This is a genomic window from Celeribacter sp. (genome assembly GCF_048270365.1).
Lineage (GTDB): Bacteria > Pseudomonadota > Alphaproteobacteria > Rhodobacterales > Rhodobacteraceae > Celeribacter.
The window spans coordinates 1-82459 of the sequence record NZ_JBLWTA010000014.1; the positions used below are offsets into that span (position 1 = coordinate 1).

Consider the following 82459-nt stretch of genomic DNA (forward strand, 5'->3'; position numbering starts at 1 on the left):
GCCACCGAATGGCTCTGGTCCTACAACAATGAACGCCCGAACATGGGCAACGGCGGGATGACACCCGCACAGAAACTGAGAATGGCCGCGTAAATTCTACGACCAAGCCCCCGTAAAAACGGGGGGATTACCCCGGGCCTGTGATCTGGAGCTGCGTGCACCTGCAGGCGAAGACCCGACACTTATTCCCGCCACCAGCCTCAATTTTGTCGATGTGAGCCAGTATCTCGACTGGATCAATCGCCGTGCCCGGCATGAGTTTCGCCTGCCCACGATGGAAGAATGGGAATTCATGGCGAAGGATGTCCTGCCCGAAGAACCCGATCCGATTTTCACCGATCCGGAGCTGAGCTGGGCCTCGGCCTATCTCACCGAAGGCCTCGCCCCCCGGCGCCTGATGCAGCAGGGCAGTTTTTCGGTCAGCGCAGAAGGCATTGTCGATCTCGATGGCTCGGTCTGGGAGTGGACTGAGGATTGCTATGCGGGCGACGGCGGTGTGCCGATTGACCGCGACCGCTGCCCGGCGTTTTTTGCCGCGGGCGAACATATCGCCGCCATCCCTTACCTCGTCCGCGACCCGGCGCGCGGCGGCTGCGCCGTAGGAAGCCCGCCCGCGCATCTGGGCCTCAGACTGGTGTCGGATAAGGGCGTCGCAACGCGCCTTTTGAGGCGTTGGTGAGAGGCGGCGCGTGTCTTGGGGGCTTTGATGCCGATCCGCTCTTGCCAGGACAAAAGGTAAAAGGCGCAGGCCATCTGCGATAGAGAAGGGGTCGAAGAGGTGATCTTGCGCTGCCCAGCTGTTTGGCCGAAGTGTCAAAATTCGCGCGCACGCAATCTGCGCCTTGCGAGGTTCTCGTCGTCAATAGGGGCGGTGGGTCGGCTCAGTCCCTTCTCAGGGACCATCTCGACCTGCTGCGCGTCATCGATGTCGATGAAAATCTGACGGAGGGCGCCGCGCGCAATATTGGCGTTGATGCCAGCATGGCGGGCCATGTCGTCTTTCTGGAGGCGGGCGTCATGCCCATGCGCGATTGGGTGGAGCGCCTGCACGCCGCGCATCTCGAAGGCTACGCCGTCGTGCCCTCGTCTGTCCGACCGGAGGACGGGGCGTCAGAGGCGGCTTTGGCCTTTTGGCTCTGGCACTATGGCGCGGCTCTGCCGGTTGCCGATCTGTCCGAAGTCGAAGATCGCCCGCTGTCCTATGCGCGGTCTCTGTTCGATCACTTCGGGTATTTTCCGCCCGGGCGCGATGGCGGCTCAGCAAACCTGTTCAACGCGCGTCTGCTCCGCAAGGTCGAATTGGCGACAGATGCGGCGGCTGATCTGATCTATTCCTTCGCCTCCGACCCGCAAACGGCGGAGGATGCGCTGCGACAACATGCTCGAGCGAGGCAAGAGAACAGACATTTGCGGCGCTTGAGGCGGCGGGCTAAAGCGGTGCGCGCGTGTCATGTGAAATCTGTGTTTCATCTGTCATGAAAAACGCTTTAAAAATGGTCCTATGAGCATGTCTTTTTCTTCCGTGACGGATGTTTTGACCGCGGGCTTCGATACGATCATCGACGTGCGCGCGCCCTCGGAATTTGCCGAGGATCACATCCCCGGCGCGATCAACCTGCCGGTGCTGAGTGACGCGGAACGCGCCCGCGTCGGCACGATTTACACCCAGCAATCGCCCTTTCTCGCGCGCAAGCTCGGCGCCGCTTTGGTGGCGCGCAATGCTGCCACGCATATCGAGGGGCCTCTGGCCGAAAAAGAAGGCGGCTGGCGGCCCTTGGTCTATTGTTGGCGGGGTGGGCAGAGGTCGAATTCCTTCGCGATCATCCTGCGACAGATCGGCTGGCGGGTGGAGGTTCTGGACGGCGGGTATAAGACGTGGCGGCGGCTGGTGATCGGCATGCTACATGACACGCCTTTGCCGCATCGGCTCGTTTTGCTCGACGGCAACACCGGTACGGCCAAGACCGATCTTTTGCAGCGGGTGCGGGCGCTGGGCGGGCAGGTGCTCGATCTCGAAGATCTGGCGCAGCATCGCGGGTCGATCTTTGGCCCGATGGGCACGCAACCGGCGCAGAAGGGCTTTGAAAGTCGGTTGGCAGAGGTTTTGAGCCGTCTCGATCCCGAGCGGCCCGTTTTGGTCGAGGCGGAAAGCTCGCGCATCGGCGAGGTCACGATCCCGGCGCGGCTTTGGCGGGCGATGTGCGCGGCGCCTCGCATCGACGTGACGGCCTCTCTACCTGCGCGGGCCCGCTATCTGGCAGAGGCTTATAACGAGCTGACCGAGGATGTCCCAAAGATGCAGGCACGACTGAACCAACTGATCCCGCTTCAGGGCCATGAGCGGGTCAAAGCCTGGCGCGAAATGGCGGAACAGGGCGTGTTTGCGGCGCTGGCAGAGGTGCTGATGGGTCAGCATTACGACCCGCGCTATGAAAAATCCCGCGCCCGCCATGCGCCGGACGTCATTGCGGAGTTCGATCTTGGCGATCTGAGCATCGGCGCCCGAGACGACGTCGCAGCGCGGATCGTCAGCCTGTTGAAAACGCGCTGAAATTACGCCTCGACAACCAATCGCGGCGGGCCTTCGGTGATCTCCCCGATGATGGCCGCCTCATAGCCCGCCTCACGGAGCGCCGTCAGACATTTCTCCGCCCGCATCGGCGAGACGCAGGCCAAAAGCCCACCCGCCGTTTGCGGGTCGAACAATAGGTCGGTCTCTGGCGTCTCCGGTCCTTCAAATTCGGCGGCATAGACGCGGTTGGCCGGGAAAATCGTCGAGCGCAGGCCGGTCTCGGCAAGCGCGAGCGCACCGGGAAGACGCGGGACATCGCGCATCCGGATCACGGCGCCCACCTCGGAGGCGCGGCATATTCCCAAAAGATGCCCAGCCAATCCAAAGCCCGTGACATCGGTCATCGCATGGGCATTGTTTAAAATCCGCGCCGCTTCACCGGAGCTTTGCACCATAAACTTATAGGCGCGCTCCAGATCACGGCCATTCGCCATCATCTCCATCTCAGCGGCCAGCATCACGCCGGTGCCGATGGGTTTCGTGAGCAAAATATGATCCCCGGCCCGCGCGCCCTTGAGCGTGATCGGCTGATCCAAAAGCCCGGTGACGGTGAGCCCGATCGCCAGCTCTGCCCCCATCGCGGTGTGCCCGCCGATGATCTCTGCGCCTTCGGCCTCGAACACCTCGCGGGCGGTCTCCATGATCTCGGTGAGCCAGCTTTCCTGCAGGGCCTCGCTCATTTTCGGGAGCGTCACGGTGACCAAAGCGGCCTGCGGTGCCGCGCCCATCGCCCAGATGTCGCCAAGCGCGTGCGTGGCGGTGATCCTTGTCATCAGCACCGGGTCTTCGACAAAGGCACGGAGGTGATCGACGGAGGCGACCTGCCAAGTGTCGCCATGGGTCAAAAGCGCCGCGTCATCACCCGCGAGATGCAGCACGTCACGCCGCTTCGGGCCGGGATGCGCGCTCAACACTCGGTGGAGAATATCGCCGCCGACCTTGGCGCCGCAGCCCCCGCACATCGGCTTTTTGCCCTCGACCTCCTCGCGCAGCCCCTCAGCCACGGTGTCCGGCAGGGGGGGTGGCATCATGGCAGGCAAGTCCTTGAGTTTGCGCATGAAGGTCCGGTCGATGTGGTCTTTCCAACGCCACATCAAAGGCCCTTTGAGGCGCAGACCGGATTTGTCCGCCAGCGCCGCTTTGCCGCCAAGAGAGATCAGTTTGAGGTAGTCCTTTTGCGGATGATAAGCGCGCAGCCTTGCCGAAGAGCCTTGGCTCAAGCTCCGGCGCAGGTTGTCGAACAACACAGGCGCCTCGCGCACGGCATAGACTCCGGCCTTGGGGCGTGGATCATGGGACAGATGGGCGCAATCGCCAGCGGCGAAAATGCGCAGGTCGGAGCTTTGCAGGCTCTCATTTACGGTGATGAACCCCTCGGTCAGCTCAAGACCGGTGTCTTTCAACCAGCCATAAGGCCGCGCCCCCGCTGCGCCCAAGGTGAAGCGCGACGACAGAGTGGTGCCATCGGCAAAAAGCACCTCATCGGCGCGGACTTGGACGACCTGCGACTGTGGACGCAATTTGACGCCAGCCTTCGCCAGCGCGCCCATCACCGCATGGCGCGTGGCGGGGCGCATCTCTGTGAGAATTTCGCCATGATCAATCAGCCAGACCTGCGTGTTCGGGATCGTCTTGAGGTTCTGCGCCATGGCCATCGCCAGCTCGGCGCCTGCGACCCCGCCGCCGATCACGGCGACTTCGGGCGCGACCTCTCCGGCCAAGGCCTCTTTGCGAAACTGGTCCCAGCGACTGGCAAAGGCTTCGAGCGGCTTGGCGGGGATGCCGTGCTCGGCGAAGCCCGTCAGATCCGGCATGGCGGAGGTGATGCCGATGTCGATGGAGGCGATGTCATAGCGGATCGGCGGGCGGCCTTCGACATGGATCAGCCGCGCCTCGCGGTCTATCCCAGTGGCCCGGCCCAAGACCGCCCGCGCGCCCGCAAAGCGCGCCAATCGCAACAGGTCCAATTCCAAGTCTTCGCGGACATAATGCCCCGCCACAAACCCCGGCAGCATCCCGGAATAGGCAGCCACGGCGCCCGGATTGACCACGGTTACCCGCACACCCGGCAGCGGCCGCATACCCCAGCGTTTCAGGATCAGCGCATGGCTGTGCCCGCCGCCGATCAGGACAAGCTCTCGGGTCAGGGGCAGGGGGTGCATCGGCTCAGTCCTGTTGCGGCAAAAGGATATTGGCGAAAACCTGACTCGAAGTCCGTCCGTTGGCAAGGGTGCTGGACGCCGCATGCTGCACATGCCAAGATTGCGACCATGTTATGCACATCCTCCCCGTTTGAAGCGATGCGTGCCCAAGCGCGTCAGATTTTCCTCGAAGGCGTCGAAGCTGCCGATCCGGCCCATGCGGTCGAGGCGGCCTTGAAAGGGCGCCAATTCACCGATCCGCTGATCATCGCCGTTGGCAAGGCCGCGCGCACGATGGCGGAGGCGGCGATGAAACATGTGCCCGCCGAGACCGTGATCGTGGTCACCAATTACGAGAACGCCAAGCCTTTGGAGGGCGCCGAAGTCCGCGCCGCGGGTCACCCAGTGCCCGATGCCGAAGGGGCGCGCGCAGCTCTCCGTGTCGAAGAGGCGCTGTCCCATGCCAAAGGCGATGTGATCGCGTTGATTTCGGGCGGCGGCTCGGCGCTTTTGCCCGCGCCCGTGGTGGGCGTGTCCTTGGAAGACAAGGCGGAGGTGAACCGGCTTTTGCTCGCCTCGGGCGCCGACATCGTGACGATGAACCTCGTGCGCCAACAGCTCTCGCGTCTCAAAGGCGGCGGGTTGTTGCGGGCGGCGGCACCCGCGAAAGTCACGGCTTTGCTTTTGTCCGACGTGGTCTCTGACGATTTGCGTGCGATTGCCTCCGGGCCGACCGTTTCGCCTATTGGCACCCGCGAAGAGGCCGCGAAGGTGCTGCAAGACCTCGGGCTTTGGGAGAAACTGCCGCATTCCGTCTCCGCCTATCTGGCGCGCCCGCAGGCCGATCTGGGGGCATTGCCCGACAGCGAGGTCGCTCTCATCGGCTCGAACAAAATTTCTGTCGCGGCCATGGCTCGTACGGCGGGGCCTGAGGCGCAGGTCGATGAAACGCCTTTGGAGGGCGATGTGGCCGAGGCCGCGCAGTTTATTATGGATCGCGCACTTGCGGGCGGCGCGGGGACCTATCTGTTCGGTGGCGAAACCACGGTGAAACTCGTGGGCGACGGCATGGGCGGGCGCAATCAGGAGCTTGCGCTGCGTGTTGCGATGCTGGCCGAAAAAGCAGGGCTCACGGAGTTCGTGTTCCTCTCAGGCGGCACCGACGGGCGCGATGGGCCGACGGATGCGGCGGGCGGCCTGGTCGATCCCGGCACGCTGGACCGGATGCGCGCCGTGGGGCTCGACCCCAATGAGGTGGTGGGGCGCAACGACAGCTATCACGGGCTTCAGGCGGCGGGTGATTTGCTTCAAATCGGCGCGACGGGGACGAATGTGGCGGACCTTCAGGTCTTGATCCACAGGTGAATCCTGTTTCCTTGGCTGCGAAAAATACTCAATCTTAACGCGCGAACGAAAAGCCGTAGATCAGCTGGCGCAGGCCCAAGGAGGCGCCTGCGATGATCGCGGCGATGGTCACCGGCGCCGAATAGGCGAGGACGGAAAAGGCCGACAGCCCCTGTCCGACCGTGCAGCCAAAGGCCACCACTGCGCCCACGCCCATGAGTGCGGCGCCCATGATCTGGCGTTTCAATTCGCGCGGGTCTTCGCAGGCTTCCCAACGGAAATGCCCTTTGATCAGCGAGCCGATGGCCGCGCCCGCAAGCACGCCGATGACGGAACCAACGCCAAAGCCCGGTGAGGTGGCCGAGGAGGTCATGAGGTAGAAAAGCGTGTCGCCGATGGGCGCCGCGAAAGTATGGGAGACGACTTGCGTGGCCTCGAATGTGGCCTCGGACAACCACGCCGTGCCCGCCCAGCCGGAGGTGACAGCGAGACCGACGGCCACGCCCCAGAGGATGAGTTTACGTTCTGCGCGAAAGGCGCGGGACGACAGTGCCAAGGCCAGAAAAAGTACGCCGAAACCGAGGCCGGTGGCGACGATGGGCAGGCCGAGGCTTTGGCCCAAACCATGCGCCAGACCGGGCAGGGGGCCTTCGGCGGGGCGGGGCGGGAAGAGCGCGACACGCAGCGCCGCCAGAGGGCCGTTCAGCGTGATGTAGGAGGTGAGGCCCAGCACCAGAACGATGACGAAATTGCGCAGATCGCCGCCGCCCAGACGCGCCAGCGCGCCAAAGCCGCAATTGCCCGCCAGCGCCATGCCGTAGCCGAACACCAGCCCGCCAAAGATCGAGGCCAAGGGCGACCATGCGAGCGCGAGGTAGGGCGTTTTCGTGGGGTCGAAGAGGCCAAGTCCCATGAGGCTGAAACTGCCAATGAGGGCCACGCCCAAGGCCACGCCCCATTGCCGGGCGCGCAGGTCAGAGCCCTGATAGAGCGCGTCTTCGATGGCCCCCATGGAGCAAAACCGGCCCAGACGGGCGGCAAGTCCGAGGACCAGGCCTCCAAGCAGACCGATCAGGGCCGCAAGCAGCCCCGGTGCAACTGTGTCGAGCATGTCTCCTCCCCTGATGCCCGGCGCGTCTCTGTTTTGTGGGGGTCAGGCCTTTTTCGGGCCGCCGTTCCCCGAACAGAACATGTCGTAGATCACTTCGAGGATGCGTTTCGGGCGGTCATCCGTCAAAGAGTAGTAGATCGCCTTGCCTTCGCGGCGCGGCGTCACAAGGCCCTCAAGGCGGAGCCGGGCGAGCTGTTGGCTCACCGCGGCTTGACGCGCGGACAGAAGGTCTTCGAGTTCCGTGACGGATTTCTCGCCGGTCACCAGATGACACAGGATCATCAGCCGCCCCTCATGCGAGAGGGCTTTCAAAAGCTGCGATGCGTCGCAGGCGCTTGACATCATCACATCCAAGTCCTCTTCGGACATGTTTTCCGTGACGATTGGTAAAGGCGAATTCACTTTGTCCACCCCATGTTCCTCAAAGATATGACTCCCGTCTCTAAAAGGCGATTTGATCCATGATGGCGTCGATGCCTGCCTGCGCGCAGTCGGCATCGAGGTCCGGTCCGGGAGCGCCTGAGACTCCGATGCCTGCTACTATAGAGCCTGACGCCTCAATCACAAGACCGCCGCCAAGGGCCAGAGGTTCACTCAGCTCACGGATGCCTGCCATCATCTCGCCCGGCGCGGTCAATTCGCCCAGAGACAGCGTGTCGGTGCGAAATGACACGGCGGTCCAGGCCTTGCGACGGGCGGTTTCGAACACATGAAGCCCGGCGAAGCGGTCGCGCACGTAGACCTGCGGGATGCCAAAGCGGTCGACCACCATGACGCCAACCTGATAGCCCGCCTCACGGCAGCTTTCCATCGCGGCGATGGCGGCAGTTTGGGCGACTTCGGGTTTCAGCACCTGAAAGGTGACGAAGGCGTCGTCGTCTTGTGCGACGGCGGGTGTCGCCAAAACTGCGGCGCCCATATTGGCACTTAGCGCCATGATTTTAAAGAGTTTCATTCTTTCCTCCCTTGAATGTCCCTTATGTCCTGTCACTCGCCCGGCTGGACCTCCTGCGCCGGATCTCCCGTCGTGATCTCCTCGAAATCCGAATGATCGCGCAGCACCATGGTTAGCATGGTCCAGAACAATTCATCGCCCGCGTAGCCCTCGATCCGGCCCTGTTCCTCCCCGTCCTCCACGAGGATGAAGGTGGGCGTAAAGATCACCGGGCCTTTGAACGACAGGTCGTCTGGCATCGGCGCGCGCAGGTCCACCCGGCGCAGGGGCGCATACGCGCCCTCCGGCGTTTTCGGGTAAATCTCCGCGATCTCCGCGTTCCAGCGGGCGCAATAGGCACAGCCGTCTTGTTCCACCATCACCAGTTCCATCGAAGGCTCACTGGCGGTTGCGGGGAGAATCAGGGCGAATAGGGTGGCGACAATGGCCAGAATTCTTGTCAACATATCTCTACCGATTGACGGGTGCGACATAATCTACATAATTTGAATATATGAATGACACAAGCTTTGACGCGATCACCAGAGGGTGACAGGCGCCAAGCTTGCGGGGAAGAGGAGCCCCGCCCGGAGGCGCAGAGATGCGCACACCGGGGGTTGGCCCGAGAGATCGGTTTGGGAGGACCATATGCTGGACGTGACTTTTATTTCTGCCCTTTTGGGCGGGTTGGTGGTGTTTTTCTCCCCCTGTATTTTGCCGATCGTGCCGTTTTACCTGTCCTATATGGCGGGCACCTCGATGGCCGACATCAACGCGGAGGGCGAATTGGCGCCGGGCGCGCGCAAACGGGCGATCCTGTCGTCGGTGATGTTTTCTTTGGGGATCATCACGGTGTTCGTCCTTCTGGGCGCGGCGGCGTTTTCGCTCAGCCAGGCGTTTCGCAGCCATCAGGACATCTTTCGCATTGCGTCGGCCGCCATCGTCTTTGTCATGGGGCTGCATTTTCTGGGCGTGATCCGCATCGGGTTTCTCAACCGCCAGTTTCAGATGCAGGCGGGAGACACGCGCAATATGACGATCTGGTCGTCCTATATCGTCGGGCTGGCCTTTGCCGCCGGATGGACGCCTTGCGTTGGCGGTGTCTTGGTCGGCGTGGTGATGATGGCGTCGAATGAGGCGACCGCGATGCGCGGGCTGATCATGATGGTGGTCTTTGGTGTCGGCATGACCGCGCCCTTCGTGGTGGCCGCCGTCTTTATCAAACCCTTCCTCAAATTTGCGGCCAAATTCCGCCGCCATTTGCCGAAGGTCGAAAAGGTGATGGGGCTTTTCCTCATCCTCTTCGCTATATTGATCGTCACCAATTCGGTGAACGTGATTGCGGCGTGGATGTTGGAGACCTTCCCCTCTTTCGCGAACATCGGATCAAACGGGAGCCTGTAAAAATGTTTAAACTCGCACGACGCACTCTTTTGTCTCTGGGTCTGGCTGCCTTTGCCTTTCCCGCGCTGGCGGTGGAAATGGGCGATGACGGGCTGCACAAAACCGCGTGGCAGCGCGACACCTTCAAGGACCTGCGCGAGGATTTGGCCGAGGCCAATGCCGAAGGCAAACGTCTCTTGGTGATGGTCGAGCAGCGCGGCTGTATCTATTGCACCAAGATGCACGAAGAGGTTTACCCGGATCCTGAGATCACCCAGATGATCGAGGACAATTTCTTTGTCATCCAGATCAACATGTTCGGCGATGTCGAGGTGATTGATTTCGATGGCGAGGCCCTGCCGGAAAAGGACATGGTGCAGAAATGGGGCGCGCTGTTCACGCCGACGAATCTCTACTTCCCCGAAGAGGTGGCCGAAGGGGTCTCCGCCAAGGACGCGGCGGTGGCCACGGTGCCCGGCGCTTTTGGCAAATTGACGACCTACAACATGATGCAATGGGTGCTGGACCACGGCTATGAGGGCGATGAGCCCTTTCAGAAATACCATGCGCGTCAAGTGGTTAAGCAACAAGAAGAGGGCGTGCTAAACGTCAGCGAATGATATATGTTAGCGTGTAAAAGGTGCTGCAGTGCAGAATAATTCAATTATTTGAATTTGTCTCTTGCCCTGCGACAGAATGGCACGCTACGGTATGCAAAACAAACAACGCAGATATGCGGAAATGTAAGCACAGTCTTTTAGGGAGGAGACATGAAACGCATCGCAACCTGTCTTGTTGCACTCGGTCTGAGCACCGGTGCGGCATTGGCCGAAACGGCCCCCGGCGACGTTCAGTTCGACGACTACGGCGCGATTGAGGCCTCTCTGACCGGCACGCCGGGCAACGCGGAAGAAGGGCGCAAGATCCTGACCACGAAATCCATGGGCAACTGTGTGTCCTGTCATGCCGCCGACGCCTATGCCGATGTGCCGTTCCACGGCGAAGTCGGCCCCTGGCTCGATGGCGCGGGCTCGCGCTGGTCTGCGGCCGAGTTGCGTGGTCTTGTGGTCAACGCCAAGATGACCTTCGAGGGCACTGTGATGCCGGCCTTTTACAAGGTCGACGGTTTCACCCGTCCGGGTGATGCCTACACGGGCAAGGCCGCGTCGGCCGATCTGCCGCCGATCCTCTCGGCCCAGCAGGTCGAGGATGTGGTCGCCTATCTGATGACGCTGACGGACGAGTGATCTCCCGTCGGATCCTGACACTTAGAACTTAGGAGCAAACCATGAATCTCACACGACGTGACGCTCTGGCTCTGGGCCTTGGTGCGACCGCGGCGGCGTTTATGCCGCTGAGTGCGACCGCCGCCGCCGAAGACGCCATCGCCGCATTCACTGGGGGTGCCGAGGCGGGCGCGGGCGATCTGACCCTGACCGCGCCGGAGATCGCCGAAAACGGCAACACCGTGCCGATCGCGGTCAATGCGCCGGGCGCCACCTCCATCGCGGTGTTCGCCACCGGCAACCCGACACCCGAAGTGGTTGTGTTCAACTTCGGTCCGCTGGCAGGCAGCCAGGCGGCCTCGACCCGCATCCGTCTCGCTGGCACGCAAGACGTTGTGGCGGTCGCGAAAATGGCCGACGGCTCTTTCGTGCAGACCTCCGCGACGGTCAAGGTGACCATCGGCGGCTGCGGCGGCTAACCCGATTTTTTAGGAGACAAAGACAATGGCATCTGGTGTCAAACCCCGCGTGAAAGTCCCCAAATCGGCCTCTGCCGGTGAGGTGATCACGATCAAAACCCTGATTTCCCACCCGATGGAATCCGGCCAGCGCAAAGACAGCGATGGCAATGTCATTCCGCGCTCGATCATCAACCGTTTCACCTGTGAGTTTAACGGGCAGAGCGTGGTCGATGTGACGCTGGAACCGTCGATTTCGACCAACCCCTATATCGAATTCGATGCGACTGTGCCCGAGGCCGGTGAATTCAAATTCACCTGGTACGATGACGACGGCTCCGTCTACGAGGATGCAAAAGCGATCGAAATCGCCTGATCCAAGACCGCAAGCGCGCCCCGCCAAAGATGCGGGGCGCGCCAGCCAACTCTAGGGAGGAGATAACGCATGAAAATCAATAAAATGCTCAGCACTGCGGCGGCTTTGACGGCGTTTGCGATCGCAACACCTGTGCTGGCGGATGAAGACGCGGAGCTGGTGATCAACGGCGAGATCGAGATCGTGACCAAGACGGCTGCGCCTGCGCATCTCGACGGTCATCTGAGCGAGATCATGTCCGGCTGGCGCTTCCGTTCGGATGACACGCAGGCCATGGAGATGGACGATTTCGACAATCCCGGCATGCTGGGGGCCGAAGCCGGGTTCGATCAGTTCGAAACTGTGATGGGGGCCGAGGGCAAATCCTGCATGGATTGCCACGACGGCGTCGAAAGCCTCGCGAATGTGCGTCCGACCTATCCGAAATGGAACGACGACAAAGAACAGGTTTACACCATCCAGATGCAGATCAACGACTGTCTGACAGAACAGATGGGCGCTGAGGCGCAGAAATACGACAGCGGGATGATGTTGAACTTCGAAGCGGCTTTGGCCTCTGTGGCGCGTGGCATGCCGATGAATGTCGCCATCGACGGCCCGGCCCAGTCGACTTGGGAGCAGGGCAAGGAGATGTATTACACCCGCTACGGTCAGCTCGATCTATCATGTGCCAACTGCCACGAGCAGAACTACGGCAACATGATCCGTGCCGACCATCTGAGCCAAGGTCAGACCAATGGTTTCCCGGCCTATCGTCTGAAAAACGCCAAGCTCAACGGCGCGCATAGCCGGTTCAAAGGGTGTATCCGGGACACTCGCGCGGAGACCTTCAACGCAGGGTCGCCGGAATTTGTGGCGCTTGAACTTTATGTGGCGTCGCGTGGCAACGGCCTCTCGGTCGAAGGCCCTTCTGTTCGCAACTGATCTTTGACAGGGCCCCGCTTTGTGGTGAGCGGGGCTTTGTTTCTCTCAATATATTCAAATTTGCGCATGAAACCTTGGGAAATACTCAGGTTTTCTGCGTCCGACAACGGAGTTCGAGCATGATTTCACGTCGTGATTTCCTTCAGGTGTCCATGGCCGCCTCGGCTATGGTGGGCGCCTCCGGCTTTGGCAACTGGGCGCGTCTCGCGGCGCAGCAGGCGCTGACGCAGGATCAGCTTTTGGAGTTCGACACTTTCGGCAACGTCTCCCTGATCCATGTCACCGACATTCATGCGCAACTCAAACCGATCTATTTCCGCGAGCCGGAGATCAACATTGGCGTGGGCGGGAACAAGGGCGCTGTGCCGCATGTGACGGGCGCGGAGTTCCGCAAACTTTACGGCATCGAGGACAATTCTCCCTCGGCTTATGCTTTGAGCTACAATGATTTTTCCGCCTTGGGCAAAGCCTACGGCAAGGTCGGCGGTCTTGATCGTGTGGCCACCGTGATCAATTCGATCCGCGCTGCGCGGCCTGATGCGCTTTTGCTCGATGGCGGCGACACATGGCACGGCTCCTACACCTGCTACCACACGGCAGGCCAGGATATGGTCAATGTGATGAATGCGCTGAAACCCGATGCGATGACCTTCCATTGGGAGTTCACGCTTGGCTCCGATCGCGTGCGCGAAGTGGTGGCCGATCTGCCCTTTGCGGCTCTGGGCGCGAATATTTTCGATGCCGAATGGGACGAACCGGCGGAGGATTTCGCGCCTTATAAGTTCTTTGAACGTGGCGGTGTGAAGATCGCTGTCATCGGCCAGGCTTTCCCCTATATGCCCATCGCCAACCCCGGCTGGATGTTCCCGGAATACTCCTTTGGCATTCGCACCGAGCGGATGCAGGAGGTCGTGGACGAGGTGCGCGGGATGGGCGCGGAGCTGGTCGTTCTGCTGTCGCACAATGGGTTCGACGTGGACAAGAAGATGGCGAGCCTCGTGAGTGGCATCGACGTTGTGCTTTCGGGGCACACCCATGACGCGCTGCCGGAACCGGTTCTGGTGGGTGAGACGATCATCATTGCCTCGGGGTCCAACGGCAAATTTGTTTCGCGCGTAGATTTGGACGTGCGCGATGGCCGCATGATGGGCTTCCGCCACAAGTTGATCCCAATCTTCTCCGATGTAATTGAGCCGGACAAAGAGGTCTCCGCGCTGATCAATGAACAACGCGCACCTTATGAGGAAGCGATGGGCGAGGTGATCGGCCAGACCGACAGCCTCTTGTACCGTCGCGGCAATTTCAACGGCACTTGGGACGATCTGATCTGTGACGCGCTTTTGAGTGAGCGGGAGGCGGATATTGCGATGTCTCCGGGCGTGCGTTGGGGGCCGAGCCTCCTGCCGGGGGATAATATCACCCGCGAAGACATCTGGAACGCCACCTCGATGACCTACGGCAAGGCCTACCGGAGCGAGATGACCGGCGAGTTCATCCATACGATCATGGAAGACGTGGCCGACAACATCTTTAACCCCGATCCCTATTACCAACAGGGCGGCGACATGGTGCGGATGGGCGGTCTTGGTTACCGCATCGACATCACCAAGCCGCAGGGCGAGCGGATTTCTGAGCTGACGCTCTTGAAAACCGGCGAGAAACTCGACCCGGCGAAGAATTACGTCGTGGCGGGCTGGGCCTCCGTGAATGAGGGCACCGAAGGGCCGCAGATCTGGGATGTGGTGGAGGATCACATTCGCAAACAGGGCACCGTCACGGTCGCGCCGAACACTTCGGTCGAGGTCATCGGCGCCTGAAACCGGACCTGACATCTGCCGCTCTGACCCCAGTTGGAGCGGTTTTTATACAATGAATTCATTCACATAAGAGAATGATGGAATTCATGCGAAGCATGCACATCGGAAGGGAGACACGAGAGATGAGTGAGACCCAAAACGACAACACGGGCACCGGCCAGGGGACAAGCCGTCGCGCGTTTCTACGCGGCGCGGCGGCCACTGGCGTGGGGCTGGCGGCGAGCCAGGCTGCCGCCGAAGGTCCCGATCCGCTGATCACGGAAAAGCAAGACTGGGCGATGAGCCTCGGTGAAGGCGTCGATGAAACGCCCTATGGTCTGCCGATCAAATATGAGAGCGATGTCATTCGCCGCAACGTGCCGTGGCTGACCGCCGATCCGATCTCTTCGATCAACTTCACGCCGATCCATGCGCTCGACGGCACGATCACGCCGCAGGGCTGTGCCTTTGAGCGGCACCACTCCGGCGCGATTGAGTTGAAAAAAGAAGACTATCGTCTGATGATCAACGGCTTGGTCGATACGCCGCTGGTCTTTACTTACGAAGACCTCGAACGCTTCCCACGGGTGAACAAGACCTTTTTCCTCGAATGCGCGGCCAACACCGGCATGGAATGGGCGGGCGCGCAATTGAACGGCTCGCAATTCACCCATGGCATGATCCACAACATGGAATACACCGGCGTCACGCTGCGCACTCTGTTGGAGGAGGCGGGGCTCGACGCTGCGGGCGATCTGGCGGACAAATGGGTCTATGTCGAGGGCGCGGATGCCTCCTCGAACGGGCGGTCTATTCCGATGGAAAAGGCGCTCGACGATTGCATGATCGCGTTCAAGGCCAATGGCGAAGCGCTGCGCATGGAGCATGGCTATCCGGTGCGTCTGGTCGTTCCCGGTTGGGAAGGCAACATGTGGGTGAAATGGCTGCGCCGGATCGAAGTCACAGCCCAAGCCATTGAATCCCGTGAGGAAACCTCGAAATACACCGACACTCTGGCGGATGGCACCTCGCGCAAATGGACCTGGGTTATGGATGCGAAATCCGTGGTGACCTCGCCCAGCCCGCAGATGCCGATCAGCCATGGCAAGGGGCCTTTGGTGATCACGGGCCTCGCGTGGTCGGGCCGTGGGTCCATCACCGGCGTCGATGTGTCGAAAGACGGCGGCAAGACCTGGGAGAAAGCGCGTCTGGCCAACCCGGGCGCCCCGATGGCGCTGACGCGGTTCTATCTTGATACCACTTGGGACGGCGAAGAGATGCTCTTGCAGAGCCGCGCCCATGACGACACGGGCTATGTTCAGCCGACCAAAGCGCAGCTCAGAGAGGTGCGCGGCGAGAACTCCGTCTATCACAACAACTGTATCCAAACCTGGCATGTCAAATCGAACGGGGAGTCGGAAAATGTCGAAGTTTCTTCCTAAACTGATCCTCACCACCGCGCTCTCTGCGACACTGGCGATGCCGGCTTTCGCGGAGAAACTCGGCCTCGGCCGCGCGGCTCTGCCCGAAGAAATCGCCGCGTGGAACCACGATATTTCGCCCAATGGTGACGGGCTTCCCATCGGCTCCGGATCGGTCGAAGATGGCGAGATGATCTTCTCTGAGAACTGCGCCGTTTGCCACGGTGAATTCGCGGAAGGTGTTGATAACTGGCCCAAATTGGCGGGTGGGGATGGAACGCTGGCGGATAAGGACCCGCTGAAAACCGTGGGCTCTTACTGGCCCTATCTGTCCACTGTCTATGACTATGTCCGTCGCTCGATGCCCTTCGGCGCGGCGCAGACCATGACGGACGACGATGTCTATGCGATCACCGCCTATATCCTCTATTCGAACTACATCGTTGAGGATGATTTCGTGCTCTCGAACGAGAATTTCCTCGAGGTCGAGATGCCGAATGCCGAAGGGTTCATCACCGATGATCGCGCCGAGACGGAATACACGATCTTCACCGAAGACAACGCCTGTTACGAGAACTGCAAGGAGACGGTCGAGATCACCAAACGTGCGACCGTTCTGGACGTGACGCCGGAGGAGACCACGCAACCCGCCGCCGAACCTGTCGCGGACGAGACGGTTCAGGTCGCGATGGCCGAAGAGGCCCCCGCAGAGGAGGCGCCTGTCGAGGTTGCCGCAGTGGCGTTTGACGAGGCGCTGGCCGCCGAGGGCGAGGGCGTGTTCAAAAAGTGCAAAGCCTGTCACCAAGTGGGCGAGGGCGCCAAGAACCGCACCGGGCCTGTTCTCAACGGTGTGCTCGGCGCCACCATCGGCCATGTGGAAGATTTCAAATATTCCAATGACTTCCTGGATGCGCGTGAGGAAGGGTTCACCTGGACCGAAGAGAACCTGACCGCCTATCTGCATCGACCTAAAGCGATGTTCCCACGGACCAAAATGTCCTTCGCTGGCTTGAAAAGCGACGACGATATTGCGGCGGTGATTGAATATCTGAAGGCCACGACGCAGTAGGCGTGGACAGGATCGGTAAGGGGCGGCTATCGGGCCGCCCTTTTTTCGTGGTAGGATAAAACCCGGGAGGATGTTCACTATGAAAACATTGTTCAAAACTGTCGCGCTTGCCTTGACTTGTGCAACGCCAGCCACGCCAGCATTGGCAAACGACCAAGCGATCACCTTTGACTATGACGGCACCTTCGAGGACGCGACTTTCGCGGTTGAGGATGCCATCGTCTCGAAAGGTCTCGTGATCGACTACCGCTCGCACACCGGCGAGATGCTGGAGCGGACGAAAGCGGATGTCGGCTCCGATGTGACGATTTTCGACGCGGCGGATGTGTTCCTGTTCTGCTCGGCGGTTGTGTCGCGGCAAGTGATGGAGGCCGATCCCGGCAATATCGTGCATTGCCCCTATTCGATCTACGTCGCGGATCGTGCGGGCCAGGTCACGATCGGCTTTCGCGATTATCCCGACGGGCCGATGCAGGCGGTCGAAGATTTGCTGACAGAGATTGTCGAAGAGGCCACGAGCTTTTAAATATTCCTTCTGACGATGGAAGGGATAAAAGATGGATTGGATCGATCGGTTTGCGGGGCTCTCGACATTGGAGCCCAAGGTGCGCGCGCGTCTCGTGGCGCAGTCGCAGATCATTCATCTGGCCGCGGGAACAGTTTTGTTTGGCCCCGGCAAAAGCCCCGAAAACCTGTTGATGCTGATCGAGGGCACGGTGCGGGTGCAGCAGACCACCGAAGCGGGGCGCGAGATCGTGCTTTACCGCGTACATGCGGGGGAGAGTTGTGTGATGACCACGGCCTGCCTTCTGGCCTATGAGGACTATAGCGCCGAGGGTATTGCCGAGACTAAAATCGATGCCGTCGCCATCCCGCGCCGGGTGTTTGACGATCTGGTCGCCACCTCGCAGAGTTTCCGCAATTTCGTGTTTTCCGCCTATTCGCGCCGGATCACCGATCTGTTCCATGTGATCGAAGAGATTGCGTTTCAAAAGATCGATATTCGGCTGGCGCAGAAGCTGTTGGAGCTGACCAACGGAGGGCCTGTTTTGAAGGCGACGCATGCGCAACTGGCGGCAGAACTGGGGTCAGCGCGCGAGGTGATTTCGCGTCAGTTGCAGGAATTCCAACGCCGCGGATGGGTTCAAACCGCCCGCGGCGAGGTCAAATTGACGGACCGCGAGGCGCTGGACGCGCTCGCGCATTCCGGCTGATTTATTTTGTCTTGCAGGTGTTGATCCCGAGGATCGAGTACAGCACGCAGCTTTGCATCAGCCCGGTGGCCAGCGGGATGATCCCGATCAGATAGAGCCAGCGCATGGACGCATCGGCGTTCAGGAAGAACCCGAGGATAAGCGCAAGGCCGACAACGATGCGCAGGATGCGGTCGATGCCGCCGACATTTTTTTTGAGCATGGAACTCTCCATTGGTGAACCTAGGGATAAGTTACTGCTCCGCGCGTTCGCCTGTCTGTAACAAACTCACATCCAGCGCATAGGATAGACGGTTTTTCTCTAAACCATAGACAACTGGAAGAATGTTCGATTTGTGCAAAATAAAAGCGGGGCCTCGCATGAGACCCCGCAAGATGGTTCGAAAAGAGACAGTTTAGTCCATCGCTTTGAAGTTCAGAGCGACCCCGTCCTTGATGCCGGAGAACCAGCGGGCGGTGACTTTTTTCGTCTTGGTGTAGAATTTGAACGCGTCCGGGCCGTATTGGTCGAGATCGCCAAAAGCGGATTTTTTCCAGCCGCCGAAGGAGAAGTATGACAGCGGCACAGGGATCGGGAAGTTGATGCCGACCATGCCCACATCGACGCGGGCGGCAAAGTCACGCGCGGTGTCGCCATCGGCGGTGTAGATCGCGGTGCCGTTGCCATATTGGTTGTCGAGGATCAGGTTAAGCGCGTCCTCGTAGCTGTCCATCCGCACGGTGGAAAGCACCGGGCCAAAGACCTCTTCCTTGTAGATGTCCATGTCCGGGGTGACGTTGTCGAACAAGGTCGGACCCACGAAATAACCGTTTTCATAGCCCTGGATTTTCATGCCACGACCATCGGTCAAAAGCGTCGCGCCCTGGTCCACACCGGAGGTGATGAGGCTCTCGATGCGCTCTTTCGCTTGGGCGGTGATCACAGGACCGTAATCCGTGTCGTCACCGGCGGTGTAGGGGGCCACTTTGAGTTTCTCGATCTTCGGCACCAGCTTTTCGATCAGACGATCTGCGGTTTCTTTGCCGACAGGCACGGCGACGGAAACGGCCATGCAGCGTTCGCCCGCGGCGCCAAAACCGGCCCCAACCAGCGCATCGGCGGCCTTGTCCAGATCGGCGTCAGGCATGATGATCATGTGGTTTTTCGCGCCACCGAAACATTGCGCGCGCTTGCCGTTGGTGGCGGCGCGACCGTAGATATATTGCGCGATGGGCGTAGAGCCGACAAAGCCCACGGCCTGAATGGTTTCATTGTCGAGGATCGCGTCCACGGCCTCTTTGTCACCATGCACAACCTGCAAGATACCATCGGGCAGACCGGCCTGTTGGATCAACTCCGCGAGCATCAGAGACGTCATCGGCGTGCGCTCGGACGGCTTCAGGATCATCGCATTGCCGGAGGCAATAGCGGGCGCCATTTTCCAAAGCGGGATCATCGCCGGGAAGTTGAAGGGCGTGATGCCCGCGACGACGCCAAGCGGTTGGCGGATGGAATAGAGATCAATGCCGGGACCCGCGTCGCCGACGAATTCACCTTTGAGCAAAGCCGGCGCGCCCATGCAGACCTCGACGACTTCGAGGCCACGCTGCACATCGCCTTTCGCGTCGGGGAGCGTCTTGCCGTGTTCGCGCGACAGGCATTCGGCCAGCGCGTCCATGTTCTCGTTGATCAACTGTCCGAATTTCATGAACACGCGGGCACGGCGCTGCGGGTTCACCTTGGCCCATTCCTTTTGGGCAACGGCGGCTTTTTCGACCGCATCGGCCAGCTCGGCAGGCGTGGCGAGCGGCACTTTGGCGATCACCTCGCCGGTGGCCGGATTGCGCACTTCGGAGAAGCGGCCGGACGTGCCTGCGACATGGGTGCCGTTGATGAAATGTTTGAGCTCTTGCATGGAAACCTCCTGATCTTTCGCGGGAGTTTAACTTTGCGTTTTTGTCTATAAAAGAGAGAAGATTTCAAAAACATTTTGCGTTTTTGCAATGGTGCGTGTTTGTTCGCACCCGTTCAGTCACGAGTGTCGCATGGGTAAGTTACAATAAGACTGCGAGGCGAAGGCGATGAATTGGGATGATTTTCGGGTGTTTCTGGCGGTGGCGCGCACGGAAAGCCTGTCGGGAGCGGGGCGACAATTAAAGATCGACCCGGCCACGGTGGGGCGGCGCATCGCGCGGCTCGAAGAGGGGCTGGGCGCGCCTTTGTTTGCCAAATCCCCGCAGGGTTATGAGCTGACGCGGGACGGCGGGCGGCTTTTGGCCCATGCGGAGGCGGCGGAGCAGGCGGTGTCCTTGGGTCTCGATGATCTGTCCGGCGATGGCGACGAACAGCTTAAGGGCGTGATCCGCATCGGCGCGCCGGATGGCTGTGCGAACTATGTGCTGCCGCGCGTTGTGGCGCGAATCGCAGAGGAACATCCCGATCTCGAGGTGCAGATCATTGCGCAGCCGCGGCTTTTCAGCCTGTCGAAACGCGAGGTCGATCTTTATGTCAGCGTCTCTCCGCCAAGTTCCGGGCGTTTGCTGGTGCAGAAGATCACCGACTATCACCTCTCGCTCGCGGGCATGCGTTGGTATCTGCGCCAGCACGAGGACATCGTGACGCGAGAGGATCTGAAACGTCACAAATTGGTTGGCTATGTGCCCGATCTGATTTTCGACAAGGAACTCGACTATCTTGAGGAAATCGGCGCCAGCGAGGCTGAATATACGTCGAATTCCGTCTCCGTGCAGCTCAACATGATCCGGGCGGGGCTGGGCGTGGGGGTCGTGCACGACTTTTGCCTGTCCTATGTGAGCCGCATGGTGCGTGTGCTGCCCGAGGAAGTACGGCTCAAACGCGCCTTCTATCTGGTGCGCCATGCGGATGACCGCAAAGTCGAACGCTTGTCGCGGTTTTCCGAGGTTTTGTGCCAAAGCATGCGTGAGGTGGTCGAAGAGCTTGAACGCGAAGCTTGACAGAGTGTCGCAGGCAGTGAACCCTAACATCAGGGAGAGACAGGAAAAACGCGCGACGGCGCATCAGATATTTTAGGGAGGACACATGATCGTAGGACAGATTCTGAAAGCCAAGGCCATCGACGAGACCATCACCATTCGGCCGGACATGACCGTGGGCGAGGCGGCAAATCTTTTGTCGAGCCGCAAGATCGGTGCGGTGATCGTCGCGACGGATCCGAAGCACCCCGAAGGCATTCTGTCGGAGCGTGACATCGTGCGCGAGCTGGGCAAGACCGGCAGCGAGGTTCTGGCCCATAAGGTGTCGGATTTCATGACCCGAAAGCTGGTGTCCTGTCGGCCCGACGATACGGCGCTGGCCGTGTTGGAGCGGATGAGCACGGGGCGCTTCCGCCACATGCCGGTGATGAGCGATGGCGAGATGATCGGTCTCGTGTCCATCGGCGATGTGGTCAAGGCGCGGCTGGAACAGCTTGCGATGGAGAACAAATCGCTCGAAGGCATGATCATGGGGCATTAAGGCCCTGAGAGTCATGGTGGTTGCCGGGCTTGCAAAGAAATTATGACATGTATCGGGGCGTTCGCGCCCCAATACGTCCCAAGCCTCTTGATTTCGCATCTGCAATATTGTTGCGTGCGCAGAACGAAGAGGAGGAGATCACCCCATGCGTATCGGTTTGTACCCCGGCACATTCGACCCGGTAACCCACGGCCATGGCGATATCATTCGCCGGGCTTGTGCTTTGGTGGATCGTCTGGTGATCGGCGTCGCGATCAACCGCGACAAGGGGCCGTTGTTCAGCCTCGAAGAGCGCGTCGAGATGCTCACAGAGTACACCGCGGGTCTGGCGTCCGACACGGGATGCGAGATTGTGGTGCATCCGTTCGAGAACCTGTTGATCCAATGCGCGCGCGATGTGAATGCCTCCATCATCATTCGCGGCCTGCGCGCCGTGGCGGATTTCGAGTATGAATATCAGATGGTTGGCATGAACCGCGCGCTCGACAGCAAGATCGAGACCGTGTTCCTCATGGCCGATGCGCGACATCAGGCGATTGCCTCGAAGCTGGTGAAAGAGATCGCGCGTCTCGATGGCGACATCTCCAAATTCGTCGCCCCCGAGGTCGAAGCGCGGCTTTTGGCCAAGTTCAAAGCCTGAAGGTTTCAGACGGGAGACATGAAAACGCCCCGCAGGAGGAGGACTGCGGGGCGTTTTTGTGCGTGATTTCTATATCTTATCCGTAGATCGCGTCATGCGCCATTTGGCGGGCGCGGATCTCGTCGATGTTCAGGTCGGCTTTGACCTTGGCCGAAAGGCCGTCGAGTTCGGCGAGTGTGCGGCGATAAGCGGCCCGTTTGCGGGCGGCGGTGGCGAGGGAGGTAAGCGTTTTCATGATGCCGTTCCTTTGGGTCCAGTCTGCGTTTTCTGACCCCTATATGCGCCCAGATTAGCGCTAACACCAATGCCGGTTCGCCAAGATCGTTATGCGTTTTGCGCATGGGCCACATCTCTTGCGCAAAGACCACCCTGCGATTGACCGTGCCTTGCGGCCTCCGAAAGGTTCCGCCGCACATGTTCCCCTTCGCACCGGATTTAGACCTATGGATTTGCACGACTGGATGATTTTCTTTGCCACCGTTCTGGGGGTGTCTTTCATTCCGGGGCCCAGCACGCTTGTGGCGTTTGCCCATGGGGCGAATTACGGCTGGGGGCGCTCCGCCTATACCGCTTTTGGCAACTGTACGGCCTCCATTTTGCAGGCTGCCGCGGCCTCTGCGGGACTGGGTCTGGTCATTGCAAGTTCGGCAGTTCTCTTTGCGGCGATCAAATATGTCGGGGCGGCCTATCTTGTTTACACCGGGATTCGGATGTGGCGCAGTGCGGCTGACCAGATGTCGTTGCAGCCAGCCGATCGGGAACCGCGCGCGACGCCCCGAAAATTGTTCGCGGAAGGGTTCACGGTTGCGCTGAGCAATCCGAAAGCCATCGCCTTCTTCACGGCGCTTTTTCCGCAATTTCTGTCCTCGACTGGGAATAGTTGGGCCGAGCTTTCGACGATGGTGGGCCTCGTCGGGCTTGGCGCCTTTGCGGTCGCCTGGAGCTATGGCGGCCTTGGTGCATGGGTGCACGGCTTGCAGCTGTCGAAGGCGTTTATGTCCAGATTGTATAAAACCACCGGCGGCTTGTTTGTGGCCAGTGGGATCGGTCTGGCCGTCTCACGCAATTAAGATGGTCGCCAAAGGGTCTTTGAGGCGAGGCTCAGGGCCGGGTCTCAGAACGCCGGGATCACCCCGATCGCGACGAAGCCATTGAGCACCGCATCCACGGCGACGGCGGCCAAAATCATCCCCATGACGCGGGACACGATGGCCGCCCCGGTTTCACCAATGGCCCGCAGGATCGGTTGCGCGGCCAAGAGGATCACGAGGGTGATCAAAAGCACGACGACCATGATCGCGGCGGTCATGGCCTGGTGGGCAACGGAAAAGCGGTCGTTGTCGGTGAGCATGACCACGGCCAGCATCGCACCGGGCGAGGCGATGGAGGGCATGGCGAGCGGAAAGACGGAGACGCGACGGGCCTGAGCCTGTTGATCGCTGCGGGGCTTTTCGACTTGGGCGGTTTCGAGCGAGGGTTTGCCGTCGCCGAAGATCATCGTGAGCGCAAAGAGGAACAGGACCAGCCCGCCTGCGATCTGGAAGGAGGGGAGGCCGAGGCCGAGTGCTTCGAGCACCGCCTGTCCAAGGAGCACGAAGGCCAGCAGGATGACAAAAGCGATGACCACGGCACGCGCCGCCGCCATGCGCGACAGGCGCGGCGCGAGGCCTGCTGTTGCGGCGATAAAGACGGGCAGGGTGCCGATCGGGTCGATGACAACCCAAAGCGTGATGAACTCGCTGAGAATGGTGGAAAAGCTGGGCATGGGTACTTTGGCTGAGCGGGTGGGGGAAGGGCGTTATAGACAGCAGATAACATGCGTTTGGGCGGGAACAAGAGGCTCTCTGCCTGTACAGCGCGAAAGCGGACAGAATGCTTAAAAAAACGCCCCGGAATTCTCCGGGGCGTCTCCTTCTCCCGTTCGCGCGGGATAACTTATGAGGTTTTTAGAGGAACTTGCTCATGGCGACAGCCGTATCGGCCATACGGTTCAAAAGCTCCGACGCAGGCGGAGCTTTCCCCCCGCCGCGTCAGCGTGCCTCAGAGGAACTTGCTCATGGCGACAGCCGTATCGGCCATACGGTTCGAGAAGCCCCATTCGTTGTCATACCAGGTCAGAATGCGGCACATGGTGCCTTCCATGACTTTGGTCTGATCGGTGTGGAAGATCGAGCTGTGCGGATCGTGGTTGAAATCCGAGGACACCAGCTTGCGGTCGGTGAAGCCGAGGATGCCTTTGAGCGGGCCGTTTGCGGCAGCGCGGATTTTCTCGTTGATCTCTTCGACGGTCGTGTCGCGGGCGGCCTCGAAGGTCAGGTCAACGACAGAGACGTTCGGGGTCGGCACGCGGATCGCGACACCGTCGAGCTTGCCGGCCAGTTCCGGGAGCACCAGACCCACGGCTTTTGCGGCACCCGTGGAGGTCGGGATCATCGACAGGGCGGCGGCGCGGGCTCGATACAGGTCTTTGTGCATCGTGTCGAGCGTCGGCTGGTCACCGGTGTAGCTGTGGATCGTGGTCATGAAACCTTTGACGATGCCAATCTCGTCGTTCAGCACTTTGACGACCGGCGAGAGGCAGTTGGTGGTGCAGGAGGCGTTGGACACAACGATGTCATCGGCGGTCAGCACGTCGTCGTTCACGCCGAAGACGATGGTCTTGTCGGCGCCAGCGGCGGGGGCGGAGACCAGAACGCGTTTGGACCCGTTCTTGAGGTGCAGGGCGGCTTTTTCCTTAGCGGTGAAAATACCGGTGCACTCCAGCGCAATGTCCACATCGCCCCAGGGCAGATCTTCGGGGTTGCGGATGGCGGTTACCTTGATCGGACCACGACCGGCGTCGATGGTGTCTTCGGTGAATTTCACCTCGACCGGGAAACGGCCATGCACACTATCGAACTGCAAGAGATGGGCATTGGTTTCCACCGGGCCCAGATCGTTGATCGCCACCACCTCGACATCGGTCCGGCCCGATTCGATGATGGCGCGCAATACGTTACGCCCGATACGCCCAAATCCATTGATTGCAACTTTCACGGCCATGTCAGCACCTCCTTGACGCGATGGCTGGTGAGAGAACGGGGAGGGTGTTCTCTCGCTCATAATATCTTTGGGCCGGTTACCAGCCCTCTGATTGACATCAGTTCCACACTGTTAGCGCTACCTGATAGGGAACGCCATGAAAAACCTCAAATCAGCGCCAGAACGCCATCCAATGGATCAACCGCAGGATTTCCTTGGCCAGAAAGAGCGATCCCGCCCCTCCCGTGAGGCCAAAATCCAAACCGAGCGCGATCACGATTACGATGGCAAGCCCGACGGCGATTGAGTTGGTCATGTTCTACGCTTTTGTCTGTCTTGCAGGCACAATGCGTCAGAGGTGTGAAGAAAAAAAGGGGGCAGATCAAAAAAAGCAGAAAAGGGCCCAAAGGTTGCCCTTTGGACCTCAAAGCGGTGTTCAAAAAAGAGACAGGACGGAGGCTCCTCTTCCTCCGCCCCGTATTGGGCTCGGCACTTAGGACAGGCGGCCCATGGCGGCGGCGACATCGGCCATACGTGCCGAGAAGCCCCATTCGTTGTCGTACCAGGCGAGCACGCGCACGGTGCGGCCGACGACTTTGGTCTGGTCGGGCGCAAAGATCGACGACTCGGTGGTGTGGTTGAAGTCGATGGAGACCTTCGGCTCCGGGTCATAGCCCAGAACGGCGCCCATGTGACCGGCGGCGGCTTCGCGCACGACCTCATTCACATCGGCGACGGTGACGTCTTTGGAGGCCTGAAAGGTCAGATCGACACAGGAGACGTTCGGGGTCGGCACGCGAATCGAGGTGCCGTCCAGCTTGCCTTTGAGTTCCGGCAGAACGAGGCCCAGCGCTTTGGCGGCGCCCGTCGAGGTCGGGATCATCGCCATGGAGGCGGCCCGTGCCCGGTACAGGTCGCTGTGGCGGCGGTCATGGGTGGACTGGTCGCCGGTGTAGGAGTGGATCGTGGTCATGATGCCGCTCTCGATGCCGATGCCGTCGTTCAGCACTTTCGCCAGCGGGGCGAGGCAGTTTGTGGTGCACGACCCGTTGGAGATGATTTTATCTTCGGCCAGAATATCGCGGTGGTTCACGCCAAAGACCACGGTGCGCGCGACATTGGTCGCAGGCGCGGAAATCAGCACTTTTTTGGCACCATTGCGCAGGTGAACGGCGGATTTTTCGCCATCGTTGAACTTGCCGGAGCATTCGAGCACGACATCGACACCTTCCCAATCCAGTTCTTCGGGATTGTAGGTGGACATCACTTCGATCGGGCCCTGACCGAGATCCATGGTGTTGCCGGCGACTTTGACGGAGCCGTTGAAGCGGCCGTGGACCGAGTCGTATTTCAAGAGGTGCGCGTTGGTCTCGATAGGGCCGGTGGCGTTGATCTTGACCACTTCCACCTCGTTGAGGCCGGCCTCAGAGATATGCGCCAGAGTACAGCGCCCGATGCGGCCAAAGCCATTGATCCCGAGTTTGATGGTCATGATGAGTCTCCAAGCTTGATCTGTTTGGCGTGGGTCTTTAGGGGCGTATACAAAGGTGTGCGATTTCAGAAAAGTGTTTAACGCCAACATGTTAGCGAAAACATTTCCGTTAACGCAAACATTCATGAGGTTTTGAAGGCCAAAACGAGGGGCCAGCCCCTCGTGCTCCCCGGGATATTTCAGGACAAAAGAAGGGTGGCGTCACGACGGCGATTAGGTTTGTGACTTTGGGGGGAGCGTCTTGGCGAAGGCTTTGAGGAAGGCCCGCGTCTTGTGTCGGGTGTCCGGCTGTTCGAATAGGGCGGCAATCTCTTCCGGGGTTTGGCCCATCAGAGGCAAGCGTAAGAAAATGTCTGGCTGAAACGCCGAGGTCACGGTCGTCAGAACCCGGCGCAAATCCGCGAGCATGTCGTCGCCACGATGTGAGGCATGGGCTAAGGCCACGGGTTTGGCGATCAGCTCTTCACCGGAGACCAGCCAGTCGAGCGCATTCTTGAGCCCGCCGGGCAGTGCGCGGGCATATTCCGGGACGCAGAGGATGAGCCCGTCGGCGTGCGCGATGAGATCGGCGAAGGCGGCGACGGACGCCGGGTGGGGATGTTCGAGGTCGGGCGAAAACACCGGAAGCTCGGCGATGCGGTCAAAGACCGTGATGTCGACCCCTTCGGGCGCGACATCGGCGAGATTGCGGAGCAAGGCGGTGTTGGTGGACGCGCGGCGGGCGCTGCCGGAGAGGGCGAGGATGTTCATGCGCGCATGATCACGACAGTTGTCGCTCTGGGTCAAGAGCATCTGGGCAAGCCGTTGGAGAAAAAGGAAAAAGCCCGCACTGGGGCGGGCTTTTTATGTGTTTGTCCTGCGAGCGCGCTCGAAGGAGGGTTTTTAGCATTAGCCCAAGAGCGCTTTGACCTGAGCCACGATGTTGTCGGCGGTGATGCCGAATTTCTCGTAAAGCTCGTCGGCTGGTGCGGAGGCACCAAAGCGGGTCATGCCGACAAAGGCCTGTTTCGCTTCGCGGCCACGCTCGCCCAAAAGCCAGCGATCCCAGCCGCCGTCACGCACAGCGGCCTCGACGCCAACGCGCACCGGACCTGCGGGCAGGACCTTGCGACGGTAGGCTTCGTCTTGCTCTGCGAATAGCTCCATACAGGGCATGGAGACGACGCGGGTGCCGATGCCGTTGTCCTGAAGGATTTTGCGGGCTTCCATGGCGATGGCCACTTCGGAACCGGTGGCGATCAGGATCGCTTCGCGTTTGCCTTCGGCTTCGGCCAGCACATAAGCGCCTTTGGAGACGAGGTTGGTGTTCTTGTGCTCGGTGCGCAGTGTCGGCACGCCCTGACGGGTCAGCACCAGAACGGAGGGCGTTTTCTGCGAAGTGAGCGCGATTTCCCAAGCTTCGGCAGTCTCGACCGTGTCACAGGGACGGATCGTCAACGTGTTCGGCGTCGCACGGCAGATGGCGAGATGCTCGACCGGCTGGTGAGTCGGACCGTCTTCGCCCAGACCGATGGAGTCGTGGGTCATCACATAGGTCACCGGGATCTGCATCAGAGCCGACAGACGCATCGCCGGGCGGGCGTAATCGGTGAAGCAGAAGAAGGTGCCGGAGTAGGGACGGATACCGCCGTGCAGAGCCATGCCGTTCATCGCGGCGGCCATGCCGTGCTCGCGGATGCCGTAATAGACGTAGCGGCCCTTGCGGTTGGTCTCGTCAAAGACCCCCATGTCGCCGGTCAACGTGTTGTTCGAGCCGGTGAGGTCGGCGGAACCGCCGATGGTCTCGGGCATGATCGGGTTGATCACTTCGAGCACTTTTTGCGAGGACGACCGAGTGGCCAGCTTCGGCTGTTCTTCGGAGATTTGTTTCTTGAACGCCTTGATCGTGGCGGAGAGTTTTTTCGGAGCCTCAAGCGCGAAGACGCGGTTGAACTCGGCCTGACGGCGCTCGGATTGCTCTTCGAAACGGGCTTCCCAGGCGACGCGGTCTTCGCGGCCTTTCGCGCCGATCTCTTCCCACTGGGATTTGACGTCCTCGGCAACCTGATAGGCGCCCCAGTTGACGCCATAAGCGGCTTTGGCGGCGGCCAGTTGGTCGGCGTCGGTCAAGGCGCCGTGACCTTTGGAAGTGTCCTGTGCCGCGTGACCCAGAGCGATGTGGGTTTTGCAAGCGATCATCGACGGTTTCTTGGACTTCTTCGCGGCCTCGATGGCGGCGTCGATTTGTTCCGGGTCATGACCGTCGATGCTCTGCACGTGCCAGCCAGCGGATTTGAAACGCATCACCTGATCGGTGCGGTCGGCGATGTCCACCGTGCCGTCGATGGTGATGTTGTTGTTGTCCCAGAAGACGATCAGCTTGCCGAGTTTCTGACGACCGGCGAGCGCGATGGCTTCTTGCGACACACCCTCCATGAGACAGCCGTCGCCGGCCATCACATAGGTGTGGTGGTTCTGGAGCTTGGACCCGAAACGGGCGCGCAGCGATTCCTCGGCCATGGCGAAACCGACGGCGTTGGAGATGCCCTGACCGAGCGGACCGGTGGTGGTTTCAACGCCATCCAGCAGGAAGTTCTCCGGGTGACCGGCGGTTTTCGCGCCCATCTGGCGGAAGTTCTTGATCTGCTCGAGCGGCATCTCTTTGTAGCCGGTCAAATAGAGCAGGGAGTAGATCAGCATGGAGCCGTGGCCCGCCGACAGGATGAAGCGGTCACGATCCGGCCAAAGCGGTGCTGCGGCATCGAATTTCAGGTGCTTTTCAAACAGCACGGTGGCCACATCGGCCATGCCCATCGGCATGCCGGAGTGACCGGAATTGGCACCGGCGACGGCATCGAGCGTCAGGGTGCGGATGGCGGCGGCACGCATCCAGTGATCGGGGTGCGCCTCGCGCAGGGTTGCGATGTCCACGGGCGGATCTCCTCATAGCTCCGGTATGAGGCCGAAATCGGTGCGGAACGCCACGATGTCTGGCCTTTCGGGCCTTCTGATAACGATACTGGCCCAAAGTGCAAGCCGCGAGGCGGTAGATTGGGGTCTTGCGGCGCTTTCAAGAGGTGTGACGCGGGTCGGGCGGGCGGTTTTCGCCGGTTTTGCCTTCGCATATTGGTAAATCCTGCCCTATAGGCTAGGCTCACGAATCAAGAGAAAACAGATGTGCCCGCGGATGAGCTTTTTGCGCTTCGCCCTTGAGGACAAAGGAAGTTTCGAGTTTCCTGTTCCAAAGTCGGGGCCGCATGGAGATGCAGGCGAGGCGTTGCAACAAAGACTGAGCAGAGTGTGAGTAGACGGCAATGAGCGAGATTTCCGATTTCGAAGCCCGGATCACGGCGGCGCTGGAGCGGATCGGGCGCGCGGTGGCTGTGGCCGAAGAACGTGCCGAGGCGGCGACAGAAGCGGCCAGTGACGCCCCCGTTGGAGGAATCGCCAGCGAGGCGGCAGAGGCCGAGATTGCCCGCCTGCACGATGCTCTGGAGGAAGAGAAAACCGTCAACAGCCAGCTTGAAGAGCGGGTGAAGGCGATTCACGACCGTCAGGAAAGCCATGTGGCGGCCCTTGAGGAAGAGGTGGAGGTGCTGCGTCGGCAGTTGATGGATCATGACCGCGAGATGCAGAAACTGCGTCACGTGAACACGCAGTTGCGTGATAACAACGCGGCGCTCAGGGCGGCCAATGCCGAAGGCGTCGGCGATGCCGGTCTGATCGATGCGGGACTTCATGCCGAAGTGGAGGCGCTAAGAGTGGCGCGCGAATCCGATGTCACGGAACTGGATGCGATCCTGACCGAGCTGCGCGCTGTGGTGTCGCGCCATGGTGTTGAGGTGACGGATGCGGGGCCAGAGCAATCCCCGCGCGAGGAGTATTAAGCGATGCCTGAAGTGAAAATCTCCATCGGCGGACGCGATTTCGATGTGGCCTGTCAGGTCGGCGAAGAGCATTTCCTGAAATCCGCCGCCGAGCTTTTGGACAATGAGGCCTCTGTGCTGTCGAGCCAGATCGGACGTCTGCCTGCGGAGCGGATGCTTTTGATGGCGGGCTTGATGCTTGCGGATAAGACTGCAGGTATGGAAGAGCAGATGCGCAACCTTGAGGCCAAACTTGGCGCGCAGGAAGCGTTGATCGAGGAAATGCGCGCGCGTCCAGAGCCTGAGCCGCAAAAGGTTGAGGTGCCTGTGGTGCCCAATGAGGTCATGGACACACTGGCCGAAATGGCGGCGCGGACTGAGGCGATGGCGGCGGCTTTTGAGGAGCGTCTGGGCGTGACGGATCGTTTCGAGGCCTAAAGTTCGGGACTTGAGCGGCCAAGCAGAAGACAGCAAAAAGGCGCACAGAGGTGCGCCTTTTGTATTTTGCAGACTAAGGAAGCGATTTAGACGTTCGCGGCGCGAATCTGGTCGGCTTTTTCGGTGTCGAAAGCCACGCCTTTGTCCGCCAGCATTTGGTCCAGCTCGCCCGACAGCGTCATTTCGATCACGATGTCACAGCCGCCGACGAATTCGCCTTTGACGTAAAGCTGCGGGATGGTCGGCCAGTCGGAGAAATCTTTGATGCCCTGACGGATGTCCTGATCGGCCAGCACGTTGACGTCGAGATACTCGACCCCCATGAAATTCAGGATGCCCGCCACTTTCGACGAGAACCCGCATTGCGGCATCTGCGAGGTGCCTTTCATGAAAAGCACGACATCATTGTCGTCGACGGTTTTCTGGATGGTTTCCTGAGCGGACATGGGCGTTTTCCTTTCGGGTGTCGGTGCAGTCTAGGCCGACATGAAAATTAGAGCTTTGGCGCGGAGTGGCCAGTAAGCGGTGTTTACTCGGGGGCGCGGGTGGTCAGAGCCAGCGCATGCAACTCGCCGCTGGCGAGCTTTTCTTTCAGCGTCGCATTCACGGCGCGTTGTTGTTGCACCCGGTTCATGCCTTTGAACGAAGCGTCGATCACTTCGGCGGCGAAATGTTGACCGTCATCTCCCTGAACGATGATCTGGGCGTCTGGGAAGCCTGCGCGGATCAGGTGTTCGATATCGGTGGCGGTGATGGCCATGTAGGGCGCTCCTTGGTTGGTCGTCGGAATGAAATGTAAGGGTTGCCGCGCGGGCCTGCAAGCATTCAGGCGCGGGCGTGGTGTGCAAGGTCGCTCAGGAACTGCTCGTAGTCTGATGCAAGCGTCGGGGTGTCGGCCCAAAGCCGCGCGCATTTGCGCAGGAGACGCTGGCGCTCGGTCTCTAGGGCCTCTGTGAGCGCAAGGGTTTCGGCTTCGGTCAACTGTTTCATGCGCTCGTGCAGCGGTTTGAGGCGTTCGAAATCTCGGATCATTGCGGGCAAAAGCGTCGGGTCGTCACGCCAGCTTTCGCCGTTGAACCGCAATTGCGTGACGCGTTGCCCGGCACCTGCGCAGTCATAAAGCACACAGCCATGATTGCCGATCTCGTCGAGCTGGTCGTGGCACGAACAGAGATGCCCATCGAGATTGGGGCAGGGCGTGCCCGCCGGTTTGTCAAAGGAGAACAGATCGCCCTTGTCGAGCGTCAGCCCAACGCAGCACAGGGCGGCGCATTGGGAACAATCAGAAGTGAGGTCGGGCAGGTCGGTCATTGGGGCCTTATAAAGCAAAAGGCCCGCCAGATCAGCGGGCCTTGATTGAGTATTTATACAGCAAAGGAAACTTAGCCGAAAATCTCGCCGAAGGTGCCGCGATAGAGCGCGGAGAGTTCAGAGAGCGGCGCGCTGGAGCCGCCGAAGCTGACCGTGTCGCCGGTGAATTTTCCGACCGTGGCGAGGTGCACACCGGCTTGGGCGGCGGCGGCCATGAGGGCTTCGGCTTGGTCAAAGGAGCAGGCGACGAGGTAGCGCGCCTGATCTTCGCCAAAGAGCGTTGCGGTGTCGTCGCTGTCGAGGTGCACGCCGACGCCGGCCTCTTCGGCCATTTCGAAGGCTGCAAGGGCGAGGCCGCCGTCGGACAGGTCGGTCACGGCATTGAACAGCGCACCATTGGCGCGGATGAACTCGCCGTTGCGTTTCTCGGCGGCCAGATCCACATGCGGCGCGTCGCCGTCTTGGCGGTTGAACACCTCATAGAGGAGCGCGGATTGGCCCAAAAGCCCCTCGGTCTCGCCGATGAGCACGGCCACGTCGCCCTGTTGCGCCACGCCGGAGATCAGATCGTCTTCAGAGGCAATGAGGCCCACGGCGCCGATGGTGGGTGTCGGCAGGATGCCCTCGCCGTCGGTCTCGTTGTAGAGCGATACGTTGCCCGACACGATCGGCATGTCGAGGAAGGCGACCGCTTGGCCGATGCCGTCCAGAGCGCCGACGAATTGGCCCATGATTTCAGGCTTTTCGGGGTTTCCGAAGTTCAGGTTGTCGGTGGTCGCGAGAGGTTTCGCGCCGACAGCGGAGAGGTTGCGATAGGCTTCGGCGACGGCCTGTTTGCCGCCCTCGATGGGGTTCGCCTTGACGTAGCGCGGGGTCACGTCGGAGGTGAAGGCCAGCATTTTTCCGGTATCATGCACGCGGATCACACCCGCGCCGAGGCCCGGTTTGCGCACAGTGTCGGCCATGACTTGGGTGTCGTATTGCTCATAGACCCAGGCTTTGGAGGCGTAGTTCGGCGAGGCGAGCAGGCCTTTGAGACCGTCGATGCCGTCGATCTGCGGCACGTCCGCGACCTGTTCGGCAGCCGGTGTCGGCACCCAAGGACGGTCGTATTCCGGCGCGGAGGAGGCCAGAGTGGACAGCGGCAGGTCGGCCATGCAGGTGCCGTTGTGCATGATCAGGAAGCGGTCCTCGGAGATGGTTTCGCCGACGATGGCGAAATCCAGATCCCACTTCTCGAACACGGCGCGGGCCTCGGCCTCTTTTTCGGGCTTCAAGACCATGAGCATGCGTTCCTGAGACTCGGAGAGCATCATCTCATAGGCAGTCATGTTCTCTTCGCGCTGCGGCACGTTTTCGAGATCAAGGCGGATGCCGAGCTGGCCTTTGTCGCCCATTTCGACCGCCGAACAGGTCAGGCCCGCGGCGCCCATGTCCTGGATCGAGATCACGGCGCCGGTGGCCATCAGCTCGAGCGTGGCTTCCATCAGGCATTTCTCGGTGAACGGATCGCCGACCTGAACGGTGGGGCGTTTGTCCTCGATGGTGTCGTCGAATTCGGCAGACGCCATGGTCGCGCCGCCGACGCCGTCGCGGCCAGTTTTTGCGCCGAGGTAGACGACGGGCATGCCGACGCCAGAGGCCGCCGAGTAGAAGATTTTGTCGGTGTCTGCCAGACCCGCCGCGAAAGCGTTCACAAGGCAGTTGCCGTTATAGGCTTCATGGAAGCGGACTTCGCCGCCCACGGTCGGAACGCCGAAACAGTTGCCGTAGCCGCCGACGCCTTCAACAACGCCATGGACGAGCTGTTTGGTTTTCTTGTGGTCTTTGACGCCGAAGGAGAGCGAGTTCATCGCCGCGATGGGGCGTGCACCCATTGTGAAGACGTCGCGCAGAATGCCGCCCACGCCGGTGGCCGCGCCTTGGTAGGGTTCGATGTAGGAGGGGTGGTTGTGGCTTTCCATTTTGAAGACCACGCATTGCCCGTCGCCGATGTCGACGATGCCCGCGTTTTCGCCCGGACCACAGATGACTTGCGGACCAGAGGTCGGCAGGCCGCGCAGGTGTTTCTTGGAGGACTTATAGGAACAGTGCTCGTTCCACATCGCGGAAAAGATGCCAAGCTCCGTGAACGACGGCTCCCGGTTCAGAATGCGCAGGATCTCGGCGTATTCGTCGGGTTTGAGGCCATGGGCGGCGATGATCTCTTCGGTGATGGTGGGCTCGGTCATGTGGGTCCCCTAAACGGCAGCTTCGCTTTGGCGTCCTATTAGGCTGTTTGTGGCTTTGGGGGAAGGGGGTATGGCGTCGGAAAGGGTGTGCTTTGCCCGAGCGGTGCCGAAAGCATCCATTTATATGCGAGAGCAAAAAATATATGCGAGAGCAAAAAAAAGGCCGAGCAAAGCTCGGCCTAAGTCCAACAGGGAGGTAAAACCGCCGCGAGTTTCCTCATTTGGCGGCCTCATTGCTGCATTTAGGGGCAGTTTATGAATCGTTCAAGGGATTTTCTGCGATTGCAGCGCAATGCTGTCATGCAGAAAACGCATAGCGCTCAAGGCGCAGCTGCGTCTTGAGGTCAAAGGGCGGGCAAAGGAGGGGCGCGTGGCTTAGGCGGTCTCGTCCTCGTCGCGCATGTTGCGACGGTGGGCGTTGATCTCTTCGGTGATGAAATCCCGGAACACTTCGATCCGTTTCGAATGCCGCAATTCCTCGGGGTAGGCGAGGAACACGGGCACTTCGCCACTTTCCAGATCGGGCAGCACCCGCACCAGATGCGGCGCACTTTCGACGAGATAATCCGGCAGCACGCCGATGCCGAGGTGGTTCAGCACGGCTTGCAACACGCCGAAATAGTTGTTCACGAAGAGTTTCGAGCGAATGTCGTGTTCGTTCAACTCCTCGACCAGACGCGCGCCGGCGGCGACCTGATGCGCATTCGGGTTCTGACAGATCAGGCGATGGCTCGAGAGATCGTCGACAGTCGCGGGGGTGCCGTTCTTTTCGAGATATTCCTCAGTGGCGAACAGGCGCATGCGAATGTTCATCAGGCGCTTGCGGATCAGATCGGCCTGCGACGGCTCTTTCATCCGAATGGCGACGTCGGCCTCACGCATCGGCAGGTCGAGCACGCGCTCTTCGAGCATCAGGTCGATCTTGAGATCAGGGTATTTGTCATAAAGTTTCGACAGGCGCGGCGCGAGCCAGAGTGTGCCAAAGCCGGTGGCAGAGGTGACACGCAGCTCGCCATAAACCTCCTCCTCGCTGTCGCGAATGCGCGCGGCGGCGGCGTCGAGGCGTTTCGCCATCGAACGGGTGGCCTCAAAAAGCAATTCGCCCTGTTCGGTCAGAATCAGCCCGCGGGCGTGGCGGTGAAACAGAGTGGTGGAGAGCGATTCTTCGAGCGCGCGGATTTGGCGCGACACGGCGGACTGACTCAAATGCAGGGTATCCCCCGCATGCGTGAGCGATCCTGCATCCGCAACCGCGTGGAAAATTCTCAGTTTGTCCCAGTCCATACCCATCACCTGCTTCGATCTACCGTCACTTTACACAATATAGGGGCTGACGGCGCGTTTTGGCCGCTTCTTTCGTTTTTTTTGCCCTGACCGCAAGCGAAATGCTTTGCGCTAACACAAATTACCGTAGGAAAGTTGAGCATTTGCAAATTTTTCAGGCGATGTGATCTGTGTGGCTCCGGCTTGGCCTTGATGCGGATTTTTCATATCGTTTTCGTGACGATCGGGGAGGATCAAAGCATGGATGTCAAAGGTCAGGAAGTCGGCTCTTTGCAAGAGCGCACGACGGGCAAGCGCGCCGTTTTCGACGCTGGACGGGCGGCGCGGGACATTTCCTATGCCAGTTCTGCGGCGACGCGATCAGGTCGCGTTTTGATCCGGGTGATGGAGAATGCGACCGGGCGTTTGGGGGTGATCCGGCGCGCAAAGGGCTATGATGCAGAGGTGGCGGCGGGGCGTGATTTCTGGGCGGTGATGGCGGAACGTTACGGGCTAAGCCTTGAGGTCATTCTGGGCAGTTTGGGCAATATCCCGGCGCAAGGCCCGCTGATCGTGGTGGCAAATCATCCCTACGGTATTCTCGATGGGCTGATGCTGGGGCATATCCTGTCGCTGGCGCGGGGAGATTTTCGCATTCTGGCGCATCGCGTGTTCAAGAAGGCCGAGGACATCGACCGGGTGATTTTACCGATTTCTTTCGAGGAGACGAAAGAGGCGGTGGCGCTCAATCTGGAGACCCGCAAGGAGGCGCTGCGCTATCTCGCCGATGGTGGCTGCATCGGCATCTTTCCGGGCGGCACGGTGTCGACCTCGGCGAAGCCTTTGGGACAGCCATTGGACCCCGGTTGGCGGGCGTTTACCGCGAAAATGGTGGCGAAATCCGGGGCCACGGTGGTGCCGATCTATTTCGACGGGGCCAATTCGCGATTGTTTCAATTGGCGAGCCATCTGCACGCGACTTTGCGGATGGGGTTGTTGATCCGGGAGTTCCGTCGCAGCCTCGGCGCGCCGGTGCGTGTGGCGATTGGCGCGCCGATCGGACCGGAACGTCTGGCCGAATTCCGCGGGGATGCGAAAAAGTTGATGGATTTTCTGCGCGCCGAGACCTATTCACTATCGTCAAAGCCTTTGGTGAAGGCCGGGCTGGGCTTTGAATTCGAAGCGAAACATGGCGCAAAGGTCCGACAGGGCCTGAAGGATCGGTATTGAGATGGCAGTCGGTATTTTTGACAGTGGTTTGGGCGGGTTGACGGTCTATGACGCGGTGTCGAAACGTCTGCCTGACGTGCCGCTCGTCTATTTCGGCGACAATGCGCATGCGCCTTATGGGGTGCGCACAGCGGATGACATTTACAATCTGACGACGGCTGCCGTAGAGCGGCTTTGGGAGGCGGGCTGTGATCTCGTGATCCTCGCGTGCAACACGGCCTCTGCGGCGGCGCTCAGGCGGATGCAGGAAAGCTGGATCCCGCGCGACAAACGTGTGCTGGGTGTTTTCGTGCCGCTGATCGAGGCTCTGACAGAGCGGCAATGGGGCGACAATTCGCCGCCACGTGAGGTCGATGTGAAACATGTGGCGCTGTTTGCGACGCCTGCCACGGTCGCCTCGCGGGCGTTCCAGCGCGAGTTGGCGTTTCGCGCCATCGGCGTGGATGTCGAGGCGCAGGCTTGTGGTGGTGTGGTCGACGCCATCGAAGATGGCGATATGATCCTCGCCGATGCGCTGGTGCGCTCGCACGTCGATGCGCTCAAACGCAAGATGCCGACGCCGGATGCGGCCATTTTGGGCTGTACCCATTATCCGATGATGGAAGAGGCGTTTCAGGACGCGCTTGGGGCGGATGTGAAGGTGTTCAGCCAGGCCAATCTGGTGGCCTCTTCGCTCGATGACTACCTGAAACGCCATCCTCAGATGATCGGGTCGGGCAGCGAGTCGATGTTCCTGACCACGGGCGATCCGGCGAAAGTGTCCCGGGGCGCGACGCAATTCCTGCGACGAAAAGTCGAGTTCATCAAAGCGTGATGGGCAGTTTGCCCTGCGGTGACCCGTCGCAATTGCGATAAAATCAGAATTCTTCTAAATTAAGCGCTCAGGCTTGCGCCCGATCAAAGGCAGTGCCGAGCTCATATGAGAGACGACCGACATGACCTATAAAATCGCCATCCTTGGAGCCTCCGGCTATACCGGCGCCGAACTTGTCCGCCTGATCGCGACCCATCCGATGATGGAGATCGTGGCGCTTTCGGGGGATCGTAAAGCAGGCATGGAAATGAGCGAGGTCTATCCGCATCTGCGCCACATGGACCTGCCTGCGCTCTGCAAGATTGAGGACATTGATTTCGCGACGGTCGATCTGGCGTTCTGCGCGCTGCCGCATGCGACCTCGCAAGCGGTGATTAAGGATTTGCCGCCGACGACCAAAGTGGTGGACCTCTCCGCCGACTTCCGTCTGCGCGATCCGGCGGAATATGAGAAATGGTACGGCAAGCCGCATTCGGCGGTCGAGATTCAGAAAGAGGCCGTTTATGGCCTCACCGAATTCTACCGCGAAGACATCAAAGCCGCGCGTCTGGTGGCGGGCACGGGCTGTAATGCCGCGACGGGGCAGTTTGTTTTGCGGCCTCTGATTGCCGCCGGTGTAATTGATCTCGACCAGATCATTCTGGACCTGAAAGTGGCTGTGTCGGGGGCCGGGCGGTCCTTGAAAGAACACCTTTTGTACGGCGAGTTGGAAGACAACGCCTTTGGTTATTCCGTGGGCGGCAAGCACCGGCATCTGGGTGAATTCGATCAGGAATTCTCCAAAGTGGCCGGGCGGGATGTCCGCATTCAGTTCACGCCGCACCTCGTGCCCGCCACCCGCGGCATCCTCGCCACCGCCTATGTGCAAGGCGAGGCCACAGCCGTGCATTACGCGCTGGCCGACGCCTATATGAACGAGCCTTTCATTCAGGTTCTGCCCTATGGCCAAGTGCCCGCGATGAAACAGGTGCGCGGTTCGAATTTCTGCCACATCGGTGTGGTGGAAGACCGCATTCCGGGCCGCACCATCGTGATCGCCGCCCTCGATAACCTGACCAAAGGCTCGTCCGGTCAGGCGATCCAGAACGCCAACCTGATGCTGGGCCTTGATGAGACCATGGGTCTCATGAACGTGCCCATGTATCCGTAACGTATCCGTAATTGCAGACGTAATTCAGGGACCTGAGGAGGAGACCCCATGGCCGGTTTGAAGAACCTTAAAAAGAAACGCCGCATTCAGGTGTTCGCCATCGCCACTGTGGCGCTGTTGGTCTCTGTTTCTCTGATCGGCTACGCGTTCCGCGACGGGATCAACCTCTATCGTGACCCGTCGAAAGTCGTGGCCGAACCACCGCGCGAGGGCGAAATTTTCCGTCTTGGCGGTCTTGTCGCGGACGGCACTTTGGTGCGCGGCGAAGGCACTCATGTGACCTTCTCGGTGACCGACGGCGCGGAAACCATCCCGGTCACTTTCGAAGGCGTTCTTCCGGATTTGTTCGGTGAAAACCAAGGCATGATCGGCACCGGATCGATGGTCGGCGGCACCTTTGTGGCGACCGAGATTTTGGCGAAGCACGACGAGACCTATATGCCGAAAGAGGTGATGGACTCGTTGAAAGAAACCGGGGTCTATAAAGAGCCGGAGAGCTAAAGCCCTCTGAATAAATCGTAAATCGGGACGCGCGCGGTGTTTTCCACGCGCGTTAACCTTTTTGCGTCAGCCTCAACTCATCAATTTGGTGGGATTGAGGCAGATGAAAACAGTACAGCAAATCGCGATGGAGATCGTCGCTCGCGAGGGCGGCTACGTCAACGACCCGGACGATCCGGGCGGGGCCACGAAATATGGGGTCACGCTTGGGACGATGCAGCGTCTGGGGATTGATCTGGACGGCAATGGCCGGGTGAATGAGGTCGATGTTCAGCGGCTGACCCGGGCCAAAGCGCGCGACATCTTTGTCGAACATTACTTTCACAGACCCCGGATCGACGAGTTGCCGCCGGTGCTGCAGGCCTCCGTGTTCGACATGTATGTCAATGCGGGCGCCAATGCGGTGCGGATTTTGCAGCGGCTTTTGAACGAGATGGGGCAACGCATCGCCATTGACGGCAGCATCGGGCCGCAGACGATCGAGGCGTCGTTCATTGCGCAATCTCTGGCACCGGCCTATCTGGCGGATGCTTACGGCATTGCGCGGCGCAATTACTACTACGCCTTGGCGGATCGTCGTCCGAGTTCGCGCAAATACGCCCGCCGACGTGATGGCGGCAAGGGCGGCTGGATCACCCGCGCCGAAGAGTTCATTTCCCCGCGCTATCACCTGACGGAGGCCGAGCATGCCGCCCGGGTGGCAACATGGGGTTGATCGGCAAAGTGTTCGAACTGCTCTTTGGCGACGGGCGCAATGTGATCCGCGACACGGCGGAGGTGTTTTTCGAGAACTCGGAGAATTCCGCCGACCGGGAGGCCAAGACACGCGCGGCGGCCTTGCAGCAATTCGCCTCCGAATTCGCGATGGAGCGCAAAGGCTATTTCGACCGTTTCATGGATGCGCTCAATCGCGTGCCGCGTCCTCTGATGGCTTTTGGCACCATCGGACTTTGCATTTCGGCCATGGTCGATCCGATCTGGTTCGCGTCGCGCATGCAAGGGATCGCGCTTGTCCCGGAGCCTCTGTGGTGGCTGTTGGGCACCATCGTGTCGTTCTATTTCGGCGCGCGGTATCAGGTGAAATCGCAGGAATTTCAACGCTCTGTCGCCGCGACTGTGGCGCAGGCGCCGAAGGTGACGGCCAATATCGCAGCACTCAAGGCGCTGGAGGCCGGGGCAAATGGCTCCGGTGTGCCGGGGGCAACAACATGGGATGCGGCGCCGGTGGAGCCGGTCGAGGTGCCGGGGGCAGAGGCGCCCAATCCTGCGCTTTTGGCGTGGAGGGAGGGCCGTGATGAGTGATGTTTTGGTGCGCGCTCTCTCTGAGCATGGGCCTTGGGTCCTGATGGTGTTCTTCCTGCTCTATCGGGATGTGCAAAAGGATCTGGCGACCCGCGCGGTGCTCGACAAGAACACGCAGATCCTTGTGGAGATGACCACAATGATCCGCGAGCGGCTGCCGCGAGGGACATGGGGATGACGGAAATGGCGTGTCTCATGCGGCGGCTTTGGCAGAAATTGCGGGAGCTTTGGCTCGGCGAGGCGCTGAGCAAGGCTTTGAAACGGAACCGGGAGGCGGCGGCCGCTTTGGACGCTGTCGTCAAGGAGATGTTGGAACAATGAAACAGGTGATGACACTTTACGGCCTTGTCTTGGCGGCGGCCGGGATGGCGGTCGCGGCCCTCGGGTTGGAACAGGCGCTGTTGCTGGCTTACGGGGCGATCTCGCTCATGGCCTTGATGATCTCGGCCACATTTCTCTGGCTGTGGCAGGTGCGGGCGACCCCTTTGGCGCTTGGCATGTCTTTGTCTTGGGCGGGTTCGGGTCTGACGATTGGCTGGTGGTGGGCCATGCAGATCGCGCAGAGCCCGGTGTGGGGCATGGAGGCCGCGGTGCTTTTCCTGTTCCTGTCGCTTTTGATCGCCGGGGCGGTGCTTCACTTTTCGGTGATACAGGGCAGTTTTGGCCTTTCGGGTCTGACATTCCTCTGGCCGGTTCTGGGCGCGTTGCTTGTCTCTTTTGGGGTCCTGTTGCTGCTGTAAGGCACGCGGGTTGGTGGGAAGAGACGGGGAAGGGGGCCGCACTGGCCCCTTTCCTTTATGTGCTGCCTTCTGTACCGCTCCTACGACCTTCGTTCATTTCCTTGCGACATCGGCGCGCAGCCCATTGGCGCAGCCTTTCCAACCGGGTAGAACTAAGCCCAACAGGGAGGCGCCTATGCTTGTAGAACTCGGACATTTCGCTCTGGTCATGGCCTTTATCGTGGCCATCGCCCAAACCGTTTTGCCACTTTGGGGCGCGCAGACCCGCAACCGGGCGCTGATGGCCGTGGGCGAACCGGCGGCGATGATCCAGCTCGTGCTGATCGCCTTTTCCTTTGGCGCGCTGACCTATGCCTTCGTGACCTCGGATTTCTCTCTGAAGGTCGTGGTCGAAAACTCTCACACCTTGAAACCGATGCTCTACAAGGTCTCCGGTGTCTGGGGCAACCATGAGGGCTCGATGCTTCTCTGGGTGTTGATTCTGGCGCTCTTCGGCGGCGCTGCGGCGCTTTTCGGACACAACATCCCGGCCACGCTCCGCGCCCGTGTGATCGGCATCCAAGGCTCCATTGGCGTGGCCTTTCTGGCCTTTATCCTCTTCACTTCGAACCCGTTTCTGCGTCTTGAATGGCCGCCGATGGATGGGCAGGATCTCAATCCTTTGTTGCAAGACCCCGGTCTCGCCTTCCACCCGCCGTTTCTCTACCTCGGCTATGTCGGCCTCTCGATGACCTTTTCCTTCGCCGTCGCCGCCCTGCTTGAGGGCCGTGTCGATGCCGCTTGGGGCCGTTGGGTGCGGCCCTGGACCTTGGCGGCTTGGGTTTTCCTGACCATTGGCATCGGCCTTGGCTCCTGGTGGGCCTATTACGAGTTGGGCTGGGGCGGTTTTTGGTTCTGGGACCCGGTGGAAAACGCCTCCTTCATGCCCTGGCTCTTTGCCGCCGCGCTTTTGCATTCCGCCATCGTCGTCGAGAAACGCGAGACGCTCAAAAGCTGGACCATCCTCTTGGCAATCATGGCCTTCGGCTTCTCGCTCATCGGCACTTTCCTCGTGCGCTCGGGCGTGATCACCTCCGTCCACGCCTTCGCCAATGACCCGGAGCGCGGCGTTTTCATCCTCTTGATCCTCGCCATCTTCATGGGCGGTGCTTTGACGCTCTTCTCCTTCCGCGCCAGCGTGATGCAGGCCAAGGGCGTCTTTTCCGTCGTCTCGCGTGAAAGCGCCTTGGTGATCAACAACATCCTTCTGGCTGTGTCGTCGCTTGTGGTCTTCATCGGCACCATCTGGCCGCTGGTGGCCGAAGCCTTTTGGGAGCGGAAACTCTCCGTCGGCCCGCCGTTCTTCGACTCCGCCTTCACGCCCTTCTTCGTGGTGCTGGCGGTGCTCTTGCCGATTGGCGCGATCCTGCCGTGGAAGCGCGCGAAGCTTGGGGCGACCGTCAAAAAACTCATCCCCTCGATCATCCTCGCCGTTGCGGTCATGGGCCTTGTTTGGTCGATCCAGACCGAGAAATCTCTCCTTGGTCCCATTGGCCTCGCCCTTGGGACATGGCTTGTCGCGGGCGCTATTCAGGACATCCTCCTGCGCACCGGCAAGACCATGAACCTTGGCCGTCTTACACGTCTGCCGCGCGCCGATTGGGGGCGTCTTTTGGCCCATGGCGGGCTCGGCGTCACCATGGCGGGCATCGCGGGTCTGACCGCCTGGACCGTCGAAGACATCCGCGTCGTGCAGGTCGGCGAGACCTTTGAGGTGGCGGGCTACACCATCGCGCTCGAGAGTGTCGACCGCGCCCAAGGCCCGAACTACATCACCACAATGGCCACGATGGGCGTCTTCGAAGGCGACAAGAAAGTCGCCACGCTCCACCCCGAAAAACGCTCCTACCCGGTGGCGCAAATGCCGACCACCGAGGCCGGGATCGACAATGGTTTTCTGCGCGACGTCTACCTCGTGATCGGCGATGTGCAATCGAACGGCGGCTGGGCGGTGCGCACCTATATCAAACCTCTGGCGAACTGGATTTGGGGCGGCACGATCATCATGGCCATCGGCGGCTTCCTGTCGCTCACCGACCGTCGCTACCGCGTCGCCGTAGGCGCGCGCAAAGTTGAGATCGCGCCCAAGGGAGTGCCCGCAGAATGAAATACCTGCTCCTCGTCCTCGCCCTTCTGACAGCCACGCCAACGCTTGCGGTGCAACCCGACGAAGTCCTCCCGGACCCGGCTATGGAAACCCGCGCGCGTGACATTTCCCAAGGCCTGCGCTGCCTCGTCTGTCGCAATGAAAACATCGACGAATCCAACGCCGAATTGGCCAAAGACCTGCGCCTTCTGGTGCGCGAACGCCTTGTGGCGGGGGACACGAACGACGAGGTGGTGGACTACGTGGTGGATCGTTACGGCGAATTCGTCCTTTTGAAACCGACCCTGACGGGCGCCAACAAACTCCTGTGGATCGCCGGGCCGGTCATGCTGATCCTCGCGCTGATCATTGGCCTCACCTTCATCCGTCGTCGCGGCAAGGAACCCGAGGTCGCCGATCTGACCGAAGACGAAGAGGCCCGCCTCGCGCGGCTGATGAACGACTAGCGGTTCCTTTGTTGCCAAAAATACTCACGAAACCCCGCCGCTGGACAGACCTCGGCGGGTTTTCTATATCTGTCCCCACGGTCCACAGTTCACCGAGTCGCTGCCAGCCTTCGGGCCATGCTGAACCTGCTTTGACATCTCACCATCCGGTATTCCCGCGCGTCACACCCCGCGTGGCAAGGGCAGCTCCCCGCAAGACAAGAGACGCGATCAACGGAGAAAACCGATGACTCGTGAGTGTATTTCCCTCACCCTTCCCGATGTGTCCGCCTTTGCGCGCGCATTGAAATCCGAATTCGACGAGGGCCATCCCGAGACCCCCGGTCACCAAAGCCTCTTGAACGCCATCGCGCGCGCAGGGGGCTATCGCAATTTTCAGCACCTCAAAGCCACCCAAACCGGCGCCGATCCCGTGACGCCCGCCGAAGGCCGCGCCGTCACGCGGGCCTTGGCGCGGTTTGATGAGGCCGGTCTGATGACCTCATGGTCGACCAAACGCAAAGTGCGTCAGCATTGTCTTTGGGCGCTCTGGGCACAGGTGCCGTCACGCAAAGAGTTCACCGAGCGTGAAATCTCGGCGCTGTTCGACAGCATGACGGTGTTTCGCGACCCTGCGCAAATCCGGCGCTCTCTGATCGAGGACGGGTTGTTGGAGCGCACGCTTGATGGCTCTGTCTACCGCCGTCTAGAGGCCGAGCCGGACGAGACCGCCAAGGCCGTGATCCGTGCCGTCACACGTCGTCGCGAGGCAAACCCGGAGGTGCCGGAGCGCGCCTCTGCCGTCTTGGGGCTTTAAGCCGACAGACAAATTCCCGCTGTGACGGGGCGTCTCTCTTCCTTTCTGCGTGGGGCTGCTTATCTTGAGCGCAACCGCGACTTCTGCGGGATATGCTTCTGCGGGATATGGGAGAGAGACGCATGCATTACGAGACCATCCGCTTTGAGCAAGAGAATGACGTCGCCGTGGTGACGCTCAATCGCCCGGAGGTGATGAATGCGCTCAACACCCAGATGCGGGCCGAGATCACCCATGCGGTGCGCGATGCCTCGAAATCCGCCCGCGTGATCGTTCTAACGGGCGAGGGCCGCGCCTTTTGTTCGGGGCAGGATTTGGGCGACGGCGTCGATGCCGCGACCGCCGATCTCGAACGCACGCTGCGCGATGAATATGAACCGATGGTGCATGCGATCCACGACAGCCCGGTGCCGACGATTGCCGCCGTCAATGGCACGGCGGCAGGCGCAGGGGCCTCTCTGGCGCTGTCTTGCGATGTGGTGATCGCCACGCACTCCGCCGTCTTCCTTCAGGCTTTCTCCCGCATCGGTCTCATCCCTGACGCAGGCGGCACCTATATGTTGCCGCGTCTCGTCGGGCTGGCCCGCGCCATGGGCGCCTCGCTCTTCGCCGATGAAATCACCGCCGCGCAGGCCGCGCAGTGGGGCATGATTTATGAGGCCGTCGAGGATGCCGATTTCGAGGCCCATTGGCGCGCGCGGGCGGGGTATCTCGCCAAAGGTCCGACGGTCTCCTATCGCCATCTCAAAGAGGCCATGCACGCCTCCTATGACAACTCGCTCAAGGATCAGCTGGCGCTTGAGGCCAAGCTGCAAAATCGCTGCGGTCAGACCCGTGATTTCAAAGAGGGCGTCATGGCCTTCCTTGAAAAACGCAAGCCGCAGTACGAAGGGCGTTAAGTCTCCGACAGATTTGCGATCACCTGTGCCATCAGCGTGGTGAAATCGTCCCGCTGCTGATCGCTCATGCCTTGGGTCGCCAGATCGTTGACCTCCGAGGCCGCCCGGATCGCGGGGTCTCTGAGCCCCCGCGCACGCTCCGTCAACCAGACGGTCTGCACGCGCGCGTCCGCCTCATGGGCGCGCCGGATCACCAGTCCGTCGCGTTCCATCCGGGACAGCGTATTGGCCATGGTCGCCTGCTCAACACCCAGCTCCTGCACCAGCTCGCGCTGCGTCTGCCCCTCTTTTTCCCAAAGCGCCAGCATCACCGGAAAGGTCCCTGTCGAGAGGCCCAGCGGTTTGATCCGATCCTGAATGGCGCGGATAAAAAGCCGGGCCATGTGGTTCACCTGGTAGCCTTCGGAGCGTGTGCGGGAGAAAGTGGTCTCTGTCATGCGACTTGTTTTTCATAATATAGCTTGCTATGCAAATATATATAGCAAGCTATTAATATGGAGCCTCACCATGCTGCCCAAACTTCACGCCGCCTTCGGAGCCGCGGCGCTTCTCATCATCGCAACCTTCTGGACTGCCACCATCACCACCATCGTCATCGGCGATAAATACCTGATCGCCATGACAAAAATCGGCATCGCCTGGGGCCTCTTGGCGCTTATTCCAATGCTGATCCTGACCGGATTCTCCGGCAGCCGCCTAGGCCAAAACATGCGCGGGGGCCTGATCGGCGCCAAACAAAAGCGCATGAAGTTCATCGCCTTCAACGGTCTGATCTTCCTCGTACCCTCTGCCCTCATCCTCCTGCCGCTCGCGATGCAGGGGCAGGGCGGGGCGCTCTATTGGACCATCCAAACCCTCGAACTTTTGGCCGGCGCCGCCAATATCACGCTTCTGGGCCTCAACATGAGGGACGGCCTGCGCCTCTCACGCCGTCGTGTGCTCACGGCATAATCCGTTTCCTTTGTTGCCGGAAATACTCAAAGAAAAACCCGCCTCAAAAGAGACGGGTTTCGGATTTTCTAGAATATCGAGAACGACTTAGCGGTCTTCGACATTCACATAGGGACGCTCGGTCGCGCCGGTGTAGAGCTGACGCGGACGGCCGATTTTCATGCCCGGATCTTCGATCTGTTCCTTCCACTGGGAAATCCAGCCGACGGTACGCGACAGCGCGAAGATCGGGGTGAACATCGAGGTCGGGAAGCCCATGGCCTCCAGAATGATGCCGGAATAGAAGTCGACGTTCGGGAAGAGTTTCTTCTCTGCGAAATACGGATCGGCCAGAGCGGCTTTCTCAAGCTCTTTGGCGACCTGTAGCGTCGGGTTGTTTTCCACGCCCAGAAGCTCAAGCACCTCGTCGGCGGACTGTTTCATCACGGTCGCGCGCGGGTCGAAGTTTTTGTAAACGCGGTGGCCGAAGCCCATCAGACGGAACGGATCGTTCTTGTCTTTCGCGCGGGCGATGAATTCCGGGATGCGATCCACGGAACCGATTTCGCGCAGCATCTCGAGACAGGCCTGGTTCGCACCACCATGCGCCGGGCCCCAGAGGCAGGCGATACCAGCGGCGATACAAGCGAACGGGTTGGCGCCCGAGCTTGATGCCAGACGCACGGTCGAGGTGGAGGCGTTCTGTTCGTGGTCGGCATGGAGCGTGAAGATACGGTCCATGGCGCGCGACAGGATCGGGTTGACCTCATAGTCTTCTGCCGGAACGGAGAAGCACATGTTGAGGAAGTTCGACGCGTAGTCGAGGTTGTTGCGCGGATACACGAACGGCTGACCGATGGTGTATTTATAGGCCATCGCGGCGATCGTCGGCATTTTCGCGATCAGTCGAATGGTTGCCACTTCGCGCTGATGCGCGTCCGAGATGTCGATGGAGTCGTGGTAGAAGGCGGACATGGCGCCAACCACACCGACCATGATCGCCATCGGGTGGGCGTCACGACGGAAACCGGTGAAGAATTTGAGCATCTGCTCATGCACCATCGTGTGATGGGTCACGGTGGTCTCGAATTTCTCCATTTCAGCGGCGGTCGGCAGTTCCCCGTAGAGAAGCAGGTAGCAAACCTCGAGGAAATGCGATTTTTCGGCCAGATCGCCGATGGTGTAGCCACGGTGCAAAAGCACGCCTTCGCCGCCATCGATAAAGGTGATTGCGCTTTCACAGGCGGCGGTGGAGGTGAAGCCCGGGTCGTAGGTGAATACATTCGCCTGGCCATAAAGCTTACGGATATCAAGAACATCCGGCCCCGCAGTGGGGGAATAAACGGGAAGATCGTAGGTCTGTCCGTCAAGCGTAAGGGTCGCGGTTTTCTGAGTATCTGCCATCGTCGTTCCTTCGGTTGTCAGCGGTGCCTCCATCGCGATCAATGCGCGATGCGGTCGCTGGTGGTCTGGCGGGCGCCCGGGCATATCCCGGACATCCTTTGGGCTTTGGACCCGTATCTGGGTCCTGATCTGGCCGCGGGGCCGGGGCATCGTTCGCGCATCGCGTCCTCCCCGGACCCTTAATGGCCCGTCCCGAAACGTAATCGTTTCGGTCAGAATGTCTCAACCCGCGCCGTTTAGGACGCGCCGGCCCGAACCTGTGCCCGTGACCGATCTCGGTACTATCGCTTTGGCAAAGTCGGTTGTGCGACCTCGACCTTTATTCCTGCGTTTCCTGCTCTGAAATCAAAGCCCGGAAATCGTCGATCCGCGCCAGGGTTTCGTCTCTGCCGAGGACCAACATCATATCGAGGACGCTGGGCGTGACTGCGCGACCTGCGAGGGCGGATCTCAAAGGCCCGGCGACTTTCCCGAACCCAAGCTCCAGCGTCTCCATCACGCGGCCAACCGCCTCCTCCAATGCGTTGCGCTCCCAGCTAGCATTTTGCAGGTGCGGCGTCAATTCTTCCAGTATACCGTTGGATACAGAAACCGCCTGTTTTTGCGCTTTCTCATCCATGTCCAGCGGGCGGGACACCAATGCAAATTGTGCTTTTTCAATGAGTTGCGGGTAGGTTTTGGCCGACCCTTTCAGGAAGGACAGGGACTCGGAAAGACGCGATTTTTGCTCCGGTCGCAACGCATCCGACCCCGAGGCCGCAAGGTAACCATCGATTTCGCTCAAGATTTCATCGTCCGCCAGAATTGCGATATGCTGACCACAGATATTCTCGAGTTTCTTGGTGTCAAATCGGGCAGGAGCCTTGTTGATTCCATCGAGATCGAACCACTCCATCGCCTGTGCGTCGGTGAAGAATTCGTCATCGCCATGGGACCAGCCCAGACGCGCCAGATAGTTGCGCATGCCGGAGGCCGGATAGCCCATCGCCTGATATTCCTTAACGCCGACCGCGCCGTGCCGTTTCGACATTTTCTTGCCGTCAGGGCCGAAAATCAGCGGAATATGCGCGTAAACCGGCAGCGGCCAGCCCATCGCCTCATAGATCGTCATCTGACGTGCGGCATTGGCCAGGTGGTCATCGCCCCGGATCACATGGGTCACGCCCATATCATAATCATCGACAACAACAGCCAGCATGTAGGTCGGTGTGCCATCCGAGCGTAACAGGATCATGTCATCGAGCTGATCGTTCTGGAACGTCACGTCGCCTTGCACCTTATCCGCCACCACGGTCGCGCCGTCGCGGGGCGCCTTGACGCGGATCACATAGGGCGAATCCGGGTAGGTCGACGGTTCCGCATCGCGCCAGGGCGAGCGATAGAGCGTGCTTTCCTTCTTCGCGCGGGCCTCTTCGCGGAAGGCTTCGATCTCGTCTTGCGTGGCAAAACATTTGTAGGCCTTGCCGTTCGCCAACATCTCGCGGGCCACTTCGGCATGGCGCTCAGCGCGCTCAAATTGGCTTACCGCCTCGCCATCGTAATCCAGCCCAAGCCAGGCCATGCCGTCGAGAATCCCCTGCGTCGCCTCGGGCGTCGAGCGCGCGCGGTCGGTGTCTTCGATCCGCAAAAGGAACTTGCCGCCGCGACCACGGGCGTAGAGCCAGGAGAACAGCGCCGTGCGGGCGGTGCCGATGTGCATGTCGCCGGTGGGCGAGGGGGCGATGCGGGTGACGACGGGAGTTTGGGAAGCGGCTTCGGACAGGACTTCGGACATGGGGAAATTAACCCTTTAGTAACCATGTTGGCAGATGATTTTCGTCACCGGGCATAAGCGAAGGCGGAAGGGGAAACAAGGGTGCGCGCCCTCACGAGACCGAGTCACACAAGACTGGCACAGATCCCCCTCGACATCGTCGATGGCCAACACGGGCGGTTGTTCCTGTGGCTGCCCGTGTGCTTCGGCACGGGCGTGGGGCTGTTCTTTGCCCAGTCGTTGGAACCCTCTCGCATGGTCCTCTGGACACTCGCGGGTCTAAGCCTTTTGGCCGCGCTCGCTTTGATCAAGACGCCACCCCGCGTGGCGCCCTTATTGGTCGCGGCATTGGCCGTCACCTTGGGCTTTCTCTCCGCCGGTCTGCGCACGCAACTGGTGGCCGAGCCTGTCCTCACGTTCCGCTATTACGGGCCTGTCGAGGGCCGGGTGATCAAGATCGACCGCTCCGCCTCCGACGCCCTGCGTCTCACCCTCGACCACGTCACCCTGCGCGATTTCTCGCCCTCTCGCACCCCTGCACGGGTCCGCGTCTCGCTGCATGGTTCGCAAGACTTCGTGACGCCGGAGCCGGGGCTGCGCCTTTCCATGACCGCGCATCTCTCGCCGCCGCCCGGTCCCACGGAGCCCGGCGGGTTCGATTTTCAGCGCATGGCCTGGTTCGACCGTCTGGGCGCCGTCGGCTACACCCGAACGCCTGTCCTGCGCGCTGCCGAGGTCGATCCAACGCCGCTTTTGTGGGTGCATCGCCTGCGTCAGACGCTTTCGCAAGCGCTGCAAACCCAGCTCCCCGGCGAAACCGGCGCCTTCGCCGCAGCGATTCTCACCGGCGACCGGTCCGGCATTTCGCAAGAGACCGCCGAACATCTCAGAGGCGCGAACCTCTCGCATCTTCTGGCCATTTCAGGCCTGCATATGGGGCTTTTGACCGGTGCCGTGTTCTTTGCGCTGCGGCTCATGCTGGCGATGATCCCCGGTGCCGCGCTCAAATGGCCCTTGAAGAAACTCGCCGCCGGGGGCGCCTTGGCCGCAGGGGCCTTCTACCTCGCCTTGTCCGGTTTCAACGTCGCGACCGAGCGCGCCTTTGTCATGGTCTCCGTCATGCTCGTGGCGGTGCTTTTGGACCGTCAGGCCATTTCCTTGCGCGCCGTTGCCATCGCCGCCCTCATCCTTTTGGTGCTGCAACCCGAAGTACTCCCAGAACCCGGGTTCCAGATGTCTTTCGCCGCCACCACGGCTCTCGTCGCCGTCTTCACCATCGTGCGGCGGATGCATCTCATGGGGCGCTGGCCGAATTGGCTCAGAGGGATTGCCACGGTCATCCTGTCCTCTGCCGTTGCGGGCATCGCCACGGCGCCAGTCGCCGCCGCGCATTTCAACCGGATCGCGGATTTCGGCCTCATTGCCAATGTCACGGCCGTGCCGATCATGGGGGCACTCGTCATGCCCGCCGCCATTGTGGCCGTGCTGCTCACGCCCTTGGGGCTTCAGGGTATCGCCTTGTCCGTCATGGGCCTGGGTATTCGCTGGATTCTCTTTGTCGCCGAAACAGTCTCGTCCTGGGACGGCGCCGTAAGCCGCATCGTTTCGCCGCCGCCCGCCACTTTGCCGCTCATCGCCTTAGGCGCTTTGTTCGTCATTTTGTGGCGCGGGCGCTGGCAAAATCTCGGGCTTTTTCCGGTTTTCGCGGGGTTCCTGCTCTGGGCGACGCACGAGCGGCCCGCACTTTTGATCTCTGACGATGGGGCTTTGGTCGGGCGGATGAGTGCCGAGGGCCGTGCACTGTCAAAGCCCAAGGGCGCGGGTTTTGCCGCCACTGTTTGGTTGGAAAACGACGGCGATGTCCCGGATCAGGCCATGGCCGCCGCGCGTCATATGCCGCCTTTGGATGTCGGGCCGCTGCGTGTGGCGCAGGTCACGGGGCGCGGTTGGCAAGACGTCGCGCGAGAGGTTTGCGGAACCGCAGATGTCGTGATCGTCAACAAACTTTGGGAAGAGGAGATGCCAAAAGACTGTCTTCTGATTGATCTCGGGTTTCTTAGGCAAAGCGGGGCTTTGGCGCTGAGTGAGGCAGGCGGCGAGGTGCGTCTGATCACTGCCTATGCCGCCTCCGGTGTGCGCTATTGGAACACGCCCGATTTGCGGGGCGAGTGGGGTGTGACGGCACGGGTGGCCCGCGCCGACCGTGCGCCGGCAACCATGGGGCTGCGGTTTGGGGCCTTTGACATCGGAGCGACACGCATTGCCTCTGTCGGCCGATAAAAGAAAACGCCACACGATCTGTGCGGCGTTTTTCGAGCGAACTCATTGAGGTGTGTCAGTAGCTGCGGATCAGACCGACCAGCTTGCCCTGCACCTCGACCATATCCGCCGGCAGAACGCGGGTCTCAAACGCCGGGTTGGCGGCTTCGAGCGCGATCATGTCGCCTTGGCGTTTGTAGCGTTTCAGCGTGGTTTCATAGCCCTCGACCATGGCGACGACGATGTCTCCGTCTTTGGCCTGGCTGGTTTCGCGAATGACCACGATGTCGCCGTGGTTGATCCCGGCCTCGATCATGGATTCGCCTTTGACCTCAAGCGCATAGTGATTGCCACGCCCCGAGAGCATGGACCCCGGAACGGCAACGTTCACGGCACCATCGGAGACGGCTTCGATCGGGACACCAGCGGCGATCTTGCCCATAATCGGCAGGTTGATCGCGGTGACGGTCTCGATGTCGAGCGCGGCTGCGGGCGGGGGGGCGTCCGGGCGGTCGCCGTCGATCACCCGCGGGCTAAACCCGCCGGAAGCCCCTCCAGCGGTTGGGGCGGAGGGCACTCCGCCGAGGCTTTCGGGCAGTTTCACGATCTCGATGGCGCGTGCTCGATGCGCGAGACGACGGATAAACCCGCGTTCTTCGAGCGCGGTGATCAGCCGGTGAATGCCGGATTTGGACCGCAGATCGAGCGCCTCTTTCATTTCGTCGAAAGACGGGGGCACCCCGTCACGCTGCATCCGTGTGTTGATGAACTCCAAAAGCTGGAGTTGTTTTTTCGTCAGCATCGGCTCGTTCCTCTCGTCGCCCCGGCTTTGTGTCGCGGGGGAGTTTTGCGCTGCAAGCGGTGTCTGACCCCCGGTTTGCGGATGGGCGCGCTGGCGATCTGAGGCCACCCAATGCACCGGCACGGGAGGAATCGCCCCCGATAGGCGCATTTTCAACGTTCCGCCCGTCACCACATGCCCGTTTGGCCGGTCCTGCACCTCGTCGCTTGCGCGACGAAACCGCACGGGGCCGCCGGAATGGGTCAAACCCCAGATGGGTTTTGCTCTTTGTTCCGATAATGTTCTACCGGTGTTCTCGTATTGTGTCAATTGCCGAGTCCCTAATCCAACCTGTCCCTCAACCCGCCCCTTAAGGGTGTCGTTGTGCATGCGCCGTTTTGGCGGTGCGCTGAGCTTGGTGGGAAGTTGGTTAAGGCAAGGTTAAAGGGAGCAGGCGCGGGCGTAGAAATATCCACGCCCGTCCTTGAGCAAGCAATCGAGCAACACTGTGGTGCTCAGAGCCGGATCACGTCGACCGTTTCGCCTGCCTCGCGCGCCGGATCATGCGGTGGACGCACCAAAAGCGCGTTGGCGTTGGAGAGGATCGACAACAGCGAGCTGTCCTGACGCGCAAAGGGCTCAACGCCCTCTGACGTCAAAATGGCACGCATGTAATGTTCGCGCGGGCCATTCTCCGTAACAGACTGCAACAGCACGGCGTTTTGGCGCGGCGCGGGTTGGGGCGGCAGGCCTTGCAGCGCGTCGAGCACGGGCAGCATGAACAGGCGCGCCGTGATCATCGCGGAGACCGGATTGCCGGGCAGGCCAAGCATGAGAGTGTCGCCCAGACGCCCCGCCATCAGAGGTTTGCCGGGGCGCATGGCGACTTTGTAAAAGGCGCGGTCCATGCCCAGTTCTTCGACCACCTTGCCGACCAGATCGTGATCGCCCACAGAGGCGCCGCCGATCGAGACGATCACATCCGCCTCCATCGCCATCTCGAAAGTCGCGCGCAGCAGGGTCATGTCATCGGGTGCGATTGGAAGCATCCGGGCGATGCCGCCCGCTTGCTCGACCATAGCGGCCAACCCGAATGCGTTGGAGGAGATGATTTGCGAGGGCCCCGGTGTTTCGCCCGGTAACACCAATTCATCGCCCGTCGAGATGATCGCCACCACGGGACGGCGCCCGACGGAGACCTCGGCGTGGTTCATGGCGGCCAAAAGCGCGATGTCTTGCGGCGAGAGGCGGCGGGGGGCAGTGAGGCCGTCCGAGGGGCTGAAATCATTGCCGGCGGGGCGGATGTTGCGGTTCTCAGAGGGCGTGCAGGAGAGCGTGATGCGGTCGCCTGCGCGGCTGACGTCCTCTTGGATGATCACGCGGTCGGCGCCAGTGGGAACGGGCGCGCCGGTGAAAATCCGCACTGCAGTGCCTTGGCTTACTGTGCCCGAAAAACCATGCCCGGCCGCACTTTCGCCGATGACTTTGAAAGACGCGCCCTCGACGGTGTCGCCATCGCGCACCGCATAGCCATCCATGGCGGAGGCATCGAAGGGCGGTTGCACCAGACGCGCCATCGCGGTCTCGGCCAGCACACGACCAGAGGCCGCGCGCAGAGGCACGGTCTCGCGGTCCAAGGGCGTGCAAAGGGCAAACAGATGCGCGAGGGCGTCCTGAACCGAAATCATCTCAGTCTCTCTCGTAAATGCCGGATTTGCCGCCTTCTTTGCGCAACAGGCGGGTCTGGACGATCTCCATGCCTTTCTCGGCGGCCTTGAGCATGTCATAGACGGTCAGCGCCGCGACTGTGGCGGCCGTCAGCGCCTCCATCTCGACACCGGTCTGGCCAGAGGTTTTAACGGTGGCGCGGATGCGAATGCCGGGCAGGGCGGCGTCCGGTTCGAGATCGAGCGTCACCTTGGTGATCGGCAGCGGGTGGCACAGAGGGATCAGATCAGAGGTGCGTTTCGCGCCCATGATGCCCGCGAGCCGCGCGACGCCCAGAACATCGCCCTTTTTCGCCGTGCCGTCGGTGACCAGCGCCAGCGTCTCCGGCGTCATCTTGACGGCACTTTCGGCGGTGGCGAGCCGGTCGGTCACGGCCTTGCCGGACACGTCCACCATATGGGCATTGCCGCCCTCGTCGAAATGCGTGAGCTCCGCCATTATGCCGGCACCGGATTGGCAAGCAGCGCGCGGGTCGCGGCCTCAACATCATCTTGCCGCATCAGGCTTTCACCGATGAGGAAACAGCGTGCGCCAAACTCGGCCATATTGGCGAGGTCTTCGGGCGTGAACAGCCCGCTTTCGCATACGAGCGTGCGATCCGAGGGCGAGAGTTTCGACAGCTCGCGCGTGGTGTCGAGCGTGGTTTCGAAAGTTTTGAGATTGCGGTTGTTGACGCCCAGAAGCGGGGATTTGAGCTTGAGCGCCCGTTCCAGCTCCTCGGCGTTATGCACCTCGATCAGCACATCCATGCCGTAGCCAAAGGCCGCGTCTTCCAGCTCTGCGGCCAGCGCATCCTCGACGGAGGCCATGATGATCAGGATCGCATCGGCGCCCCAAGCGCGGGCCTCGGCCACCTGATAGGTGTCATACATGAAGTCCTTGCGCAGCACCGGGAGCGAGACCTCGGCGCGGGCCTGTTTCAAAAACTCCGGCGCGCCTTGGAACGATGGCGTGTCGGTCAGGACGGACAAGCACGTCGCACCGCCGGCCTCATAGGCGCGGGCGATGGCGGGCGGGTTGAAATCCGGGCGGATGAGGCCCTTCGACGGGGAGGCCTTTTTGACCTCCGCGATGAGGCCGTAGCCCGTGCGCGCGGCGGATTGCAATGCGGTGGCAAAACCTCGCGTGGGGCTTTGCTCGGCGGCCTGAGCCTCAAGGTCGGAAAGCGCCACGGCGGCTTTGGCAGCGGCGACTTCTTCGAGCTTATAGGCTTTGATTTTATCGAGAACATTGGACATGGGCATGTGATACAGGGCGGCGCGGGCTAAGGGAAGACGGCAGAGGTGAGGCGGCGCGGGAATTATTGAGAACATTTTAGGGATAGTTATTCAACAATAAGACCATTTTGTTGTCAGTCGCAGTTTCGTAATCTCTGGTCATCGAAGGGGCGCACCACCGCAAACCTCTCGCAACCAAATGTAAACGTTACGAAATATAGCTTGGAGATCACCCATGTTCCGCCTCAATTCGCTCACCTCCGCTCTGGCGCTCGGTCTTGCTCTGGCAACGCCCTCTTTCGCACAAGGTGTTCAGGAAGCCCCCTCGACCGTCGGCGCAACCTATGTGCCCGAATCCGCCACAAAGGCCCTCGCGCCGGGCGAGAAAATCGAAAACCTCTTCAACAAAAACGTCTCCCAAGACTACATCCTGCAAAAGCTGACGGACCGGGTGTATTTCTATCAGCACCAGTTCTACGGCACGATCTTTTACGTCGGTGACGAAGGCGTGTTTATGATCGATGCCCTCGAAGGCAGCGCCGACACGCTTAAAGCCGCCGTGGCCGAGGTCACCGACCTGCCGATCACCGCGATCCTCTATTCCCACGACCACGCCGACCACATCGCCGATGCGGGCAAACTGTTGGAAAGCTTCCCGGATGCGCGTGTCGTCGCGACCGAGGCCACCGTGCATGTGATGGACGAGACCGGCTCGAACCTGCCGCGTCCGACCGAGGTGATCTCGCCTGACGTCAACAGCTTTGACTTTGAGGACCTGACCGTCCGCGTCGTGCCCTTCGCCGAGACCGCCCACGCCCATGACCATGCGATGTATGTGCTCGAAGGCACCGGCGTTGTGCATGTGCCGGACGTGATCAACCCGGATCAGCCGCCGTTCTGGTCCTTTGCGGGCGCCGAAGGCTACATGGGCTATTCCGACATGATCGACCACATCGGCGATCTGGAGTGGGACTACCTGTCGGGCGGTCACGGCAACGTCGGCTCGCGCGCCGATGTGGAGTTCTACCAGACCTTCCTCGATGATCTCGAAGCCGCCGTTGGCGAAGCGCTCGGCAATGTGCCGTGGGGCGCAGGTCTTGAGCACCCCGAAGAACTGAACGCCCACACCGCCTATCTTTCGAACTGGATCGCAGAGATCGGCAAATACGCCACCAACGTGCTGCGTCCGAAATACGGTGAGTATTACGGCTTCGACTACGCCACGCCGAAAAACGCTGAATTGGTGGGCATGTATATGTTCTCCTACCGCTAAGGCGGACCGCTTATCAGGCCCCTTTCTGGTCACGGACCAGGGCCAGAGAGGGTAAAATAAAGACGCACCGGGAGTATGTCTCGGTGCGTTTTTTTGGCGTTTTATTTTGCAGGAGTTCAGGTCGTGACCATGAGCTTTGCCAACCCATGGAAATGCCAGGTGTCGGCATATCTGGGCGTCTCGGTGAGGCGCAGATTGGGGTAACGTTCGAACAACCGGGGCAGGGCGACGCGCATTTCCAACCGGGCAAGCGGTGCGCCGACACAGAAATGAATGCCCGCGCCGAAAGCCGCGTTTTGTTTTGCCTTGCGGCTCGGATCGAACCGGTTGGGATCGTCCCAAGTGTCATCATCGCGGCCTGCGGCGGCCAGCAAAAGACCGATCTTGTCGCCGCGTTTCAACTCTTGTCCAAGGAAAGTCGTGTCCTCATAGACCCAACGCTGAAACAGATGCAGCGGCGGGTCATAGCGCAACAGCTCTTCGATGGTGCCGTCGATCTTCTCGTCTGAGAGGAAGTCCCGCGGCGTCTCCTGTTCCAAAAGCGTCTTTACCGCAAGGCCAAGGCTGTGCACGGTTGCCTCATGGCCCGCGTTCAACAGCAGGATACAGGTGGTGATCAGCTCATCCGTGGTCAGTTTCTCGCCCTCGGATTCCGCCGCGATGAGCGAGGTGATCAGATCGTCCGCCGGTTGCGAGCGGCGCGTTTCGACGTAAGACCGCATGAAATCGGAAAATTCGGTGGCGGCCTGTGAGGCGGCCTCTTCGATTTCGCGCGTGCGGGTCGGCGTGTAGACCGCGACCATGGCGTTGGACCAGGTGAGCAATTGCTCAGACATCTCTTCGGGCACGCCCAACAGGCGGCAAATGATCCGCACCGGCACCATTTTGGCAAACGTGGGCATAAGGTCGAACTCGCCCTCGGGGAAGCGATCCATCAGATCGTCCACGATCTCTTCGAGATCGGGCATCAGCGCCCGGATTCGCCGCGAGGTAAAGGCGCGCAGCACCAAAGAGCGCAGCCGCTTGTGCCTGTCACCTTCCAGTTCCAGCATCGAGTGATCTTCAATGTCGTAAAAGGCGCGCAGATGGTCGGGAATTTCGGGCGCGAATCCCTCCGGCGCCTCGCGGCCAAAGCGGTTGTCCCGAAGCGCCATCGACACCCCGTCATAGCTTGCAATCACCGGCAGGTTCAGCTCTTCCCAAAACACCATTTTGCCGCCAGTTCGCAAACGGTCGTAAAACGGGTAGGGGTTCTGGACAAAGGCAGGGTCGTTCGGGGCGCAGGAAAAACGTTTCATAGCCTCTCTTTGACTGCGAAGTGCTTTTATTTGCAAGCGGGGTTTTCTACTCTCTCTTTTATGACGACCAAGACCGCTCTCCCTGAGGATCCCCCCGCGTCCCTGCGCCATCGCCTGTTCTGGGCGGTTGGTGGGGTTTTGGCCGTGGCGCTCTTGGGGCTCGTGGTCTTTGCCTTGAGCGTTCGCGCCGAATTGGATCAGGCCAGCGCGCGCGGCTCTTCCGACTTGGCGCTGGCCGCCGACCGTTTGACCACGGGCTTGCAACGGTACCGCGAATTGGCGGTGTTCCTGTCCGATCACCCGACAGTTCTGGCGCTGGTCTTCGCGCAAGCGCCGGGTGACAGCCCGAAACAGGCGACCTCGGATTTGTTGCGCGGGCTGGCCGATAAAACCGGCGCGCATTCCATCATGGTGGTCGATGGGGCCGAGGGCGGCGATGGCCAGATGCTGGCCGCCGCCGGGGAGGCCCGCCTGCCCACCGGCGCCCGCGCGGCGGTGCGGCGCGCGATGGACGGCGCGTTGGGCGTGGCGCATTTCGTCGATCTCGAAGGCCGCAGGCGCTATGTTTTTGCCGCGCCCGTGTTCACGCCCGGCGGTCCCGCAAAAGGCGCCGTGGTGGTCAATGTCGACATCGGGCTTTTGGAATGGGGCTGGCCGACGGAGGCCTCCGCGATCTATTTCACCGATCAATATGGTGTGGTCTTTGTGTCCAACCGGTCGGAACTCGTGTTGCGCGGCGGAAGTGCCGGGCCTTTGCCCATCACCCACACATATAATGTCTCCGGCCATGACATCTGGCGCCATGAGGCCGGGCCCTATATCCCGTCGCCCGCGCTGCATCTGACCCGTCCCTTGCCGGTTGTGGGGCTTGAGGCGGAACTGTTGATGGACCTGCGCCCCGTGCTGGGGATCGCGGGGCTGCAAGCCGGGATGGCCTCGGCGCTCGCACTTGTGTTCGCGGCCTTTCTGTTTTTCGCGATGGAGCGGCGGCGCACGCTTTCCGAGGCGAACCTGCGGCTAGAGGCCCGTGTCGCGACCCGCACCGAGGCCTTGGAATTGGCGAACCGCGAGTTGCAACATGAGGTCCACGAGCGCCACGAGGCCGAAGCCCGGCTCAAACGCGCGCAGGCGGATCTGGTGCAGGCCGGCAAGCTGTCGGCGCTGGGCGAAATGTCGGCGGGGATCAGCCACGAATTGAACCAGCCGCTGATGGCGATCCGGTCCTTTGCCGAGAATGCCCAGGCCTTTCTGGAACGCGAAAACCCCGCGAAGGCCGCCGATAATCTCGGCCGCATCTCTGAACTTGCCCGCCGGATGGGGCGGATCATCAAGAACCTGCGTGCCTTTGCTCGGCAAGAACCCGAGACGATCACCGATGTGGAACTGACCAGCGTGATCGAGGCGGCCTTGGAGATGACGCAGGCGAAAATCTCCAACGCGGGTGTGACGCTGGACTGGACACCCGGGGCGCAGATCTGGGTGCGCGGCGGCGAGGTGCGCTTGCAGCAGGTGGTGATGAACCTTCTGTCCAACGCGGTCGATGCGATGAAGACCTCTTCCGAGACGGAAGAGGAAGACAAACGCATCGAGATTCGCCTCACCCCCGGCGACACCACGCGCCTTACCATCGCGGACACAGGCCCCGGCATTTCCGAGCCGGAGAAAATTTTCGATCCATTCTACACCACCAAAGAGGTCGGCGCCTCCGAGGGCATGGGGCTTGGCCTGTCGATCTCTTACGGGCTGGTGCAGAGCTTCGGCGGGCGCATCCGGGGCGAAAACCGCCCCGATCAGAGCGGCACTGGCGGCGGGGCCGTGTTCACCATAGAATTGCAGCCCGCACAGCGGAATGACGCGCAACCGAAAACACCGGGGGAGAGCCTTGATGCCACATATTGATCGCGTGCTTCTGGTCGATGACGACGCCTCCGTGCGCGAGGCTTTGGGGCAGACGCTGGAACTCGCGGATCTGAGTGCCACGCTGGCGGGCAGCTATATCGAGGCCAAGGATCACATTTCGCGCGACTTTCCCGGTGTGGTGGTCTCCGACATTCGCATGCCGGGCAAGGACGGTTTCGCGCTTTTGGCCTATGCACAATCCGTGGACCAAGAGCTTCCCGTGATCCTCTTGACCGGCGAGGGCGATGTGCCCATGGCGGTGCGCGGCATCTCGGAGGGGGCCTTCGATTTTCTCGAAAAACCCTGCGCACCCAAGGACCTGATCGCCGTGGTCGAGAAGGCGTTGAAAACCCGCGCCCTCGTGTTAGAGAACCGCCGCCTCAAACGTCAGGTCGAACAGGGCGACGCCGCCGCGCGGTTGCTGCGCGGTGCGTCGGACCTGTCGAAACGGATGCGCGAAGAGGCCCGCGCAGTGGCGCGTTCTGCCGCCGATGTTCTGGTCACCGGCGAGCCGGGAGTGGGGACCGCGAAGATGGCCGAGGTGGTGCACCTCTTGTCGGCGGGTTCCATGGCGCCTTTCGTCAAATACCCGGCCTCTGCCATGACGGCCGAGACCCTGTCACAGGCCTTTGCGGCTGCGAAAGGCGGCTCCGTGTTTCTCGATGAAATCGCAGGCCTCTCGTCGCCCGCGCAATTCGCGCTGTTGGAAGAGTTGGAGCCCCACGACCGCCCGCGTCTCATTGCCGGGACCTATGCCGATCTCGGCGCCGCAGCCCGCGAGGGGCGGTTTTCGCCTGATCTCTTCTATCGGCTCGAGGCCGCCGTGATCCGCATCCCGCCCTTGCGCGAGCGCCGCGAGGACATCCCGGTGCTGTTCCGCCATTACGTCAACATCGCCTGTGAGCAAAGCGACCTGCCGGTGCCGGAGATCACCTCTGAGGTCATCTCGAACCTCTTGGCTCAGGACTGGCCGGGCAACGCGCGCTCGCTGATGAACGCGGCGATGCGCTTTGCGATGGGGCTGACCGAAGGCGAGGCGCAGGAGGAACTGGGCTTGGCCGAACAATTGGCGCAGGTCGAGCGCTCGCTTTTGATTGCGGCTTTGCAACGACATCACGGCAATGCCACCGAGGCCGCGAAGGGCCTCAAACTGCCACGCAAGACCTTCTACGACAAGCTGACGCGGCATGGGGTGAAGGCGGAGGTGTATCGGTAAGGGGGGCGCCAACGCGTTGAGCCTGATCGCGATGTATGTTGCAAACTGCAAAAGTATCGCCTGATACCTTGCTTCAGTGTGATGCAATCGGTCACCTGTCACCAACCCCGGATGGTAGCGATCCGGGGTGGACTTTTGGGAGGTACATCATGAAAATTCTGACTTGTGCGCTGGTTTCCAGCGCCATCATTTCGTCTGCCGGAACGGCCTTTGCGGCTTGCGATCCGGGCGAGATCGTCATCAAGTTCAGCCATATCGTCAACACGGACAAACACCCGAAAGGCATCGCGGCCTCGCTGTTGATGGAGAGGGTGAATACCGAGATGGACGGTAAGGCCTGTATGGAAATGTATCCGAACGCCACGCTCTACAATGATGATCAGGTGCTCGAAGCCATGTTGCAAGGCGATGTGCAACTGGCCGCGCCGAGCCTGTCGAAGTTCGAGACCTTTACCAAGCAATTCCGCATTTTCGATCTGCCGTTCATGTTCAAAAACATCGCGGCCGTTGATGAGTTCCAAAGCTCGGAGACCGGGCAAGCGATGAAAGAGGGCATGGTGCGGCGTGGCCTCTTGGGGCTGGAGTTCTGGCACAATGGCCTGAAACAGATCACGGCGGACCGTCCGGTTCAGATGCCGGGAGACCTCGAAGGGCTCAAGATGCGGGTGCAGCCCGCCGAGGTGATCATCGAACAGATGCGCGCGCTCAAGGCCAATCCGCAGCCGATGGCCTTCCCCGAAGTCTATGGCGCGCTGCAGACCGGCGTGGTCGACGGTCAGCAAAACACCTATTCCAACATCTACGGTCAGAAATTCTTTGAGGTGCAGGACGGTGTGACGGAGACCAATCACCTGCTTCTGGACTATATGGTCGTGACCTCGGTCGATTGGTGGGACAGCCTGCCCGAAGATGTGCGCACGCAATTCGGCACCATCCTGCATGAGGTGACTGTGGCCCGGAATGGCGAGTCCGAGCGTGTGAATATGGAAGCGAAACAGGGCATCCTTGAGGCCGGTGGTGTGGTGCGCGAGCTGACCGAAGAGCAGCGTGCGGCTTGGGTCGAGGCGATGAAACCCGTCTGGTCGATCTTCGAAGAAGAAGTCGGCGCAGAGAACATCGCGGCCGCCCAAGAGATCAATGCACGACATTGATGACAGGACGGCCTTCTGAGTCGATCTGTGCGATTTTCCGCACATGCGCAATTTTCTTGCGTGCGGAAAATCGCACACTTGCGCGAGGCGCATGGCCGCTATGCGTTTCTTGTGTTCCGTAACACTCTGACATCAAAGGGGTTTCAAGAAACTTTCAACTTTCCTTCACCTCCCCTTGATGCAACGTGAGGTGCTTTGTTTTCTCTCCTTCAGAGCGCGTTGGGGCCAATCCGTCCCGATCTGCGCCGGATCTTTCGATTTCATGTCAGGGAGGACATCCATGAAATTTCTCGCAACCGCTGCCACCGCCCTTGCGCTTTCCGTGACCGCAACCACCGCTTTTGCCGCCTGTGACGACGGCGAAATGGTGATCAAGTTCAGCCACGTCACCAACACCGACAAGCACCCGAAAGGCATCGCCGCCAACCTGTTCATGGAACGCGTGAACGCTGAGATGGATGGCAAGGTCTGTGTCGAGGTCTACCCGAACTCCACGCTCTACAACGACGATCAGGTGCTCGAGGCGATGCTTCAGGGCGACGTCCAGATGGCCGCGCCGTCGCTGTCGAAATTCGAGACCTTCTCGAAAGTCTACCGCATTTTCGATCTGCCCTTCATGTTCAAAAACATGGACGCCGTGGAAGAGTTCCAATCCTCCGAGGCCGGTCAGAACATGAAAGAGGCCATGGTGCGCCGCGGTCTTTTGGGTCTTGGCTTCTGGCACAACGGTCTGAAACAATTCTCCGCCAACAAACCGCTTCTGGAGCCGGGTGACGCAGCAGGTCTCAAGTTCCGCGTCCAGCCGTCCGACGTGCTCGTCGCGCAGATGAATGCGCTGAAAGCAAGCCCGCAACCGATGGCCTTCTCCGAGGTTTACGGCGCGCTGCAAACCGGCGTTGTGGATGGTCAGGAAAACACCTGGTCCAACATCTACGGCCAGAAATTCTTTGAGGTGCAGGACGGCGTGACAGAGACCAACCACGGTCTTCTCGACTACATGGTCGTGACCTCTGTGGACTGGTGGGAAGGCCTGGACGCCGACATCCGCGACCAGCTCGCCACCATCATGAATGAAGTCACCGCCGAGCGGAACGCCGCCATCGCCGAAGTTGACGCCGACAACCGTCAGGCCGTGCTGGACGCCGGCGGTGTGATTCGCGAGCTGACCGATGAGCAGCGCCAGGATTGGGTCGATGTGATGAAACCCGTGTGGGCCGAGTTCGAGGGCGACGTGGGGGCCGACAACATCGCGCTGGCACAAGAAATCAACGCCAAACACTAAGCGCGTTTCATACGATTGATGGGGCCCTGTCATTAAGACGGGGCCTCGTCCGCACCCTTTCGGGGGAACGGGCCTCGCGCCACGCGGGCCAGAGGGGCAAAAGGGGTCACTCATCATGACACAATATCAAGACAATCAGCCGAAAACGGCGACATCGCGGTTCTTTGACGGGCTCGAAGAGAACATCATCGCCTTCATCCTTGGCGCGATGACGCTCATCACCTTCGTTAATGTGGTGCTGCGTTACGTGTTCAACCATTCCCTGATCTGGGGCCTCGAAGTGGTGCTGATCCTCTTCGCCTGGCTCGTGCTTTTGGGGATTTCCTACGGGTTCAAAAAGACCTCGCATCTGGGCGTCGACGCGGTGATCAACATCCTGCCGTCGCGCGGTCAGCGGGTGCTCGCCATCATCTCCGCCATCGCCTGTCTGGCCTATGCCGGGTTGTTGATGAAGGGCGCTTGGGACTATTGGGCGCCTTTCGCGGCGTTGCAACCGACCGAGGGCCGCTGGTTCCCGTTGGGCTTCACCGAAAACGTGCGCGACCGGGCATTCTACGTCACCGATCAGGTGCCGATGCTGGGCATCTTCCGCTGGCTCGAAGGTGCGATCAACTATGGCGACAGCTATGACAAGCTCCCGCGCGTTGTGCCCTATGCCATCATTCCCTTCTCGGCAGCGCTGATCCTGTTGCGCGTGGTGCAGGCCACCATCCGCATTCTCAAAGGCACGCAGCACTCCCTGATCGTCTCTCACGAGGCCGAAGACGAAGTCGAGCGCGTCGCGCACGGCGAATACGAGGAATAACCCCAATGGATGTCGTCTTTCTCTTTGTCATGGTCGTGGGCCTGTTGCTGATCGGGGTGCCGATCGCGGTTTCTCTCGGCCTCTCCTCCATGATCTTCCTTCTGGTGTTCTCCGACACCTCGCTGGCCTCCGTGGCGCAGTCGCTCTATCAGGCCATGGCCGGGCACTACACGCTTTTGGCCATCCCCTTCTTCATTCTGGCGTCTTCTTTCATGTCGACGGGCGGCGTGGCGAAACGCATCGTGCGCTTTGCCATCGCCTGTGTGGGGCATTTCCACGGCGGTCTGGCGATTGCAGGTGTCTTCGCCTGTATGATCTTTGCCGCACTCTCCGGGTCGTCTCCCGCGACCGTGGTCGCCATCGGCTCCATCGTCATCGCCGCCATGCGCCAGATGGGCTATACCAAGGACTTCGCCGCCGGCGTCATCGCCAACGCGGGCACCTTGGGCATCCTGATCCCGCCCTCCATCGTGATGGTGGTCTACGCCTCCGCCACCGACGTCTCCGTTGGCCGGATGTTCCTCGCGGGCGTCATTCCGGGGCTTTTGGCCGGCACCATGCTGATGCTGGCGATCTACGTGATCGCACGGATCAAGAAGCTGCCGAAAGGCGAATGGGCCGGTTGGGGCGAGATTGGGCGCGCCTTCCGCGAAGCCTTCTGGGGCCTCATGCTCATCGTCATCATCATGGTCGGCATCTACGGTGTGCCGGGGGTGACGGGCGCGATCTTCACGCCGACCGAAGCCGCCGCCGTGGCCTCCATCTACGCCTTCCTCGTGGCCTCCTTTGTCTATCGTGACATGGGCCCTCTGGCGGATCGCGATGGCACCGGGCCGACCTCCTTGCTGGCGAAACCCCATGCGCTTGTGACGGCTTTCTTCCACAAGGACACGCGCCACACGCTGTTCGATGCGGGCAAGCTGACGATCATGCTGATGTTCATCATCGCCAACGCGCTGATCCTGAAACACGTGCTGACCGACGAACAAATCCCGCAGCAAATCGCTCAGGCGATGCTGTCGGCGGGCTTCGGCAAGATCATGTTCCTGATCATGGTCAACGTCATCCTCTTGATCGGGGGCCAGTTCATGGAACCGTCGGGTCTCATCGTGATCGTCGCGCCGCTGGTGTTCCCGATCGCCATCGAACTGGGCGTCGATCCGATCCACCTCGGCATCATCATGGTGGTGAACATGGAGATCGGCATGATCACGCCGCCTGTGGGCCTCAACCTCTTCGTCACCTCGGGCGTCGCCGGGATGCCGATGATGGCCGTGGTCCGCGCCGCCCTGCCGTTCCTCGCGATCCTCTTCGTCTTCCTGATCCTTGTCACCTATGTGCCAGCGATCTCGACCTACCTGCCCACGACCTTGATGGGGCCGGAGATCATTACGAACTGACGAAATGTTCGATACGTGAAAGAAAAGGGGCCTTCGGGCCCCTTTTTGCGTCTCCTTTGTGCGGCAAATACTCAAATAAAAACGGCGCGCCCTGTTGAGAGGACGCGCCGTGAGTATTTCTGCCAAGAAAAAGGGGTCAGGCGCTTGAGGTCAGAGCCGCCAGTGCATCGAGTTTCTTGAGCGCTTCACCGGAGGCGATGCTTTCAGAGGCGATCTCGACGCCTTCTTTGAGGGTGGCGGCCTTGTCCGCGACCACCAAAGCGGCGGCGGCGTTCATGAGGACCGCATCACGATAGGCACCAGTTTCGCCTTTCATCAGGTTCCGAAGCGCCTTGCCGTTCTCTTCGGGCGTGCCGCCGAGGATGTCCTTGAGCGGATGCACCGGAAGGCCTGCGTCCTCGGGGTGGATTTCCATCGAGCGGATGTCGCCATTCTCCAGAGCTGCCACAGAAGTCGCGCCGGTGATCGACACTTCGTCCATGCCCTCGTGGCCATAGACCAGCCAGGCCTTCTCGGAACCGAGCATTTGAAGCACCTCGGCCATCGGCCAGATCAGGTCAGGCGCAAAGGCGCCGGTGAGCTGGCGTTTGACGCCCGCCGGGTTGGTCAGAGGGCCTAAGATGTTGAAGATGGTTTTGCAGCCCAGCTCGACGCGCACGGGACCCACGTATTTCATCGCCGGGTGGTGCATCGGCGCCATCATGAAGCCGATGCCGATCTCGGCAAGTGCCTTTTCGACCACGTCTTGCCCGACCATCACATTGATGCCGTTGACGGACATGGCGTCCGCCGCGCCCGATTTGGACGACAGGTTGCGGTTGCCGTGTTTGGCGACCGGCACGCCTGCGCCCGCGACGACAAAGGCGGTGGCCGTCGAGATATTGAGCGTGCCAAGCCCGTCGCCGCCGGTGCCGACGATGTCCATCGCGCCCTCTGGGGCTTTCACCGGGATGCAGTGATCGCGCATGACCTTGGCGGCGGCGGCATATTCCGACACCGCTTCGCCGCGCGCCCGCAGCGCCATCAAGAGACCGCCCATCTGCGCGGGCGTGGCTTCGCCCTTGAACAAAAGCTCAAAGGCCTGTTCGGCCTGAGCGCGGCTCAGAGGGCCTTCGGAGGCGGCGAAAATCAGGGGTTTCATCGCGTCGCTCATGCCGGTTCGTCCTCTTTCAGCTGGCTCAGGAAGGTTTTGAACATGTCGTGGCCATGTTCAGATCGGATGCTTTCCGGGTGGAATTGCACGCCTTCGATGGGAAGTGTCTTGTGACGCATGCCCATGATGGTGCCGTCTTTCAGCTCCGCTGTGACTTCGAGACAGTCGGGCAGGGTGGCACGATCCACCACCAGCGAGTGATAGCGCGTGCCTTGAAGCGGAGAGGGCAGACCGGCAAAGACGCCTTTGCCCTCGTGGAAAATCTCGCCCATCTTGCCGTGGACGATCTCATGGCAACGGACCACGTCGCCGCCAAAGGCCTCGCCGATGGACTGATGCCCGAGACACACACCGAACAGCGGAATGCCCGCATCGGCGGCGGCATGAATGAGCGGCACACAGATGCCCGCCTCTTTCGGCGTACAGGGGCCGGGCGAGAGCACGATGCCGGTGGGTTTCAGAGCCATGGCTTCCTGCACATTTAACGCGTCGTTGCGGACCACATTGGCTTGCCACCCCAGTTCGCCGATGTAATGGACGAGATTGTAGGTGAAACTGTCGTAATTATCGATCAGCAGCAGCATCTTGGCGATCCTTTCGGCGCGTTTGCGCAAGGGGGGTGAAGGGGCCTCAAAGGGGGATGATCCCGCGTAGAAGCCGGGTTATACATGTTCACAAGGGCCGCACAGGGTCAAGAGGCCGGACGGGGTCTGGTCTGATCGAACGCGGTGTGTGGCGTGATCGAAAAAACACTGATCCGGCGTGGCACGGCTTAGACGTTGAGACTGACCACAGCCCGGCATATGATCGGGAAAATCCGGGCCGTCCCGGAGACAACAGGGACCAATGGTCCGAATGAGCAGGCGAAGGAGCACCGAATGGGGCGCGGAATTCTCACGGGGTTGATCTGGGGCACGATTGTCGGGTTCGGCATCCTGACGGTGGCCAATGAGGTTGTGGCCCCGGTGACTGTGACCTCGTCGCTGCTGGGGGAGGCCGGGGCGGAGGTGACGCCTGATAAAACGCCCGATGTGACATCTGAGATGGCGCCTGAAATGACAGGCGAGCCGACCGAACCCGAGATGACGCACCCGGAGGCGCCGGAGGCCACTGACACGTCTGGCGTCTCCGCCGAAAGCCCCGCCGCCGAGCCCGACCGGTCTGGTGCGCAGCCCGAGGTTGCCATGCCCGAGACCGAGGCCGATGCGACGCCTGAGGCCGCGACAGAGGCCGCCACGGCGCCCGAGATCGAAACCCCGACCGGGCCGCAGACGCCTGACACGGACGAGGCGCTGGACGGGGCGCTGGACGGTGTCGAGACGCCGGAGACCAGCCCGGTCCTGACCCCGCCGCAAGCCATGACGCCCGAGGCCGGTGAAGCTGACAGCCTGCCCGCGACCGAGGAGGCTCTGCCGGGGACGGCCATGCCCGAGGGTGTGGACGAGACGCCCGCCGCTCCTCAGATGCCACGACAACTCGACATGGATTCTGCGCGGATCGAGGCCGCTCCGGGGGCCACGCTGGAAACCGGACCTGATGCCGATACGCTCGCGCAGGACGCCTCCGAAGGTGAGGCGCTGCCCGGTCAAAAAGTCGGGTCTTTCACCGACCGTCAGGACAATCGCGTCTCCTCGCGCCTGCCGTCGATTTCCGCCGCACCCGATACTGGCGCGCCGGTCGTGGTCGCCGACGATCTGCCCGCGCTTTTGGCCTATTCCGCCGATTTCAACCAAACGCCCGCCGGTCCGGTGATGAGCGTGATCCTCGTCGATATCGCCCAGCTTGGGCCCGAGGATGCCGCGCTCTCGAACCTGCCGTTCCCGGTGACCTTTGCCGTCGATGCGCTGGCCACACGGGCAGGCGAACGCGCGCTGTCCTATCGCGACAAGGGCCTCGAAGTGCTCTCCATGGTGTCCCTGCCCGAAGGCGCCACACCGCAAGACGCCGCGGTGACGCTCACGCAGGCCGCCAATCTGGTGCCCGTGTCCATCGGTTTCCTCGATGTCCCCTCCGGCACCTTCCAAAGCTCGCGTCAGGTCGCGGCACAGGTTGTGGCGACCGCACAAGAGAGCGGGCGCGGTTTGGTGACCTTTCCGCGTGGGTTGAATTCTCTGGAACAGGAAGCGCAGCGGGTCAAGGCGCCTGCGGGGCTGGTGTTCCGCGATTTTGACGGGCGTTCGCAGGATGTGGAGGCGATGAAACGCTTCCTCGATCAGGCGGCGTTTCAGGCCGGGACGGGCAAGACGGTGATCCTTTTGGGGCGCTCGAAACCGGACACGATTCAGGCGCTGGCGGAATGGTCGCTTGGCAACCGCGCCGCGACCGTGACGATGGTGCCGCTGTCCTATCTCTTGAGCCGCTCGCAGCTTTGATCCGCACCTCTTTGCGCTGTGCCTTGCGCCTCGGGATGTCCCGCGACGCTTGACAGGGTGCGACATTTTGTCATCCAATCCTTTTCAAGGACCGGCCTAAGCTGGCAGGGAGGGAAATATGACAGAAATGACTGCGGCGGCAGCGCCGTTGCCCGATGTGGCACGTTTGAGCCTATCGGATTTGCGCGCAGCCTTGGCGGCGGGGTGGCGGGATTACCGACGCGCGCCGATGTTTGGCGGGTTCTTCGCCGCCGTTTATGTCTTAATCGGGCTTGGTTTTGTGATTTTCGGTGCGGGCACCGTGCTTTGGACCTTTGCTTTCTCTCTCGCTTTTCCGCTCTTCGCCCCTTTCGCCGCCGTCGGCCTCTACGAGGTGTCGCGCAGGCTCGACCGGGGCGGCGCGATGGATTGGTATAAAATCCTCGGCGTGGTGATGGCCGAACGCGACCGGCAAATCCCCTGGATGGGGGCGATCATCGTCATTTATGTGCTGTTCTGGTCCTTCCTCGCCCATATGATTTTCGCGCTCTTCATGGGGCTGTCGGTGATGACCAATGTGTCTTCGTCTTACGATGTGTTCCTGACGGCCAACGGGGTGACCATGATTGCGGTCGAACTCGCGGTCGGAGGCGTTTTGGCCTTTATCCTGTTTTCGCTGACGGTGACGTCCCTGCCGCATCTCTTGGACAAGGAGGTCGATTTCGTCACCGCCATGTTGTTCTCCCTGCGGGTGGTGCGGGAAAACCTCTTTGTCATGCTGGTCTGGGCAGGGGTGATCGCCGTGGTGACGTTGTTGTCGATGGTGCCGCTGTTCTTGGGGCTCTTCGTGACACTGCCGGTCTTTGGCCACGCGACATGGCATCTCTATCGGCGCGTCCTCACTTAGGAGTTCGACGCCGCCGTGAGGCCTGTGAGGTCAGCATCAACAGGACACCGGCGCCGACAATCACCGCGCCGCCTAACAGCTCAAGCGCATCGGGACGCTCGCCAAAGACCAGCGCGCCGAGGACCATCGCGAACAACAGGCGCGCGTAGCGAAACGGTGTCACGACCGACAGCTCGCCCATCCGCATCGCCATGGTGAGCGCGGTGTAGGCGGCGACGCCCACGGCAGAGGCCAAAGCGACAAAGGCAAGGTCTTTGAGATCGGGCCAGATCCAATAGCCGTCCCAGATCGACAGCAAAATCCCGGAGAGGATCAGCGCGGCAAAGCCTGTGACGCCCAGCTGCGCATAGGACAGCACAGGGGAGGCAGCGCGGGTGGCGAGATCGCGGCCCGCAAAACCGATCATGCCCAAAATGGCGAGAATGGACAGCGGAGAGAACCCGTCGAGGCCCGGGCGGATCACCAAAAGCACGCCGAGAAACCCCAGAGCGATCAGCGCCCAGCGGGTGAGGCTGACGGGTTCGCGAAAGATCACCACGGCGGCGGCGGCCACCATGAGCGGCGTGGCTTGCAGGATCGCCGAGGTGGTGGAGAGCGCGGTGAGCGCCAGCGAGAGGGTGAAGAACACCCGGCCTAACACCTCGAACCCCGCGCGGATCACCATGACGCGCTCGGCCATCACCGGATGCACCACCCGCTCGCGGCGTTGCGCGGTCAGCAGGGCAAAGACCAAGGTGCCGATGAGGCCAAAAATCGTCAGAATCTGCCCCACCGGCAAATGCGTGGCGGCCTGTTTGATCGCCATATCCTCAAGCGAAAACAACGCCATGGACAGCACCATCAAAAGCGCACCTTTGAGATTGCCGGCGTTCAGCGCGGTGTGGGTGGTTGTGGACATCAGGGGTTATTCCGAAAAATCTGCCTCACTCAGCACCTGCATCTCCACCAGCGGCGGCACGGTGGTGACGACTTCGAGCACATGGTTGAGTGCGGCGACGCAGTAGTGGTGCATCTTGTCGGCGTGGTAATCCTCGTAGATCGTCCACTCTTTGACGTGACGCAGGAACACGGCGGAGGGGTTTTCGCGAAAGAGCGAGGCCGGGGTTTTCTCGTCCAGCGCCGGGGCGTCTTCGGGTTTCGAGAATGTCTCATCGGTGATCTTGAAAGAGACGTAATCCTCGAACCGCAGCGTGAAGCGACGCGATCCGGGGCGGACCTCGATCACCTTGGCCTTGCCCAGAAGATCGTCGATCACCGAATTGCCGCTCTTGATCTGATCCGGCTCGCCCTCGATGCCTTCGTCAAAAATCACCGTCAGGCGACGTTCGTTCATGCGCCCCATGCGGAAATCCGAGAGATAAAGGTTTGTCACTTTTTCAAGCTGGCGCAGGGCTTCGGCGGGCATGGGAACTCCGGGGCTATGTGGATGCACGATGGCGGAGGGAGGGGCGGTGTTCAAGCATGAAAAAAGGCGGCCCGGAGGACCGCCTTTCGCATTGAGATGTCAGCTCAGCTTATTCGCCCTTGGCTGCAGCAGTGGCTTGGGACACAGCGGCAGAGGTCTGCGGCGCGGCAGAGGCCGGAACTGCGGGTTTGGAGCCGTTGGCCAGCGGATCATCGGCGCGTTGCACGGAGCCTTCGAAATGGGCGCCAGACTCGATGGCGATGGTTTTATGGATGATGTCGCCTTCGACCTTCGCGGTCGAGGTCAGGCGGACTTTCAAGCCACGCACGCGGCCCACGATGCGGCCGTTGACGACGACGTCATCGGCCATCACTTCGCCTTTGATCATCGCGGTCTCACCCACGGTCAAAAGATGCGCGCGAATGTCGCCTTCGACGGTGCCTTCGATCTGGATGTCGCCAGAGGTCTTCAGATTGCCGGTCACGGTCAGATCAGACGACAGCACGGAGGCCGGCGGTTTCGGCTTCGACGCAGGGGCGGCGAAATCGGGGGCCGGAGACTTCGGCATGGCGGGCTTGGCAGCCGCCGCTTCGGGTTTCTTCACGTCCTCGCCCTGTTTCGGGCCCGGTTCGTTGATCCTGCTTTTAGAAAACATCGTTGGCAGCCTTAATATAGATCATCGGATTGACGGCCTTGCCACCCACGCGCACTTCATAGTGCAAATGCGTGCCAGTGGACCGGCCAGAATTTCCCATAGCACCGATTTGCTCGCCACGCGAGACCCTTTGCCCGACTTTCACCATTATTTGCGATTGGTGGGCATAGCGGGTTTCGATGCCGAACTCGTGTTGGATCTTCACCAGGCGCCCGTAGCCCGACTGCCAACCGGCGAATGTCACGACCCCGTCGGCGGTGGCATAAAGCGGCGTGCCGTAGGCGGCGGCAAAGTCCTGACCCTCATGCATCCGCCCCCAGCGCGGGCCGTAGGGAGAGGTCATGCGGAAGGCACCTTTGATCGGTAGGGCAAAGGGTGCCTTTTGGGCGGCGATGCGGTAGAGGTTCAGCCGATCCATCTTGTCGATGATCGCATTGGCGCGCATCGAATCCGGGTCGACCATGCCGCCCTTGGTCGAAAATGTGATCGGCGTGAGCGGGCCGCCCTGACCGGAATAGCCCTTTTTCACCGTCGCGATCAGGTTTTCCGGGTCCATGCCGGCCGATTTGAACATCTTGTCGAGAGGGGCGACAGAGATCGTCACGGCGTCTTCGAGCTGCGAGAAAATCCGATCGTTCTTTTCTTCCATCAGGCGCAGGTCAATTTCGAGAGCATCGGCCATCCGCAGGGCTTCACTGGCGGAAATGACCATGTCGTCACGCTCGGCGGCGGTATCTGCGAGAGCGGAGGTCAGCACGTCGACCGTGGCCTCGACTTCCTGCGCGCTCATGCCGTTTTGCGCGCCGTTCTCGCCGTTGATCTGGGCCACAAGCTGGGCTTTGTCGGCCTCGGCTTCGTCGCGGGCTTTCAAGGCCTTGCGCAGATTGGCCTGCACCACCTCGACGCCGGTTTCCAATTCGCGCACACGTTCTTCGGAGGCCAGCAATTGCGATTGCATCACGGAGATCTGTTCGAGCGCGGTGTTGAACCGGGCCTGCGCGGCGGCGGCCTCTTCGGCGCGCATGTCGCGCTCATTGGCCAGTTCGGCCACGCGGTTTTCAAACAGAACGAGATCGCGCCCAGATTGTTCGCGCAGATTGCCGGACCCGATGCTGTCCATCAAAAGGATCGAGGTCGCGATGATCAGCCAGCCAGCGAAGACAGTGGTGCCGGTAAAGGCCACCAGTTGCGTCAGCGGGCTGATCCGAAGATAGCGGGTGTCGTTGTCCGAACGCAGAAACACCCGGCGTTCCGGGAAGCTGCGCTCAAGCATGTGGTTGAGCTTATAAATCATGGTGTTGTTCGTTGTGGCCGTGCCAAACCGTCCTCAATGTCCATCCCTCATCCGCTTTGCAGTCTCATAACCTCTGTGCCGCTCCAAAGAGCTTGCGCAGATCTGACTTTACCCCGTAGGGCCGATCCCCGTCTGAAGCGGACATTCGACCCTTCCTGCAAGCGGTTGCACTTCTGTTAGCGAAGCTTTCCCCATGGGGCAACGTTTTTGCCCTTTTGTTTGGCAGATGCGCGGAAGATCAGCGGGAAATGACAAATTGTTGGCGGTTTCTCGCCTATGTTGGCGCTCGCGGGCTGTGTCCGTTCCGCCCGACTGCGACCGGCTGTCGCAACAGCTCCGACGTGGAGGGGTTAGCTCCACGCAGGCGGCAATTCCTCAGCCAGAGGCCAGTAGAAATCCGGTGGCATGCCTGCTTCGGCGCGTTTTTCCTCATTGAAAGGCGCTTTGGTGCCACCCGGGAAATAGCGCCTGACGAGCGCGTGGAATTCCTCTTTCGGGTCAATGCCCTGACGCCCGCAGAGAAAGTTGAACCATTTCGCGCCATAGGCGACATGGCCGACCTCTTCGGCGTAGATCACGTCGAGCGCGGCGACTGTTTCCGGGTCCTTGGCGTTCTGGAAAATCTTGATCATGCCCGGCGTCACATCGAGACCGCGTGCCTCCAAAACCATAGGCACGACCGCAAGCCGCCCCATAATGTCCTCTGCCGTGTCCTCGGCGGCGCGCCACATTCCGGCATGCGCGGGCATGTCGCCGTAGAAAGACTCCATCGCCTCCAACCGGTCACAGACCAGATTGAAATGCTTGCTTTCCTCATCCGCCGATTTCACCCAGTCGTCGTAAAATCCAAGCGGCATGTCGATATCTGTAAAGCGCGCGACGATATCCCAGTGCAAATCCACCGCATTCAGTTCGATATGTGCAATGGCGTGCAGGATCGCCTTGCGGCCCTCAGGGCTTCCGGGTTTACGCTTCGGCACGTCGCGCGGGTTCAACAACTCCGGACGCTCAGGCCGTGCGGGCTGCATCGGCGGATTGGCCGTGCCGAGCGGGATCGGTGTCCCGCCCGCGCGGCTCTCACGCCAAAGTGCTGCGTATTTATGGGAGAGGGCGGTATTTTCACGACCGTCGGCGGTGCGCAGCACCGCCTCGGCCATTTCAGCCAGAGTAAGGCTCATGCCTTGGCGGCCTCAAGCACCTCGTTCGCGTGGCCCGCGACTTTCACCTTGGGCCAGACTTGCGCGACTTTGCCTTCTTCATCAAGGAGATAGGTCGCGCGGACAATGCCCCAAAAGGTCTTGCCATACATCTTTTTCTCCGCCCAAACGCCATAGTCCTCACAGACCGTGCCGTTTTCGTCGGACAAAAGCGGGATGCCCAAAGAATGCTTGGCGCAGAAATTGTCGTGCTTTTTGACCGAGTCCTTCGAGATGCCAAAGACCGCGACACCCGCCGCCTCGAACTCGGATTTCAGCGCGGTGAACTCCAGCGCCTCGGTGGTGCAGCCGGGGGTGTTGTCTTTCGGATAGAAATAGAGAACCACCTTTTGACCTTTGAGATCGGAGAGCGTCACATCGCTGCCGCCGTCGCGGGGCAGGGTAAAGTCGGGGGCTGTCGTGCCAAGATCAAGCATATTTGTCTCCTCATATCTGCTGACATAGTGCTTTACGCGTTGCAGAGGCTTTCGGTTTCGTTTTAGGCCGCTTTGCGACAAGATGAAACCGATCCCGTTAAAGAGGATACCGAGAGCAGACGCATGCGTGAGCCGATCTCACAGGACAAAGGTGATGTGACCGAAGAGGCCCCGGAGGCCGCTGCGGAGCAGGTCTCTGTGCCGGAACCAGAGGTCAAACCTGTGCCCGGACCGGAGCGCAAAAAGCGCCCGACTCATCACATCATCGGGTTCTGGACGCTGGCGTTTCTCTTGGCGCTGGTGATTTTCGCGGCCCTTGCGGTGTTGGCCGTCACCGGGCGCGAGATCACCTTTCCCGAGGCGATCACCAGTCGGATCGAGCGCAAGATCAACAGCGAACTCAATGGCCCCGAGGTCTCCATCGGCGAGATCATCGCCATTGTCGACAGCCATTTCGTGCCGCGTGTCACTGCGCGCAACGTGGGTCTGATTGACGGCACCGGCGCCGAGATCGCTCGGCTCAATGAATTGCGCGCGGTGCTGTCGAAAGAGGCGTTGAAAGCCCGCCAGCTTCGCCCCGATACGCTCAGACTGTCGGGCGCGCAGATCACCGTGCGGCGCAGTCAGGACGGCGCTTTCGCGCTGGATTTTGGCGGCACGCAGCGGGTGACGGGCTCGGGCGTCGAAGTGCTTGAGGCCATCGATCGTGTCTTTTCCTCCGATCCGCTCTCGGGCATTTCCCGGATCGAGGCGCGCGAGTTGACCGTGTCCCTGGAAGACGCGCGGTCTGGTCGCATCTGGCAGGCAACGGATGCGGGCGTGACCCTGATCAACACGGATCAGGACATTGATATCACGATGAATTTCGAGATTTTCAATGGCACGGAAGACTTGGCGAAAATTGAGCTTGGTTTTGGCTCGAACAAAGGCTCACTGGCCTCGTCGATCTCGCTCAATATGGACAATGCGCCAGCGCGGGATTTTGCGCTGCAAAGCCCGACGCTCTCGTTTCTCTCCGTCGTCGATGCGCCGATCTCTGCCGCGATGCGGGCCGAGATCGGGCCGGACGGGCAATTGGCGCAATACACCGGCTCGCTCGAGATCGAGGCGGGTCAGATCGTTGCCGCCGAGGGCGCGGAGCCGCTCGATTTCGAAGGGGCCAAGGGTTATTTTGACTACGATCCCATCGACAAACGCATCCTCTTTCCCGAGCTGAGGCTTGAGACCGACGCGCTGGACATCACCAGTCAGGGCCAAGTGTTGCTCCGGGATTTCGAGGGCAGCTGGCCGCAGAGTTTCACCGGGCAATGGCGCATTTCCGAGCTGCGGGTGGCGCCAGAAGGGCTGTTCCCGGAGCCGCTGGTGTTCGATCAGGCGTTGATCACGGCCAAGCTGCGGCTCGATCCTTTTGTGCTGGATTTTGGCCAGATTGATCTTGCGCAGGGCGATCTCTGGCTGCGCGGCAAGGGCCGGGCCGAGGCAGGTCCAGAGGGCTGGTCCGCCGCGCTCGATCTGTCGGTCGATGAGATGACACAGGCCGAGCTTATCGCGCTCTGGCCGCCCGCTGCCGTGGCCAAGACCCGGAGTTGGATGGCGGAAAATATCTTTGACGCGACCTACCGCGATCTCGATCTGGCGCTGCGCTTCGCGCCGGGACAGAGCCAACCGACACTCGCCATGGATTGGGATTTCGACGCGCTCGACATGCGCTACATGGCCGCCTTGCCGCCTGTGTCGGATGGGCATGGCTACGGTGCGCTGTTTGGCTCGGCCATGACCATCACCATGAACGGCGGCACCATCGAGGCGCCCTCTGGCGGGCCTGTGGAGGTCGCGGGCACGGTGCTGCGCATTCCGGATATTTTCGTGAAACCTGCGCGCCTTGAGATCGGGTTAAAAACCCAGTCTTCCGTCGAGGCGGGGCTGGCGCTTGTCGCAGGCCCCCCGTTTAACGCGCTGCGCGAGTCCACCTTTGGCCCGGATGTGGCCGAGGGACAGGCGGTACTTTCGGGGCAGATCGGCTTTCCACTGATCAAGAAGGTGATGTTCGAGGATGTGAATTTCCTGTTGAACGGCACTCTGACGGAGGTTTCGACCGATCAATTGATGCCGGGGCAGGTGCTGAGCGCGGATCGGTTGGCGCTGACCATGGACCCTTCGGGCCTGTCGATTGCGGGGGCGGCCCGGATCGGCACGGCGCAGATGTCCGGCCAATGGCGCAAGAATTTCGGCCCCGATCACAAAGGCCGCTCCGATATGGTCGGTCAGGCGCGGATCAATCAGGCGCTTTTGGACACGTTCAACATTGCATTGCCCAAGGGCATGATCGCGGGCGAGACCGAGGGTGCGCTCACCGTCGCGCTCAGAAAAGGTCAGCCGCCCGCTTTCGAAGTCACCTCCGATCTCTCCGGCCTGCGCCTGTCGTTCGCGCCGGTGGGCTATGGCAAGCCGGCGGGCACCCGTGGGCAATTGGTGCTCAAGGGCACGGCGGGGCCGCAGCCGGAGATCACCACATTTGAGCTGTCTGGCGCGGGGTTGTCGGCGCGCGACGGACGGGTGGAGATCGCGCCGGGCGGGCAATTCGAGCGGCTGAGCTTTGGACGCGTCACTCTGGGCGATTGGTTCGATGCGCCGCTGTCCATCGTGGGGCAGGGGGCGGGCAAGCCCGTGAAAGTCGAGATCACTGGCGGGCGGCTCAATCTGGCGCGGGCGACATTTGGCGGCTCGGGCGGTGGCGGCACCACAGGACCCGTGCCCATCGAGGTGCAACTCGATCGGCTGACCCTCAGCGAGGGGCTGGCGCTCCATGGCTTTTCCGCGCGGTTGTCTTCGGGGGCGGGCGTCACCGGGTCGTTCAGTGGACGGCTGAATGGCACGGGCGCCCTGACCGGCACGATCCGTCCCGGCGTGCATGGCCCGACCATCACCGCCACTTCGCAAGACGCGGGCGCTGTGGTCTCCGCCACCGGCGTGCTGGAACGCGCCTCGGGTGGGGTGTTGAACCTCGGGCTGACCGCCTTGCCGGAAGAGGGTAGCTTTGATGGGCGGGTCACCATCGACGACATTCGCGTGCACTCCGCGCCCTCCTTGGCCGAACTTTTGTCGGCGATTTCCGTCGTTGGTCTGATCGAGCAGATGACCGGAGGCGGCGGGATTCTCTTTACCCATGCGCAAAGCGATTTCATTCTGCGCCCCGGGCGGTTGACCGTCAAAGGGGCAACGGCCGAGGGGCCGTCCCTTGGCATCACCATCGAAGGGCTCTATGACACCGCGGCCAAGACCGTGGACATGCAGGGTGTGGTGTCGCCGATCTACTTCGTCAACGCGCTGGGCCAGATCGTGTCGCGCAAGGGCGAGGGGTTGTTCGGCTTCACCTACACGTTGACCGGCGCGGCCAAATCCCCCTCCGTGGGCGTCAACCCGCTGTCTCTGCTCACGCCGGGGGCGTTGCGCAATATTTTCCGCAAGGCACCGGCGGGCGATCAGTGAAACCAAACCTGAGGCACATATGAAACTTTCCGACTTTGATTTCGACCTGCCCGAGGCGCTGATCGCCACACGGCCTGCCAAACCGCGCTCCTCCGCGCGGCTCTTGGTGGCGACGCCCACGCGGATCGTAGACGGGCATGTCATCGATCTTTTGGAGTGGTTTCAGCCCGGCGACCGGTTGGTTTTGAATGACACGAAAGTGCTGCCCGCACGGCTCACGGGCAAGCGTGGCCGTGACACGGCGCAGGGCTATCAGGAGGCGAAGATCGAGGTCACGCTTTTGGAGCCACAGGCCGAGGCAGGGCAGTGGAAGGCGCTCATCAAGCCGTTGAAAAAAATCAAGGAAGGCGAAGAGGTGCGGTTCTCGGATGCTCTCTCCGCCACCCTGATCGCGAAAGAAGACGGCGAGGCCGTGGTCGCGTTCAACCTCTCGGGCGAGGATTTCGACACAGCGCTGGCGGAGGCCGGTTCCATGCCGCTGCCGCCCTATATCGAGGCCAAACGCAAGGCCGACGCGCAGGACAAGGAAGACTATCAAACCGTCTGGGCCCGTAATATGGGCGCGGTTGCCGCTCCCACGGCGTCTTTGCATTTCGATGAGCCGCTGTTGAAGGCGCTCGCGGAAAAGGGCGTCGAGTTCACCTATGTGACGCTGCATGTGGGGGCGGGGACATTCCTGCCGGTGAAGGTGGATGATGTTTCAGATCACAAGATGCACTCGGAATGGGGCGAGGTGTCCGAAGGCGCGGCCCGCGAGATCAACACCACGAAACAAAAGGGCGGGCGGGTGATCCCGGTCGGCACCACGGCGCTGCGCCTCATTGAAAGTGCGGCGCCCGCGCCGGGTGTGATCGCGCCCTTCCTGGGCGAGACCGATATTTTCATCAAACCGGGCTATGAGTTCCGTGTGGCCGATGCGCTTATGACCAATTTCCACCTGCCGAAAAGCACGTTGTTGATGCTGGTCTCCGCACTCATGGGACGGGAACGGATGCGGGCGGTTTACGATCATGCCGTCGCCGAAGGGTATCGGTTTTTTTCCTATGGCGATGCGTCCTTGTTGTTGCCGCATGCGGAGTGAGGTCTGAAATCTGTGGCATATGGCGTTAAGTCTAGCGCGTTAACCTTAACATCCGGGTAAGATGTGCGGTGTAAAAGGCTCGGGCAACGGCGATTCTGCGCGGCAGTCTGCTTTCCCTCACATCCCGAATCCCCTAGGGTCCCGCCATGAATAAAGTGCTCTCTTCCTCCGCGCCCCTCCTCTTGGGGATCATGCTCCTGATGATCGGCAATGGCCTGCAAGGCACGCTTTTGGGTGTGCGTGGCGTGGCCGAAGGGTTTTCGACCTTCGAAATTTCCATCGTCATGTCGGCCTATTTCGCGGGCTTTCTGGGCGGCTCGCAGGCGGCGCCGCGTCTCATTCGCCGCGTCGGTCACGTGCGGGTCTTTGCGGCGCTGGCCTCTTTTATCTCGGCGGCGCTGATCCTCTTTCCGGTGGTCGCGAACCCCTGGGTCTGGACCGCTCTGCGTGTGGTTTTGGGGTTCTGTTTCTCGGGCGTTTACGTGACGGCGGAAAGCTGGCTCAACAATTCCACCACCAACGAACAACGCGGCAAGGTCCTGTCGGCCTATATGTTGGTGCAAACCGTGGGCATCATCGCCGCGCAGTGGATCCTGGCCGAGGGCGATCCTTCGGGCTTTGTGCTCTTCATCATCCCCTCCGTGCTCGTGTCGATCTCCTTCGCGCCGATCCTTCTGTCGATCTCTCCGACGCCTGCGTTCGAGACCTCGAAACCGCTCTCTCTCGTCGAGTTGTTCCGCATTTCGCCTCTGGGCTGCATCGGCATGTTCTTGATGGGCGGCGTCTTTGCCTCGCAAATGGCCATGGCTGCGGTTTATGGCGGGCAGGCTGGCTTCACGCTTGGCCAAATCTCCGCTTTCGTGGCGGCAATCTACATGGGGGCGCTGTGCTTTCAGCTGCCGATCGGCTGGATTTCGGACCGCTCCGACCGCCGCAAAGTGATTTTCGGTGCCGCAGGTGTCGGAGCTTTCGCCTGTGTTCTAGGGGCGATTTTCGCGCAGAGCTATGTCTTCGTGCTCGCTGCGGGCTTTATTGCCGGGGGCATGGCCACCCCGCTGTATTCGCTGCTCATCGCCCACACCAATGACTATCTCGAACCCGAAGACATGGCCGCCTCTTCGGGGGGGCTGATTTTCATCAATGGCGTCGGTGCCGTCGGCGGTCCTTTGATTGCCGGTTACATGATGACGGGCTTTGGGCCGCAGGGCTATTGGGTGTTCCAGATCTTTCTCTTGGGTGGCATCGCGCTTTATGCGCTTTGGCGGATGACGCGGCGCGCGGCGGTGGAGGATACATCCTCCTATGTGGCGGTGATGCCCTCGACGACCACGGTGGTGGCCGAGCTTGCGCAGGAGGTCGCCAACGACATGAACGACATGGCGGAGGAGGCCGAGACCCATCAAGAGGCCGAGGCTCAGGTGGAGGATCGTGCGTGAAATGCTGTAAATGCGCAACAATTGGAAAAGTGACGCGGTGTTAGCGATAATTAACTTGTGCCGCACCTTGGGCTTTGTAACGCTTCTGTAAAGTTTTGCCCCAGGAGCGACGACAAATGCACAGCGCCGAGAAAACCCCCGAGGACATTTTGGCCTTTTGGCTTGATGAGCTGGATCCGTCGCAATGGTATGTGGCTGATGAGGCGCTCGATCAGCGGATTCGTGACGCGTTTTTGCCGACCTGGCAGAAGGCGCAGGAGGGGGCCTATTCGCTTTGGCTCACTTACCCGTCGGGCGCTTTGGCCTACATCATCCTCAACGACCAAATGCCGCGCAACATGTTCCGGGGCGAGGCTAAGGCCTTTGCCTCCGACTCGATGTCTCTGGCCGCAGCGAAAGCGGCAGTGGACAAGGGCTGGGACATGCGGATCGATGCGCCCGCGCGCCAGTTCTTTTACCTGCCGATGATGCACAGTGAAAACCTGTCCGATCAGGAGCGCTGCGTGCGGCTGATCTGTGAACGGCTGAAAGGCGAAGAGAGCAATCTTTTGCACGCCAAGGCGCATCGCGAGGTCATTCGCATGTTCGGGCGTTTCCCCTATCGCAACGCGGCACTGGCACGGGCCACGACGCAAAGCGAGGCGCGGTTCCTCGCCGAAGGTGGCTACGCGGAGATTTTGCGCGGGCTTCAACCCATCGCGGCCTGATTTCTCACACATGCTCCGAGCTATGCGCATCCCGCTCGAGCTATGCATTGGGCGGGATGCAGCATTTCATGCGGAATGTGTAGAGCTTCATTGCTCCGTTTTTCCAGATAGTTTAGTGTCAAACTAATTTCTGGTTTCGGGAGGACCCACCATGTCTGACACATCTTTCGACCTCATCGTGATCGGCGCTGGCCCTGGTGGCTATGTGGCCGCCATTCGTGCGGCGCAGTTGGGGCTTAAGGT

The 82459-nt window shown here is 60.9% G+C and carries 85 protein-coding genes; 50 read left to right on the forward strand and 35 right to left on the reverse strand.

Going from position 1 to position 82459, the window contains the following annotated elements:
• Positions 1 to 151: 151 nt before the first annotated feature.
• The 3 genes from ACN0X0_RS17000 to mnmH all read left to right on the forward strand — a co-directional run bounded on the left by ACN0X0_RS17000 (position 152) and on the right by mnmH (position 2551).
• The gene (locus ACN0X0_RS17000; RefSeq protein WP_417280190.1) at positions 152 to 679 is read left to right on the forward strand and encodes a formylglycine-generating enzyme family protein; all 528 of its coding nucleotides are present in this window, start codon (positions 152 to 154) and stop codon (positions 677 to 679) included.
• 131 nt (positions 680 to 810) lie between these two features.
• Positions 811 to 1479, forward strand: a complete 669-nt coding sequence (locus ACN0X0_RS17005; RefSeq protein WP_417280129.1) for a glycosyltransferase family 2 protein — start codon at positions 811 to 813, stop codon at positions 1477 to 1479.
• Between the two features lie 22 nt (positions 1480 to 1501).
• Positions 1502 to 2551, forward strand: coding sequence for a tRNA 2-selenouridine(34) synthase MnmH (gene mnmH / locus ACN0X0_RS17010; protein ID WP_417280130.1), 1050 nt, complete (start codon positions 1502 to 1504; stop codon positions 2549 to 2551).
• A gap of 2 nt (positions 2552 to 2553) precedes the next feature.
• On the opposite strand, the gene selD is transcribed toward mnmH, so the two are convergent.
• Positions 2554 to 4734 carry a selenide, water dikinase SelD gene (gene selD / locus ACN0X0_RS17015; protein WP_417280131.1) on the reverse strand — a complete coding sequence of 727 codons (2181 nt, stop codon included), beginning with the start codon at positions 4732 to 4734 and terminating at the stop codon, positions 2554 to 2556.
• Between the two features lie 108 nt (positions 4735 to 4842).
• Here selD and ACN0X0_RS17020 point away from each other — a divergent pair, with 108 nt between their 5' ends.
• Positions 4843 to 6078, forward strand: coding sequence for a glycerate kinase type-2 family protein (locus ACN0X0_RS17020; protein ID WP_417280132.1), 1236 nt, complete (start codon positions 4843 to 4845; stop codon positions 6076 to 6078).
• A 34-nt stretch (positions 6079 to 6112) separates the two neighbouring features.
• Here the strand turns inward: ACN0X0_RS17020 and ACN0X0_RS17025 are convergent, their stop codons facing one another.
• The 4 genes from ACN0X0_RS17025 to ACN0X0_RS17040 all read right to left on the reverse strand — a co-directional run bounded on the left by ACN0X0_RS17025 (position 6113) and on the right by ACN0X0_RS17040 (position 8569).
• Entirely contained in the window at positions 6113 to 7168 is a 1056-nt protein-coding gene (locus ACN0X0_RS17025) for a YeeE/YedE family protein (protein ID WP_417280133.1), read from the reverse strand.
• A gap of 42 nt (positions 7169 to 7210) precedes the next feature.
• A complete protein-coding gene (locus tag ACN0X0_RS17030) occupies positions 7211 to 7537 on the reverse strand; it encodes an ArsR/SmtB family transcription factor (RefSeq protein WP_226553308.1) in 327 nt (108 codons plus the stop codon).
• Between the two features lie 73 nt (positions 7538 to 7610).
• Positions 7611 to 8123, reverse strand: a complete 513-nt coding sequence (locus ACN0X0_RS17035) for a GlcG/HbpS family heme-binding protein (RefSeq protein WP_417280134.1) — start codon at positions 8121 to 8123, stop codon at positions 7611 to 7613.
• 32 nt (positions 8124 to 8155) lie between these two features.
• Positions 8156 to 8569, reverse strand: a complete 414-nt coding sequence (locus tag ACN0X0_RS17040) for a hypothetical protein (protein WP_417280135.1) — start codon at positions 8567 to 8569, stop codon at positions 8156 to 8158.
• A gap of 181 nt (positions 8570 to 8750) precedes the next feature.
• Between ACN0X0_RS17040 and ACN0X0_RS17045 the strand changes: the two genes are divergently transcribed.
• The 11 genes from ACN0X0_RS17045 (at position 8751) to ACN0X0_RS17095 (ending at position 17969) form a co-directional block, all read left to right on the forward strand.
• A complete protein-coding gene (locus ACN0X0_RS17045; protein ID WP_417280136.1) occupies positions 8751 to 9506 on the forward strand; it encodes a cytochrome c biogenesis CcdA family protein in 756 nt (251 codons plus the stop codon).
• A 2-nt stretch (positions 9507 to 9508) separates the two neighbouring features.
• Positions 9509 to 10105, forward strand: coding sequence for a thioredoxin family protein (locus ACN0X0_RS17050; protein WP_417280137.1), 597 nt, complete (start codon positions 9509 to 9511; stop codon positions 10103 to 10105).
• A 150-nt stretch (positions 10106 to 10255) separates the two neighbouring features.
• Positions 10256 to 10732, forward strand: coding sequence for a sulfur oxidation c-type cytochrome SoxX (gene soxX, locus ACN0X0_RS17055; protein ID WP_417280138.1), 477 nt, complete (start codon positions 10256 to 10258; stop codon positions 10730 to 10732).
• A 41-nt stretch (positions 10733 to 10773) separates the two neighbouring features.
• Positions 10774 to 11190: a thiosulfate oxidation carrier protein SoxY gene (gene soxY / locus ACN0X0_RS17060; RefSeq protein WP_417280139.1), complete on the forward strand. Its 417-nt coding sequence runs from the start codon at positions 10774 to 10776 to the stop codon at positions 11188 to 11190.
• Positions 11191 to 11215: 25 nt separating this feature from the next.
• On the forward strand, positions 11216 to 11545 hold the full coding sequence (gene soxZ / locus ACN0X0_RS17065; RefSeq protein WP_226553229.1) for a thiosulfate oxidation carrier complex protein SoxZ: 330 nt from the start codon (positions 11216 to 11218) through the stop codon (positions 11543 to 11545).
• A gap of 69 nt (positions 11546 to 11614) precedes the next feature.
• Positions 11615 to 12469: a sulfur oxidation c-type cytochrome SoxA gene (gene soxA, locus ACN0X0_RS17070; RefSeq protein WP_417263614.1), complete on the forward strand. Its 855-nt coding sequence runs from the start codon at positions 11615 to 11617 to the stop codon at positions 12467 to 12469.
• A 119-nt stretch (positions 12470 to 12588) separates the two neighbouring features.
• Positions 12589 to 14286, forward strand: a complete 1698-nt coding sequence (gene soxB / locus ACN0X0_RS17075) for a thiosulfohydrolase SoxB (protein WP_417280140.1) — start codon at positions 12589 to 12591, stop codon at positions 14284 to 14286.
• 122 nt (positions 14287 to 14408) lie between these two features.
• Positions 14409 to 15707, forward strand: a complete 1299-nt coding sequence (soxC, locus tag ACN0X0_RS17080; RefSeq protein WP_417280141.1) for a sulfite dehydrogenase — start codon at positions 14409 to 14411, stop codon at positions 15705 to 15707.
• Positions 15688 to 16755 (forward strand): c-type cytochrome, encoded by a 1068-nt coding sequence (locus ACN0X0_RS17085; protein ID WP_417280142.1) that lies wholly within the window; start codon positions 15688 to 15690, stop codon positions 16753 to 16755. Before soxC ends, ACN0X0_RS17085 begins: the two co-directional genes overlap by 20 nt.
• A gap of 79 nt (positions 16756 to 16834) precedes the next feature.
• A complete protein-coding gene (locus ACN0X0_RS17090; protein ID WP_417280143.1) occupies positions 16835 to 17281 on the forward strand; it encodes a DUF302 domain-containing protein in 447 nt (148 codons plus the stop codon).
• 31 nt (positions 17282 to 17312) lie between these two features.
• Complete coding sequence (locus tag ACN0X0_RS17095; protein ID WP_417280144.1) at positions 17313 to 17969, forward strand: Crp/Fnr family transcriptional regulator; 657 nt, start codon at positions 17313 to 17315, stop codon at positions 17967 to 17969.
• 1 nt (position 17970) lies between these two features.
• Here ACN0X0_RS17095 and ACN0X0_RS17100 read toward each other — a convergent pair whose 3' ends face one another.
• Complete coding sequence (locus tag ACN0X0_RS17100) at positions 17971 to 18171, reverse strand: DUF2892 domain-containing protein (protein ID WP_417280145.1); 201 nt, start codon at positions 18169 to 18171, stop codon at positions 17971 to 17973.
• Between the two features lie 193 nt (positions 18172 to 18364).
• The gene (locus ACN0X0_RS17105; protein ID WP_417280146.1) at positions 18365 to 19864 is read right to left on the reverse strand and encodes a CoA-acylating methylmalonate-semialdehyde dehydrogenase; all 1500 of its coding nucleotides are present in this window, start codon (positions 19862 to 19864) and stop codon (positions 18365 to 18367) included.
• A gap of 166 nt (positions 19865 to 20030) precedes the next feature.
• On the opposite strand from ACN0X0_RS17105, the gene ACN0X0_RS17110 reads away from it, so the two are divergent.
• The 3 genes from ACN0X0_RS17110 (at position 20031) to coaD (ending at position 22084) form a co-directional block, all read left to right on the forward strand.
• Positions 20031 to 20924 carry a LysR family transcriptional regulator gene (locus ACN0X0_RS17110; RefSeq protein ID WP_417280147.1) on the forward strand — a complete coding sequence of 298 codons (894 nt, stop codon included), beginning with the start codon at positions 20031 to 20033 and terminating at the stop codon, positions 20922 to 20924.
• An 85-nt stretch (positions 20925 to 21009) separates the two neighbouring features.
• On the forward strand, positions 21010 to 21444 hold the full coding sequence (locus ACN0X0_RS17115; protein ID WP_417263623.1) for a CBS domain-containing protein: 435 nt from the start codon (positions 21010 to 21012) through the stop codon (positions 21442 to 21444).
• A gap of 145 nt (positions 21445 to 21589) precedes the next feature.
• The gene (gene coaD, locus ACN0X0_RS17120; RefSeq protein ID WP_417280148.1) at positions 21590 to 22084 is read left to right on the forward strand and encodes a pantetheine-phosphate adenylyltransferase; all 495 of its coding nucleotides are present in this window, start codon (positions 21590 to 21592) and stop codon (positions 22082 to 22084) included.
• Positions 22085 to 22160: 76 nt separating this feature from the next.
• Here coaD and ACN0X0_RS17125 read toward each other — a convergent pair whose 3' ends face one another.
• A complete protein-coding gene (locus ACN0X0_RS17125; RefSeq protein WP_417263625.1) occupies positions 22161 to 22319 on the reverse strand; it encodes a hypothetical protein in 159 nt (52 codons plus the stop codon).
• Positions 22320 to 22527: 208 nt separating this feature from the next.
• Between ACN0X0_RS17125 and ACN0X0_RS17130 the strand changes: the two genes are divergently transcribed.
• Complete coding sequence (locus ACN0X0_RS17130) at positions 22528 to 23154, forward strand: LysE family translocator (protein ID WP_417280149.1); 627 nt, start codon at positions 22528 to 22530, stop codon at positions 23152 to 23154.
• Positions 23155 to 23198: 44 nt separating this feature from the next.
• On the opposite strand, the gene ACN0X0_RS17135 is transcribed toward ACN0X0_RS17130, so the two are convergent.
• From ACN0X0_RS17135 to tkt, 6 genes are all read right to left on the reverse strand, one after another.
• Positions 23199 to 23849 carry a MarC family protein gene (locus ACN0X0_RS17135; protein WP_226553243.1) on the reverse strand — a complete coding sequence of 217 codons (651 nt, stop codon included), beginning with the start codon at positions 23847 to 23849 and terminating at the stop codon, positions 23199 to 23201.
• Positions 23850 to 24124: 275 nt separating this feature from the next.
• Entirely contained in the window at positions 24125 to 25126 is a 1002-nt protein-coding gene (gene gap, locus ACN0X0_RS17140; protein WP_417263626.1) for a type I glyceraldehyde-3-phosphate dehydrogenase, read from the reverse strand.
• Positions 25127 to 25277: 151 nt separating this feature from the next.
• A complete protein-coding gene (locus ACN0X0_RS17145; RefSeq protein ID WP_226553245.1) occupies positions 25278 to 25421 on the reverse strand; it encodes a glyceraldehyde-3-phosphate dehydrogenase in 144 nt (47 codons plus the stop codon).
• A gap of 177 nt (positions 25422 to 25598) precedes the next feature.
• Positions 25599 to 26597 (reverse strand): type I glyceraldehyde-3-phosphate dehydrogenase, encoded by a 999-nt coding sequence (gap, locus tag ACN0X0_RS17150; RefSeq protein ID WP_417263627.1) that lies wholly within the window; start codon positions 26595 to 26597, stop codon positions 25599 to 25601.
• Positions 26598 to 26810: 213 nt separating this feature from the next.
• On the reverse strand, positions 26811 to 27389 hold the full coding sequence (locus ACN0X0_RS17155; RefSeq protein WP_417280150.1) for an NADPH-dependent FMN reductase: 579 nt from the start codon (positions 27387 to 27389) through the stop codon (positions 26811 to 26813).
• A gap of 96 nt (positions 27390 to 27485) precedes the next feature.
• On the reverse strand, positions 27486 to 29507 hold the full coding sequence (tkt, locus tag ACN0X0_RS17160) for a transketolase (RefSeq protein WP_417280151.1): 2022 nt from the start codon (positions 29505 to 29507) through the stop codon (positions 27486 to 27488).
• Positions 29508 to 29890: 383 nt separating this feature from the next.
• Between tkt and ACN0X0_RS17165 the strand changes: the two genes are divergently transcribed.
• Positions 29891 to 30463: a hypothetical protein gene (locus tag ACN0X0_RS17165; RefSeq protein ID WP_417280152.1), complete on the forward strand. Its 573-nt coding sequence runs from the start codon at positions 29891 to 29893 to the stop codon at positions 30461 to 30463.
• Positions 30464 to 30466: 3 nt separating this feature from the next.
• A complete protein-coding gene (locus tag ACN0X0_RS17170; protein WP_226553250.1) occupies positions 30467 to 30880 on the forward strand; it encodes a cell division protein ZapA in 414 nt (137 codons plus the stop codon).
• Between the two features lie 86 nt (positions 30881 to 30966).
• Here the strand turns inward: ACN0X0_RS17170 and grxD are convergent, their stop codons facing one another.
• The 5 genes from grxD to ACN0X0_RS17195 all read right to left on the reverse strand — a co-directional run bounded on the left by grxD (position 30967) and on the right by ACN0X0_RS17195 (position 35706).
• The gene (grxD, locus tag ACN0X0_RS17175) at positions 30967 to 31326 is read right to left on the reverse strand and encodes a Grx4 family monothiol glutaredoxin (protein ID WP_226553251.1); all 360 of its coding nucleotides are present in this window, start codon (positions 31324 to 31326) and stop codon (positions 30967 to 30969) included.
• Positions 31327 to 31409: 83 nt separating this feature from the next.
• Entirely contained in the window at positions 31410 to 31640 is a 231-nt protein-coding gene (locus ACN0X0_RS17180; RefSeq protein ID WP_167602179.1) for a BolA family protein, read from the reverse strand.
• 65 nt (positions 31641 to 31705) lie between these two features.
• Positions 31706 to 32191, reverse strand: a complete 486-nt coding sequence (locus tag ACN0X0_RS17185) for a hypothetical protein (RefSeq protein ID WP_417280153.1) — start codon at positions 32189 to 32191, stop codon at positions 31706 to 31708.
• A gap of 71 nt (positions 32192 to 32262) precedes the next feature.
• Positions 32263 to 34422, reverse strand: a complete 2160-nt coding sequence (gene purL, locus ACN0X0_RS17190; protein ID WP_417280154.1) for a phosphoribosylformylglycinamidine synthase subunit PurL — start codon at positions 34420 to 34422, stop codon at positions 32263 to 32265.
• A 375-nt stretch (positions 34423 to 34797) separates the two neighbouring features.
• Positions 34798 to 35706: a LysR family transcriptional regulator gene (locus tag ACN0X0_RS17195; RefSeq protein WP_417263633.1), complete on the reverse strand. Its 909-nt coding sequence runs from the start codon at positions 35704 to 35706 to the stop codon at positions 34798 to 34800.
• Between the two features lie 240 nt (positions 35707 to 35946).
• Here ACN0X0_RS17195 and ACN0X0_RS17200 point away from each other — a divergent pair, with 240 nt between their 5' ends.
• The 13 genes from ACN0X0_RS17200 to ACN0X0_RS17260 all read left to right on the forward strand — a co-directional run bounded on the left by ACN0X0_RS17200 (position 35947) and on the right by ACN0X0_RS17260 (position 45709).
• On the forward strand, positions 35947 to 36915 hold the full coding sequence (locus ACN0X0_RS17200) for a lysophospholipid acyltransferase family protein (protein WP_417280155.1): 969 nt from the start codon (positions 35947 to 35949) through the stop codon (positions 36913 to 36915).
• 1 nt (position 36916) lies between these two features.
• Positions 36917 to 37729, forward strand: a complete 813-nt coding sequence (locus ACN0X0_RS17205; RefSeq protein WP_417280156.1) for a glutamate racemase — start codon at positions 36917 to 36919, stop codon at positions 37727 to 37729.
• 121 nt (positions 37730 to 37850) lie between these two features.
• Entirely contained in the window at positions 37851 to 38879 is a 1029-nt protein-coding gene (gene argC, locus ACN0X0_RS17210) for an N-acetyl-gamma-glutamyl-phosphate reductase (RefSeq protein WP_417280157.1), read from the forward strand.
• A gap of 57 nt (positions 38880 to 38936) precedes the next feature.
• On the forward strand, positions 38937 to 39380 hold the full coding sequence (ccmE, locus tag ACN0X0_RS17215) for a cytochrome c maturation protein CcmE (protein WP_417280191.1): 444 nt from the start codon (positions 38937 to 38939) through the stop codon (positions 39378 to 39380).
• Between the two features lie 103 nt (positions 39381 to 39483).
• Positions 39484 to 40095 (forward strand): holin-associated N-acetylmuramidase, encoded by a 612-nt coding sequence (locus tag ACN0X0_RS17220; protein WP_417280158.1) that lies wholly within the window; start codon positions 39484 to 39486, stop codon positions 40093 to 40095.
• Positions 40086 to 40682 (forward strand): holin family protein, encoded by a 597-nt coding sequence (locus tag ACN0X0_RS17225; RefSeq protein ID WP_417280159.1) that lies wholly within the window; start codon positions 40086 to 40088, stop codon positions 40680 to 40682. The genes ACN0X0_RS17220 and ACN0X0_RS17225 overlap by 10 nt, the downstream gene beginning before the upstream one ends.
• Positions 40675 to 40860, forward strand: a complete 186-nt coding sequence (locus ACN0X0_RS17230; protein WP_217703200.1) for a hypothetical protein — start codon at positions 40675 to 40677, stop codon at positions 40858 to 40860. Before ACN0X0_RS17225 ends, ACN0X0_RS17230 begins: the two co-directional genes overlap by 8 nt.
• Positions 40857 to 41003 carry a hypothetical protein gene (locus ACN0X0_RS17235; protein WP_417263639.1) on the forward strand — a complete coding sequence of 49 codons (147 nt, stop codon included), beginning with the start codon at positions 40857 to 40859 and terminating at the stop codon, positions 41001 to 41003. The genes ACN0X0_RS17230 and ACN0X0_RS17235 overlap by 4 nt, the downstream gene beginning before the upstream one ends.
• Positions 41000 to 41422 (forward strand): hypothetical protein, encoded by a 423-nt coding sequence (locus ACN0X0_RS17240; RefSeq protein ID WP_417280160.1) that lies wholly within the window; start codon positions 41000 to 41002, stop codon positions 41420 to 41422. Before ACN0X0_RS17235 ends, ACN0X0_RS17240 begins: the two co-directional genes overlap by 4 nt.
• Positions 41423 to 41597: 175 nt before the next feature.
• Complete coding sequence (locus tag ACN0X0_RS17245; protein ID WP_417280161.1) at positions 41598 to 43568, forward strand: heme lyase CcmF/NrfE family subunit; 1971 nt, start codon at positions 41598 to 41600, stop codon at positions 43566 to 43568.
• Positions 43565 to 44014: a cytochrome c-type biogenesis protein CcmH gene (locus ACN0X0_RS17250; protein ID WP_417263642.1), complete on the forward strand. Its 450-nt coding sequence runs from the start codon at positions 43565 to 43567 to the stop codon at positions 44012 to 44014. The genes ACN0X0_RS17245 and ACN0X0_RS17250 overlap by 4 nt, the downstream gene beginning before the upstream one ends.
• A 226-nt stretch (positions 44015 to 44240) precedes the next feature.
• Complete coding sequence (locus ACN0X0_RS17255) at positions 44241 to 44810, forward strand: DUF2087 domain-containing protein (RefSeq protein ID WP_417280162.1); 570 nt, start codon at positions 44241 to 44243, stop codon at positions 44808 to 44810.
• Positions 44811 to 44932: 122 nt separating this feature from the next.
• Positions 44933 to 45709 carry an enoyl-CoA hydratase-related protein gene (locus tag ACN0X0_RS17260; protein WP_417280163.1) on the forward strand — a complete coding sequence of 259 codons (777 nt, stop codon included), beginning with the start codon at positions 44933 to 44935 and terminating at the stop codon, positions 45707 to 45709.
• Here the strand turns inward: ACN0X0_RS17260 and ACN0X0_RS17265 are convergent.
• Positions 45706 to 46146, reverse strand: coding sequence for a MarR family winged helix-turn-helix transcriptional regulator (locus ACN0X0_RS17265; RefSeq protein WP_417280164.1), 441 nt, complete (start codon positions 46144 to 46146; stop codon positions 45706 to 45708). The genes ACN0X0_RS17260 and ACN0X0_RS17265 overlap by 4 nt on opposite strands.
• Before the next feature lie 70 nt (positions 46147 to 46216).
• Between ACN0X0_RS17265 and ACN0X0_RS17270 the strand changes: the two genes are divergently transcribed.
• Positions 46217 to 46660 (forward strand): hypothetical protein, encoded by a 444-nt coding sequence (locus ACN0X0_RS17270; protein WP_417280165.1) that lies wholly within the window; start codon positions 46217 to 46219, stop codon positions 46658 to 46660.
• Between the two features lie 87 nt (positions 46661 to 46747).
• On the opposite strand, the gene gltA is transcribed toward ACN0X0_RS17270, so the two are convergent.
• Together gltA and gltX are read right to left on the reverse strand one after the other, a co-directional pair.
• Positions 46748 to 48043 (reverse strand): citrate synthase, encoded by a 1296-nt coding sequence (gene gltA / locus ACN0X0_RS17275; RefSeq protein ID WP_417263647.1) that lies wholly within the window; start codon positions 48041 to 48043, stop codon positions 46748 to 46750.
• Between the two features lie 319 nt (positions 48044 to 48362).
• Positions 48363 to 49817 carry a glutamate--tRNA ligase gene (gene gltX, locus ACN0X0_RS17280; protein WP_417280166.1) on the reverse strand — a complete coding sequence of 485 codons (1455 nt, stop codon included), beginning with the start codon at positions 49815 to 49817 and terminating at the stop codon, positions 48363 to 48365.
• An 81-nt stretch (positions 49818 to 49898) separates the two neighbouring features.
• Between gltX and ACN0X0_RS17285 the strand changes: the two genes are divergently transcribed.
• Positions 49899 to 52076: a ComEC/Rec2 family competence protein gene (locus ACN0X0_RS17285; protein ID WP_417280167.1), complete on the forward strand. Its 2178-nt coding sequence runs from the start codon at positions 49899 to 49901 to the stop codon at positions 52074 to 52076.
• 55 nt (positions 52077 to 52131) lie between these two features.
• On the opposite strand, the gene lexA is transcribed toward ACN0X0_RS17285, so the two are convergent.
• The 4 genes from lexA to trpC form a co-directional block, all read right to left on the reverse strand.
• Positions 52132 to 52857, reverse strand: coding sequence for a transcriptional repressor LexA (gene lexA, locus ACN0X0_RS17290; protein ID WP_226553271.1), 726 nt, complete (start codon positions 52855 to 52857; stop codon positions 52132 to 52134).
• Positions 52858 to 53351: 494 nt separating this feature from the next.
• Positions 53352 to 54524, reverse strand: a complete 1173-nt coding sequence (glp, locus tag ACN0X0_RS17295) for a gephyrin-like molybdotransferase Glp (RefSeq protein WP_417280168.1) — start codon at positions 54522 to 54524, stop codon at positions 53352 to 53354.
• A gap of 1 nt (position 54525) precedes the next feature.
• A complete protein-coding gene (gene moaC / locus ACN0X0_RS17300) occupies positions 54526 to 55002 on the reverse strand; it encodes a cyclic pyranopterin monophosphate synthase MoaC (RefSeq protein WP_417280169.1) in 477 nt (158 codons plus the stop codon).
• Complete coding sequence (trpC, locus tag ACN0X0_RS17305; protein WP_417280170.1) at positions 55002 to 55802, reverse strand: indole-3-glycerol phosphate synthase TrpC; 801 nt, start codon at positions 55800 to 55802, stop codon at positions 55002 to 55004. Before trpC ends, moaC begins: the two co-directional genes overlap by 1 nt.
• A gap of 214 nt (positions 55803 to 56016) precedes the next feature.
• Between trpC and ACN0X0_RS17310 the strand changes: the two genes are divergently transcribed.
• Positions 56017 to 57054, forward strand: coding sequence for an MBL fold metallo-hydrolase (locus ACN0X0_RS17310; RefSeq protein ID WP_417280171.1), 1038 nt, complete (start codon positions 56017 to 56019; stop codon positions 57052 to 57054).
• 116 nt (positions 57055 to 57170) lie between these two features.
• Here the strand turns inward: ACN0X0_RS17310 and ACN0X0_RS17315 are convergent, their stop codons facing one another.
• Complete coding sequence (locus ACN0X0_RS17315; RefSeq protein WP_417280172.1) at positions 57171 to 58352, reverse strand: cytochrome P450; 1182 nt, start codon at positions 58350 to 58352, stop codon at positions 57171 to 57173.
• A 60-nt stretch (positions 58353 to 58412) separates the two neighbouring features.
• Here ACN0X0_RS17315 and ACN0X0_RS17320 point away from each other — a divergent pair, with 60 nt between their 5' ends.
• The 6 genes from ACN0X0_RS17320 to ACN0X0_RS17345 all read left to right on the forward strand — a co-directional run bounded on the left by ACN0X0_RS17320 (position 58413) and on the right by ACN0X0_RS17345 (position 66105).
• Positions 58413 to 60251, forward strand: a complete 1839-nt coding sequence (locus ACN0X0_RS17320) for a sensor histidine kinase (RefSeq protein WP_417280173.1) — start codon at positions 58413 to 58415, stop codon at positions 60249 to 60251.
• Positions 60238 to 61467 (forward strand): sigma-54-dependent transcriptional regulator, encoded by a 1230-nt coding sequence (locus ACN0X0_RS17325; protein WP_417263657.1) that lies wholly within the window; start codon positions 60238 to 60240, stop codon positions 61465 to 61467. Before ACN0X0_RS17320 ends, ACN0X0_RS17325 begins: the two co-directional genes overlap by 14 nt.
• 149 nt (positions 61468 to 61616) lie before the next feature.
• Positions 61617 to 62618 (forward strand): DctP family TRAP transporter solute-binding subunit, encoded by a 1002-nt coding sequence (locus tag ACN0X0_RS17330; RefSeq protein ID WP_417280174.1) that lies wholly within the window; start codon positions 61617 to 61619, stop codon positions 62616 to 62618.
• A gap of 280 nt (positions 62619 to 62898) precedes the next feature.
• Complete coding sequence (locus ACN0X0_RS17335) at positions 62899 to 63900, forward strand: DctP family TRAP transporter solute-binding subunit (RefSeq protein WP_417280175.1); 1002 nt, start codon at positions 62899 to 62901, stop codon at positions 63898 to 63900.
• Between the two features lie 115 nt (positions 63901 to 64015).
• Positions 64016 to 64705, forward strand: coding sequence for a TRAP transporter small permease (locus tag ACN0X0_RS17340; protein ID WP_417263660.1), 690 nt, complete (start codon positions 64016 to 64018; stop codon positions 64703 to 64705).
• A 5-nt stretch (positions 64706 to 64710) separates the two neighbouring features.
• The gene (locus ACN0X0_RS17345) at positions 64711 to 66105 is read left to right on the forward strand and encodes a TRAP transporter large permease (protein ID WP_417280176.1); all 1395 of its coding nucleotides are present in this window, start codon (positions 64711 to 64713) and stop codon (positions 66103 to 66105) included.
• 136 nt (positions 66106 to 66241) lie between these two features.
• Here ACN0X0_RS17345 and trpD read toward each other — a convergent pair whose 3' ends face one another.
• Positions 66242 to 67258, reverse strand: coding sequence for an anthranilate phosphoribosyltransferase (gene trpD / locus ACN0X0_RS17350; protein ID WP_417280177.1), 1017 nt, complete (start codon positions 67256 to 67258; stop codon positions 66242 to 66244).
• The gene (locus tag ACN0X0_RS17355; protein WP_417280178.1) at positions 67255 to 67842 is read right to left on the reverse strand and encodes an anthranilate synthase component II; all 588 of its coding nucleotides are present in this window, start codon (positions 67840 to 67842) and stop codon (positions 67255 to 67257) included. The genes trpD and ACN0X0_RS17355 overlap by 4 nt, the downstream gene beginning before the upstream one ends.
• A gap of 294 nt (positions 67843 to 68136) precedes the next feature.
• Between ACN0X0_RS17355 and ACN0X0_RS17360 the strand changes: the two genes are divergently transcribed.
• Positions 68137 to 69630 (forward strand): divergent polysaccharide deacetylase family protein, encoded by a 1494-nt coding sequence (locus ACN0X0_RS17360; protein WP_417280179.1) that lies wholly within the window; start codon positions 68137 to 68139, stop codon positions 69628 to 69630.
• A 118-nt stretch (positions 69631 to 69748) separates the two neighbouring features.
• The gene (locus ACN0X0_RS17365; protein WP_417280180.1) at positions 69749 to 70516 is read left to right on the forward strand and encodes a DUF2189 domain-containing protein; all 768 of its coding nucleotides are present in this window, start codon (positions 69749 to 69751) and stop codon (positions 70514 to 70516) included.
• Here ACN0X0_RS17365 and ACN0X0_RS17370 read toward each other — a convergent pair.
• The 6 genes from ACN0X0_RS17370 to bcp all read right to left on the reverse strand — a co-directional run bounded on the left by ACN0X0_RS17370 (position 70509) and on the right by bcp (position 75503).
• A complete protein-coding gene (locus tag ACN0X0_RS17370) occupies positions 70509 to 71414 on the reverse strand; it encodes a DMT family transporter (protein ID WP_417280181.1) in 906 nt (301 codons plus the stop codon). The genes ACN0X0_RS17365 and ACN0X0_RS17370 overlap by 8 nt on opposite strands.
• 6 nt (positions 71415 to 71420) lie before the next feature.
• Positions 71421 to 71921, reverse strand: coding sequence for a hypothetical protein (locus tag ACN0X0_RS17375; protein ID WP_417280182.1), 501 nt, complete (start codon positions 71919 to 71921; stop codon positions 71421 to 71423).
• Positions 71922 to 72030: 109 nt separating this feature from the next.
• Positions 72031 to 72576 carry a bactofilin family protein gene (locus tag ACN0X0_RS17380; protein ID WP_417280183.1) on the reverse strand — a complete coding sequence of 182 codons (546 nt, stop codon included), beginning with the start codon at positions 72574 to 72576 and terminating at the stop codon, positions 72031 to 72033.
• The gene (locus ACN0X0_RS17385) at positions 72566 to 73870 is read right to left on the reverse strand and encodes a M23 family metallopeptidase (protein WP_226553290.1); all 1305 of its coding nucleotides are present in this window, start codon (positions 73868 to 73870) and stop codon (positions 72566 to 72568) included. The genes ACN0X0_RS17380 and ACN0X0_RS17385 overlap by 11 nt, the downstream gene beginning before the upstream one ends.
• 350 nt (positions 73871 to 74220) lie before the next feature.
• Positions 74221 to 75048 (reverse strand): ferritin-like domain-containing protein, encoded by an 828-nt coding sequence (locus tag ACN0X0_RS17390; protein WP_417280184.1) that lies wholly within the window; start codon positions 75046 to 75048, stop codon positions 74221 to 74223.
• Positions 75045 to 75503 (reverse strand): thioredoxin-dependent thiol peroxidase, encoded by a 459-nt coding sequence (gene bcp, locus ACN0X0_RS17395; RefSeq protein WP_417280185.1) that lies wholly within the window; start codon positions 75501 to 75503, stop codon positions 75045 to 75047. Before bcp ends, ACN0X0_RS17390 begins: the two co-directional genes overlap by 4 nt.
• A 123-nt stretch (positions 75504 to 75626) precedes the next feature.
• Here bcp and ACN0X0_RS17400 point away from each other — a divergent pair, with 123 nt between their 5' ends.
• The 5 genes from ACN0X0_RS17400 to ACN0X0_RS17420 form a co-directional block, all read left to right on the forward strand.
• Complete coding sequence (locus ACN0X0_RS17400) at positions 75627 to 78992, forward strand: AsmA-like C-terminal region-containing protein (RefSeq protein WP_417280186.1); 3366 nt, start codon at positions 75627 to 75629, stop codon at positions 78990 to 78992.
• Positions 78993 to 79011: 19 nt separating this feature from the next.
• Entirely contained in the window at positions 79012 to 80073 is a 1062-nt protein-coding gene (gene queA, locus ACN0X0_RS17405; RefSeq protein ID WP_417280187.1) for a tRNA preQ1(34) S-adenosylmethionine ribosyltransferase-isomerase QueA, read from the forward strand.
• Between the two features lie 146 nt (positions 80074 to 80219).
• On the forward strand, positions 80220 to 81509 hold the full coding sequence (locus ACN0X0_RS17410) for an MFS transporter (RefSeq protein ID WP_417280188.1): 1290 nt from the start codon (positions 80220 to 80222) through the stop codon (positions 81507 to 81509).
• A gap of 116 nt (positions 81510 to 81625) precedes the next feature.
• A complete protein-coding gene (locus tag ACN0X0_RS17415; RefSeq protein WP_417280189.1) occupies positions 81626 to 82216 on the forward strand; it encodes a DUF924 family protein in 591 nt (196 codons plus the stop codon).
• A gap of 151 nt (positions 82217 to 82367) precedes the next feature.
• The coding region (locus tag ACN0X0_RS17420; protein WP_417280192.1) for an FAD-dependent oxidoreductase at positions 82368 to 82459 on the forward strand (92 nt) is incomplete at its 3' end.

Excerpts from the sequence above, each read along its gene's own strand:
- ACN0X0_RS17375 (WP_417280182.1), bottom strand. The coding sequence starts at position 71,921 with ATGCCCGCCGAAGCCCTGCGCCAGCTTGAAAAAGTGACAAACCTTTAT.
- ACN0X0_RS17025 (WP_417280133.1), bottom strand. The coding sequence starts at position 7,168 with ATGCTCGACACAGTTGCACCGGGGCTGCTTGCGGCCCTGATCGGTCTG.
- ACN0X0_RS17050 (WP_417280137.1), top strand. The coding sequence starts at position 9,509 with ATGTTTAAACTCGCACGACGCACTCTTTTGTCTCTGGGTCTGGCTGCC.
- soxA (WP_417263614.1), top strand. The coding sequence starts at position 11,615 with ATGAAAATCAATAAAATGCTCAGCACTGCGGCGGCTTTGACGGCGTTT.
- ACN0X0_RS17330 (WP_417280174.1), top strand. The coding sequence starts at position 61,617 with ATGAAAATTCTGACTTGTGCGCTGGTTTCCAGCGCCATCATTTCGTCT.
- ACN0X0_RS17185 (WP_417280153.1), bottom strand. The coding sequence starts at position 32,191 with ATGACCGACCTGCCCGACCTCACTTCTGATTGTTCCCAATGCGCCGCC.
- ACN0X0_RS17355 (WP_417280178.1), bottom strand. The coding sequence starts at position 67,842 with ATGCTGCTGCTGATCGATAATTACGACAGTTTCACCTACAATCTCGTC.
- mnmH (WP_417280130.1), top strand. The coding sequence starts at position 1,502 with ATGAGCATGTCTTTTTCTTCCGTGACGGATGTTTTGACCGCGGGCTTC.
- ACN0X0_RS17085 (WP_417280142.1), top strand. The coding sequence starts at position 15,688 with ATGTCGAAGTTTCTTCCTAAACTGATCCTCACCACCGCGCTCTCTGCG.
- ACN0X0_RS17115 (WP_417263623.1), top strand. The coding sequence starts at position 21,010 with ATGATCGTAGGACAGATTCTGAAAGCCAAGGCCATCGACGAGACCATC.
- ACN0X0_RS17180 (WP_167602179.1), bottom strand. The coding sequence starts at position 31,640 with ATGGCCATCACCGCCACCGATATCGAACACCTGATCCGCGCAGGCTTC.
- ACN0X0_RS17225 (WP_417280159.1), top strand. The coding sequence starts at position 40,086 with ATGGGGTTGATCGGCAAAGTGTTCGAACTGCTCTTTGGCGACGGGCGC.
- trpC (WP_417280170.1), bottom strand. The coding sequence starts at position 55,802 with ATGTCCAATGTTCTCGATAAAATCAAAGCCTATAAGCTCGAAGAAGTC.
- coaD (WP_417280148.1), top strand. The coding sequence starts at position 21,590 with ATGCGTATCGGTTTGTACCCCGGCACATTCGACCCGGTAACCCACGGC.
- soxZ (WP_226553229.1), top strand. The coding sequence starts at position 11,216 with ATGGCATCTGGTGTCAAACCCCGCGTGAAAGTCCCCAAATCGGCCTCT.
- ACN0X0_RS17325 (WP_417263657.1), top strand. The coding sequence starts at position 60,238 with ATGCCACATATTGATCGCGTGCTTCTGGTCGATGACGACGCCTCCGTG.
- ACN0X0_RS17230 (WP_217703200.1), top strand. The coding sequence starts at position 40,675 with ATGAGTGATGTTTTGGTGCGCGCTCTCTCTGAGCATGGGCCTTGGGTC.
- gap (WP_417263626.1), bottom strand. The coding sequence starts at position 25,126 with ATGGCCGTGAAAGTTGCAATCAATGGATTTGGGCGTATCGGGCGTAAC.
- ACN0X0_RS17035 (WP_417280134.1), bottom strand. The coding sequence starts at position 8,123 with ATGAAACTCTTTAAAATCATGGCGCTAAGTGCCAATATGGGCGCCGCA.
- selD (WP_417280131.1), bottom strand. The coding sequence starts at position 4,734 with ATGCACCCCCTGCCCCTGACCCGAGAGCTTGTCCTGATCGGCGGCGGG.
- ACN0X0_RS17135 (WP_226553243.1), bottom strand. The coding sequence starts at position 23,849 with ATGCCCAGCTTTTCCACCATTCTCAGCGAGTTCATCACGCTTTGGGTT.
- moaC (WP_417280169.1), bottom strand. The coding sequence starts at position 55,002 with ATGGCGGAGCTCACGCATTTCGACGAGGGCGGCAATGCCCATATGGTG.
- ACN0X0_RS17255 (WP_417280162.1), top strand. The coding sequence starts at position 44,241 with ATGACTCGTGAGTGTATTTCCCTCACCCTTCCCGATGTGTCCGCCTTT.
- ACN0X0_RS17100 (WP_417280145.1), bottom strand. The coding sequence starts at position 18,171 with ATGCTCAAAAAAAATGTCGGCGGCATCGACCGCATCCTGCGCATCGTT.
- ACN0X0_RS17315 (WP_417280172.1), bottom strand. The coding sequence starts at position 58,352 with ATGAAACGTTTTTCCTGCGCCCCGAACGACCCTGCCTTTGTCCAGAAC.
- ACN0X0_RS17030 (WP_226553308.1), bottom strand. The coding sequence starts at position 7,537 with ATGTCCGAAGAGGACTTGGATGTGATGATGTCAAGCGCCTGCGACGCA.
- gltA (WP_417263647.1), bottom strand. The coding sequence starts at position 48,043 with ATGGCAGATACTCAGAAAACCGCGACCCTTACGCTTGACGGACAGACC.
- ACN0X0_RS17200 (WP_417280155.1), top strand. The coding sequence starts at position 35,947 with ATGGATGTCAAAGGTCAGGAAGTCGGCTCTTTGCAAGAGCGCACGACG.
- ACN0X0_RS17410 (WP_417280188.1), top strand. The coding sequence starts at position 80,220 with ATGAATAAAGTGCTCTCTTCCTCCGCGCCCCTCCTCTTGGGGATCATG.
- ACN0X0_RS17125 (WP_417263625.1), bottom strand. The coding sequence starts at position 22,319 with ATGAAAACGCTTACCTCCCTCGCCACCGCCGCCCGCAAACGGGCCGCT.
- ACN0X0_RS17170 (WP_226553250.1), top strand. The coding sequence starts at position 30,467 with ATGCCTGAAGTGAAAATCTCCATCGGCGGACGCGATTTCGATGTGGCC.
- soxX (WP_417280138.1), top strand. The coding sequence starts at position 10,256 with ATGAAACGCATCGCAACCTGTCTTGTTGCACTCGGTCTGAGCACCGGT.
- ACN0X0_RS17320 (WP_417280173.1), top strand. The coding sequence starts at position 58,413 with ATGACGACCAAGACCGCTCTCCCTGAGGATCCCCCCGCGTCCCTGCGC.
- ACN0X0_RS17345 (WP_417280176.1), top strand. The coding sequence starts at position 64,711 with ATGGATGTCGTCTTTCTCTTTGTCATGGTCGTGGGCCTGTTGCTGATC.
- gap (WP_417263627.1), bottom strand. The coding sequence starts at position 26,597 with ATGACCATCAAACTCGGGATCAATGGCTTTGGCCGCATCGGGCGCTGT.
- ACN0X0_RS17165 (WP_417280152.1), top strand. The coding sequence starts at position 29,891 with ATGAGCGAGATTTCCGATTTCGAAGCCCGGATCACGGCGGCGCTGGAG.
- ACN0X0_RS17095 (WP_417280144.1), top strand. The coding sequence starts at position 17,313 with ATGGATTGGATCGATCGGTTTGCGGGGCTCTCGACATTGGAGCCCAAG.
- ACN0X0_RS17205 (WP_417280156.1), top strand. The coding sequence starts at position 36,917 with ATGGCAGTCGGTATTTTTGACAGTGGTTTGGGCGGGTTGACGGTCTAT.
- ACN0X0_RS17310 (WP_417280171.1), top strand. The coding sequence starts at position 56,017 with ATGTTCCGCCTCAATTCGCTCACCTCCGCTCTGGCGCTCGGTCTTGCT.
- soxB (WP_417280140.1), top strand. The coding sequence starts at position 12,589 with ATGATTTCACGTCGTGATTTCCTTCAGGTGTCCATGGCCGCCTCGGCT.
- ACN0X0_RS17195 (WP_417263633.1), bottom strand. The coding sequence starts at position 35,706 with ATGGACTGGGACAAACTGAGAATTTTCCACGCGGTTGCGGATGCAGGA.
- ACN0X0_RS17235 (WP_417263639.1), top strand. The coding sequence starts at position 40,857 with ATGACGGAAATGGCGTGTCTCATGCGGCGGCTTTGGCAGAAATTGCGG.
- ACN0X0_RS17130 (WP_417280149.1), top strand. The coding sequence starts at position 22,528 with ATGGATTTGCACGACTGGATGATTTTCTTTGCCACCGTTCTGGGGGTG.
- ACN0X0_RS17360 (WP_417280179.1), top strand. The coding sequence starts at position 68,137 with ATGGGGCGCGGAATTCTCACGGGGTTGATCTGGGGCACGATTGTCGGG.
- glp (WP_417280168.1), bottom strand. The coding sequence starts at position 54,524 with ATGATTTCGGTTCAGGACGCCCTCGCGCATCTGTTTGCCCTTTGCACG.
- ACN0X0_RS17020 (WP_417280132.1), top strand. The coding sequence starts at position 4,843 with ATGTTATGCACATCCTCCCCGTTTGAAGCGATGCGTGCCCAAGCGCGT.
- ACN0X0_RS17380 (WP_417280183.1), bottom strand. The coding sequence starts at position 72,576 with ATGTTTTCTAAAAGCAGGATCAACGAACCGGGCCCGAAACAGGGCGAG.
- gltX (WP_417280166.1), bottom strand. The coding sequence starts at position 49,817 with ATGTCCGAAGTCCTGTCCGAAGCCGCTTCCCAAACTCCCGTCGTCACC.
- ACN0X0_RS17260 (WP_417280163.1), top strand. The coding sequence starts at position 44,933 with ATGCATTACGAGACCATCCGCTTTGAGCAAGAGAATGACGTCGCCGTG.
- ACN0X0_RS17385 (WP_226553290.1), bottom strand. The coding sequence starts at position 73,870 with ATGATTTATAAGCTCAACCACATGCTTGAGCGCAGCTTCCCGGAACGC.
- ACN0X0_RS17110 (WP_417280147.1), top strand. The coding sequence starts at position 20,031 with ATGAATTGGGATGATTTTCGGGTGTTTCTGGCGGTGGCGCGCACGGAA.
- ACN0X0_RS17365 (WP_417280180.1), top strand. The coding sequence starts at position 69,749 with ATGACAGAAATGACTGCGGCGGCAGCGCCGTTGCCCGATGTGGCACGT.
- ACN0X0_RS17265 (WP_417280164.1), bottom strand. The coding sequence starts at position 46,146 with ATGACAGAGACCACTTTCTCCCGCACACGCTCCGAAGGCTACCAGGTG.
- ACN0X0_RS17390 (WP_417280184.1), bottom strand. The coding sequence starts at position 75,048 with ATGAGCCTTACTCTGGCTGAAATGGCCGAGGCGGTGCTGCGCACCGCC.
- ACN0X0_RS17400 (WP_417280186.1), top strand. The coding sequence starts at position 75,627 with ATGCGTGAGCCGATCTCACAGGACAAAGGTGATGTGACCGAAGAGGCC.
- ACN0X0_RS17340 (WP_417263660.1), top strand. The coding sequence starts at position 64,016 with ATGACACAATATCAAGACAATCAGCCGAAAACGGCGACATCGCGGTTC.
- argC (WP_417280157.1), top strand. The coding sequence starts at position 37,851 with ATGACCTATAAAATCGCCATCCTTGGAGCCTCCGGCTATACCGGCGCC.
- trpD (WP_417280177.1), bottom strand. The coding sequence starts at position 67,258 with ATGAGCGACGCGATGAAACCCCTGATTTTCGCCGCCTCCGAAGGCCCT.
- soxC (WP_417280141.1), top strand. The coding sequence starts at position 14,409 with ATGAGTGAGACCCAAAACGACAACACGGGCACCGGCCAGGGGACAAGC.
- ACN0X0_RS17090 (WP_417280143.1), top strand. The coding sequence starts at position 16,835 with ATGAAAACATTGTTCAAAACTGTCGCGCTTGCCTTGACTTGTGCAACG.
- ACN0X0_RS17335 (WP_417280175.1), top strand. The coding sequence starts at position 62,899 with ATGAAATTTCTCGCAACCGCTGCCACCGCCCTTGCGCTTTCCGTGACC.
- ACN0X0_RS17240 (WP_417280160.1), top strand. The coding sequence starts at position 41,000 with ATGAAACAGGTGATGACACTTTACGGCCTTGTCTTGGCGGCGGCCGGG.
- queA (WP_417280187.1), top strand. The coding sequence starts at position 79,012 with ATGAAACTTTCCGACTTTGATTTCGACCTGCCCGAGGCGCTGATCGCC.
- ACN0X0_RS17220 (WP_417280158.1), top strand. The coding sequence starts at position 39,484 with ATGAAAACAGTACAGCAAATCGCGATGGAGATCGTCGCTCGCGAGGGC.
- ACN0X0_RS17145 (WP_226553245.1), bottom strand. The coding sequence starts at position 25,421 with ATGACCAACTCAATCGCCGTCGGGCTTGCCATCGTAATCGTGATCGCG.
- ACN0X0_RS17415 (WP_417280189.1), top strand. The coding sequence starts at position 81,626 with ATGCACAGCGCCGAGAAAACCCCCGAGGACATTTTGGCCTTTTGGCTT.
- ACN0X0_RS17370 (WP_417280181.1), bottom strand. The coding sequence starts at position 71,414 with ATGTCCACAACCACCCACACCGCGCTGAACGCCGGCAATCTCAAAGGT.
- purL (WP_417280154.1), bottom strand. The coding sequence starts at position 34,422 with ATGACCGAGCCCACCATCACCGAAGAGATCATCGCCGCCCATGGCCTC.
- ACN0X0_RS17155 (WP_417280150.1), bottom strand. The coding sequence starts at position 27,389 with ATGCTCTTGACCCAGAGCGACAACTGTCGTGATCATGCGCGCATGAAC.
- ACN0X0_RS17245 (WP_417280161.1), top strand. The coding sequence starts at position 41,598 with ATGCTTGTAGAACTCGGACATTTCGCTCTGGTCATGGCCTTTATCGTG.
- ACN0X0_RS17045 (WP_417280136.1), top strand. The coding sequence starts at position 8,751 with ATGCTGGACGTGACTTTTATTTCTGCCCTTTTGGGCGGGTTGGTGGTG.
- ACN0X0_RS17105 (WP_417280146.1), bottom strand. The coding sequence starts at position 19,864 with ATGCAAGAGCTCAAACATTTCATCAACGGCACCCATGTCGCAGGCACG.
- ACN0X0_RS17270 (WP_417280165.1), top strand. The coding sequence starts at position 46,217 with ATGCTGCCCAAACTTCACGCCGCCTTCGGAGCCGCGGCGCTTCTCATC.
- soxY (WP_417280139.1), top strand. The coding sequence starts at position 10,774 with ATGAATCTCACACGACGTGACGCTCTGGCTCTGGGCCTTGGTGCGACC.
- grxD (WP_226553251.1), bottom strand. The coding sequence starts at position 31,326 with ATGTCCGCTCAGGAAACCATCCAGAAAACCGTCGACGACAATGATGTC.
- ACN0X0_RS17250 (WP_417263642.1), top strand. The coding sequence starts at position 43,565 with ATGAAATACCTGCTCCTCGTCCTCGCCCTTCTGACAGCCACGCCAACG.
- ACN0X0_RS17040 (WP_417280135.1), bottom strand. The coding sequence starts at position 8,569 with ATGTTGACAAGAATTCTGGCCATTGTCGCCACCCTATTCGCCCTGATT.
- lexA (WP_226553271.1), bottom strand. The coding sequence starts at position 52,857 with ATGCTGACGAAAAAACAACTCCAGCTTTTGGAGTTCATCAACACACGG.
- bcp (WP_417280185.1), bottom strand. The coding sequence starts at position 75,503 with ATGCTTGATCTTGGCACGACAGCCCCCGACTTTACCCTGCCCCGCGAC.